The organism is Hazenella coriacea (assembly GCF_004341825.1).
Classification (GTDB): Bacteria; Bacillota; Bacilli; order Thermoactinomycetales; family Thermoactinomycetaceae; genus Hazenella; species Hazenella coriacea.
This window is the reverse complement of sequence record NZ_SMAG01000009.1, coordinates 1-115,343: the sequence shown is the minus strand read 5'-3', so window position 1 is coordinate 115,343 and position 115,343 is coordinate 1. Positions and strand designations below refer to the sequence as shown.

At 40.4% G+C, this 115,343-nt stretch carries 118 protein-coding genes, 15 tRNA genes and 1 rRNA gene (1 of these 134 running past the window's edge); 21 read left to right on the top strand and 113 right to left on the bottom strand.

Translation table 11 applies throughout. From position 1 onward, the window contains the following. A protein-coding gene (locus tag EDD58_RS13300) for a DUF421 domain-containing protein (RefSeq protein ID WP_243648743.1) crosses the window boundary here: on the top strand, positions 1-515 show its 3' portion. Its footprint begins 172 nt before the window's first position; 515 of the gene's 687 nt are visible here — the last part of the coding sequence; its start codon lies off the left edge, out of view; it ends in the stop codon at positions 513-515. 62 nt (positions 516-577) lie between these two features. Here the strand turns inward: EDD58_RS13300 and EDD58_RS13295 are convergent. From EDD58_RS13295 to EDD58_RS13220, 16 genes are all read right to left on the bottom strand, one after another. Further along, a tRNA-Gly gene (locus tag EDD58_RS13295) sits at positions 578-652 on the bottom strand. A 10-nt stretch (positions 653-662) separates the two neighbouring features. Beyond that, a tRNA-His gene (locus tag EDD58_RS13290) sits at positions 663-738 on the bottom strand. 10 nt (positions 739-748) lie between these two features. After that, positions 749-825 (bottom strand) — tRNA-Asp (locus tag EDD58_RS13285). Between the two features lie 3 nt (positions 826-828). Further along, a tRNA-Val gene (locus EDD58_RS13280) sits at positions 829-904 on the bottom strand. 17 nt (positions 905-921) lie between these two features. Next, a tRNA-Glu gene (locus tag EDD58_RS13275) sits at positions 922-998 on the bottom strand. Between the two features lie 4 nt (positions 999-1,002). Further along, a tRNA-Thr gene (locus EDD58_RS13270) sits at positions 1,003-1,078 on the bottom strand. A 1-nt stretch (position 1,079) separates the two neighbouring features. Continuing rightward, positions 1,080-1,154 (bottom strand) — tRNA-Asn (locus EDD58_RS13265). A gap of 4 nt (positions 1,155-1,158) precedes the next feature. Continuing rightward, a tRNA-Gly gene (locus tag EDD58_RS13260) sits at positions 1,159-1,232 on the bottom strand. 5 nt (positions 1,233-1,237) lie between these two features. After that, positions 1,238-1,324, bottom strand: a tRNA-Leu gene (locus EDD58_RS13255). 26 nt (positions 1,325-1,350) lie between these two features. Further along, a tRNA-Leu gene (locus EDD58_RS13250) sits at positions 1,351-1,434 on the bottom strand. Between the two features lie 12 nt (positions 1,435-1,446). Continuing rightward, positions 1,447-1,522: transfer RNA gene (locus EDD58_RS13245), tRNA-Lys, on the bottom strand. 11 nt (positions 1,523-1,533) lie between these two features. Beyond that, a tRNA-Gln gene (locus EDD58_RS13240) sits at positions 1,534-1,608 on the bottom strand. A 17-nt stretch (positions 1,609-1,625) separates the two neighbouring features. Then, positions 1,626-1,710 (bottom strand) — tRNA-Tyr (locus EDD58_RS13235). Positions 1,711-1,716: 6 nt separating this feature from the next. After that, positions 1,717-1,792 (bottom strand) — tRNA-Ala (locus EDD58_RS13230). Between the two features lie 11 nt (positions 1,793-1,803). Then, positions 1,804-1,880 (bottom strand) — tRNA-Ile (locus EDD58_RS13225). A 153-nt stretch (positions 1,881-2,033) separates the two neighbouring features. Further along, positions 2,034-3,668: an SLC13 family permease gene (locus tag EDD58_RS13220; protein WP_131926344.1), complete on the bottom strand. Its 1,635-nt coding sequence runs from the start codon at positions 3,666-3,668 to the stop codon at positions 2,034-2,036. 612 nt (positions 3,669-4,280) lie between these two features. Here EDD58_RS13220 and EDD58_RS13215 point away from each other — a divergent pair. Then, on the top strand, positions 4,281-5,867 hold the full coding sequence (locus EDD58_RS13215; protein ID WP_131926342.1) for a long-chain-fatty-acid--CoA ligase: 1,587 nt from the start codon (positions 4,281-4,283) through the stop codon (positions 5,865-5,867). Between the two features lie 476 nt (positions 5,868-6,343). On the opposite strand, the gene EDD58_RS13210 is transcribed toward EDD58_RS13215, so the two are convergent. The 19 genes from EDD58_RS13210 to EDD58_RS13125 all read right to left on the bottom strand — a co-directional run bounded on the left by EDD58_RS13210 (position 6,344) and on the right by EDD58_RS13125 (position 26,509). After that, positions 6,344-8,044, bottom strand: a complete 1,701-nt coding sequence (locus EDD58_RS13210) for a proline--tRNA ligase (RefSeq protein WP_131926340.1) — start codon at positions 8,042-8,044, stop codon at positions 6,344-6,346. A 330-nt stretch (positions 8,045-8,374) separates the two neighbouring features. Continuing rightward, complete coding sequence (rseP, locus tag EDD58_RS13205) at positions 8,375-9,637, bottom strand: RIP metalloprotease RseP (RefSeq protein WP_131926338.1); 1,263 nt, start codon at positions 9,635-9,637, stop codon at positions 8,375-8,377. Positions 9,638-9,738: 101 nt separating this feature from the next. Then, positions 9,739-10,899: a 1-deoxy-D-xylulose-5-phosphate reductoisomerase gene (locus tag EDD58_RS13200; RefSeq protein WP_131926336.1), complete on the bottom strand. Its 1,161-nt coding sequence runs from the start codon at positions 10,897-10,899 to the stop codon at positions 9,739-9,741. 14 nt (positions 10,900-10,913) lie between these two features. Beyond that, positions 10,914-11,714: a phosphatidate cytidylyltransferase gene (locus EDD58_RS13195; protein ID WP_131926334.1), complete on the bottom strand. Its 801-nt coding sequence runs from the start codon at positions 11,712-11,714 to the stop codon at positions 10,914-10,916. 20 nt (positions 11,715-11,734) lie between these two features. Next, the gene (locus EDD58_RS13190) at positions 11,735-12,517 is read right to left on the bottom strand and encodes an isoprenyl transferase (protein WP_131926332.1); all 783 of its coding nucleotides are present in this window, start codon (positions 12,515-12,517) and stop codon (positions 11,735-11,737) included. Between the two features lie 169 nt (positions 12,518-12,686). Further along, a complete protein-coding gene (gene frr / locus EDD58_RS13185; protein WP_131926330.1) occupies positions 12,687-13,244 on the bottom strand; it encodes a ribosome recycling factor in 558 nt (185 codons plus the stop codon). Further along, positions 13,244-13,969: a UMP kinase gene (gene pyrH / locus EDD58_RS13180; protein ID WP_131926328.1), complete on the bottom strand. Its 726-nt coding sequence runs from the start codon at positions 13,967-13,969 to the stop codon at positions 13,244-13,246. Before pyrH ends, frr begins: the two co-directional genes overlap by 1 nt. A gap of 76 nt (positions 13,970-14,045) precedes the next feature. Beyond that, complete coding sequence (gene tsf / locus EDD58_RS13175; RefSeq protein ID WP_131926326.1) at positions 14,046-14,699, bottom strand: translation elongation factor Ts; 654 nt, start codon at positions 14,697-14,699, stop codon at positions 14,046-14,048. A 219-nt stretch (positions 14,700-14,918) separates the two neighbouring features. Further along, positions 14,919-15,623 (bottom strand): 30S ribosomal protein S2, encoded by a 705-nt coding sequence (rpsB, locus tag EDD58_RS13170; RefSeq protein WP_131926324.1) that lies wholly within the window; start codon positions 15,621-15,623, stop codon positions 14,919-14,921. A gap of 168 nt (positions 15,624-15,791) precedes the next feature. Next, on the bottom strand, positions 15,792-16,571 hold the full coding sequence (codY, locus tag EDD58_RS13165; protein WP_131926322.1) for a GTP-sensing pleiotropic transcriptional regulator CodY: 780 nt from the start codon (positions 16,569-16,571) through the stop codon (positions 15,792-15,794). A 19-nt stretch (positions 16,572-16,590) separates the two neighbouring features. Continuing rightward, positions 16,591-17,997, bottom strand: coding sequence for an ATP-dependent protease ATPase subunit HslU (gene hslU / locus EDD58_RS13160; RefSeq protein ID WP_131926320.1), 1,407 nt, complete (start codon positions 17,995-17,997; stop codon positions 16,591-16,593). A 1-nt stretch (position 17,998) separates the two neighbouring features. After that, entirely contained in the window at positions 17,999-18,538 is a 540-nt protein-coding gene (hslV, locus tag EDD58_RS13155; protein WP_131926318.1) for an ATP-dependent protease subunit HslV, read from the bottom strand. Positions 18,539-18,688: 150 nt separating this feature from the next. Next, the gene (trmFO, locus tag EDD58_RS13150) at positions 18,689-20,002 is read right to left on the bottom strand and encodes an FADH(2)-oxidizing methylenetetrahydrofolate--tRNA-(uracil(54)-C(5))-methyltransferase TrmFO (protein ID WP_131926316.1); all 1,314 of its coding nucleotides are present in this window, start codon (positions 20,000-20,002) and stop codon (positions 18,689-18,691) included. A 20-nt stretch (positions 20,003-20,022) separates the two neighbouring features. After that, positions 20,023-22,095 carry a type I DNA topoisomerase gene (topA, locus tag EDD58_RS13145; RefSeq protein ID WP_131926314.1) on the bottom strand — a complete coding sequence of 691 codons (2,073 nt, stop codon included), beginning with the start codon at positions 22,093-22,095 and terminating at the stop codon, positions 20,023-20,025. Positions 22,096-22,290: 195 nt separating this feature from the next. After that, positions 22,291-23,391: a DNA-processing protein DprA gene (gene dprA, locus EDD58_RS13140; RefSeq protein ID WP_165875976.1), complete on the bottom strand. Its 1,101-nt coding sequence runs from the start codon at positions 23,389-23,391 to the stop codon at positions 22,291-22,293. A gap of 169 nt (positions 23,392-23,560) precedes the next feature. Next, positions 23,561-24,463: a succinate--CoA ligase subunit alpha gene (sucD, locus tag EDD58_RS13135; RefSeq protein WP_131926310.1), complete on the bottom strand. Its 903-nt coding sequence runs from the start codon at positions 24,461-24,463 to the stop codon at positions 23,561-23,563. A gap of 39 nt (positions 24,464-24,502) precedes the next feature. Then, the gene (gene sucC / locus EDD58_RS13130; protein ID WP_131926308.1) at positions 24,503-25,663 is read right to left on the bottom strand and encodes an ADP-forming succinate--CoA ligase subunit beta; all 1,161 of its coding nucleotides are present in this window, start codon (positions 25,661-25,663) and stop codon (positions 24,503-24,505) included. 424 nt (positions 25,664-26,087) lie between these two features. Continuing rightward, complete coding sequence (locus EDD58_RS15295; protein ID WP_279389115.1) at positions 26,088-26,216, bottom strand: hypothetical protein; 129 nt, start codon at positions 26,214-26,216, stop codon at positions 26,088-26,090. A 98-nt stretch (positions 26,217-26,314) separates the two neighbouring features. Beyond that, complete coding sequence (locus EDD58_RS13125) at positions 26,315-26,509, bottom strand: hypothetical protein (protein ID WP_131926306.1); 195 nt, start codon at positions 26,507-26,509, stop codon at positions 26,315-26,317. 160 nt (positions 26,510-26,669) lie between these two features. On the opposite strand from EDD58_RS13125, the gene EDD58_RS13120 reads away from it, so the two are divergent. Next, positions 26,670-27,092, top strand: coding sequence for a hypothetical protein (locus EDD58_RS13120; RefSeq protein ID WP_131926304.1), 423 nt, complete (start codon positions 26,670-26,672; stop codon positions 27,090-27,092). A 17-nt stretch (positions 27,093-27,109) separates the two neighbouring features. After that, positions 27,110-27,586, top strand: coding sequence for a GNAT family N-acetyltransferase (locus tag EDD58_RS13115; protein WP_131926302.1), 477 nt, complete (start codon positions 27,110-27,112; stop codon positions 27,584-27,586). Positions 27,587-27,611: 25 nt separating this feature from the next. Here EDD58_RS13115 and EDD58_RS13110 read toward each other — a convergent pair whose 3' ends face one another. The 5 genes from EDD58_RS13110 to EDD58_RS13090 all read right to left on the bottom strand — a co-directional run bounded on the left by EDD58_RS13110 (position 27,612) and on the right by EDD58_RS13090 (position 30,698). Next, complete coding sequence (locus EDD58_RS13110; protein ID WP_131926300.1) at positions 27,612-27,869, bottom strand: hypothetical protein; 258 nt, start codon at positions 27,867-27,869, stop codon at positions 27,612-27,614. A gap of 34 nt (positions 27,870-27,903) precedes the next feature. Beyond that, positions 27,904-28,236, bottom strand: a complete 333-nt coding sequence (locus tag EDD58_RS13105) for a hypothetical protein (RefSeq protein WP_131926298.1) — start codon at positions 28,234-28,236, stop codon at positions 27,904-27,906. A 56-nt stretch (positions 28,237-28,292) separates the two neighbouring features. Continuing rightward, the gene (locus EDD58_RS13100; RefSeq protein ID WP_131926296.1) at positions 28,293-28,574 is read right to left on the bottom strand and encodes a hypothetical protein; all 282 of its coding nucleotides are present in this window, start codon (positions 28,572-28,574) and stop codon (positions 28,293-28,295) included. After that, on the bottom strand, positions 28,571-28,909 hold the full coding sequence (locus EDD58_RS13095) for a hypothetical protein (RefSeq protein ID WP_131926294.1): 339 nt from the start codon (positions 28,907-28,909) through the stop codon (positions 28,571-28,573). Before EDD58_RS13095 ends, EDD58_RS13100 begins: the two co-directional genes overlap by 4 nt. Positions 28,910-29,198: 289 nt before the next feature. Next, positions 29,199-30,698: a coproporphyrinogen III oxidase gene (locus EDD58_RS13090; protein ID WP_131926292.1), complete on the bottom strand. Its 1,500-nt coding sequence runs from the start codon at positions 30,696-30,698 to the stop codon at positions 29,199-29,201. 271 nt (positions 30,699-30,969) lie between these two features. On the opposite strand from EDD58_RS13090, the gene EDD58_RS13085 reads away from it, so the two are divergent. The 3 genes from EDD58_RS13085 (at position 30,970) to EDD58_RS13075 (ending at position 33,920) form a co-directional block, all read left to right on the top strand. Next, positions 30,970-31,812, top strand: coding sequence for a DMT family transporter (locus EDD58_RS13085; protein ID WP_131926290.1), 843 nt, complete (start codon positions 30,970-30,972; stop codon positions 31,810-31,812). Positions 31,813-31,986: 174 nt separating this feature from the next. After that, a complete protein-coding gene (locus EDD58_RS13080; RefSeq protein WP_165875975.1) occupies positions 31,987-32,931 on the top strand; it encodes a TolB family protein in 945 nt (314 codons plus the stop codon). A 209-nt stretch (positions 32,932-33,140) separates the two neighbouring features. After that, on the top strand, positions 33,141-33,920 hold the full coding sequence (locus tag EDD58_RS13075; RefSeq protein WP_243648742.1) for a CAP domain-containing protein: 780 nt from the start codon (positions 33,141-33,143) through the stop codon (positions 33,918-33,920). 432 nt (positions 33,921-34,352) lie between these two features. On the opposite strand, the gene EDD58_RS13070 is transcribed toward EDD58_RS13075, so the two are convergent. Together EDD58_RS13070 and EDD58_RS13065 are read right to left on the bottom strand one after the other, a co-directional pair. Further along, positions 34,353-34,559, bottom strand: a complete 207-nt coding sequence (locus EDD58_RS13070; RefSeq protein ID WP_131926286.1) for a hypothetical protein — start codon at positions 34,557-34,559, stop codon at positions 34,353-34,355. 216 nt (positions 34,560-34,775) lie between these two features. After that, positions 34,776-35,402 (bottom strand): trimeric intracellular cation channel family protein, encoded by a 627-nt coding sequence (locus tag EDD58_RS13065; RefSeq protein ID WP_131926284.1) that lies wholly within the window; start codon positions 35,400-35,402, stop codon positions 34,776-34,778. Between the two features lie 264 nt (positions 35,403-35,666). Between EDD58_RS13065 and EDD58_RS13060 the strand changes: the two genes are divergently transcribed. From EDD58_RS13060 to EDD58_RS13045, 4 genes are all read left to right on the top strand, one after another. After that, positions 35,667-36,419, top strand: a complete 753-nt coding sequence (locus tag EDD58_RS13060) for a TM2 domain-containing protein (protein WP_207903306.1) — start codon at positions 35,667-35,669, stop codon at positions 36,417-36,419. 195 nt (positions 36,420-36,614) lie between these two features. Next, complete coding sequence (locus EDD58_RS13055; protein ID WP_131926280.1) at positions 36,615-37,115, top strand: hypothetical protein; 501 nt, start codon at positions 36,615-36,617, stop codon at positions 37,113-37,115. A 110-nt stretch (positions 37,116-37,225) separates the two neighbouring features. Beyond that, positions 37,226-37,882, top strand: a complete 657-nt coding sequence (locus EDD58_RS13050; protein WP_131926278.1) for a spore coat protein — start codon at positions 37,226-37,228, stop codon at positions 37,880-37,882. Between the two features lie 65 nt (positions 37,883-37,947). Then, positions 37,948-38,577 (top strand): DUF2238 domain-containing protein, encoded by a 630-nt coding sequence (locus EDD58_RS13045; protein ID WP_131926276.1) that lies wholly within the window; start codon positions 37,948-37,950, stop codon positions 38,575-38,577. Positions 38,578-38,643: 66 nt separating this feature from the next. On the opposite strand, the gene EDD58_RS13040 is transcribed toward EDD58_RS13045, so the two are convergent. Then, positions 38,644-38,928: a hypothetical protein gene (locus EDD58_RS13040; protein WP_131926274.1), complete on the bottom strand. Its 285-nt coding sequence runs from the start codon at positions 38,926-38,928 to the stop codon at positions 38,644-38,646. A 207-nt stretch (positions 38,929-39,135) separates the two neighbouring features. Between EDD58_RS13040 and EDD58_RS13035 the strand changes: the two genes are divergently transcribed. Continuing rightward, positions 39,136-39,960, top strand: a complete 825-nt coding sequence (locus EDD58_RS13035; protein WP_131926272.1) for an MBL fold metallo-hydrolase — start codon at positions 39,136-39,138, stop codon at positions 39,958-39,960. Positions 39,961-40,035: 75 nt separating this feature from the next. Here EDD58_RS13035 and EDD58_RS14955 read toward each other — a convergent pair whose 3' ends face one another. After that, entirely contained in the window at positions 40,036-40,176 is a 141-nt protein-coding gene (locus EDD58_RS14955) for a hypothetical protein (RefSeq protein ID WP_165875974.1), read from the bottom strand. Between the two features lie 377 nt (positions 40,177-40,553). Between EDD58_RS14955 and EDD58_RS13030 the strand changes: the two genes are divergently transcribed. Both EDD58_RS13030 and EDD58_RS13025 read left to right on the top strand, forming a co-directional pair. Continuing rightward, a complete protein-coding gene (locus EDD58_RS13030; RefSeq protein WP_131926270.1) occupies positions 40,554-40,856 on the top strand; it encodes a hypothetical protein in 303 nt (100 codons plus the stop codon). Positions 40,857-40,983: 127 nt separating this feature from the next. After that, the gene (locus tag EDD58_RS13025) at positions 40,984-41,505 is read left to right on the top strand and encodes a GrpB family protein (RefSeq protein ID WP_131926268.1); all 522 of its coding nucleotides are present in this window, start codon (positions 40,984-40,986) and stop codon (positions 41,503-41,505) included. 80 nt (positions 41,506-41,585) lie between these two features. Here the strand turns inward: EDD58_RS13025 and EDD58_RS13020 are convergent, their stop codons facing one another. Beyond that, on the bottom strand, positions 41,586-42,143 hold the full coding sequence (locus EDD58_RS13020) for a GNAT family N-acetyltransferase (RefSeq protein WP_131926266.1): 558 nt from the start codon (positions 42,141-42,143) through the stop codon (positions 41,586-41,588). A 125-nt stretch (positions 42,144-42,268) separates the two neighbouring features. Continuing rightward, positions 42,269-42,997 carry an N-acetylmuramoyl-L-alanine amidase family protein gene (locus EDD58_RS13015; RefSeq protein WP_131926264.1) on the bottom strand — a complete coding sequence of 243 codons (729 nt, stop codon included), beginning with the start codon at positions 42,995-42,997 and terminating at the stop codon, positions 42,269-42,271. A 268-nt stretch (positions 42,998-43,265) separates the two neighbouring features. Between EDD58_RS13015 and EDD58_RS13010 the strand changes: the two genes are divergently transcribed. Both EDD58_RS13010 and EDD58_RS13005 read left to right on the top strand, forming a co-directional pair. Beyond that, positions 43,266-44,792 (top strand): YifB family Mg chelatase-like AAA ATPase, encoded by a 1,527-nt coding sequence (locus EDD58_RS13010; RefSeq protein WP_131926262.1) that lies wholly within the window; start codon positions 43,266-43,268, stop codon positions 44,790-44,792. 265 nt (positions 44,793-45,057) lie between these two features. Next, positions 45,058-46,557, top strand: coding sequence for an aldehyde dehydrogenase family protein (locus tag EDD58_RS13005; protein WP_131926260.1), 1,500 nt, complete (start codon positions 45,058-45,060; stop codon positions 46,555-46,557). A 326-nt stretch (positions 46,558-46,883) separates the two neighbouring features. Here EDD58_RS13005 and EDD58_RS13000 read toward each other — a convergent pair whose 3' ends face one another. The 13 genes from EDD58_RS13000 to smc form a co-directional block, all read right to left on the bottom strand. Beyond that, positions 46,884-47,249, bottom strand: coding sequence for a YraN family protein (locus EDD58_RS13000; RefSeq protein ID WP_131926258.1), 366 nt, complete (start codon positions 47,247-47,249; stop codon positions 46,884-46,886). A 10-nt stretch (positions 47,250-47,259) separates the two neighbouring features. Further along, positions 47,260-48,054, bottom strand: coding sequence for a ribonuclease HII (locus EDD58_RS12995; RefSeq protein ID WP_131926359.1), 795 nt, complete (start codon positions 48,052-48,054; stop codon positions 47,260-47,262). Continuing rightward, positions 48,026-48,928 carry a ribosome biogenesis GTPase YlqF gene (gene ylqF / locus EDD58_RS12990; protein ID WP_131926256.1) on the bottom strand — a complete coding sequence of 301 codons (903 nt, stop codon included), beginning with the start codon at positions 48,926-48,928 and terminating at the stop codon, positions 48,026-48,028. The genes EDD58_RS12995 and ylqF overlap by 29 nt, the downstream gene beginning before the upstream one ends. Before the next feature lie 141 nt (positions 48,929-49,069). Next, positions 49,070-49,651 (bottom strand): signal peptidase I, encoded by a 582-nt coding sequence (lepB, locus tag EDD58_RS12985; RefSeq protein WP_131926254.1) that lies wholly within the window; start codon positions 49,649-49,651, stop codon positions 49,070-49,072. A gap of 84 nt (positions 49,652-49,735) precedes the next feature. Then, positions 49,736-50,086 (bottom strand): 50S ribosomal protein L19, encoded by a 351-nt coding sequence (rplS, locus tag EDD58_RS12980; protein WP_131926252.1) that lies wholly within the window; start codon positions 50,084-50,086, stop codon positions 49,736-49,738. 111 nt (positions 50,087-50,197) lie between these two features. Beyond that, a complete protein-coding gene (gene trmD / locus EDD58_RS12975; RefSeq protein ID WP_131926357.1) occupies positions 50,198-50,944 on the bottom strand; it encodes a tRNA (guanosine(37)-N1)-methyltransferase TrmD in 747 nt (248 codons plus the stop codon). An 8-nt stretch (positions 50,945-50,952) separates the two neighbouring features. Beyond that, positions 50,953-51,486: a ribosome maturation factor RimM gene (rimM, locus tag EDD58_RS12970; RefSeq protein WP_131926250.1), complete on the bottom strand. Its 534-nt coding sequence runs from the start codon at positions 51,484-51,486 to the stop codon at positions 50,953-50,955. A gap of 24 nt (positions 51,487-51,510) precedes the next feature. Beyond that, positions 51,511-51,738 carry a KH domain-containing protein gene (locus EDD58_RS12965; protein WP_131926248.1) on the bottom strand — a complete coding sequence of 76 codons (228 nt, stop codon included), beginning with the start codon at positions 51,736-51,738 and terminating at the stop codon, positions 51,511-51,513. Positions 51,739-51,771: 33 nt separating this feature from the next. Beyond that, positions 51,772-52,026 (bottom strand): 30S ribosomal protein S16, encoded by a 255-nt coding sequence (gene rpsP, locus EDD58_RS12960; protein WP_131926246.1) that lies wholly within the window; start codon positions 52,024-52,026, stop codon positions 51,772-51,774. Between the two features lie 36 nt (positions 52,027-52,062). Continuing rightward, the gene (ffh, locus tag EDD58_RS12955; RefSeq protein WP_131926244.1) at positions 52,063-53,421 is read right to left on the bottom strand and encodes a signal recognition particle protein; all 1,359 of its coding nucleotides are present in this window, start codon (positions 53,419-53,421) and stop codon (positions 52,063-52,065) included. A gap of 19 nt (positions 53,422-53,440) precedes the next feature. Continuing rightward, positions 53,441-53,770, bottom strand: a complete 330-nt coding sequence (ylxM, locus tag EDD58_RS12950; RefSeq protein WP_131926242.1) for a YlxM family DNA-binding protein — start codon at positions 53,768-53,770, stop codon at positions 53,441-53,443. A 103-nt stretch (positions 53,771-53,873) separates the two neighbouring features. After that, positions 53,874-54,866 (bottom strand): signal recognition particle-docking protein FtsY, encoded by a 993-nt coding sequence (ftsY, locus tag EDD58_RS12945; protein ID WP_131926240.1) that lies wholly within the window; start codon positions 54,864-54,866, stop codon positions 53,874-53,876. Positions 54,867-54,904: 38 nt separating this feature from the next. Continuing rightward, positions 54,905-58,468 carry a chromosome segregation protein SMC gene (gene smc, locus EDD58_RS12940; protein WP_131926238.1) on the bottom strand — a complete coding sequence of 1,188 codons (3,564 nt, stop codon included), beginning with the start codon at positions 58,466-58,468 and terminating at the stop codon, positions 54,905-54,907. A gap of 245 nt (positions 58,469-58,713) precedes the next feature. Here smc and EDD58_RS12935 point away from each other — a divergent pair, with 245 nt between their 5' ends. Then, positions 58,714-60,408, top strand: a complete 1,695-nt coding sequence (locus EDD58_RS12935) for a bifunctional metallophosphatase/5'-nucleotidase (protein ID WP_243648741.1) — start codon at positions 58,714-58,716, stop codon at positions 60,406-60,408. 70 nt (positions 60,409-60,478) lie between these two features. Here the strand turns inward: EDD58_RS12935 and EDD58_RS12930 are convergent, their stop codons facing one another. Then, positions 60,479-60,814 (bottom strand): tRNA-binding protein, encoded by a 336-nt coding sequence (locus EDD58_RS12930; protein WP_131926236.1) that lies wholly within the window; start codon positions 60,812-60,814, stop codon positions 60,479-60,481. A gap of 218 nt (positions 60,815-61,032) precedes the next feature. Between EDD58_RS12930 and EDD58_RS12925 the strand changes: the two genes are divergently transcribed. Next, entirely contained in the window at positions 61,033-61,407 is a 375-nt protein-coding gene (locus tag EDD58_RS12925; RefSeq protein ID WP_131926234.1) for a DUF3888 domain-containing protein, read from the top strand. A 53-nt stretch (positions 61,408-61,460) separates the two neighbouring features. On the opposite strand, the gene EDD58_RS15290 is transcribed toward EDD58_RS12925, so the two are convergent. The 13 genes from EDD58_RS15290 to EDD58_RS12865 form a co-directional block, all read right to left on the bottom strand. Continuing rightward, positions 61,461-61,595 carry a hypothetical protein gene (locus tag EDD58_RS15290; RefSeq protein ID WP_279389114.1) on the bottom strand — a complete coding sequence of 45 codons (135 nt, stop codon included), beginning with the start codon at positions 61,593-61,595 and terminating at the stop codon, positions 61,461-61,463. A gap of 128 nt (positions 61,596-61,723) precedes the next feature. Next, positions 61,724-62,413 carry a ribonuclease III gene (gene rnc, locus EDD58_RS12920; protein ID WP_131926232.1) on the bottom strand — a complete coding sequence of 230 codons (690 nt, stop codon included), beginning with the start codon at positions 62,411-62,413 and terminating at the stop codon, positions 61,724-61,726. 20 nt (positions 62,414-62,433) lie between these two features. Then, positions 62,434-63,681, bottom strand: a complete 1,248-nt coding sequence (fabF, locus tag EDD58_RS12915; protein WP_131926230.1) for a beta-ketoacyl-ACP synthase II — start codon at positions 63,679-63,681, stop codon at positions 62,434-62,436. A gap of 105 nt (positions 63,682-63,786) precedes the next feature. Further along, positions 63,787-64,023, bottom strand: coding sequence for an acyl carrier protein (gene acpP / locus EDD58_RS12910; protein WP_131926228.1), 237 nt, complete (start codon positions 64,021-64,023; stop codon positions 63,787-63,789). A gap of 65 nt (positions 64,024-64,088) precedes the next feature. Next, complete coding sequence (fabG, locus tag EDD58_RS12905; protein ID WP_131926226.1) at positions 64,089-64,829, bottom strand: 3-oxoacyl-[acyl-carrier-protein] reductase; 741 nt, start codon at positions 64,827-64,829, stop codon at positions 64,089-64,091. Between the two features lie 20 nt (positions 64,830-64,849). Then, positions 64,850-65,794: an ACP S-malonyltransferase gene (gene fabD / locus EDD58_RS12900; protein ID WP_131926224.1), complete on the bottom strand. Its 945-nt coding sequence runs from the start codon at positions 65,792-65,794 to the stop codon at positions 64,850-64,852. Between the two features lies 1 nt (position 65,795). Then, complete coding sequence (locus EDD58_RS12895) at positions 65,796-66,812, bottom strand: beta-ketoacyl-ACP synthase III (RefSeq protein ID WP_131926222.1); 1,017 nt, start codon at positions 66,810-66,812, stop codon at positions 65,796-65,798. Continuing rightward, complete coding sequence (gene plsX / locus EDD58_RS12890) at positions 66,809-67,807, bottom strand: phosphate acyltransferase PlsX (RefSeq protein ID WP_131926220.1); 999 nt, start codon at positions 67,805-67,807, stop codon at positions 66,809-66,811. The genes EDD58_RS12895 and plsX overlap by 4 nt, the downstream gene beginning before the upstream one ends. A 12-nt stretch (positions 67,808-67,819) precedes the next feature. Beyond that, complete coding sequence (fapR, locus tag EDD58_RS12885) at positions 67,820-68,398, bottom strand: transcription factor FapR (protein ID WP_424321677.1); 579 nt, start codon at positions 68,396-68,398, stop codon at positions 67,820-67,822. Positions 68,399-68,530: 132 nt separating this feature from the next. Then, positions 68,531-68,713 (bottom strand): 50S ribosomal protein L32, encoded by a 183-nt coding sequence (gene rpmF / locus EDD58_RS12880; protein WP_131926216.1) that lies wholly within the window; start codon positions 68,711-68,713, stop codon positions 68,531-68,533. A gap of 55 nt (positions 68,714-68,768) precedes the next feature. Further along, the gene (locus EDD58_RS12875; RefSeq protein WP_131926214.1) at positions 68,769-69,290 is read right to left on the bottom strand and encodes a YceD family protein; all 522 of its coding nucleotides are present in this window, start codon (positions 69,288-69,290) and stop codon (positions 68,769-68,771) included. 41 nt (positions 69,291-69,331) lie between these two features. Then, positions 69,332-70,414 carry a SepM family pheromone-processing serine protease gene (locus EDD58_RS12870; protein ID WP_131926212.1) on the bottom strand — a complete coding sequence of 361 codons (1,083 nt, stop codon included), beginning with the start codon at positions 70,412-70,414 and terminating at the stop codon, positions 69,332-69,334. After that, positions 70,401-71,207, bottom strand: a complete 807-nt coding sequence (locus EDD58_RS12865) for a patatin-like phospholipase family protein (RefSeq protein ID WP_131926210.1) — start codon at positions 71,205-71,207, stop codon at positions 70,401-70,403. The genes EDD58_RS12870 and EDD58_RS12865 overlap by 14 nt, the downstream gene beginning before the upstream one ends. A 116-nt stretch (positions 71,208-71,323) precedes the next feature. Between EDD58_RS12865 and ylbJ the strand changes: the two genes are divergently transcribed. Further along, the gene (ylbJ, locus tag EDD58_RS12860; RefSeq protein WP_131926208.1) at positions 71,324-72,547 is read left to right on the top strand and encodes a sporulation integral membrane protein YlbJ; all 1,224 of its coding nucleotides are present in this window, start codon (positions 71,324-71,326) and stop codon (positions 72,545-72,547) included. A 16-nt stretch (positions 72,548-72,563) separates the two neighbouring features. Here ylbJ and coaD read toward each other — a convergent pair whose 3' ends face one another. From coaD to EDD58_RS12805, 10 genes are all read right to left on the bottom strand, one after another. Further along, positions 72,564-73,052 carry a pantetheine-phosphate adenylyltransferase gene (gene coaD, locus EDD58_RS12855; protein WP_424321676.1) on the bottom strand — a complete coding sequence of 163 codons (489 nt, stop codon included), beginning with the start codon at positions 73,050-73,052 and terminating at the stop codon, positions 72,564-72,566. Positions 73,053-73,109: 57 nt separating this feature from the next. After that, on the bottom strand, positions 73,110-73,664 hold the full coding sequence (gene rsmD / locus EDD58_RS12850) for a 16S rRNA (guanine(966)-N(2))-methyltransferase RsmD (RefSeq protein WP_131926204.1): 555 nt from the start codon (positions 73,662-73,664) through the stop codon (positions 73,110-73,112). A gap of 377 nt (positions 73,665-74,041) precedes the next feature. After that, entirely contained in the window at positions 74,042-74,707 is a 666-nt protein-coding gene (locus tag EDD58_RS12840) for a hypothetical protein (protein WP_131926200.1), read from the bottom strand. A gap of 132 nt (positions 74,708-74,839) precedes the next feature. Then, complete coding sequence (locus EDD58_RS12835) at positions 74,840-75,148, bottom strand: hypothetical protein (protein WP_131926198.1); 309 nt, start codon at positions 75,146-75,148, stop codon at positions 74,840-74,842. Between the two features lie 179 nt (positions 75,149-75,327). Then, on the bottom strand, positions 75,328-77,376 hold the full coding sequence (gene recG / locus EDD58_RS12830; RefSeq protein WP_424321675.1) for an ATP-dependent DNA helicase RecG: 2,049 nt from the start codon (positions 77,374-77,376) through the stop codon (positions 75,328-75,330). Beyond that, the gene (sdaAA, locus tag EDD58_RS12825; RefSeq protein WP_131926193.1) at positions 77,373-78,263 is read right to left on the bottom strand and encodes an L-serine ammonia-lyase, iron-sulfur-dependent, subunit alpha; all 891 of its coding nucleotides are present in this window, start codon (positions 78,261-78,263) and stop codon (positions 77,373-77,375) included. Before sdaAA ends, recG begins: the two co-directional genes overlap by 4 nt. A gap of 249 nt (positions 78,264-78,512) precedes the next feature. After that, entirely contained in the window at positions 78,513-79,169 is a 657-nt protein-coding gene (gene sdaAB / locus EDD58_RS12820) for an L-serine ammonia-lyase, iron-sulfur-dependent subunit beta (protein ID WP_131926191.1), read from the bottom strand. Positions 79,170-79,225: 56 nt separating this feature from the next. Further along, on the bottom strand, positions 79,226-80,092 hold the full coding sequence (locus EDD58_RS12815) for a DegV family protein (RefSeq protein ID WP_131926189.1): 867 nt from the start codon (positions 80,090-80,092) through the stop codon (positions 79,226-79,228). 17 nt (positions 80,093-80,109) lie between these two features. Further along, entirely contained in the window at positions 80,110-81,795 is a 1,686-nt protein-coding gene (locus EDD58_RS12810; protein ID WP_424321674.1) for a DAK2 domain-containing protein, read from the bottom strand. A 12-nt stretch (positions 81,796-81,807) separates the two neighbouring features. Continuing rightward, positions 81,808-82,173 (bottom strand): Asp23/Gls24 family envelope stress response protein, encoded by a 366-nt coding sequence (locus EDD58_RS12805; RefSeq protein WP_131926187.1) that lies wholly within the window; start codon positions 82,171-82,173, stop codon positions 81,808-81,810. Positions 82,174-82,486: 313 nt separating this feature from the next. On the opposite strand from EDD58_RS12805, the gene rpmB reads away from it, so the two are divergent. After that, on the top strand, positions 82,487-82,675 hold the full coding sequence (rpmB, locus tag EDD58_RS12800; RefSeq protein WP_131926185.1) for a 50S ribosomal protein L28: 189 nt from the start codon (positions 82,487-82,489) through the stop codon (positions 82,673-82,675). A gap of 93 nt (positions 82,676-82,768) precedes the next feature. Here rpmB and EDD58_RS12795 read toward each other — a convergent pair whose 3' ends face one another. From EDD58_RS12795 to EDD58_RS12680, 24 genes are all read right to left on the bottom strand, one after another. After that, positions 82,769-84,676: a serine hydrolase domain-containing protein gene (locus EDD58_RS12795; RefSeq protein WP_131926183.1), complete on the bottom strand. Its 1,908-nt coding sequence runs from the start codon at positions 84,674-84,676 to the stop codon at positions 82,769-82,771. Between the two features lie 354 nt (positions 84,677-85,030). After that, positions 85,031-85,900 carry a DUF4097 family beta strand repeat-containing protein gene (locus tag EDD58_RS12790; RefSeq protein WP_131926181.1) on the bottom strand — a complete coding sequence of 290 codons (870 nt, stop codon included), beginning with the start codon at positions 85,898-85,900 and terminating at the stop codon, positions 85,031-85,033. Positions 85,901-85,902: 2 nt separating this feature from the next. Further along, positions 85,903-86,454, bottom strand: coding sequence for a DUF1700 domain-containing protein (locus EDD58_RS12785; RefSeq protein WP_131926179.1), 552 nt, complete (start codon positions 86,452-86,454; stop codon positions 85,903-85,905). Next, positions 86,441-86,770: a PadR family transcriptional regulator gene (locus tag EDD58_RS12780; RefSeq protein ID WP_131926177.1), complete on the bottom strand. Its 330-nt coding sequence runs from the start codon at positions 86,768-86,770 to the stop codon at positions 86,441-86,443. Before EDD58_RS12780 ends, EDD58_RS12785 begins: the two co-directional genes overlap by 14 nt. Before the next feature lie 506 nt (positions 86,771-87,276). Beyond that, positions 87,277-87,360, bottom strand: a complete 84-nt coding sequence (gene spoVM / locus EDD58_RS15395; protein WP_131926351.1) for a stage V sporulation protein SpoVM — start codon at positions 87,358-87,360, stop codon at positions 87,277-87,279. A 134-nt stretch (positions 87,361-87,494) separates the two neighbouring features. After that, on the bottom strand, positions 87,495-88,157 hold the full coding sequence (locus tag EDD58_RS12770) for a thiamine diphosphokinase (RefSeq protein ID WP_131926175.1): 663 nt from the start codon (positions 88,155-88,157) through the stop codon (positions 87,495-87,497). 12 nt (positions 88,158-88,169) lie between these two features. Next, positions 88,170-88,730: an energy-coupled thiamine transporter ThiT gene (gene thiT / locus EDD58_RS12765; RefSeq protein WP_131926173.1), complete on the bottom strand. Its 561-nt coding sequence runs from the start codon at positions 88,728-88,730 to the stop codon at positions 88,170-88,172. Positions 88,731-88,856: 126 nt separating this feature from the next. Continuing rightward, entirely contained in the window at positions 88,857-89,516 is a 660-nt protein-coding gene (gene rpe, locus EDD58_RS12760) for a ribulose-phosphate 3-epimerase (RefSeq protein ID WP_131926171.1), read from the bottom strand. Positions 89,517-89,518: 2 nt separating this feature from the next. Beyond that, entirely contained in the window at positions 89,519-90,406 is an 888-nt protein-coding gene (gene rsgA / locus EDD58_RS12755; RefSeq protein WP_131926169.1) for a ribosome small subunit-dependent GTPase A, read from the bottom strand. Between the two features lie 19 nt (positions 90,407-90,425). Continuing rightward, complete coding sequence (pknB, locus tag EDD58_RS12750; RefSeq protein ID WP_243648744.1) at positions 90,426-92,156, bottom strand: Stk1 family PASTA domain-containing Ser/Thr kinase; 1,731 nt, start codon at positions 92,154-92,156, stop codon at positions 90,426-90,428. A gap of 39 nt (positions 92,157-92,195) precedes the next feature. Further along, complete coding sequence (locus EDD58_RS12745; RefSeq protein WP_131926165.1) at positions 92,196-92,942, bottom strand: Stp1/IreP family PP2C-type Ser/Thr phosphatase; 747 nt, start codon at positions 92,940-92,942, stop codon at positions 92,196-92,198. A 154-nt stretch (positions 92,943-93,096) separates the two neighbouring features. Beyond that, positions 93,097-94,137 (bottom strand): dual-specificity RNA methyltransferase RlmN, encoded by a 1,041-nt coding sequence (gene rlmN, locus EDD58_RS12740; RefSeq protein WP_243648740.1) that lies wholly within the window; start codon positions 94,135-94,137, stop codon positions 93,097-93,099. A 148-nt stretch (positions 94,138-94,285) separates the two neighbouring features. Next, positions 94,286-95,416, bottom strand: a complete 1,131-nt coding sequence (locus tag EDD58_RS12735; RefSeq protein WP_131926161.1) for a Ger(x)C family spore germination protein — start codon at positions 95,414-95,416, stop codon at positions 94,286-94,288. Next, positions 95,385-96,563 (bottom strand): GerAB/ArcD/ProY family transporter, encoded by a 1,179-nt coding sequence (locus EDD58_RS12730; RefSeq protein WP_131926159.1) that lies wholly within the window; start codon positions 96,561-96,563, stop codon positions 95,385-95,387. The genes EDD58_RS12735 and EDD58_RS12730 overlap by 32 nt, the downstream gene beginning before the upstream one ends. Beyond that, positions 96,560-98,143 carry a spore germination protein gene (locus tag EDD58_RS12725; protein ID WP_131926157.1) on the bottom strand — a complete coding sequence of 528 codons (1,584 nt, stop codon included), beginning with the start codon at positions 98,141-98,143 and terminating at the stop codon, positions 96,560-96,562. The genes EDD58_RS12730 and EDD58_RS12725 overlap by 4 nt, the downstream gene beginning before the upstream one ends. A gap of 185 nt (positions 98,144-98,328) precedes the next feature. Continuing rightward, positions 98,329-99,690: a 16S rRNA (cytosine(967)-C(5))-methyltransferase RsmB gene (gene rsmB / locus EDD58_RS12720; RefSeq protein ID WP_131926155.1), complete on the bottom strand. Its 1,362-nt coding sequence runs from the start codon at positions 99,688-99,690 to the stop codon at positions 98,329-98,331. Then, the gene (fmt, locus tag EDD58_RS12715; RefSeq protein ID WP_131926349.1) at positions 99,690-100,610 is read right to left on the bottom strand and encodes a methionyl-tRNA formyltransferase; all 921 of its coding nucleotides are present in this window, start codon (positions 100,608-100,610) and stop codon (positions 99,690-99,692) included. The genes rsmB and fmt overlap by 1 nt, the downstream gene beginning before the upstream one ends. 23 nt (positions 100,611-100,633) lie before the next feature. Continuing rightward, on the bottom strand, positions 100,634-101,113 hold the full coding sequence (gene def / locus EDD58_RS12710) for a peptide deformylase (protein ID WP_131926153.1): 480 nt from the start codon (positions 101,111-101,113) through the stop codon (positions 100,634-100,636). 47 nt (positions 101,114-101,160) lie between these two features. Next, complete coding sequence (gene priA / locus EDD58_RS12705) at positions 101,161-103,605, bottom strand: primosomal protein N' (protein WP_131926151.1); 2,445 nt, start codon at positions 103,603-103,605, stop codon at positions 101,161-101,163. After that, a complete protein-coding gene (gene coaBC / locus EDD58_RS12700; RefSeq protein WP_131926149.1) occupies positions 103,595-104,797 on the bottom strand; it encodes a bifunctional phosphopantothenoylcysteine decarboxylase/phosphopantothenate--cysteine ligase CoaBC in 1,203 nt (400 codons plus the stop codon). The genes priA and coaBC overlap by 11 nt, the downstream gene beginning before the upstream one ends. A 69-nt stretch (positions 104,798-104,866) precedes the next feature. Continuing rightward, the gene (rpoZ, locus tag EDD58_RS12695; RefSeq protein ID WP_131926147.1) at positions 104,867-105,058 is read right to left on the bottom strand and encodes a DNA-directed RNA polymerase subunit omega; all 192 of its coding nucleotides are present in this window, start codon (positions 105,056-105,058) and stop codon (positions 104,867-104,869) included. A 15-nt stretch (positions 105,059-105,073) separates the two neighbouring features. Continuing rightward, positions 105,074-105,676, bottom strand: a complete 603-nt coding sequence (gmk, locus tag EDD58_RS12690; protein WP_131926145.1) for a guanylate kinase — start codon at positions 105,674-105,676, stop codon at positions 105,074-105,076. A gap of 12 nt (positions 105,677-105,688) precedes the next feature. Continuing rightward, positions 105,689-105,955, bottom strand: a complete 267-nt coding sequence (remA, locus tag EDD58_RS12685; protein ID WP_131926143.1) for an extracellular matrix/biofilm regulator RemA — start codon at positions 105,953-105,955, stop codon at positions 105,689-105,691. Positions 105,956-106,081: 126 nt separating this feature from the next. After that, positions 106,082-106,978 carry a YicC/YloC family endoribonuclease gene (locus tag EDD58_RS12680; RefSeq protein WP_131926141.1) on the bottom strand — a complete coding sequence of 299 codons (897 nt, stop codon included), beginning with the start codon at positions 106,976-106,978 and terminating at the stop codon, positions 106,082-106,084. A gap of 455 nt (positions 106,979-107,433) precedes the next feature. Here EDD58_RS12680 and EDD58_RS12675 point away from each other — a divergent pair, with 455 nt between their 5' ends. Beyond that, on the top strand, positions 107,434-109,068 hold the full coding sequence (locus EDD58_RS12675; protein WP_131926139.1) for a putative polysaccharide biosynthesis protein: 1,635 nt from the start codon (positions 107,434-107,436) through the stop codon (positions 109,066-109,068). A 123-nt stretch (positions 109,069-109,191) separates the two neighbouring features. Here EDD58_RS12675 and EDD58_RS12670 read toward each other — a convergent pair whose 3' ends face one another. From EDD58_RS12670 to rrf, 6 genes are all read right to left on the bottom strand, one after another. Beyond that, complete coding sequence (locus EDD58_RS12670; RefSeq protein ID WP_165875973.1) at positions 109,192-109,803, bottom strand: TetR/AcrR family transcriptional regulator; 612 nt, start codon at positions 109,801-109,803, stop codon at positions 109,192-109,194. A gap of 155 nt (positions 109,804-109,958) precedes the next feature. Then, the gene (locus EDD58_RS12665) at positions 109,959-111,032 is read right to left on the bottom strand and encodes a M42 family metallopeptidase (protein ID WP_131926135.1); all 1,074 of its coding nucleotides are present in this window, start codon (positions 111,030-111,032) and stop codon (positions 109,959-109,961) included. Between the two features lie 437 nt (positions 111,033-111,469). Further along, the gene (locus EDD58_RS12660) at positions 111,470-112,423 is read right to left on the bottom strand and encodes a trypsin-like serine peptidase (RefSeq protein ID WP_131926133.1); all 954 of its coding nucleotides are present in this window, start codon (positions 112,421-112,423) and stop codon (positions 111,470-111,472) included. A gap of 232 nt (positions 112,424-112,655) precedes the next feature. After that, complete coding sequence (locus EDD58_RS12655; protein ID WP_131926131.1) at positions 112,656-114,011, bottom strand: glucose-6-phosphate isomerase; 1,356 nt, start codon at positions 114,009-114,011, stop codon at positions 112,656-112,658. Positions 114,012-114,136: 125 nt separating this feature from the next. Next, on the bottom strand, positions 114,137-114,829 hold the full coding sequence (locus tag EDD58_RS12650; protein WP_131926129.1) for an SOS response-associated peptidase: 693 nt from the start codon (positions 114,827-114,829) through the stop codon (positions 114,137-114,139). A 420-nt stretch (positions 114,830-115,249) separates the two neighbouring features. Next, positions 115,250-115,343 (bottom strand): 5S ribosomal RNA (gene rrf / locus EDD58_RS12645); the annotation flags it as partial.

Genomic DNA, 115,343 nt, shown 5'->3' with positions numbered 1-115,343 from the left:
TAAGCGATGGTTTAACAAGTTTGGTTTTCTGGTCACTTCTCACCTTACTTGTAGGATGGATTAGTTTAAAATCAGCAAAATTACGAATTTTATTTGATGGTGAGCCAACAATCGTTATCAAAAAGGGGGAAATTTTAGAAAAGTCCTTATCCAAACTCCAATTAAGTATGGATGATTTAAGCATGCTTCTTCGTAATCAAAAAATATTCTCTATCAATGAAATTGACTATGCAATCTTAGAGCCCAACGGAGTGCTATCTGTATTAAAAAAAGTCAATCATCAAACTGCATCCAAACAAGATGTCCACACCGTCATTTCCAAACCAAAGTATATCCCAAGCGAAATCATCGTCGATGGAAAAATTATAATGAAAAATTTAAACGAATTGAACTTAACTCCTGAATGGCTAAACAATCAATTAACTCAAACAGGGATCAAGCAAGAAGATATCTTTTATGCGGAGATCCAAAGCGATGGTTCATTATTCATTGATAAAAATGAAAGTAATAACTAAACTAAATGGTCATGGTTCAACAAAAAAAGACTTATGGAAATGATCCACAAGTCTTTACGTGTTGGAGCGGAAGACGGGATTCGAACCCGCGACCCTCGCCTTGGCAAGGCGATGCTCTACCCCTGAGCCACTTCCGCAAATATATAATGGGGCGATCGATGGGAATCGAACCCACGAATGCTGGAGCCACAATCCAGTGCGTTAACCACTTCGCCACGACCGCCATAAATAAGTGGCGGAGCTGACGGGATTCGAACCCGCGATCTCCTGCGTGACAGGCAGGCATGTTAGGCCTCTACACCACAGCTCCACATGGTGGACGGTGACGGGATCGAACCGCCGACCCTCTGCTTGTAAGGCAGATGCTCTCCCAGCTGAGCTAACCGTCCAATTCTTTAAAAGTCAATGGTGACCCGTAGGGGATTCGAACCCCTGCATGCCAGCGTGAAAGGCTGGTGTGTTAAACCGCTTCACCAACGGGCCATGCTGGAGCTTCCTACCAGGCTCGAACTGGTGACCTCTTCCTTACCATGGAAGCGCTCTGCCAACTGAGCTAAGGAAGCATGGCTCCTCAGGCAGGACTCGAACCTGCAACCTACCGGTTAACAGCCGGGCGCTCTACCATTGAGCTACTGAGGAATATTGGAGCGGGTGAAGGGAATCGAACCCTCGCAAACGGCTTGGAAGGCCGATGTTCTACCACTGAACTACACCCGCATCATTGGTGCGGTCGGCGAGACTCGAACTCGCATGGTCATAAGACCACTACCCCCTCAAGATAGCGTGTCTGCCAGTTCCACCACGACCGCATTAAAATGAATATATAGTAGATTCTTGGTGCGGGTGGAGGGACTTGAACCCCCACGCCTGAGGCGCTAGAACCTAAATCTAGTGCGTCTGCCAATTCCGCCACACCCGCAAGTGATCATTATGGTGAGCCATGAAGGACTCGAACCTTCGACCCTCTGATTAAAAGTCAGATGCTCTACCAACTGAGCTAATGGCTCATAAAATAAAATGGCTGGGGAGGTAGGGATCGAACCTACGCATGACGGAGTCAAAGTCCGTTGCCTTACCGCTTGGCTACTCCCCAATCTTTATAAGAGTAAGTGGTGGAGGGAGTAGGATTCGAACCTACGAAGGCGAAGCCAGCGGATTTACAGTCCGCCCCATTTGGCCACTTTGGTATCCCTCCATATATTGGTGGAGCTAAGCGGGATCGAACCGCTGACCTCCTGCTTGCAAGGCAGGCGCTCTCCCAGCTGAGCTATAGCCCCATCTTATACTCTGGTGGGCCTAGGCTGACTCGAACAGCCGACCTCACGCTTATCAGGCGTGCGCTCTAACCAACTGAGCTATAGGCCCTTAAGAAATCAAGTTGCTCACAAGTCAATACTTTACCATGGATTATGTAATAAAGCAATACCTTTTTTACAAATAAATATTTTATGATCCATTCACATAATAAAAGCCAACCACGATGGAGGTGGTTGGCGGAAAAACTTGCGAAAGATTCTTCTATTTCATTGGAGCCTGAAGATCAATTCCCCATGCCATTGGCAAGATGAAGTAAATAGCAGCAACAATAACTAAAATAGAGATGATATTTAACCAGAAACCAGCTTTAACCATGTCACCGATCTTTATATACCCTGAACCAAACACAACTGCATTCGGCGGGGTGGCTACAGGCAACATAAATGCACAAGAAGCGGCAATTCCTGCACCTACCATAAATCCATATGGATGAACAGAAAGCGCAGCTGCAAAAGAAGCCATAATCGGGAACATCATAGTAGCTGTAGCTGTATTTGAGGTGATTTCTGTCAAGAAAATGACCAGTGCTACAACTACAACCAGAAGGAGTAAATAAGGAATTCCCTCTAGCGAAGTTAACTGTTCTCCAATCCACTTAGCTAATCCAGACTCTTTAAATCCAGCTGCAATTGCTAAACCTCCACCAAATAGTAGCAGAATTCCCCATGGAATATTTTTAGCAGTATCCCAATCGAGTAATCGAGTTCCTCGATGATTTGGTGCTGGAAGTATAAATAAAACAAGCGCTGCAATAATCGCGATCAATGTATCATCAATACCCTTGATCAAATCTTCTAACAAAAAGTCCCTCGTGATCCATGCTAAAGCCGTTAATGCGAAAATGGTTGCCACCATTTTTTCTTCAGTTGAAAAACCTCCCAATGATTGAAGTTCTTTTTTAATTACTTCACGACCTCCAGGGATCTCAACTGATTTCATTGGAAATGCAACTTTTACTAGATACAACCAAGTCAATGTAAGCAGTACAACAACAAGTGGAACACCAAACATCATCCAAGAAGCAAATGAAATCTCAACATTAAATAATTTAGATACTTGTGCCGCAAAGATAGCATTGGGAGGTGTTCCAATCAGTGTGCCTAATCCCCCAATGGAGGCTGAATAAGCAATCCCAAGCATTAATGATTTACCAAAAGGAAAATTCCCAGGAGTAATATCCACATTTCCATTGTTTTTCATCGTCTCAGCTAGCTGATAAATAATCGCTAACCCAATCGGGACCATCATTACCGCAGTAGCTGTGTTGGAAATCCACATAGATAAAAACCCTGTAGCAATCATACTTCCTAATACGATGCGGTCCGTCTTCGTACCAACCCACGAAATAACATTTAATGCGATCCGCTTATGTAGATTCCATCTTTCAAGTGTAAGAGCAATCATAAATCCACCCATAAATAAGAAAATCGTAGGATCTCCATAAGAAGCGGTCGCCTCTTTCACTTTTAAAGCACCTGTCAGAGGAAAAAGTATAATTGGTAATAAGGACGTAGCTGGAATTGGAATCGCTTCAGTAATCCACCAGGTCGCAATCCAAACGGTACAAGCCAATACAGCTTGAGCTTGTTCACTCATTCCAGGAAAAGAGCCAAAAAAATAGATTAGTATAAAAAGTAGTGGTCCAAGAAAAAGCCCTATTTTTTGATGTGGTTTAAAGCTTGGAGGCTTACTAGTATTTAAATCCACTTTCGTCTTGATTTGATCAGGTGAACCTGATGGGGTTACTCCTACACTAAAGCGGAGTAGATCTTTGGCTTGATGATGGAGTCCCCAAGCATAATTCCACCATCTACCTATTACATTTGATGTGCTCATAACTACCTCCTAATTTACGAAAACGTTTACAATGTATTTCTATAATAGTAGGTATAAACTATCATTTCAATACATTTATATAAATGGAAATTAATATTTATACTTGCATCCCCTCCTCTACCAGTTCCAACTACGTAAATACTCTTTAAATGATCGATGCCAAACTTACCCAATTGATATATATTTAAAAACTGTGTATGGCTATATGTTTTCTTCAAATAGAAAAATCACGCACACTTTTATACTATACATTCAGATTCCTTAATCATCTATAATTTAATTCCACTAAAAAAATCACCAGATCAAACTTTTAAAGTTCTATAAACTCCTAAATAGGCTGAAGGATCGATCACACCTAATTGAAAGCGAATTCAAAAACAATTAGCAACGCTCGATCTTTATTGATCATATTCATGTTATAAACTAAGATATCTCTACAAAGAACACATACAGAATCCATCACTTTCTCTAGGTTTTGTTATATAGCTCAGTTGTTCATATATCTGCCATGTATTATAACAATAAATCTTATTGTATATCAATCCTGTTTACTTTATGATAGAATAAATTAAAAATTTAACTAATTCCTATTCTATCTGAAGGGGTGTTACCATGAATGTACCTTTAATATTAACTCATTTTTTAGACAGAGCAGTTAAATTGTATGGTGATAAAAAAGCGATTGTAAACGAAGATCAAGTCTATACATACCAAGAGCTCAATGATCGTGTCAACCAATTGTCACACGCTTTAAAAGCCCTTGGAGTGACTAAAGGGGATCGGGTAGCCTATTTAGCTCCAAACACATTGGAAATGCTAGAAGGATTCTATGGAATCTTTCAACTAGGAGCAATTATGGTTCCATTAAATATTCGTTTGACTCCCCAAGACTATCTTTATATTTTAAATCATAGTGAAAGTAAAGTTTTATTTGTTGATGCAGAGCTGTATCATTTAATCGAACCCATCCGCAAGCAATTAACAACAGTTACAGAGATTATCATTCATTACGGCCAAAAAAATGAAAGCGGTTTAATTGCATACAATCCTTGGCTTCAATCTTTTCCTACGACTCCATTTAAACGGGAACAGTTATCCGAGGATGATGTTTGTAGCTTGTTATATACAAGTGGAACAACAGGTCAACCTAAAGGGGTCATGTTAACGCATCGTAATAATTATCTACATGCTTTATCATCACAACACCATTTACGTGTGACAGACCAAGATGTTTTATTACACATTCTTCCTATGTTTCATGTGAACGGTTGGGGCTCACCATTCTACTACACAGCAAACGGCGCAACCCAAGTGATGCTCCGTAAAGCAGATCCCACTCTCATCTTGGATAAAATGGTTAAACATGGGGTCACTGTCATGCATATGGCGCCTACTGTTTTAAATGCTATTCTAGTGAAACATCAAGAAATCAAACCTACGATTCCACAACAAGTCCGAGTAGTGATCGCTGGTTCTGCACCACCACAAGCCTTTATTACGCGAGTAGAAGAAGATTTGGGATGGGAATTTGTTCAAGTATATGGGATGACAGAGTCTTCCCCTCTTTCAACAATTTCCTATATCCGTTCCCATCATCAAGAAGAGCCCAAAGAATATCATTATCGAACCAAAGCAAAAGCTGGTATTCCCCTAATTGGTTGTGAAGTGAGGGTAGTGAATGACCTTGGTGAGGATGTTGCTTGTGATGGACAAGAAATCGGAGAATTGATTGTGCGTAGTAACGGCGTGATGAAAGGGTATTGGAAAAATGAAGAAGCTACTCGAACCACGATTATCAATGGATGGCTTCACACTGGTGATATGGCAGTGATGGATTCAAGAGGAAATATCGACATTGTAGATCGAAAAAAAGACATCATTATCAGTGGAGGAGAGAATATTTCTTCCATTGAGGTTGAAGGCGTTTTCTATGATCACCCTGATGTACTAGAAGCTGCAGTCATTGCTATGCCTCATGAAAAATGGGGTGAAACTCCTCATGCTATTATTGTTTCTCGTCCAGGTGCTGAATTGTCAGAAGAAGGAATGATTGCTTTCGCTCGACAAAAGCTAGCCCATTTCAAATGTCCTACTTCAATCACTTTTATGGATGAATTACCAAAAACAGCATCTGGAAAAATTCAAAAAGTACATCTTCGAAACCAGCTATGGGGAGACTCACAACGCAAAATCAACTAAGCATTCAAACAGGTATAGAATATCGATTTTCAACTTTGATTTAAGATACGATTCGATCCACGCTAAAAACCACTTCTTTAAACAAAGATAGTGGTTTTTAGCATATTCTCTGAAAACTAAAAAAGAGGATCATATGACCTATAATGTAAAAACAATATACTTATCCAAAAAACTATTTTAGATAAACCACTGCTCCTACAACGTTATTAAAACATCCATATAATTAGAATTACACAACTTACTCTCCAGTTCATCAAAGTGTCTATATTTATGATTATTAAATATTTTCTGAAGGAGTGGTCTTTATATGTTTTTTTCTACTGATGGTATTTATACTCCTATGTTGTCTCATCAGTTTAGTCTTTGTCATTAAACCTTTTTGGATCATTAAAGCTCGGAGTACTGCCATAAAAAAAACAATGACTTGTTACTCTCATATTGGGCAACAAGTCATTGCGTTATATCATTTATGCCGCTTATTTCAGCCAGTTAAGCAGTTCATTCGTTACTTCTTGTACACGTATTTCTTGGGTATCTCCAGTTTTCCGACACTTGATTTCAACGATGCCGTCGCCAACTTTTGCTCCAACGGTTACACGGACTGGAATCCCTAAGAGATCCGCATCTTTAAATTTGACACCCGCCCGTTCAGGACGATCATCAAATAATACTTCGAGCCTTGCTTTTTGTAATTCTTGGTATAGCTCTTCAGCTACTTTCGCTTGTTCTTCATTTTTCATATTTACTGCAATCAGATGAACGGTATAGGGTGCCACTTCCATAGGCCAAGTGATTCCATGCTCATCATGGTGTTGTTCCACGATTGAAGCCACGATTCTTGAAACTCCAATTCCGTAACATCCCATAATAAAAGGTTGCTCTTTGCCTTGTGGATCGAGAACATTCGCATTCATCGCTTCACTATAGCGTGTACCTAATTTAAATACATGCCCCACTTCAATTCCGCGCTGGAAATGAATCTTACCTCCACAACGAGGACAAGCATCTCCTTCAACAATCATTCGCAGATCGACTACTTGATCTACACTAAAATCACGTCCTACCTGCACATGCATGAGATGGGCATCTATCTCATTAGCACCCACTACAAAATCATTCAGTTCCATCACAGCTTGATCCGCAAGGATCTGTACTTTTTCTTTTAAACCAACAGGTCCTACAAATCCACTAGGCGCTCCTGTTACACGACGAACGGTTTCTTCATCAGCTAGTTCACAAACGCTAGCATCGAATAAATTTTTCACTTTCACATCATTCACTTCATGGTCACCACGAACCAATACAAGAACAGGAGTTCCATCCACGATAAAGAGGAGACTTTTCACTAACTGTTCAACAGGAACATTTAAGAATGCAGAAACTTCTTGAATCGTCCCTTTGGAAGGGGTTGATACTTTTTCTCTCTCTGGAGCAGGTTCTTTGTCTTGAACTTCTGCTTTCCCGACCACTTCAGCCATCTCTGTATTCGCTGCATAATCACATGAATCACACATGGCAATTAAATCTTCCCCTGCATCTGAGAAAGCCATAAATTCATGTGTTCCTTTCCCGCCAATGGCTCCTGAATCCGCTTCAACAGCACGGAAGTTAAGTCCACAGCGGGTAAAGATCTTGGTATAGGCATCATAAAAATCCTGATAGGTTTCATCCAAGGAGGTCCGATCAGCATGGAATGAATATGCATCTTTCATGATAAATTCTCGACCACGTAACAGACCAGAGCGAGGTCTTCGTTCATCCCGAAACTTGGTTTGAATCTGATAAAGAGACATGGGCAGTTTTTTATATGAATTAATTTCATCACGTAACAAATCTGTGATGACCTCTTCATGAGTAGGTCCTAATACAAAAGGACGCTCATGACGGTCTTTAAGCTTCACTAGCTCTGGTCCATAGTTGGCATAACGTCCTGTCTCTTCCCATAATTCGGATGGGTGAAGAGCAGGTAACAACAATTGTTGGGCACCAATGGCATCCATTTCTTCTCGTATAATCGTTTCTACTTTATGTAACACTCGATAGGCAAGCGGTAAGTAAGTGTAAACTCCTGCAGCGAGTTGGCGAATCATTCCAGCACGTAACATCAACTGATGGCTGATCATCTCAGCTTCTGAAACTGTACGTAACGTAGGAATTAGAGCATGTTTTTGGCGCATAATATTCCCTCATTTCTATCTTTCCATCATCGAGGAGCTTCTCGGTTTCTAATATAGTAACTTACATCGCTCCACGGCACAATCAACTTTATTAAAAAGTGTAGTTTACCCAAGCTTGTTCTTTACAGAAATCTTGTTAGATGAAATTCTACTCAAAATTAATGAGACTGATGCTGAACCAGTCCATGTAACTTCAATTAAAGTGAATAATCCTTAAGAGAAGCTATAAAACAAACCCAGTTCCCCACTAAAAGTAGGAGTACTGGGTTTGCCGTTAAAGCTCATTGAAGTTCAAACAATAGAAGATTACGTTCTTTTTCGGCAACCATTTTAAGTAAAGAAAACCTTTTTAATATCATTAAAAGTAACCACAAACATCAGCATCATCAGTAGTGCAAAACCAACAAAGTGAACCATACTCTCTTTATTAGGATTAACTGGACGTCCTCTAACTGCTTCCAAGCCAATAAAGACAAGGCGACTTCCATCTAAGGCAGGGATTGGCAAGAGATTGAAAATCCCTAAATTCAAACTGAGTAATGCAGTCCAATGAATTAGTGGGATAATTCCACCCTCAGCCGCTTTCCCAGTAATACTTCCCATCTGAACCGGTCCAGCTAAACTATTCATAGATAATTGTCCTGTTATCAGCTTACCAAATCCATCTAAAATCAAGACAGTCAGTTCATAGGTCTTCGTAAATCCGCTCGTGATCACTTCGAGGAATGATGCCTCACGTTTCATCTGGTCAACGCGAAATTCTGCACCAATGAGATAGATCTCGCCCTCTTTCTCAGGTGTCATCGTAAAGTTCTTTGTTTCGCCGCCTCTTTTTACGGTAATCTGTACCGGTTGTCCTTTGGATTCAAACAAGTTATAACGTAACTTCTCCGTGGTATGCACTTCATTACCATTAACAGCAACGATGATATCACCCTGCTGAATTCCAGCAACTTCAGCAGGCTTCCCTGGTTGAACTTTATTAACAGGTAATTGATACTCAACTCCAGTTACCCATGTAAAAATAGCAAACAGGATGATGGTTAAAACGATATTAAATAGAGGCCCTGCAAAAATCGTCATCGCTTTTTGTCCAACTGATTTTGAACCAAATTGACGATCCAAAGGGGCAATTTGCATCATAGACTTTTCACTGTGATGAACAAAAGCTTTGGGATCAATCTTATAACGAGCTTCTTGTTCATTTTGATCTTCAAGAACGATGTACAACTGATCTTCCAAATCGGTATCGATCACACGACCGACGAGTAATTCTTGTTCAATCTGAGGTGGTTCATATAGATAGATATGGTTCACATAACCATTCTCATTACGGGTTGCATAGACCAATTTCCCCGTTTGAATATCAATCACTTCTGGATCTTCTCCAGCCATTCGTACATAACCCCCAAGGGGTAGAGCACGAATCGAATAAAGAGTCTCTCCACTCATTTTCGAAAATACTTTGGGTCCAAAACCAATCGCAAATTCACGAACAAGAATGCCTGCACGCTTAGCAAATAAGAAGTGTCCAAGTTCATGAATGAAAACTAATAGACTGAGAACGAGGATAAAAACCAAAACTGTTTGCATGAAAGGTTCACCACCTCGATTAGGTCAAAACATATCTTTCTCATGAAGACGTGTTGATTCTGGCATGATTAATATGGCTAGATCAACACGTCTGACTCCCGTTAGAGCGAAATACTTAATTGCACGTTTCTAGCAAAATTTCTAGCCCATTGATCCGCCTCTTCAATTGCCTCGAGTGTAGGATCTTTAACTGGGTCATGAGCCTCAAGAGCACGCTCAACCGTTTCTTCAATCGCCAAAAATGGAAGTTCATGATTTAAGAAACGCTCAACTGCAATTTCATTAGCCGCATTGAGTACTGTGGTCATGGTACCACCTATTCTCCCAGCATCATAAGCCATTTTTAAACAAGGGAAGCGTTCCAGATCAGGGGCACGAAAATCGAGACGTGACAAAGTGATCAGGTCTAATCTCTGGGTTTGCAAAGGATAGCGATGTGGGTATGTAAGTGCATATTGAATAGGAACTTTCATATCTGGAGTACCTAATTGTGCCATCACAGCTCCATCGTTAAACTCTATCATCGAATGAATGATACTCTGAGGATGAACCATCACATCGATATAATCATAGCTTAACCCAAACAACCAGTGTGCTTCAATCACTTCTAACCCTTTATTCATCAAAGTAGCTGAGTCAATCGTTACTTTTGCCCCCATCGACCAATTGGGATGTTTTAAAGCCTTTTCTACAGTGGCTTCTTTTAACTGTTCACGTGTCCAATCTCGGAAAGAACCCCCAGAAGCAGTAACGATCAACCGTTCAATATCTACTTTTCTTTCTCCATGTAAACATTGAAATATTGCCGAATGCTCACTATCAATCGGTAACAACGGAACATTTGCTTCACGTGCAGCTTGAGTAACCAAATGACCAGCGGTGACCAACGTTTCTTTGTTAGCTATCCCGATTTTTTTACCTGCTTGGATCGCCGCTAATGTAGGGGGGAGTCCTCGACTTCCTACTAAAGAAGAGACCACATAAGTAGCTTCTGGCTGTGTAGCGATTTCCAACAATGCCTCTTCTCCCCAGATCACTTTTGTCTGATCTCCTACTTCCAATTGTACCTTTTCCGCCGCTTCTTGTGTTGCCATGGATACAATTTTAGGATGAAATTCGTGCACTTGTTTTACCATCTCGGACACATTCGTACCTGCTGCTAAGGCAATCACTTCAAAGAGATCACGATGTTGTCTAATCACTTCAAGCGTGCTTGTGCCAATCGAACCTGTTGAGCCCAAGATCACAACTCGCTCTAGCATAACTTCTCCTCCAGTTAGATGATGTTTGCTATGTGTAGAACAATAAAGGAGAACAACAGACTATCAAAACGGTCCAACACTCCACCATGTCCAGGTAATAAAGAGCCTGAATCTTTAATGCCCATTGTTCTTTTCCATGCCGACTCGATGAGATCTCCCATTTGACCTGCAATACTGATCATTAAGCCTGTGATCATCGCAGTAAATAAACCACCAAGTTCAGGGATAATCATAAACATGAATATACTGATCAAAATCCCTGATACAATCCCAGCGATACTACCTTCCATCGTTTTATTTGGACTAATCTGTGGCCATAGCTTCTTCTTTCCCCATTTACGTCCAATAAAGTAAGCTCCAGAGTCACTTGACCATGTAATAAAAATAACTAACAAAGAGATCACGAAGCCATTGGGTTTCCAAACCATCTGCATCATATAAGAAAAGCCAATTCCGATATAAACAGCTCCTACAAATAAAAAAGCCATTTGATGAATATCGAAATGATTTCGACTCAACACAATGAAGATAAGATATAAAACGAGTCCAATAATCACTGGGTCTGGCATCTGTTGGAATCTTTCTAAAAACCCAGTCTCTTGTTGTGCTAACCCATGGAGAAAGATCAAACCAATAGTGAGCAGCCCCAACAAAACTTGTGGTTTTTTCCAAGAGATTTGTTTCATTTGGGCAAATTCAATAAAACCAATTAATGCGCTCAAAAAGAGTAGGCTTGTATACCACCAGCTCCCCAACCAGAGCAACAACAGAAAACCTGAAGCTCCAATGACTCCCGTTATAATTCTTTGTTTCATTTTTTATTCTCCTGCCTCTGTCATACCGCTCCATAACGACGTGAACGACGTTGAAAATCTTCAATCGCAAGATAAAACATTTCGGGAGTAAAGTCTGGCCATAGTGCATCTGTAAACCATAGTTCACTATATGCAAGTTGCCAGAGTAAAAAGTTACTAACACGAATTTCTCCACTTGTGCGGATCACTAAATCAGGATCAGGAAGTCCACGAGTTAATAAATGTTGGCTGACGATTTCTTCATTGATATTGTCTTTATCAATATTGCCTTTTTGCACCTCATCTATAATCTCTTTAAAAGCAAGAATAATTTCATCACGAGAACCATAATTAATCGCAAAATTAAGGATAAGACCGGTATTTTGTTTCGTTTTTTCTTCAAATTCGAGCAAAGCAGCCTGTGTTTTGGATGGTGTTTTACTTTTTTCACCAATCATTTGTACTTTGACGTTTCTGTCAATCAACTCTTTTAAGTCTGTTTTCAAAAATTCAATGGGTAACTTCATAAGGTAATCGACTTCTTCTTGAGGTCGTTTCCAATTTTCAGTAGAGAAAGAATAGAAAGTTAATACTTTTACTCCCAATTCATCCGCAGCGCGAATCGCTTCCCGAACACGTTTCATTCCGGCCGCATGCCCTGCTGTTCGCGGAAGCCCTCTTTTTTTAGCCCAACGTCCATTACCATCTGTGATGATTGCAATATGTTGAGGTAATGATGACTTTTTAATCGTTGCAAGAAGCTCTTCCTTACTGCGATTTGGCTTTTTTTCATTTCCTACGAACCGCTTAATTGACTCAAGCATGAATCATTCCTCCGAACCAAGACTTTTTCCACAGAATCACATCTGTATATCAGATTCGTACCCTAGATCCGTAATCTTTCACAACATCAATTTTGAACGCTTCAAAATAACACCCAAAATTAGCCAGAAAACCCCCTCACACTGAAGGGGTTCTCACCCAAAAATCCTATTAAATTTCCATAATTTCTTTTTCTTTCGCAACCACAATTTGATCAGTTTCTTTAATAAAACGATCTGTCAATTTTTGGATCTCCTCTTGGCTACGACGAGACGCATCCTCAGGCACTTCACCATTTTTTTCAAGTTTTTTCACGTCATCATTGGCATCACGACGAATATTACGGATGGCCACTTTTGCTTCTTCACCCGTTTTACGAACGAGCTTCACTAATTCATTTCGGCGCTCTTCAGTAAGTACTGGGATCGAGATTCGGATCACATTACCATCATTGTTAGGGTTTAAACCGAGTTCAGACTTTGAAATAGCTCGTTCAATTTCAGATAATGCCGATTTATCCCAGGGTTGAATTAATAGGGTGCGTGGGTCTGGAGTCGATATGTTTGCCATTTGGTTGATGGGCATTTCACTACCATAATACTCAACAACTACCTTATCTAGAATAGCGGGATTTGCTCGACCTGCCCGAAGTGTGAGTAAATCTCTTTTCAGCACTTGGATTGCTTTATCCATTTTCTCTTGTGCCTGGTTTTTAATTTGATTTACCATCAATTGCTCCCCCTTACTACCGTTCCGATGTGCTCTCCTAAAACGACTCTTCTGATATTACCTTTTTCAGAGATATTAAAGACAATCAATGGAATATGGTTATCCATACATAATGATGAAGCAGTGGAGTCCATCACACGAAGTCCTTTATTTAAAATCTCCAAATAAGTGAGAGTCTCGTATTTAGTTGCATTTTCATCCTTACTCGGATCAGCTGTATAGACACCATCTACATTATTTTTAGCCATTAAAATTACATCTGCTTCAATCTCAGCAGCACGTAGAGCAGCAGTTGTATCCGTAGAGAAAAATGGATTTCCATTACCTGCTGCAAAAATAACTACACGCCCTTTTTCAAGATGACGAATGGCTTTACGACGGATATAGGGTTCCGCCACTTGCCTCATCTCGATGGAGGTTTGTACTCGGGTCGGAACGTTCATGTGCTCCAAAGCATCTTGTAAGGCTAGGGAGTTCATCACAGTGGCCAACATCCCCATGTAATCAGCAGTAGCACGGTCTATTCCACGATCAGAACCTGAAATACCACGCCAGATGTTACCTCCCCCAACTACAACTGCTACTTCAACACCCAGTTCTACAATTTCTTTTATTTGTTTTGCAAAAGAAGTGATTACATTTGAATCAATTCCATAACCAATATCACCAGCTAGAGCTTCACCACTTAATTTTAGTACAACACGTTTATATTTGGGAGTACTCATCAGCGTCCTCCATTCTATCCATTGATTCTTCTTGCAAAAAAAGGGAACACAAAGTAGTGTTCCCTATATAACTGCCTTACCCTTTGTTAACTTGAGCCATAACTTCTTCAGCAAAGTTATCTTGGCGCTTTTCGATTCCTTCGCCTAGTTCAAAACGTACAAAACGACGAACCGAAATGTTTTCACCAATACGGGCAATTTGTTCTTTAACTAGTTGATCAATTGTTTTATCGCTATCTTTGACAAAATCTTGTTCAAGCAGACAAACCTCTTTGAAGAATTTAGACAAACGTCCTTCAACCATTTTGTCAACAATTTTTTCAGGTTTACCTTCAGCTAAAGCTTGTTGCTTCAAAACTTCACGCTCTCTTTCAACATCTTCAGCTGAAACTTCTTCACGACGAACATATTTAGGGTTCATCGCAGCGATTTGCATAGCAATATCCTTCACAAATGCTTTAAAGTCATCTGTTTTTGCAACAAAGTCGGTCTCGCAGTTAACTTCTACAAGAACTCCGATTCGTCCGCCAGCGTGTATGTAAGATTCAACTAAACCTTCAGCCGCGATCCGTCCTGCTTTTTTCGAAGCACTTGCGATTCCTTTTTCACGTAAGAAGTCGATTGCTTTTTCCATGTCACCATTTGTTTCAGTTAGAGCTTTTTTACAATCCATCATCCCTGCGCCTGTTTTTTCACGTAGCTCTTTAACCATAGCAGCTGTAATTGCCATGAGGATTTCCTCCTTCGTTCTTCAAAGATTCATAGAATAGTATCTACTAAAGAGAATGTTGCATCCATATTGCTCATCATTTGAACTCACTCCCGAAGCAAAATACCCCCAAGTCGTTCGTTTCAACTTTGATGACATGATACATTTAATATATGCAACAAGCTCTTTTAAACAAAAAGGATGGCAGCGAAACGGTGCCACCCTCTTTGTTTATTTCTATTAGGAAGCTGGGTTTTGTTGCTCGCCTTGGCGACCTTCCAAAATAGCTTCAGCAATTTTACCAGTAAACAGACGAACAGCACGAATTGCATCGTCGTTACCTGGAATGATATGATCAATTTCATCTGGATCGCAGTTGGTGTCTACGATAGAGATAATTGGAATGTTTAATTTACGGGCTTCAGCTACAGCGATCCGCTCTTTACGAGGATCAATGATAAACAATGCATCAGGCAACTTTTTCATATGTTTGATGCCGCCCAAGAATTTTTCAAGTTTCTCATGCTCTTTTTTAAGTAGAACAACTTCTTTTTTCGGTAAAACTTCAAATGTGCCATCTTCCTCCATGCGCTCCAACTCATGTAAACGCTCAATACGTTTACGAATGGTTTGGAAGTTGGTCAACGTACCACCTAACCAACGATGGTTTACATAGAACATGTCAGAACGAATAGCTTCTTCTTTAACTGCATCTTGAGCTTGTTTTTTCGTACCTACGAAAAGAACGGTGCCTCCATCAGCAGAAAGATCGCGAACAAAGCTATATGCTTGCTCCATCATTTTCACAGTTTTTTGTAAGTCAATAATATAAATCCCGTTACGCTCCGTAAAAATATACTTGCTCATTTTTGGATTCCAGCGACGGGTTTGGTGTCCAAAGTGAACACCTGCTTCTAACAGTTGTTTCATTGATACGACTGCCATTGAGTATTTCCTCCCTGTGGTTTTATTCCTCCGGCTCAAGGTCATCGAGAGTCAGAAAACCGAAACCATCGGCACCGCCTGCTCACTACCTCGCCGTGTGTGTTTACACCATTGATGACTATACCATAATTATTAAGGACTCCGCAAGTTTTTCCTTTAAAAACCGGCTTAAGGACTTCGCAATTTATATAAAGCAGGAAGAAGGCGATCATTTAAGATCTTAATATAGGTTCCTTTCATTCCCAAAGAGCGGGACTCAATCACCCCTGCACTTTCCAGCTTCCGAAGTGCATTCACAATAACAGAGCGAGTGATTCCAGCTCGATCAGCAACACGACTTGCAACAAGTAACCCTTCATTTCCATCTAATTCTTCAAAAATGTGATCGATCGCTTCCAATTCACTGTACGATAATGAGCCAATCGCCATCTGAACCACCGTGCGATTCCTTGCTTCTTCTTCCGCCTTTTCAGCTTTTTCTCTTAAAATCTCCATCCCTACTACAGTAGCCCCATACTCAGCTAAGATTAGATCATCATCCACGAATTGCCCATGATAACGGGTTAGTAATAGTGTACCCAATCGTTCTCCACCACCAATGATGGGTACAACCGTGGTATAACGATGTTCAACCATGCCTCCAACTTGGTTAGTAAAATTATATTCACTATCCTTGTCCAAATTGGCTGAAGTCTCTTGGATTTGTTTGAGCCATTGATTATATTCATCAGGAACCCGTCTGTCTTTAAATGCGAGATGGATCATTTCGTCATCCATAAACTGCTGAGCAATTCCAAAGCCTAATATCTTTCCTTTTCGGCTGATGACATAAATGTTTGCACCAATCACATTTTGAAGCACTTCCGACATCTCCATAAAGCTGACAGCTTGTCCACCTGTCCGCTGTAGCAAACGATTAATTTGCCTCGCTTTAGATAGGAGATTCACTGTTCATTCTCCTCTCCCATTACAAAATATATTGACTGAGGTCTCGATCTGCCACGATATCAGATAAGCGATTTCTTACATACTCTGGAGTAATAGAGATTTCACCCATTCCAATTTCAGGTGCTTCAAATGATAGCTCCTCAAGCAAACGTTCTAAAATAGTGTGCAGACGACGTGCACCAATATTTTCTGTACCACTATTCACTTGTGCTGCTAAACTAGCAATCTCATGAATGGCTTCGGTTGTAAAAGTAACTTGAATCCCTTCGGTCTCAAGAAGTGCTGTATATTGTTTAATCAGAGCACTTTTCGGTTCGGTTAAAATTCGAACAAAATCCTCTGCTGTTAAATCCTTGAGTTCAACACGAATCGGAAAACGCCCTTGTAGCTCAGGAATCAAGTCAGAAGGCTTAGCAACATGAAAAGCACCAGCAGCAATAAATAAAACATGATCAGTTTTGACTGGACCATATTTCGTAATCACAGTTGACCCTTCGACGATCGGAAGGATATCACGTTGCACACCTTCCCGAGACACATCTGGTCCTTGGCGATCTTTTCCAGCAATTTTATCGATCTCATCTAAAAAGATAATGCCTGATTGTTCCACACGATCAAGAGCATCTTGAGTCACCTGATCCATGTCAATCAGTTTTTGACCTTCCTGCTGTGTTAAGACTTCTCTTGCATCTTTTACAGGTAGACGACGTTTTTTAGTTCGTTTAGGGAGAAATTGCCCAAGCATTTCTTGCATGTTCATGCCCATTTGCTCAGCACCTGTACCAGCAAACATATCAAACATAGAAGCAGATTGCTCTTCTACTTCAATCTCAATGATATGATCTTCTAATTCTCCCTGTTCTAATCGCTCTCTCATGGAACGACGAGCATCCTGAACCTTTATTTTTTCTTGAGAGTCTTGTTGCTGGGTAGCTTGATTCGAATTTTGATTAAACAACAGTTCCAAAGGATTGTTAAATTTACTTTCCGACTTTTTACTTGGTACAAGCAACTCAACAATCCGTTCATTGGCTAATGAACGGGCCTGCTCTTTCACACTTTCCAGTTTTTCTTGTCTGACCATCCGAATCCCGGTTTCTACTAAATCTCGAACCATGGACTCAACATCACGACCTACATAGCCCACTTCAGTAAACTTAGTTGCTTCTAGCTTAATAAATGGCGCCCCTACTAATTTTGCCAAACGGCGAGCGATTTCAGTTTTTCCCACTCCTGTAGGTCCGATCATTAAAATATTTTTAGGAACAATTTCTTCTTTTAGATCTGTGGGGAGTAAACTGCGACGATACCGATTTCGCAAAGCAATCGCTACAGCCCGTTTAGCACTATTTTGTCCGACGATATATTTATCTAGTTCTGAAACAATTTGACGCGGTGTCCATGTCTGTTGGCTCGAATGAGACATCTTAAATCTCCTCCACGATAATTTGACTATTGGTAAATACACAAACTTCACTAGCAATCGTCAGTGCTGCGTGGGCAATCTCTTTCGCAGATAATTGAGGAGCAAACCTTTTCAACGCACGACCTGCTGATAAAGCATAACTTCCCCCAGAACCGATGGCTAGAACATCATCATCAGGCTCAATGACTTCTCCGTTTCCGGAAATCAGTAATATCTGTTCTTTATTTATAACGATCAACATCGCTTCAAGTCGGCGAAGCACTTTATCGGCTCGCCAATCTTTCGCAAGCTCTACCGCAGCTCGAGCTAAGTTTCCATGATATTCTTCTAGCTTAGATTCAAATTTTTCAAATAAAGTAATTGCATCAGCAACAGAGCCTGCAAATCCAGCTAAAACCTGACCTTTGTACAAACGGCGCACTTTTTTCGCTCCATGCTTCATGATCATCTGATTCCCGAAAGTAACTTGACCATCTCCAGCTATTGCACCACTGCCATTATGTCGAATTGCAAAAATAGTTGTTGCGTGAAACGAACCCATCTATTTTCCTCCATCCTAAGATCTATATCAACAAACGGTGCATCTCATAAGAAAACAACAACAGTTCATTTGTGACTGTCGTTTCTCAGAAACTGGGATATTTGCGGGTTTGCACCGTCATACTATCACACCCTTACAGGGTTATCAAGGTTAATTGTCTATATAGACAGAAAAATTCTGAATGTTCTCCAATGCCCGCTGTGCATATTTTTCAGCTCGTTCTTTTTTAGAGCGAATCCGCTCAGGCAGTTCTTCAAGCAAACCAAAATTGGCGTTCATCGGTTGAAAGTGGTCTGGATTTGCTGTCGTTATATAGTGAGCAAGACTGCCAATCGCTGTCGATGATGGAGGTACGACTAATTCCTTATCCAAAACAAGTCGAGCAGCATTTATCCCAGCTATTAATCCTGCCGCCGCCGATTCCACGTACCCTTCTACACCGGTCATCTGCCCCGCAAAAAACAAGTCATCTCGATCACGAAACTGATAAGTAGGTCTTAAAACCTTAGGTGAATTAATAAATGTGTTACGGTGCATCACTCCGTAACGAATAATTTCTGCTTCCTCTAAACCAGGAATCAGCTGAATCACTTCTTTTTGCGCTCCCCACTTCATATGGGTCTGAAAACCTACTAAGTTGAATAAAGTTCCCGCACTATTATCTTGCCGTAATTGAATAACAGCATGGGGACGTTTTCCTGTATGTGGATCTGTAAGTCCTACGGGTTTAAAAGGTCCAAACAGTAATGTTTTTTTCCCCCGTTTAGCCATTACTTCAATCGGCATACAGCCTTCAAAGTAGATCTCCTTCTCAAACTCTTTTAATGGAGCTACTTCAGCTTGAATCAGTGCATCATAAAAACGATCAAACTCTTCCTCTGTCATCGGACAGTTGAGATAAGCCGCTTCCCCTTTATCATAACGGGAAGCCATAAATACTTTATCCATATTAATGCTATCACGCTCAACGATTGGAGCTGCAGCATCGTAAAAATAAAGGTACTCTTCCCCTGTTAGCTCTTTTAATTGAGCTGACAAAGAGGAAGAAGTGAGAGGTCCTGTGGCTATCACTGTTGGACCCTCTGGAATCTCGGTCACTTCCTCTTTCATCACTTCCACTAATGGATGTTCATACAGAGCTCGAGTGATTTCTTCTGAAAATGCTTCACGATCCACGGCAAGGGCTCCTCCAGCAGGAACAGCATGCTGATCTGCACAACGCATAATTAATGAATCAAGCTTCCTCATCTCTTCTTTCAAGATGCCTACTGCATTGGTGAGTGTATTGGCGCGTAGTGAGTTACTACAGACTAACTCGGCAAATTGATCTCCCCGATGTGCTGGTGTCATTTTAACCGGACGCATCTCAATTAACCGTACAGGAACCTCCTGTCTAGCAATTTGCCAAGCAGCTTCACTACCAGCAAGCCCTGCTCCAACAACTGTTACAGGTTGTTTTGCCATCATTTCTCCCCCATCTAAGTCTATGATTTCTCTTCTTGATAATCACACTCGGAACATCGAATCATCGTCATTTTCTTTGTCTTTTTCTCTACCATGACATTTCCACAACGAGGACATGGTCTTGGAACAGGGCGATCCCAAGAGACAAAGTCACAGTCCGGATAACGGTTACAGCCATAAAAAAGCCGCGCCTTTTTACTCTTTCGTTCTACAATTTCCCCTTGCTTACATTTAGGACAAGTAACCCCTGTCGATTTGACAATCGCTTTAGTGTTTCGACATTCCGGAAAAGCAGAGCATGCGAGGAATTTGCCAAAGCGCCCAAACTTATAGACCATGGGACTCGAACATTTCTCACAGATTTCATCTGAAACTTCATCTTTAATCTCCACCTGTTCCATCTCTTTTTCAGCCACTTCAAGACGTGGTTGAAAAGAGCGGTAAAAGCGATCCAATGTTTCAATCCAATTGGCCATTCCTTCTTCCACTTGGTCCAAATCCTCTTCCATATGGACAGTAAATTCCACATTGATCACTTCAGGGAAGAACTGTTCCATTAGTTCCAGGACAATTTCACCTAATTCAGATGGGACAAATCGTTTGTCTTCGAGTAAGACATAACCCCGCTTTTGAATCGTATCCAAGGTAGGTGCATACGTACTGGGTCTGCCGATTCCTTTTTCCTCTAACTCTTTCACTAAACGAGCTTCTGTAAAACGTGGAGGTGGCTGTGTAAAGTGTTGCTTGGGATCGATGGACTTCCTTTTTAACTGTTGTCCAATGGAAAGGGGAGGTAAAAACCCTTCTTCTTCTTTCTTTTTATCATCTGTCCCTTCTACATACACCTTCGTAAAACCAGGGAAGCGAATTTTAGAGCCCGTTGCACGAAATAAAGCCTCTCCGATTCGAATATCAGCCGAAATCATATCCAAAATAGCTGGAGCCATCTGTGAAGCAACAAAACGTTCCCAAATTAATTTATATAAGCGAAGTTGATCCCGAGAAAGTACACTTTTCATCTCACTGGGAGTACGGAGGACTGAGGTAGGACGAATCGCTTCGTGTGCATCTTGGGCTCCAGCTTTTTTCTTATGGATGCGAGGTGTTGCGGGAATGTATGACTTACCATACATCTGTTCAATGTAAGCTTTCGCTTCTCGTTGAGCTGTTTCGGAAATGCGAGTAGAGTCGGTTCGCATGTAGGTAATAAGTCCCACATTTCCTTCCTTTCCAATGTTCACACCTTCATACAATTGTTGAGCGATCGCCATCGTTTTTTGTGCTCGAAAGTTAAGCTTGCGAGCAGCTTCTTGCTGTAATGTACTTGTGATAAAAGGAAGCGCCGGATTTTTTTTACGCTGACTCTCTTTGACCTCTTCTATCACAAAACGCTTACCTTTAATATGACTTAATAATTGCTCTACTTCTTCTTTCGATTTTAGTTCTACCTTCTTCTTTCCATAGCCATAAAACTTAGCCGCAAACTCTTTTTCGTCACTGAGTAAAATAGCCGTGACGGTCCAGTACTCTTCAGGCTTAAATTGGCGAATTTCTTTTTCACGATCAATAACTATTTTTAATGCCACTGATTGTACTCGACCCGCAGACAAACCCTTTTTTACCTTTTTCCATAAAATCGGACTAATTCCATAACCAACTAAGCGATCTAAAATTCGTCTCGCTTGTTGTGCATTAACCAAATCCATATCGATCTTACGTGGTTCTTTAAAGGCATCTTTCACTGCTTGTTTCGTAATTTCATTAAAAACCACCCGACAATCTTCATTTAAGTCGATATCCAAGCTGTTCGCTAAATGCCAAGCAATCGCTTCCCCTTCACGATCAGGGTCCGCAGCTAAGTAAACTCGCTTTACTTTTTTCTTGGCATCTCGGAGTTGCTTTAAGACATCTCCTTTTCCTCGAACAGTGATATACTTCGGTTCAAAATGATTATCGACATTCACACCTAATTGACTTTTTGGTAAATCCCGCACGTGACCCATCGAGGCTTTAACAATAAATTTTTTCCCCAAATACTTACTGATGGTTTTGGCTTTGGCGGGGGATTCGACAATCACTAACGAATCAGCCATTTATAGGCCCTCCCCTCAAAGATTGGTAAGCCGTCCCTTTCATTTCGACCTTGCCTTTATTCTGTCGATCCATGATTCTTGCACTTGCATTTGTTACAATACCAAAATTTGTATACGCTCAGCAACTATCAATGAGAAGTCCATTTCAAAGGATCACCCTCATTGAAAAAATCCATACTTTTAGAAATGAAATAATTACTTTCTGATAACTTGAGCACCAGGTAGTTGTGAAATCTTTTGTTTGATCTCTAATAAACATAAAGCTTGATGCATTTCGCTTAGAGTCATTTTTTCTTTTAATTGTTCCATCAGCTGATCAATCAACATTGGTTCCAACGGAATTAAGTTTAAAACATCCTGCTCCTGAGTCGTCAAGTTCTCCTCGTGAGAAGAATCAGATGAATCCTTGACCGGCAAAAGAGGTTTTATATGTATAAACTCATCGAAAACATCTTGTGCTGTAACCACACATTTAGCGCCCTGTTGAATCAGCTTTAGAGCACCAATACTTTGCTTTGAAGAGATCGGTCCAGGCACAGCAAAAACGTCTCGACCTTGTTCCATACTATAATCCGCAGTGATCAACGAGCCTGATTTTTCTGCCGCTTCTACCACAATCGTTCCCAAACTAAGACCACTGATAATTCGATTTCTTTGCGGAAAAAGACCTGGGTGTGGCCGAGTTCCAGGTGGCATTTCAGAAACAACAACTCCCTTTTGAACGATCTCTTGATATAAAGAACGATGACTTTTGGGATAAATCACATCTACTCCAGTAGCTAGTACAGCAACCGTTTTACCACCCGATTCTAACACACTTCGATGAGCTTCACCATCAATGCCACTCGCCATCCCACTTACGACAGTCCATTCTTGTTCAACAAGCTGTTCTGATAACATCCTAGCTATTTTTTTCCCATAAGGAGTCGGTTTTCGAGTCCCCACCATCGCCAGTGAATAACAACTTAGTAAAGAAGAATCACCTTTAAGATAGAGAATCCATGGTGGCTGTGATATTTCTTTTAACCATGAAGGATACATTTCATGCCATGGAGTGATTGCTTGAATTTTTCTTCGTTGCAACTCTTCCTCTACTTGTCTAATAAAAGAAAGAGTCCATTTCTCTTTGATACGATCTAATAGTGGTTGCGGAATACGACGATGCTTTAATTCAGTGATTAGTGAAGGGGTTAAGGGTCTACCTAGATCCCAGCCAGCATCAAACATTTTTTGAATGGTATGCCATCCTACCCCTGTAATCTGATGTAGAGCAATTAACGAAGAGATCTCATTCAATCGCCTGGCTCCTCTCCTTGAAATTGGATATAATCTAATTTTTACCATAATAATATCAACTTTCAAGGAATTTTATTCAAGCCTTAGATTGAATGTGGTTTTAAAGGGGATTTCAGAAGACAATACAAAAATGAAGGGCACCTGATTAAGGCCCCTTCACTTTACTTAATTATTTAATCGTACATGCTTCAAGTAAGCCTTTTTCTTCTAACACACGAACGAGCGTTTCGCCAATATCAGCTGGTGTTGGAGCAACAGCTACTCCACAACGTTCCAATGTAGCAATTTTTTCAGCCGCAGTTCCTTTTCCACCAGAGATGATCGCTCCAGCATGGCCCATACGTTTTCCTGGAGGTGCCGTTTGCCCACCAATAAATCCTACAACTGGCTTAGTCATGTTGGCTTGAATCCATTCTGCTGCTTCTTCTTCAGCCGTTCCACCAATTTCACCGATCATAATGACAGCTTTGGTTTCTGGATCTTCTTCAAAAGCTTTCAGACAATCGATAAAGTCGGTTCCATTGACTGGGTCTCCACCAATTCCAACCGCTGAAGTTTGACCAATGTTACGAGTCGTTAATTGATGTACAGCTTCATAAGTTAAGGTTCCACTACGAGAAACGATTCCCACATGCCCTTTCATATGAATATAACCAGGCATAATACCAATTTTACACTCATCAGGAGAAATGACTCCTGGGCAGTTAGGTCCGATTAATCGGGTTTTCTTTCCTTCCATGTAACGCTTTACTTTCACCATGTCTAGTACTGGAATTCCTTCTGTGATACAAACAACTAGATCTAGTTCTGCGTCGACAGCTTCCATAATTGCATCTGCAGCAAAAGCTGGTGGCACATAAATAACTGAAGCATTTGCACCTGTTGCTTCTTTGGCTTGGGAAACAGTGTCAAAAACAGGAATCCCTTCGATTTCCGTACCACCTTTACCTGGTGTTACCCCAGCCACTACTTGAGTTCCATATTCAATCGCTTGTTTGGTGTGGAAGAGTCCTGTAGCACCTGTAATCCCTTGTGTGATTACTTTCGTATCTTTGTTTACAAAAACACTCACCTAAAACCCACCTTTCTCAAATCGTCGTCGTGGTTCCGATTACTTCACAAGTTCTACGATTTTTTGTGCACCGTCTGCCATTGAGTCAGCAGGTACAATGTCTAGCCCTGATTCTCTTAAGATTTTCTTACCCAATTCAACGTTGGTTCCTTCTAGACGAACGACCAATGGCTGTTCTAAACCAATTTGTTTAGCTGCTTCTACAACACCAGTAGCAATGACATCACACTTCATAATGCCACCAAAAATATTGACAAAGATTCCTTTTACTTGTGGATCAGAAAGAATGATTTTAAATGCTTCTCTCACTTTTTCGGCTGTTGCACCGCCACCTACATCCAAGAAGTTAGCAGGCTCACCATTATAATGTTTGATGATATCCATCGTTGCCATGGCCAATCCAGCACCATTCACCATACAACCAATGTTGCCATCTAGTGCAATATAGTTCAGATCATATTTGGATGCTTCAATCTCTCTTGGATCTTCTTCATCCAAGTCACGTAACTCTTGAATATCTTTATGACGATATAAAGCATTGGAATCAAAGTTCAACTTTGCATCTAGAGCCATGACTCGACCATCGGTAGTTGTGATCAATGGGTTAATCTCTGCAAGAGAACCATCTTTATCTACAAATGCTTGGTAGAGTCCTAACATAAATTTGACAGCTTGATTCACTTTATCTTTTGGAATTGAAATGTTGTAAGCGAGACGACGTGCTTGGAAAGGCATCATCCCTACAGCTGGGTCAATCACTTCTTTGAAGATTTTTTCAGGAGTTTTAGCTGCTACTTCTTCAATTTCGGTTCCGCCTTCTTCAGAACCCATCATAACTACACTGTTGGTGCTACGATCAATGACAACGCCGATATAATATTCTTTCTCAATCGGACATCCCTCTTCGATCAGAAGACGTTTTATTTCTTGTCCTTCAGGTCCCGTTTGATGGGTCACTAAAGTTTTTCCTAACAATTCTGTAGCATAATCTTTCACTTCATCCAAACTGCGAGCCAATTTCACCCCGCCAGCTTTTCCACGTCCACCTGCATGAATTTGTGCTTTGACTACCCAAAAGTCTCCACCCAATTGTTTAGCTGCTTCAACAGCCTCATCTGGTGAAAACGCTACATGTCCATTTGGAACGACTACACCGTATTTTTTCAGGATCTGTTTCCCTTGATACTCATGTACGTTCATTTCCGATCCCCCAATCCTTTACAATTACGAGCTTAAAGTTCTTTTCAGACAAATAGGGTACCCTGAAATCATTGAATCAAACGTTTTCAAAAGTTCCCTCATGCTCGTTGATCATAGAAAAGAAGCCAAATATGAAAATATGTATCCCATGTATTCTCTTAATCAGTAGCCTTGTTGTACCATCTCTGTGAATCGCCTTACCACTCACTCCTGTAGCGAATCTGCGCCAAAGTCGTTCATTTCAAAAGCGATTCGCTATTGGATCAACAAGCTTAACTAGTTCACAGAGCATCACATGGATTTGGATTTGGCCCTTTTGCAAGTATAGCTTAGAGCAAGATGTTTGCCAACTGTTCAGCCTATGAAACTCCACACTTTGACGTTAAAAAGGAGGTTCGGTTTCCCGACCCCCTTTTTCTGAAAGTTACATAAAAAGAGTAGCAACTGTAGCTGCAGCAAAAATACCCATGAGCACAACTACCCCAACACCACTAGCTACAATGAAATCAATGAATTCATTTTCTTTGTTTTCACCTTGAACTTGAGATTTCATGTGCTGTTCCCTCCTTGCAACGCGACTATAAACAGAGTTAAACAAACCCTATTCAAACAGTTCAAGTATAGCATGCTTTCTTCAAAACCAAAAACCATTTATTCGGCCGCCAAAATCTGATGACGATCAAACCAACGAGGGGCTTGTCGCAAATAACAATAGGCTTTTACTTTTTCCTCATTCATACTGAAAATCTTGATCCAACGCTGGGTAATTTGGTTATTCTGATTAAGATAGATGATCTTTACTCTTCTTCCAGACACATTAGCTCGTCTTAAGACTAAATCTACCATATCTCATCACCCTTGACACAGGAACGTTTGTTCTTATTATATCTCTATATCCATATGACGAGAACTGGTATCTATAGGAACAGAACTATGATGACAATCAAAAAATAATGATTTAGAAGAACTCTTACTTTTTGCTATACTGGTGAACAGGAGGGGAAAAATGAACATACAATTTCAAACACCTCATCAATATTTATTTATCCACCAAAATGTCAAACATCTTCTACTTTTATGGAAAAAGGAGCGGAAGCGCGATTTATATCTCGTGGAAGAGGAGAACGACCAATACAATCTTAGTTATCCAGGGGAAACCTATGTGGAAACAGTATTAGAACAAATTGAACCCATTCTTCTTCAACATCTAGAAACTGAAGAAGAAACTTTTACAGCGATCCTTGGAGCTACATTCCATTATCAAGATAAGCTGATCGCTTTGTATTATCACCCAACTTTTCCAGATGAGCAGCTCTACTTTTTTGAAATTCAAGGGGAGACACTGATCGATCTTTCTGATGAAGAATTTCCTCTTGTTTTACATACCTTTGCCACTGAATTTCCTGAGTATTTCTCATCTAAAGCTTAACTGAGAAGGAGACTCTTATGCTCTTACGAAATATCACAGAAGATGATTATGAATCTATTCTTTCGGTTCTCAATGAGTGGTGGAATGGAAGATCGATGACTCACCTTCTCCCTCGCTTGTTTTTTAGTCACTTTCAAAATACTTCTTGGGTGATTGAAGAGAACAGGAGGATTATCGGTTTTTTAATCGGTTTCCTATCGCAATCAAAAATAGGTGAAGCATATATCCATTTTGTTGGAGTAGACCCTACCTATCGGTACCAAGGGATCGCCAAACGTTTATATCTTCATTTTTTTGAAACCGTACAAAATCAAGGATGTCATACAGTTCGTTGTATCACTTCACCAGTCAATAAAGATTCCATTGCTTACCATACCAAAATGGGATTCCAAATGGAAAAGAGTACAATCATTGAAAATGGAATACCGATCTTTCCTAATTATGATGGTAAAGGAGATCCTCGAGTTTGTTTTGTAAAGAAGCTTTCTGAATGACAACAAAAAAAGGGCCAGATGGCCCTTAAAGAGTATTGGTTGTGGAGTTGCCATGGCTGCGGTTGTTTGCTGTTGCATCGCCAAGGTTAATTGGGATTTGGATTGGGATGTTGATTAAACCACTGTTTGCTCCCATCCGTGGTGCATTGTTTACAATCGCTTCCGCACCAACGCTGAGTCTACGAACGCGTCTAAATACACGTCTCATATGGTGATGATGTCTGTGGTGGTGGTGATGTCTACGGTGTTTACGACGCTTATGGTGATGTCTCCATTCACACATTCTGCTTCACCTCCTTTCAATGCATTAACCCATACTATTTAGACTCTTCTTTATCTTTTATTTTTTTTTGTTGCTCTTCGACTGCTTCTGTCATCACATTGACCAATTGAGGTGCAACAGATTTTGTTCCTGACTCGATGATGGTTCCTACTACTCCACCTAAGCCATTAATCATTCCAAGAAAACCGGTGGATACACCTTGGAAAATTCCTGTCACCACATGGGGCACACTATTTAACAATGTTGTTAATTGATCCACCCCGCTACTTTCCGCTTTAGCCATGTGTATTTCTTCTTGCTTACTCAGTTCTTCTCGAATCAAAGACTTTATAAATTCCAATTCCTCTGGAGTTACCCGAACTCCCATCTTTTCACCTCCTTTCACTGAGTCCTGTGAATGAGAGGTACATTCCTTTGTATCTCCTAAAGAGTATTGGTTAAAGAATTTTCATTACTTTTATTCAGACTGGTAGAGTCACCTAAGTTAATAGGTATTTGGACAATAATATTAACTAATCCACTACTAGCACCGATCCTTGCACCGTTTTGTATCGAAGCTTGAACCGTTTCCTTTTCTTTTTCTACCAAATGTTTGACATAGACCCGAATCCAATAAAGCAACTCTCGATTAGCATTTTGCTTCTTTTGTCGTTTTCTAGCTATTTTTTTTAGAGGTCTATGTCTGTTTGAGATCCTTCTTTTCAAACAGTTCGCCTCCTTTTTCGACGAGGGGTTTGCAATTTTCGAAGCTTTCGTCTTCGTTTCGTCCTCCTCTCACTGGCAACTACTTTTGGTAATTCTTCTGCTTGCTCCAGGGAGGCTGTTTGAGATTCCATGCTTTCTTTAATTGCCTGAACCATCTTCTGTTTACTTCCTGGCTTCAGTTTTTCCATCATTTCGATAACAGGGGCAAACGTTTGATTAGCTCTCTTCTCATCATCTAAAAGTCCCAAAAGGGAATCATATATTTTAAGTTTGATCTGTTCTTCTAATTGTTTAGATACTTCCTTCAATTCTTCGGGTTTCATATTTTTATCCATTTCTTATACCTCCCTGTGATTGAATCCTGATACTCTATTTATATTTTTTTGAGAAAAGAAGGTGTGGACTTCAGATAAATTTAGATTCTTTATTTCTAATCTCCGATTCTTCTTCGACTTTTATATACTTCAATATATGAACCTTCTAGCAAAAAGTTCTAGGTTCAAAGGAATTTGGTTATTTATAACTCTAGTAAACGTTTCAATAAGCATTCTAACGGTAAAAATTAAAAAACTAGTTCGTGGAGAGGAACTAGTTTTTTTGAGAACATTGAAAGGCACGAACTCTTTAAGAAAGACTTGTAAAGCCAAAAGCTAGGTTTAGTTCTTTTATTTTTTCGTTAATATGATGTTGATACGTCTGAATATAAGCCTGTGGTTCCTTTGGATTTGGCCAACGCTTAAAACCACCAGTGATCGGCGAGATGATTTTGCTAACAGCCCCACATCCTAGGCCTATAATGGACTGCCGCTCTTCCATAATGAGAATATTGTATAAGCTTTCTTCACCTGGCAAAGCATAACCTACATTTTCTTGATTACCAAGAATATTTTTTTGACGATAAAGATAATAAGGAACATAGTTCATTTTCTTGGCCCATTCTCGAGCCATTCTTACCATTTGAGCTGTTTCAGTTCGATCAGAAACCTTAAATCGATCTTTCTGCTGACTCATTAAAGAACCCCTTTTGAAGGAAAGTGTATGAACAGTCAGTGACTCAGGACGTAGCTGTTCCATCATATCTAGAGACTGACTGAATTCATCTACTCCTTCATTGGGGAGGCCTATAATTAAATCCATATTGATATTATGCAAGCCCATTTGGCGAGCCAATCGATAGGTTTCTAATGTTTCTTTTACTGTATGATGCCGACCAATCAACTTTAATGTTTCTTCTTTAAAACTTTGTGGATTAATACTGATCCGATCGACTCCCCAGGCTCGAAGCAATTGGAGTTTCGCTTCATCTAATGTATCAGGTCTTCCCGCTTCAACCGTTAATTCTCTGACCTGATTCCAAGATGAAATCGATGCCTTGAGCTGAACAAATAAAGCTTCCATCTGCTTCACTGAAATGGATGTAGGAGTACCACCACCTAAATAAATGGTAGTGACAGGGATTTGGTGTTGATCTAACCAAGAGCCAATCGCAGCAATCTCTTCATGTAAACCGGTGAGAAATTGCTCGACAGATCCCGTTCGACCTTGAATCGCATAAGCTGGGAACGTGCAATAAGCACATTTGGTAGGGCAAAAGGGAATACCAATATAGAGGCTCACTTCTCGATCAAGATGATATAAATCGGGTAACGCAGTCATTTGTCTTTGCACAATTTCATGGAGCAATTCTATTTTATCGGGCAACACTTTATAATGATGAACAAAAGTCTGTTTTACTTCTTCTTGAGTCTTTCCTTCTAACAATAACCGATGAACCAACTTAGTAGGTCGAATTCCCGTTAAAATCCCCCATGGTTGTACAATTCCAGTTAAATCTTGAAAAAGTTGCAGACAAGCATGCTTAACTGTACGCTTCAACATCTTTTTCTCAGAAATTCCTTGTTCTACATTTCGTTCGTCTGTAGCTTTCCATACCCCTCCACTACATCGATCCGTAAAAGTCACCTCTACACGAATCGGATTACCTTTTGTCACCTCTACATGCAAATATATATCGGTTTCACTCACTTCTTTGGTCACTTTGACGTCCTCAAAAAAGAGACCCACAATATGTTCAATATCTCGAAAATAATCAGGAGAAATTCCTGTCACTTGTATCTTTTTCATTCATCACCGTATCACCAGAAATGTGACACGTTCTCCCTTCTCCTATATAGCTAGGTATCATTCTTCCATTGATATATGGATGCACCAGATTTTACTTTTCACAGTCTATGACACCTGATCACCAAAATCAATATTCTTTTATCGAGTGGAGTAAGCTTATTCTCTACCTACTGAACATTTGGTAAAATACAGTCAACTATGATCAGGAATAGGCTTGATGTTCATCCCTTTCATAAACTTGTCGTAGCACAGATTCATTCGGAGGTTCAATATGAGAATCCATTATCTATGGGTGATTGTCGCTCTGTTAATTTGGGGGAGTGTCGGCCTTTTTGTTCGTTGGGTTAACCTTCCCTCAGAAGTGATCGTCTTTTATCGGGTAATCATTTCATTTCTTGTACTCGGAATGTTTTTATTAAGTAAAGGTGTGAAATGGGAAAAAGTATCGTGGAAGTGGTTACTTGTGAGTGGACTTGCTCTATCCCTCAATTGGGTATTATTTTTTAAAGCGATTCAAACAACAACCATTGCCAATGCGGTCTTATCCTATAACTTAGCACCTGTCTTTGTTACCCTTTTATCTCCTTGGGTTCTTCGAGAACGGATCGAAAAAAAAACGTGGCTAGCCATGGGAATAGCGATGGTTGGAGTGATCTCTTTAGTAGGAGTTTCTAAAGAGCCTATGGATTCAATTGACTTACAAGGAATTAGTCTGGGATTAACAGCTGCCTTTTTTTATGCTTGGGTCACTCTCTCCGGTAAAAAAATGGAACACCACTCATCCATGCAACTTGTTTTCTGGCAAACTGGATTAGCTACCCTTATACTAACTCCTTATGGTTTGCAACAAGGATGGGTAGGATTGCCCTCATTGGGAATTCTCTTTATCTTAGGTACGATTCATACCGCTCTTGCACTTGTTCTCTACTATAAGGGATTAAAAAAGATCAAAGTACAACATATTGGAGTTTTAGCCTATCTTGATCCAGTAAGTGCCGTCCTTTTTTCAATGTTCTTATTAGGAGAGATTCCCAGCATTGGAGCACTACTAGGTGGAGGACTCATTCTAGCTAGTAATTATCTTATTTTACGAAAAGAGATCACTTCATCCTAATTATCCTAAAAGGAATCATGTCTACGGATCAATCCACCTATCTGTTTGATACTTAATTGGTTATTTTGGCAAAAATGTTCGTAAATTTTTAAACTAGATACGCTCAGTGGAACCAAAATGATTTATAATAGATTTATAAATAGTAATAGTAAGTATTCGAGAGGAGTCACAACGATGAGAAAAACAGTTGGAATAGTATGTGCATTTATTTTGTCCTCCTCACTTCTTTTACCTAACTCCGTACATGCCAGCGATTCCAAGCAAATCTTCTTTAGTGGGGGTCCCTTATATAAAACGGGTATTTACAAAATGAGTGAAGAAACAACAAAAATGGAGAAAGTCCTTGATGGAAACTATGTAGATGTTTCTCCAGACGGAAAAAAATTAGCGTTTATTAAAGAGGATAGTCTATATATCTCTCAAGTAGATGGAAAAAACCTAGTACGCTTAACCAATAATCAATTTCCAGTCTATGATGCTTCACCCCGCTGGTCTCCTAACAGCAAGAAAATAGTATTTAGTAGAAGTGATGGTAATATCTACACCATTCAAGTTGATAGTAAAAAAATCACTAATCTAACGAAGACGGACGAAACCATAATCAACTCTGAGCCTGACTGGTCTCCAGATGGCTCGAAGATTATCTTTCACTCCAATCGAACTGATCGAAGTCATTTATATGTGATGAATGCAAATGGATCTAATGTCAAACAATTAACGGGTCTTCACAATGATGAATCATCTGAATATAGTGCGCACTTCTCTCCAAATGGGAAGAAAATAATATTTGGTCGTGCAGGCCATGGAAATGCAGATATCTATATCATGAATGCAGATGGGTCTAGTCAGATCAACCTAACTAAAGACTTTGACCAAGCTGTTGCAACTCCGATCTGGTCTCCTGATGGTAAAAAAATTCTTTATACAATAAATAATCCTGAAGATTCATCGAATAGTTCCTTATACACCATGAATCCCAATGGTTCAGGAAAAGCAAAAATGAAATTGGATTTACCCTATGCAAATCCCTATGCTTGGCAATCAGTGGAAGTAAAAGCGAACGATGAAAAGTCCGGTTTTGAAAAAACGATCGATTATATATCCAATCTCTTTTTTTAATTGATGCTAATCTCTCCTCTAATCGGGGCTACCATGTTCCGACTAGAGGTTTTTTATGTCCAATCATCAAAATCGACCATCATAACCCTTCTATTCTATTTAATTTCTAGTTGAAAATCATAACCAATTTTTTGTCATTGAACTCATTGTATAGTCAGTTAGACTTTTAACTATAAGCAAAGTTAATTTTCCCTAGAAAGGATGAGTCGATGAAGTCTATTGTTATTGGTGGTTTTTGTGCCTTAAGCCTCATGGGGTTCTCAACCAGTCATTACTTTGCGGAAGACCCACAAGCTCAAGCCCAAAAGATTTTTGTTCAAAAAGCACAGGTGACTGCACAGAAACATCTTTCTATTTCAGATATAATAACGAAGAATACGGCTAAGAAAATAGCGAAGTGGGAAGTAAGTCAAAACGAGAAAACAAAAGATTCAAAACAAAAGATTCAACAACCAAAGAAATCTCCACGCCATACCCCTATATCTTTAAAACCTGAAGAAAAGACATCAACTCCCAAAAAGACTACTACAAACAATCCCTCAAACACACCTAGTACTCAAGTCAAAAAAACCAATACAACTCCTTCAACAACCTCTGGACAAGTATCAGAATTAGAAAAAGAAGTGGCTCGGTTAGTTAATATTGAACGAGAAAAAAGAGGGCTCAAACCCCTAACCATGAGTAGCCAAATCTCAGACATCGCTCGTAAAAAGTCCAATGATATGAAAGTTAATAACTACTTCGATCATCAATCTCCTACCTATGGGTCCCCATTTGATATGCTTAAACAGTTCGGTGTGTCATATAAATCAGCTGGTGAAAATATTGCAGCAGGTCAACGGACTGCACAAGAAGTGATGAATGGTTGGATGAACAGCGAAGGGCATCGTGCCAATATTTTGAATCCATCTTTTACACATATAGGGGTAGGTTCGGTTACTGGAGGCAATTATGGAACCTACTGGACACAACTCTTCATATCTAAATAGGACTCAAAATAACAAGTATTCGAAGTTCCTCCGGATCTCAGAACATCCAACTGTAAATTGGTACACTTAAAGCGGGGTTATTCCCCTGTCTCTCTTGACCTCAGATGCATAGTGTAATATGAACCCGATTCCCCTACAAATACACTAAAAGAGGTGACAAGAGAAACAATGAGTAACATACAGACTTCTGGGATAGGAGCATTGCTCCCACTCTTCGGAATTAAAAGCTTGGCTGGCTTAAGTATTTGGAAGATCATCCTATCTATTTTATTTTTCTGTTTTTCTTTCTTTACCAAGACAGGGCTCTTTAAAAAGTTTTTAGCCTAATTAACATGCCGCACTTCGATGTTGAAGTGCGGATTTTTCTTTAATTATTAAAAATAGGAGTCCTTTTCAGATGAGAAAAGGACTCCTACAAACGCTTACCCTCGTCTAACCCCATTTCCAACGAGAAGTATCTTCATCAACCCCATTTTTCCAAAGTTTAGGAGCTATGAGCGACACTACCCAGCCAAAAAGTACTAGGAAAAGGGTCCCCAGCAGGTAAGCGGTGAAACTGGACTCAAACCAACCATAAGCTAAACACAAAATGGTTAGTACAAAGAACGAAATTCCACTGCCTACCAAATACCTATTCATTTTTTTTCACCTCTCTTCTTTCTATACCTGTTTAACTCAAAAAATAAACTAGGTTTAGATTTAAAACCTAATCTATTGTATAACTACTATACGCTTACAATTTTAACAAAATCACGAAAAATAATGGATAGGCTCCTCTGGATTTTAGAACCGTCAAATAACTTTTCTTGAACACTTCACCTAAAACACTAAGTGATTCACTTTTTACAAAAAGCTCTATCTAAACAACCTAGCTGTTTTTCTTTCTCTAACCAATCGACCTGGAAGCTTCCATTCATAAAAAGTAGAAAGCATTCGTAACGTTACAACAAGTACGAAAACAATATAATACTCCCAAGCCTCACTCACCAAGTTGCATCCGATCACAATTCCACTCAAAATTGCCCATAAAGCATAAACCTCTTTATGAAAGACTAGCGGTTTTCTACCTGCTAATAAATCTCGGACAATTCCTCCGCCGATTCCAGTCAATACAGAAGCAACAATGACAGCTACTAGAGGCATCTCTGTTTTTACAGCGAATAATGCACCTTGAATCGAAAATGCTGCTAGCCCAATCGCATCAAAGAAGTCTAACCATTTTTTTACTGACTGAAGCCATAAAGATGGACTCATTGAAATGAGAGTCACAGCAAACAAAGCAATATAAATAAAAATTTCTTGTTCCCATAACATACTCACGGGTAAACCAATCAGAACATTTCGTATGATCCCCCCGCCAAATGCGGTTACAAAACCTAAAACATAAATACCAAAAATATCATATTTCTCCTCGATCGCAATCAATGCACCACTCACCGCAAAAGCTGCTATGCCAAGTGCATTCAAAAGATCCCAAGTCATTGTCCTTCCCTCTGTCTTTTATAAATAATAGATAGCTCCATCATTATAGTATGTTGGGTTATAGAATGGAATATATACAAACAGATACACAATCATTTGAATATACTTGATTCCTCTTCTCTTCAATCCTAGATAAAGCAAATGATTTTTAAAAATAATGGAAGGAAAAACAAAACTTAGTAAGAATATATTTCTTTGCAGATAACCATTATCTGTCTTATGGACAAATCGCTGAACGATCGGCAAATGATTCGGAGGTTAAACATGGATAGGAAAAGCATGGCAATCGCCTATGTGTTATGGTTATTTACAGGCTTATTTGGGGGACATCGATATTACATAGGTGATACTCGGCTTGGGATCTTCATGTCTTTAACATTGGGTGGATGTGGAATTCTTTTTCTGGTCGATATGGTGATGCTCTATCATTGCGTTGAACGCTTTAACAATCGGAGTGCCTTAGAAAATTCAGCTACCTATAGTACACATCAGATTCGATTTATTCAAAGGTGGATTGGTGATTCTCCTACACCTACTCAACAACAGATGCTTAAAGAGTTTCATGATACCTTTGTATACCTCTCTCAACACATCGATGAGGATCAAGAGCACATTTTGAAAGCTATTCCTGTTAAAATGGATCAAAATAGAAAGAAGAAGCAAGCGGGTATTCTTGTATCGACCTCCAAACGTCTTGTTTATGCCAATGTGAAAGACTTTAATCCCACCATCACTAGTTGGGAATATGAAGAGCTTCGTGGCATCGATATCCAATCAGACGGAATCGCACACTATCACCTTACTCTTGAGCTAACAGAACACACTGTTCAGTTTAAAGAGATTAAAAACAATCACGATTTTGAGCACTTTATTCAACTTGTTGGAGATCTCCGGAATCGTCTCCATCTTCATCGAATCGAACAGAAATATGATGATTTAAAACAACTGAGAACATTAGAGCCGATGCGAAATCGATTTTCTCAAACCCAGCAATCGATTAAGGCAGCCAAAAGTTAAACTTGGTTTTGATGCCTTGAATCCTGTTTTTGGGGCTTCAAGGCATTTTACAACAAGGATCTAAGTTTGATTTGATCAAACCTATAGCTAATTAAAAGGGGAAGATTTATAATATTCCTAAATATACTTTTATCTACGGGCTTTACTTCATCTTTGCTTGTTCTGTACAATTATGATTCAATTGGAGGTTATGAAATGAAAAAAATCATCGGCTTGACAGCAATTGGGTTAGTTATCAGTGGTATACTGATTTATATTTATCAGTCACAAAATAGTTCATATGCAGAAGATGATAATCCCTTAAAAAATCAGCCCATAACAAGTGGTCCATTGGCTCCCCCGCCATCAAACATTGCCCCTTCTATTCCTCAAGAAAAAAACATTGGCAAAGGATCTCTTCAACTCACTGGAAGCAGTGTCCCAATCGGTGAGAGCTACCCACTCACTATCATGACGCCAAATGAAACGGATCCAGTTGAACTAACATTTACATTAGAAAATTATCAATCTAACCTAGACATATTTGTTTATTTAAATGATAAGCAAATTAAAAAGCTACCCTCTACTGAAAAAGAATTTACATTGACGATCACCCCTGATCAAAGAAAAATTTTAGAATCCATCAGTGCCGTGCAATATAAACAAAATAATCTTAAACAAGAACCGATTGAATATCATGAACAACTCATTCATTAAATAAATTAACATGGTGACTCCTAATTATTTACCAATTTATACCGCTATCAACCTGTACAAATTGGAGATATTAAAAATGTGGCAAAACATTGCTTTAGGAGGAGTCCCATATGCAAATACAATCAGGTAATCAAACCAGTTCATCATTGAATATGCAACAAGGAAATCAACATGTATCCATGAAAATGAATCATGGTGGTCATGAAGTTTTTGATGTTCATGAAGTTCTCTCAGGAACAATCGATACATTAAATCAATATATGATTCTTCGTCAATTAGTGAAGGATCAAGAGTTATTAAACATCCTAAATCGTCAATATCAGTTCATATCCGATGAATACAACATGTTAGTCCAATGTTTTAGTACAGGACAGGATCCCTCTCATGGAACAAAACCTTATCAAATGAACCAAGATAATCAAGTCATCTTCGGAATGAAACCAACCCAACCCAAAAAACCAGCTCAATCCACTAATGAACTTTCAGATGGTTGTATTTCAAGTCAAATGTTAAGTATGCTCAAATCTATGGCTGGCATGAAAGCCGTCGCAGCTTGTGAAGTGACCAATCCAATCGTACGTCGGGTATTAGCTGAAAGTGTTCCTAATTGTGCAGAAATGGCTTATGAATTATTCCTATACCAAAACAAAAAACAATTTTATCAAGTTCCTCAATTATCCCAACAAGACATGCAAATCATGTTAAACTCTTTTGCTCCTACCCACAATCAACCGCCAATGTCTCAACCCAATAACATGATGCAATAAGCTAGATCCAAATTTGGGAGCCCCCTTTATTAGGGGGCTTTCTTAACAACTTGGAGGGGGAACCATTGGAGAAACAACCTTTTAGAGAAAATTATACACTCCATATCATCATACTTAGTTATTTTGTTTTTTGGGTTATCATGTCTATTTCTCCTCATAACCGGAATATCTGGTTTATAGAACATGTATTAATCTTCCTTTTCTTTGGTTTTTTAGCGATTACCTACCATCGTTTTCAATTTTCCAATCTCTCCTATGCCATGATTGCTCTTTTTTTCGCTCTCCATACCTATGGAGCCTCTTATTCCTATAGCACTCCTTTTGACGCTTGGATCAAGGGATGGGTGGATCTATCAAGGGATTACTATGATCGAGTTGTTCATTTTTCCTTTGGACTTCTTATCGTGTTACCCGTTTATGAACTATTTTCTCATATAATAAAAATCCCCAAAAAATGGATTGGATTCTTTTCAGTCATCACCATTTTAGCCGCAGGTGCATTTTATGAACTGCTTGAGATGTGGACAACCTTTATCGTTGCTCCAGATTTAGGAACCATGTTTATTGGATTGCAAGGCGATCCATGGGATTCCCATCATGATATGGAATTAGCTATGTATGGGGCAATCATTACACTATCCATCGCAGCCGGCTACCGTAAAATTCGCAAGCGATCCTTCACTTTTAACAGCTGATTCTCAAATCTCTTTCATAAAAAATAAATGAACCACCACACATCCTGCGTAGGTGGTTCATTTATTTTATTGATTTAATTTGTTGAGAATTGATTCATAAACTCCTGGGCTATGACCGTGGATCTGCTCAATTTCGTCTTGTAATAAACAAGTGAGCATTTCTTTCTCTTCTTCCGTGACATTAGCTTTTAAATCTTTTAATTTCTTCTGTAATTGACTTACGATATGCAATTGCTGATCAGCATTACTTTGCTCAATCGGTTGTTGACTATATTGTTGATGCAAGCGTGCCTTTTCCTTTTCAAGTTGTTCTGATAGCATATTCATTTCCTCTAAAGTCAGATGTAACAATTTCCCTTCCTCCTCCAATTATCAATCAATCGCTTATACAAGTAATATTTCTTATTCACTCCCAAAGGATACAATCTGATTCCATTCAGCTCCTTAGATAATGAATTACCCATAACGATGAAAACGACTCCTCACCGATCATGGTTAGAAAAGAAACGCTGCTAAAGTTATAATAAGATCATCAGCTCAGCAAAATGGAGGACATTTATGCCGATTAGTTATCGCTCAGAACAGGTCATCATTTTCCAAAGCCCCCTCTATCAAACTAATTCTACTATTGTGATTACAAATGATATCGTTTTAGTCGTTGATCCTACTTGGCTACCCCATGAAGTAGATGAAATTCATGATGAAGTCGAACGAATCCGCGAAAATCGCCAACTGGTTTTATTGTTTACTCACTCTGATTTTGACCATATTCTTGGTGCAGGTGCCTTTCCTGAAGCGACCACAATTGCTCACCAACTATTTAATCAATTTTCCGAAGTAAAAAAGGCTGAAATTCTAGATACCATCCAGCAGTTTGATCAGAAATATTACTTAGAACGAACTTATCCCAATCTTTTTCCACAAGTGGATCATCCCATTAGTAAGGATGGACAAACCATTCGTTTTGGACAAACCACTCTTACCTTTTATCAAACTCCTGGACATACGCCAGATGGAGTGTTTTGTATTGTTGAACCTTTAGGGATCTGGATCGCAGGTGACTATCTCTCTGATGTTGAATTCCCTTTCATTTATGACAGCTTCTCTGCTTACCAAAAAACCTTAATCAAAGCAGAAATAATTCTCAAGCAACATTCTATCCGATTACTTGTACCTGGTCATGGTCAATTTACAACTGATCCCAATGAAATGAATCATCGTTGCGAACAATCAAAAGCCTATTTGAAGTTACTTACTCATGCAGTAAAAACCAATCAACTCCATCTTCTTGATCAAGAACTAAAACATTATCGATTTCGATCAGGACTCATTTCATCCCATGAGTCAAATATCCAGTTAATCAAAAAAGAACTTGGACTTTAGCCGTTTCAAATTTTTAAATAAAAAAACTACAGAAACCGGAGTTACTATCCTAACTCCGGTTTCTGTAGATGATACTTAAAGAGTACCTGGATAATCATATGGCTTCATACGTGGTTGTCCTTGTGATTCATGATCCGTATTAGCTAATACATTAGAGTCTCCGTACTCAAAGTCAATCAACTTTGACTCTTCTTCCTTCAATTTATCTTCCTTCACCAACTGTTTCACCCTTTTCTTTCATGTTAAACTTAGATTGATCTTACAAAGGAAAGAACATGTTAGTAAATAATGGACAAATATAATGAATATCTATAAAGAAATTCCATAAATCTATACATCTTGTGGATCGCTGGACCATCATGTCTTTGCTAAATTTGTTCTGATGATCAAAGTGACTATTGTAAGTTAAATAGAAATCACAAAATATGCTTCAATGACTTTGACCATTTTTTCTAAAACTGAACGAAATTTTTCCGCATCTATTTAAACTTAACTTTACCTTCTAAACAAACAAAACTCTAGAATTTATAACATAATACTGATAAGATAAGTTCGACAAGAAAAACATCAGTATTTGAAAGGGGAAACAAATCTTGGAACAACCCATGAGTTTTGAACCACAACCTAGTAAAGGTGATCCTCAACACAACACTAAAGCTATTGTTGGCTTAGTTTTAGGGATCATTGGCTTAGTATTTATATTCATCTTTCCACCTATTGGTTTGATTCCTGGAATTATAGGTATTTTTTTGAGTGCTAAAGGCTTGAAATCTGAAAATAAAGGAATCGCTATAGGTGGTTTGGTAACAAGTATTCTTGGAACCTTGATCAATGGTATTTTTACTGCCCTTTTGGCTATAGGTTTAGCTCTTCTTGGTACCATGAGCAATTTATAATCTTTAAAATTCCCATGAACGTGTGAAACATGATTAAAGATCTTTCATTGGAAAATTTTCGAGACGTGTGATCTGTTACACGTCTATTTCCATTCACCATCTAACCTCAACGATCTGGAGGTATCATATGAGAAAAGTGGAGGTAACCGAATATAACCCCTCTTGGAAACAACAATTTGAGCAAGAAGCTATACAGATAAAAAAGATCTTTACCAATGAGATCATCGATCTTCATCATATTGGCAGCACTTCTATCCCTCATTTAAAGGCAAAGCCGATCATCGATATTTTGATGGTGGTTAAAAACATCGACCTCATTAACCCTTTTTACTCCCAAATGAGTCATCTCGGTTATAAAGCTAAAGGAGAAAATGGGATTTCTGGGCGAAGATACTTTGAAAAGGGAGAAATTGTTCACTTGGCTCATGTTCATGTTTTCCAAGAAGGAAATGAACACATCCATAGACACCTCGCTTTTCGTGACTTTCTTCGATCCCACCCACAAGTTGCCAATGATTATGGGGAGTTGAAAGAAATTCTTGCACAAAAATACCCTTATGATATTACATCTTATATAGCAGGAAAAAGGAAACTTGTGGAGGATATCGAACAACAAGCACTCGCTTGGATCGCCACAAGTCAATCATAAAGTCGTTTCTTTTCATTAAGAAACGACTCAGATTATAGAAAAACCACTTCTAAACATCATGATCAGAAGTGGTTTTTCCTTTATATTAGTTTAATCATATGAGCAAAGGGGATCGTTCCCACTTGCACAGTACCATCCTCTTGAAATCCAATTTTTTTATATAAATGGTAAGCAGGTAGATTATCTCTTTCAACAAGAAGGGATAATTTATCATGAGTTTGTTGTTTTGCTTTTTGTTCAAACGCTGAGATCAGCTCAGTTGCTAGTCCTCTTCCTCTATATTTTTTATCTACGCACAGAGTATCTAGGTAAAACTCATCAGTCTGAGCTTCTCGAGCAATCGTAATATCTTGTTTTTGAGTCTTTGCTTGCAAATGTTCTACAAAAGGTTGATCTAACTCTTCTGATTGACTACCGTGATAACAGACAAGGATTCCTGCAACATCCCCATCAATTTCTTTCACAATTACATTTTCATAACTGAGTCGATTTCCTGGTTGCCGAAAAAAAGACTCCAATACTGTAATCGTCTCTTCATCACTTTCAGTACCCGCCAAAGTCCTTCCAATTGACCCGATTGTCTCATAAATGAGTCTGACTGCTATTTTGTAGTCTTCTTTGGTTGCTGGTCTAATCACTTATTACACCTCTTGCCTTCTAGACAGTAATTATTTTCTAATTTCATTATAACATAGTTCTCTAACCCTCTCTTACTTGCAACCCAACACTCCAGAAAATCCTTCATTAGCAATAGATTTCATCATTATTTTCTTTTATTAAAGGTAATCGAATCAACACCTTCATTTAATTTTTTCACTAAATACGCACTCAATTCTTTGATATTTCGAGCACTTAATGATGCCCGATCTGCTCCATTCACCACTACATCATAAAATGGTTTCGTTTTTTGGTTAACTGGTGGTTTATAGGCAATTCCAAAATATTCACAGATTCCTTGGGCTGTCTCCCTCGCACATTCTTGTTGGAAAGCTACATTTAACATTAAACGGGCTTCATGTAAACTAGGATCATCCATAAAACCGTATTCAATAAGGACGGATGGCATCTTGGTCTCTCTGAGCACATGAAAATTAGCTGTTTTTACACCACGATCTCTTTGTTTGGTTCCCTGAATCACATATTTATGAATAGTTCTAGCTGCTTTAGCTCCTTGAACACTCCCCGGAAAATGGTAGGTTTCTACACCTGATCCACCACCTGCATTGTAGTGAACAGATACATAAAGGTGTGCTCCTTTCTGATTGGCTAAACGAGTTCGAGTGGACAAAGGAACATCTTCATCGGTAGGTGCTACAAGTAGAGTTCGGAATCCACAACGAATCAGTTCTTGATGCAAATATTTAACGACTTCTCTATTAAACTCATTTTCATAGATCCTTCTATTAATTTCTGGAACCATCGGTGTTCTCTTTCCTGGTGTAGGAGTAGGAAATAATCCATGCCCGTCATCCAAAGCAATCAAATAACTCATGACTTATTCACTCTCCCTTTCCCATATATGGTTAAAGCAGATCATAATGATTCCTAATTAGTCGTAGCACCCTTTTTAATATTTTTTATGAAGGTATTTTTTAAGATATACAACTAAATATTGGTATTAATAAATTTATTCCACATCACGAAATAATAAAACTATTTTTTAAGTCTATTTTGCGAAATATATTTTCCTAAATAAAGGATTTTGTTGAAAATTGTTGAATTTTAATGCTAGTAATATTCACCATGCGGAGGCGGATTGATTGTACGCAAAACTATATAGTGCAAATGTACTTGGTATTGATGGATTTATTGTTGAGGTTGAGGTTGATATAAGCAATGGGTTACCGATGTTTGATATCGTTGGTTTACCTGATTCTTCAGTACGCGAGGCTAAAGAACGAGTGAGAGCTGCGGTAAAAAATTGTGGAGCGAACTTTCCTTTACAACGAATTACGACTAATTTGGCTCCAGCAGATGTAAAAAAAGAGGGAGCTGGACTTGATCTTGCTATTGCAGTAGGAGTACTGATGGCAAGCGGACAATTAGAAGTTCCCCAGACAGAAAGGTTTCTTTTTATAGGAGAATTAGCGTTAGATGGAACTTTACGCCCCCTGTCAGGAGTACTATCCATGGTGCTGGAAGCAAAAAAGCAGGGGTTTCAAACCGTGATGCTTCCCGCTTCGAATGCAACAGAGGGATCATTGGTTGAGGGAATTCAAATAATTCCTGTACAAACATTACAGCAAGCTGTTCAATATTTCCGAAGTGAATGGACTCCCTCACCCACTGCGATTGAAACAACCCAGCATCCTTCTACTCCGTCCATCGATTTTGCAGATGTTCAAGGACAAACACATGTCAAACGAGCCATGGAAGTAGCGGCTGCCGGAGGACATAATCTCCTCCTAATCGGTCCGCCTGGCTCAGGTAAAACCATGCTTGCTCGGCGCATCCCGACGATCTTACCTCGAATGAATTTACAAGAATCCTTAGAAGTAACAAAGGTTTGTAGTATTGCTGGTCTAACCTCTCAACGTGGAAAACTTATCACAGAACGTCCGTTTCGTTCTCCCCACCATACGATTTCTTCAGCAGGCCTCATTGGTGGCGGAGCCATTCCAAAGCCAGGAGAAGTGAGTCTTTCTCATCGAGGAGTCCTATTTTTAGATGAGTTACCCGAATTCTCAAAGTCGTCTCTGGAAGTGTTACGACAGCCTTTAGAAGACCGAGAAGTTACCCTAGGGCGAGCTCGAGTCGTCTTAACGTATCCAGCAGAAATTATGCTTATAGCAAGTATGAACCCTTGTCCTTGTGGCTTCTTTGGCTACGAAAGTGATCGAACTTGCACTTGTACTGCTCATCAAATACAACGGTATCGGTCCAAAATATCGGGACCTTTATTAGACCGGATCGATATTCATATCGAAGTCCCTCGGGTTGATTATCAGACACTCTCTTCTAAACAGACTAATGAAGACTCTACCGCTATTCGTGCACGTGTGAACCAAGCGAGAGAGCGGCAAGATTCCCGATTTAATCAAAGTGAGACTCTGTCTAATTCCAACATGAGCACTTCTGAAATAAGAAAATACTGCAAAATTAATGACGCATGTCAACAGATATTAAAACACTCTTTTGACACCTTAGGACTCAGTGCACGAGCTCATGATCGGATTTTGAAAGTAGCACGAACTATTGCCGATTTAGCAGCGGAAGAGGAAATTCAGGTAGCACATATTGCAGAAGCGATTCAATATCGAACATTAGATCGTAAGTTTTGGGAATAAAATCACCCTTATTAGACTTCTGGTTTAGATCAAGATTGTAATCTATTTTTATTGGTCAACATGGAAGGTCAAAATGTAATAAAAAAACCTGTCATTCAGTATGACAGGATCAAAGGGATTATCAAAAACGGTATCACCGATTTTGTAGGTTTGAACCTTAGGTTCTTCCTGTGAAAACTGATCCCATTAATTAAGCTCGAATAATTTAGCTCGTTCGAAATAACAATAACTATGAGTCCAAGTTGATCTAAAGGAGTGAATCTTTTTGAGTGTAGATACAATAAAAGTACACCCAAAAGTAGAAGACTTTCTTAAAAGTAGTCCTAAAAAACTATTTATAGGTGGGCAATTCGTTAAGTCCATCTCAGAAAATACCATTAAAAGTTTCAATCCAGCTACCGGAGAAGTTCTTTGTGAAGTATATGAAGCAGATGAGCAAGACGTCAATCGAGCAGTAGAGCTAGCGGAAAAAGCATTCCGAGGTGAATGGTCAAAAATTTCTTCGAGCGAAAGAAGTCGGATGCTCTGGAAATTAGCAGATTTAATTGAGGAAAATTTGGAGCCGATGGCACAATTAGAGACACTTGATAATGGAAAACCGATCAGGGAAACTAGAAACGCTGACGTTCCTCTTGTGATTGACCACTTCCGTTACTATGCGGGATGGGTCAATAAATTTAGTGGCGAAGTGGTCAACAACTCCTTACATCCCCATATGTTTACATATACACGTCGTGAACCCATCGGGGTATGTGGGCAAATCATTCCTTGGAATTTTCCATTACTGATGGCTGCATGGAAATTAGGTGCGGCACTTGCAACCGGAAACGTAGTGATCTTAAAATCTGCTGAGGATACTCCTTTATCTGTATTATTTTTGGCAGAGCTCATCCAACAAGCTGGCTTTCCTGAAGGTGTTGTCAATATCATCACAGGTAAAGGAACGGTTGCAGGCTCAGCAATGAACAAGCACCCACGCATTCGTAAAATCGCTTTTACTGGTTCAACCGAAGTTGGAAAGATCATTATGCGTGAGGCATCTAGTAATGTAAAAATCGTAACTTTAGAGTTAGGTGGAAAATCCCCTAACATCGTTTTCCCAGATGCCGATTTCTCAAAAGCGATTCCTGGTGCACTCCATAGTATTTTCTTTAATCAAGGTCAAGTATGTAGTGCAGGTTCTCGGTTGTTTGTCCATAAAAAAATTTATGACAACTTCCTATCCGATATGGCTTCTGAAGCGAACAAGTTAAAGGTAGGGCCAGGACTTGAAGAAGAGACACAAGTGGGTCCCCTTGTTTCGGCAAAGCAATATGAAACGGTACGAGGATACCTAGAAAAAGGGAAAGCGGAAGGAGCCAAAGCTTTAGCTGGTGGCGCTCCCAAAGAAGGACCAGGGTATTTTGTGCCTCCTACTATTTTTGCAGACGTCGAAGATAAAATGACGATTGCAAGGGAAGAAATTTTCGGACCCGTCGTATCCGCCCTCCCATTTAGCGATGACGATCACCTCTCTGAACTCATTCAACGGGCAAACTCTAGTGAATATGGATTAGCGGCTGGTGTTTGGACCACTGATGTTCGTAAAGCTCATAAAGTCGCTCATGCATTAGAAGCAGGTACGGTTTGGGTAAACTGTTATAATGTTTTTGATGCGGCAATGCCATTTGGTGGATTTAAACAATCCGGTATTGGTCGCGAGATGGGTAAGTATGCACTTGATATGTACACGGAAGTGAAATCTGTGTGGGTTAATTTAGAATAGTTAAACATCATTTTGACGATACCTGCAGGAACTGATTTAATGAGTATGAGGGCACCTGAACCGTGCTCTCTTTTTATTTTTTCACTAAAAGAAGTTTTGACCGGGTCAAGTCATGGAATCATTCGAGACTAAATAAAAAAAGATACCTTGTTGAACTAAAGGTGTTAGTTCAACAAGGTATAGAAACTTTTATAAACATCGGCTTATCTAAATCTCCATAAGTAAATTATAACTATTTACGTTTAACACAACCACTTAAAAAGCCAGTTCTCACTTAGGGACTGACTTTTTATTATACACACACCGATGAAAAACACCTACACATCTCAAAACGCTCCCTCGATCAGATCCACTTGTGTAGGGATACCATCCCTTCCCATAAACACAGAGATTACATCAAAGCGAATAGGTAAATGATCCCATTGCTTCATTTGTATGTACTGAAGTGCTAAGCGTCGAACTTTTTGTTGTTTACGAAAGTCCACGGATTGAAACCCATAACCAAAATAAGTACTACTCGTTGTTCTCACCTCAACGAAAACGATGGTTGGATGGTCTATAGCGATGATGTCCAATTCTCCGAGACGTGTCGACCAATTGCGATCAAGGATTTTCCAACCCCTATTAATAAGGAATTCTGTTGCCGCTTGTTCACCTGCTTGTCCGACTTGTTTACGGAGATCTTTTTTCATCAATTCCCTCCTATTGGGTATACAAAGCTAAAGTTTCTTGCATTAACTCTCTAACAGGCGCAAAGGAACGTCGGTGAATCGGACAAGGTCCATATTGCCGAATTGCCTCAAGATGTGTAGGAGTTCCATAACCCATGTGCTGCTCAAAACCATATTCAGGATATTCTTCAGCAGCTTGTCTCATCCATTCATCACGAGTGGTCTTAGCAATGATCGAAGCAGCAGCAATCGAGTGGCTTTTGGCATCTCCTTTGATGATGGATTTCTGAGGAATAGAGATTTGTGGGATGGTGACAGCATCCGCTAGAAGTAGGTCAGGAACAGGTTGACATTGTTGAATCGCTAGTCGCATAGCTTGGTAAGTCGCCTGAAGGATGTTAATGCGGTCAATCACTTCCGCATCGACGATTCCCACTCCTATGCTGATCGCATTTTGTTCAATTTTTTGCTTCAGTTTTTCCCGTTGTTCTCCACTTAACTGCTTGGAATCATTGATTCCTGTCACATCAAAGTCTATGGGGAGAATCACTGCAGATGCCACCACAGGTCCAGCTAAAGGTCCACGTCCTGCTTCGTCTACACCTGCTATGATTTGGATCCCCTTGGTTCTAGCTTCCCGTTCATATTGCCACATTTGCTCAAGTCGTTGAAGTTCTTTTTCTTTCTGTTCTTGTCCTCTTAGATAAGATTGCACTAATTTACGAACTCCAACACGTGAATCGTTCTGAAGCTCTTTAATTTCCTGTGTTGAAAGTACCTCTTGTTGCAACCATGCTTTAATCTGAGGAATTGTCTTCTTCATGATCGGTCTCTCCTCTTGCCTTCTCCCAGTCCTCAGGTAATTCAAAGGTGATCCGTCCCAGTCGACCTGATCGTAAGTCATTTAAAATGATTTCGCTAACTTTTTCGTAATTGATATCTCCGCCTTTTTGTAAACAACCTCGTTTTTTACCGATTTCGTCTAGTAATTGTACACCTTCAAGTGAAGTTACATCAGCCATTTTATATCTGGTCGATAATAATTGAGGGTATCTTTCGGCTAAAAAACAAACGGTATAAAAAGCAACTTCTTCTCGCGGCAAGATTTCTTCTTTAATCGCTCCACTTGCTGCTAGACGCATCCCGACTTCAGGGTCATCAAATTTAGGCCATAAAATCCCGGGTGTATCCAATAGCTCTAAGTTTTTACCGATTCGAATCCACTGTTGGGCTTTCGTGACCCCAGGTCGATCTCCAGTCACAGTAGCGGTTCGTTTCGCTAAACGATTAATTAAAGACGATTTTCCAACATTAGGAATCCCTAACACCATGGCCCGAATTCTTTTGGTAAGAATCCCTTTTCTTTGTCTAGCCTCAAATAATGGCTGAAGAAGTCGCTCGGTTGCTACTTGGATTTGTCCAACACCTTTTCCTGTTTGTGCATCGACAGGTAAGACAGTCATTCCTAATTGGCGAAAATATTGAATCCAAACCTGATTCGCTTTCTCATCAGCCAGGTCACACTTTGTCAGTAAAATCAGACGAGGTTTATGCTTCACAACTTGATCAATCATCGGGTTTCGACTCGAAAGGGGTAAACGCCCATCAACTAGTTCAAAAACAACATCTACTTGTTTTAGCTTTTCTTCTACTTGGCGTCTCGCCTTTGCCATATGACCGGGGAACCACTGAATGTTCACTACCTATCACCTGCTTTATCCCTTTATTTAATCATCTAATTCATGTATGTAATCCCATTTTTTTCTGTATAGAGTCGGAGAAAAGAGCTTGATAGTTCAAGCTCTTCATCGTTCCACACTTCAAATGGCATGCTTTCTTGACTACCAAAGAAACTCAAATTGACTCAAAGGCCAATAGATGAGATCTGCTCTTCCAATAATACTATCGATCGGAATGGGACCTAAATCATGGCTACGGCTATCTGTACTATTTGCTCGATTATCTCCAAGTACGAATAAATGTCCCTGTGGTACGGTTACAGCTTCAAAGTCCATGGTTCGCATATTTTCACTTAAGTATGGCTCTTCAATAATCTTATCATCCACGATTAATTTACTATTTTTCACTTCAACCTTTTCACCAGGTAAGGCAACCACACGTTTCACAAAATCCTTCTGCTCTGAGCCAGGAACATGAAAAACAACGATTTCCCCTCGTTCTGGTTCACCAAATTTATAGATCAACTTGTTCACCATGACGATATTCCCAGTATGCATCGTGTTTTCCATAGAGGGACCTGAGACATCAAAAGGTTCAAATAAAAATATGCGAATCACCACAGCGATGATCACTGCCAATCCAATGACTTTAGCCCACTCCCAGGCCACTTTCTTATTATCTGAATGATCTTCTTTTCTTCTTTTCCTGCCCAAATGTTGAGAGCGTGGAGGATAAGGTGTCATTGGAACCTCCTTTTACCAATTGGTTCATTTACATAGATGCGAGAAAAGGGCTTGAAACATGATCAAGCCCTTCCACTTTATGAACTATCTTTGATGAAGTTCTTTAATACGAGCTGCTTTACCACGTAGTTTACGTAGGTAGTACAATTTCGCACGACGAACTTTACCACGACGCATTACTTCAATTTTATCAATCCGTGGAGAGTGAAGCGGGAAAGTACGTTCAACTCCAACCCCATAAGAAATCTTACGAACGGTAAAAGTTTGTTCGATCCCACCACCACGACGTTGAATCACAACACCTTCAAAGACCTGAATCCGCTCGCGTTGACCCTCTTTTACTTTCACGTGAACACGTAGAGTGTCACCTGCACGAAATTGTGGAAGATCTTTACGAAGTTGCTCTTCAGCCACTGCACGTAGAATGGATTGCATCAAAGTTCCCTCCTTTCAGGATCCGAAAATGATTTTAAGTTTTTCCTGTATATACCTAATTAATAGGATTGAACGGAGAATATTGTAACATAACGACCTGATTGAAGACAATTACTCATTCCTAGTTTGAGATTGCTCTAACTTTGCGAGAAATTTACGATCCTCCTCAGAAAGTGGAGCGGTGACCAGCAGATCAGGACGGCGTTCCCAAGTGCGAAGTAACGACTGTTCTCTTCGCCATTTTTCAATCTTGAGATGATGTCCCGATAGGAGTACATCTGGCACTCGATATCCACAGTATTCAGCAGGTCGTGTATACTGTGGATATTCCAGCAAACCTAGGGAGAAAGAGTCCGTGACAGCCGAAGTCTCGTTGCCGAGGACACCTGGAATGAGTCGACTCACGCTATCCATAATCACCATAGCGGGGAGCTCTCCACCTGTAAGTACATAATCACCTATGGAGATCTCTTCAGTTACCAAATGTTCACGAATCCGCTCATCATACCCCTCATAATGGCCACAAAGCAATATGAGGTGCGAGTATTGAGCTAGTTCTTCTGCTTTTTTCTGTGTAAAAGGCTCTCCCTGTGGAGACATTAAAATAATCGGCGGACGTTGCTCCAATCCTTTACACAGATCATCAACGGCATCGAAGAGTGGCTGTGGCTTTAATACCATGCCACCTCCCCCACCATAGGGAGTATCATCTACCGTTTTATGTTTATCTGTAGTAAAGTCTCGAAAGTTGACTATGGTGGTTTCAATAAACTCTTTTTCATGTGCTTTTTTGATGATACTGGTATTTAAGAAGCCAGTAAACATTTCCGGAAAAAGAGTGAGTACATCAAATCGAATTGTCGCCACTATTCACCCAAACCTTCCATCCACTGGATCGTAATCCGCTTTTGTTCAACGTTAACCTCTTTCACTACCTCTTCGATAAAAGGAAGCAGAATCTCTTTTTTAGATTCACGATCATCAACGACCCATACATCATTCGCTGGCAAAGGTAGAATCTCTTTGACCTTACCTAGATGCCTTCCATCAGTCGTGATCACTTCACAGCCAATAATCTGATGAAAATAATATTCGCCTTCGTCTTCATTCACTGGAACAAGATCATCGCTCTTGACTACCAGTAGCCCACCTTTGTACGGCTCCGCTTGATTAATGTTATCCCATTCTCGAAACTTAATCAGAAGAGCTGACTTATGCGGACGACAGACCTGTATGGTAAGGGGAAAAGGCTCGACCAACTGAGGGTGCATAAGAAAGAGTTGATTTCCTAAAGCGAAGCGATGCTCTGGAAAATCGGTATCAGAGAGAACACGTACCTCACCACGGATCCCGTGTGTCCCGACAAGACGTCCTACTTTTAAATAGCCAGTTAAATCCAAGTTGCTTCCTCCTTGTCGGTCGTTTTAAACGATCTCGATCATCACTCGCTTATTTTCTTTCACGGCAGCTGCTCCAACAACTGAGCGAACAGCTTTGACAACCCGACCCTGTTTTCCAATCACTTTCCCCTTATCCTCATTAGCTACAGTTAATTCATAGATAATGGCTTGCTCAGTGACTCGTTCATGAATACTCACTTGTTCAGGATGATCCACTAGTGATTGAGCAATCAGTTCAATCAGTTGTTTCATTGCTACGACCCTCCGCCGTTCTGCGAAACACCATTATTTTTGGTCTTTCAAGATACCTTCGCGACGGAATAGGTTGCGTACGGTATCTGAAGGTTGTGCACCAGTTGCTAACCATTTCATTGCTTTATCAGCATCGATTTTCACTTGTGCTGGTTGAGTGAGTGGATTGTAATATCCAATCTCCTCGATAAAACGACCATCACGGGGTGCACGTGCATCAGCTACGACTACACGGTAGAACGGAGATTTTTTCGCACCCATACGTTTTAAGCGAATTTTAACTGCCATCTGTTTCACCTCCTAGCAAAAGTTACGAGCTTACCTTTATCTCATGAATGGGAGACGGAAGCCACCCATTCCACCTTTTTTTCTTTTGCCGCCTTTAGTCATTGCGGTCATTTGCTTCATCATTTTCTTCATATCATCAAATTGCTTCAGAAGCCGATTGACATCTTGAACCTTCGTTCCACTTCCCATCGCAATTCTCTTCCGACGATTGGCGTTAATAATCTCGGGCTGCATTCGCTCTTTCGGGGTCATAGAACGAATAATCGCTTCAATTCGCCCTAATTGTTTCTCATCTACCTGAAGATTTTTAAGTCCTTTGACTTGTCCAGCTCCAGGTAACATGGATAACATATCTTCAAGCGGTCCCATTTTTTTCACTTGTTGGAGTTGTTCCAAGAAGTCATCAAAACTAAAGGTCTGAGTACGCATCTTCTCGGCAAACTCTTTGGCTTTTTCCTGATCCACTTCTGCTTGAACTTTGTCAATCAGGCTAAGTACATCGCCCATACCAAGAATCCGTGATGCCATTCGATCTGGATAAAAAGGTTCAAGAGCATCCGTTTTTTCACCCAAACCGACAAATTTAATTGGACATTGAGTTACCGCTTTGACTGAAAGTGCTGCACCACCCCGAGTGTCTCCATCGAGCTTTGTCAGTACAACTCCAGTCAAGCCTAATTCACGATGAAAGCTTTGAGCTACATTGACAGCATCTTGTCCTGTCATCGCATCAACGACAAGCAAAATCTCATCAGGCTCAATCTTTTCTTTAATCTGCTTCAGTTCTTCCATCATGGTTCCATCAATGTGCAAACGACCAGCCGTATCGATGATGACATAATCGTAATTTTCCTGTTTAGCTTGTTCAACCCCTTGTTGAGCAATCTTTACAGGGCTTTCTTGATCTCCCAAAGAAAAAACTGGAGTTTTTAAATCTTGACCTAATATTTGTAACTGTTTAATGGCTGCTGGGCGGTATACATCCCCTGCAACCAACAGAGGTCTGCGGTTTTGCTTGGTTAAAAAGCGTGCTAATTTGCCAGAGGTTGTCGTTTTCCCAGCACCTTGCAACCCTACCATCATGATTTTGGTAGGTGGTCGGTTTGCCTGGACAAGTTTACTTTGCTCGCCTCCCATCAGCTGAGTTAATTCCTCATTAACTACTTTGATCACTTGTTGGGCTGGGTTTAATCCCTTAAGCACTTCTTGTCCAACGGCACGTTCAGTAACACCTTTAACAAAATCTTTCACGACTTTAAAGTTGACATCTGCTTCAAGGAGAGCTAAGCGAACTTCACGCATCGCTTCTTTAACGTCTGATTCACTTACCTTTCCTTTACCACGTAACTTTTGCATGACAGCTTGTAGGCGTTCGGACAAACCTTCAAATGCCACGGTGCCACCTCCTCACGACTTAATCGATGTCGATCAACTGTTTCACCAGTTGGGTCAACGCATCTCTGTCTGGCAATGCTTCTATCTGTTTAAATAACTCTTCAGCGATTTGTTGTCGATTCAAATGCTTTTGTAATAATCCTAATTGACTTTCTAAATCTGTCAAAGTCTTTTGTGCACGTTTGATCGCTTCAAAAACAGCTTGCCGAGATACTCCCTGATGATCAGCAATTTCACCTAATGACCAATCATCGAGGTAATACATTTCTAATAATTTCTGCTGTTTATTGGTCAAGAGCAATCCATAAAAATCATAAAGTAAGTTCATTTCTGTGGTTTTCTCCAACATTGGAGTCACCTCAAATTATCTGTCAAGGAAATAACCTTTACAGATGTATACTATAAATGAAGGCGAAGCACCTTGTCAAGGATTTTACCTTGATAAATTTCCACTATCCATTCACTTCTTCTTTTTCAATCGCATCTTTAAATAAAGCGTGTAAAAATTGGTTTGAGTCAAATTCTTGTAGATCATCTGCTTTTTCACCAAGACCTACAAATTTAACAGGTAATTGAATCTCATTATTGATCGCAATCACGATGCCACCTTTGGCTGTTCCGTCTAACTTGGTTAAAACAATTCCAGAAACCTGCACAGCTTCCCCAAATTGTTTGGCTTGAATTAATGCATTTTGTCCGGTTGTAGCATCTAGAACCAATAAAACTTCATGAGGAGCACCAGGCACTTCTCTCTGCACAACTCGATGAACTTTTTTTAGTTCTTCCATTAAGTTTACTTTATTTTGGAGACGCCCTGCGGTATCACAGAGCAGAAGATCTGCTTGACGAGCCTTTGCCGCTTGAATACCATCATAGATCACAGCGGCGGGATCTGAACCCGCTTGGTGTTTAATCACATCAACTCCCACACGTTCGCCCCATGTTTCCAATTGTTCAATCGCACCAGCGCGAAAGGTATCACCCGCAGCAAGAACCACTTTTTTACCTTCACTTTTAAATTTATGTGCTAATTTTCCAATTGTAGTTGTTTTTCCAACCCCATTGACACCTACAAACAATAGAATCGTCATACCATCTTCATTCATTTTGATATTGGTATCTTTCTGTTCATACTCTAACATGTCAGCGATAATTTCTGACAAAAGAGGTTGAAGCTCTTGGGGGTCTTTCACTTTTTTCTCTTTCACTTGCAGACGAAGTCGCTCAATCAAATCCATCGTGGTTTGAACCCCCACATCTGCAGTGATCAAAATCTCTTCCAATTCTTCGTATAGTTCCTCATCGATCTTTTTCCTTCCCGTAAAAAGATCATTCATCGCCCCAGTAAAAGAGTTACTTGTCTTACTCAGTCCTGACATAAACTTCTGGGTCACGGATTCAGTCTTTTTTGAAACACTTTCTTTAATCCGTTTAAAAAAGCTCATGGATGCAATCCTCCTTTCAAAGCTACAGCAAACATCTACTATCCATCATACTCTTCTAAACTGACCGATACCAGTTTGGAGACCCCTGATTCTTGCATGGTAATTCCATACAAGACATCAGCTCCCTCCATCGTATGTTTACGGTGTGTAATAATAATAAATTGTGTCTTGTTGGCAAATTCACGCATATAGCGGGTAAACCTTGTTAAGTTGGCTTCATCGAGTGCAGCATCCACTTCATCAAGGACACAAAAGGGAACTGGTTTAATACATAGAACAGCGAAAAGTAAGGCTAAAGCAGCTAAAGCTCTCTCTCCTCCAGATAAAAGAGTTAGATTTTGCAACTTCTTCCCGGGAGGTTGGGCTACGATCTCAATTCCTGTCTCTAGTAAGTTATCTGGATCTGATAAATGAAGATCAGCTCGACCTCCGCCAAACATCTGAACAAATACATGCTGAAACTCGCCCCGAATCAGTTCAAAGTTTTCGGCAAATCGTTTCCCCATTTCAGATTCCATACGCTCAATGATCTCATATAATGTTTGCTTTGCTTCTAGAAGGTCAGCTTCTTGTGTTTTTAAAAACTCCAAGCGTTCACTGAGTCGTTGATATTCTTCAATTGCCCCTAGATTCACTTCTCCTAAAGATGAGATTTGCGATTTCAGAGAACGAACCCTACGTTCTGCTTTTGCCGGCTCTTCTGGTTTATCATAAACTTGTTGCGCTCGTTCAAAACTAATTTCATATTCTTCAGCTAGTTTTTGAAGTAAATGGTTCAATTCTACGTCTAAGCGATTGACTCGTACTTCTTGATCGCGAAGCCCTGTCTCTTTTTTTCGAAGCGCTTGCTGAGTTTGACGAACCGCTTGCTCTTGTTCATCACGTTGTTGGAGTAGCTGTTCCCGATGAGCACGTACTTCACTTAATCGTTGCTGCTGTTGCTCTTTATTCAGCCGCAACTTTTCAATCTGTTCTTCTAAAGAAACTAATTCAACTTGTCCACTTTCATCTTGTGATTCCAATGCACCTAACTCTTCTTCCACAGAAGTTTTTTGCTGTGCCAGTCGAATCAGTTCTTGTTGCATACGAGTCTGATTTTCTGTTAAGTTCGTAGTTTCTTGATTGAGGCGAGCTACTTGTACTTTCCACTCAGTCATCCGTTCAGTTGCTTCTTCTTTTGTTGTCGCCTGCTGCTTCACACGGGCTTGTGACTGTTCTACCAATGTTTCCATTTGATACTTTTCTGTTTCTCGTTGACCAATTTGCTCGTGTAATTCTTGTAAATGAATACGAAGAGCTTGTTGTTTCTCATGAGTTTGTTGGAGTTCTTCTTGGTATTGTTGTTTCTGATCCGTCACTGACTTGCTTTTGATCTGAAGCTCTCGTTCCAGTCCGTGTAGTTCCTGTTCATACATCCGCCGTTCTTCTCCTTGACGACGAACATTTTCCCAGTCTTCCTCTAATTTTTTTCTACGTTGTTCTAGTTGAATCAGATGACCGCCAATCTCTTCCCATTTTTGCTTAGCAGTCTCCAATTGTGCTTCTAGTTCTTCTAACTGTCTAGATCGCCCTAAGAGATTGGTCTTGGTTTTCTGTCGACTTCCCCCTGACATCGAACCACCAGGGTTCACCACATCTCCATCCAAGGTAACTACACGATATCTATAATTGAGTTGTCGTGCAATCCGATTGGCTTGCTCAAGCGTTTCGGCAACAATGACAAGCCCCAATAAATGTTGAATTAAGGTGCGATATTTTTCATCTGTTTTGACCAGTTCTGCTCCAACCCCGACAAATCCAGGGACTTGCTTTAATTTTTCTCGCTCTGCTGACGGTAAATATCTTCCCTGTAAAACATCTAATGGTAAAAAGGTAGCTCGCCCTAACCGCTTTTCTTTTAAATAAGTAATGCCTTGACGACCCACTTGTTCATTTTCCACAACAAGATGTTGTAAGGCTCCACCTAATGATGTCTCTAGAGCTGCTTCGTATTTTTCAGGAACTTGAATCAGTTGGGCAACAGCCCCGTGAATTCCCTGTAGATGGGAAACTCCCCGGTCACGGGCTGTCAGAATTTCCTTTACTCCTTGAAAGAAACCTTGATGCTCAGCTTCCATTTCACGGATCAGTTCATATTGAGAACGAAGTCGGTGTAATTGCTGTTCAGCATCACGATTTTGCTTAAATAGATTTTTTTCTTCTTCTTCAAGTTTTTGCTTTTGTTGAGCTATAGATCGAACTTGCTCAGCTGCCTCTTTAAGTTGTTCTTCAACAATCTGTAGCTTGTCTGCAATCTCTTTAGACTGGGTGCTATATTCAGCTTGTTGTTGCTGAAACTGTTGCTCTTTCTCCTGAAGGCTCTTTAACCGTTCATCCAATTGGAAACATTGCTCTTCCACATACTGCTTTTCACTACGTAGAGCCACGATCTGGTTCACATTGCCTTGTACGCGCTCTGTCAATTCAGCTAGTTGTTCACTCTCATCATCACCAGCTAATGACATTTTTTGCTGTACCAATCCCAATTCCCATTCGGCTTGCTCTAGTTCTTTTCGTTTCACTACTAGTCGATCATCCAACTGTTGTGCTTCTTCAGATAGACGAATACGCTCTTCCTCTAACTGTTGTAAACGTTCTTTTAGTTGGTCTTTCGTCAATGTCCGGTTACGATTTCGCTCTAAGCGAACTTCACGCTGTCCTTCAGCTTTTTCTAATTCTCCACTGACAGTAAGTAGACCCGTTTGAACTTCTTCCCACACTTGTTCATGGTCATTTAATTGCATTTTCAACTGTGCAAGTTCGGCTTCTTTAGTGCTTAGTTCAGCAGAAAGACTCACTTGGAATTCTGTAAGCTGCTTCACTTCTTGTGTAGCTAGTTGCCATTGATCATGCAACGTTTCAATCTTATGTACATAAAGCCCAATTTCTATATTTTGCAGTTCATCTTTAAATTCTTTATATTTCTTAGCCGTTTCGGCTTGTTCTGATAGGGGTTGCACCTGAGAATCGAGTTCATGAATCAAGTCATGAATCCGAGATAAGTTTTGCTCTGTTCCGTCTAACTTTTTTTCTGCCTCTTTTTTGCGGGTTTTATACTTAACAATTCCTGCTGCTTCTTCAAAAATAGCTCGACGATCTTCAGATTTGGTACTCAGAATCTCATCGATTTTTCCTTGTCCAATCATGGAGTAGGCATCTTTCCCGATCCCAGTATCCATAAAAAGCTCATGAATATCTTTGAGCCGACACAATTGTTTATTGAGAAAATATTCACTATCCCCTGAACGGTACACGCGTCGGGTTACAGTGACTTCAGCATAATCAAGTGCAAGGCGACGCTCACTATTATCGAAGGTCATGGAAACTTCACAATAGCCCACAGGTTTTCGAGTATCACTTCCAGCGAAAATGACATCTTCCATCTTAGCACCACGAAGTGACTTGGCACTTTGCTCTCCTAACACCCAGCGGATTCCATCTGTGACATTACTTTTCCCACTCCCATTAGGACCCACAACAGCAGTAATTCCAGGAACAAATTCTAACTCTGTTCGGTTTGCAAATGATTTGAACCCTGACATCTCCAAACGTTTTAGGTACATAACCGTCCTCCTCTCCTACAGGTTAACTGATATATTTTAGCACAAATCGTCTCAAAGATGAGTGATCCTCCCTGGTTTTCCTTTAACAACAAAGTATTCTTAAATATAAGAGGTGATTTTTTTCACCTTCAGATGATTGAATTCGTTCCTACTATTATAATTTTTTAAACAATACCATCTTTTATTTTAATCTACTTTTTAATAGACTAGAATGGCATATTAATTTTCAAGAAGGAGGAATTGATTTGATTAGGAAAAAGTTTGGTTTATCTGCCCTAACTTTGTTACTTACAATCTCTTTAACAACATCGTTGACTGCGACCAATACCGTCAGCGCAAAGGAAAAAGAACAAAAAGTCACCATTATGCTTACCAGTGATTTACATGGGTATATTACCCCCATTCAGTACACGAACAATGAACCTGTTGATCACGGGCTCGCTAAAGTGTCTACCTTAATTAAGCAAGTTCGCCAGCAAAATCCAAATGCCTTGTTACTTGACAATGGTGATCTCATTCAGGGATCTCCGATGGAATACTATCATGCTCGCTTTGACAACAAACCCATCGACCCAATGATACTTACGATGAATGCATTAAAATATGATTCCATGACCATCGGAAATCATGAATATAATTATGGACAAGCTGTAATGGAAAAGGCTATGAATGAAGCCAAATTCCCTTGGCTTTCTGCCAACACTGTCTGGAAAGGTACTAACAAAGTTTATACTAAGCCTTATCAAGTTTTTAAAATGAAAAACGGTTTAAGAGTGGGCGTCTTAGGCTTAACCACCAAAAAGATCCCGAACTGGGAAGACCCTAAAAATATTGCTCATCTCGATTTTTTAGATCCTGTAGAAACAGCAAAAAAATGGGTGCCACATTTAAAGAAAAAAGAAAAAGTAGATGTCGTTGTCATTGCCTATCATGGTGGCTTGGAACATAAGAAAGAGGCAGATGGAACGATTACACCTCTTCCTTCACACGATGGTGAAAATCAGGCTTACGAATTAGCCACTCAGGTGAAAGATCTTGATGTTATTCTGACAGGTCATATGCATATTGCTCTCCCTGATGTGCGTGTGAACGGTGTATTGGTCACAGAGCCTGGTAAATGGGGATCTCATCTCTCTGTCGTTGACCTGAATGTTAAGAAGAAAAAAGGGAAATGGATGGTCACAGATAAAAAAGCTCAATTATTATCCGTGGAAGGAGTACCTGCAGATCCTAAAGTACTAAAGCTCATCCAAAATTACGAAACAAAAACACAAGCCTTCCTTGACCAACCTGTAGGGAAAATTAGTGAAGATCTATCTGTAACCAATCATCATTATGTTCGCACCCATGATACAGCACTTATTCAATTTATTAACAAAGTGCAAATGGAAGCGAGTGGAGCCACGATCTCTTCCACTTCACTCTTTGATAACACAGTTACTGGATTACCCGAAAATGTGACGACTCGCGACATTTTAAGTACCTATATCTATCCAAATACCTTAAAAGTAATTCAAGTTAAAGGTTCAGACATCAAAGCTGCTCTTGAACAAACCGCTAAATACTTTAAACAAAATAATGGTCAAGAACCTGTCGAAGTAAATCCTCTTTACCTCTCACCCAAAGTTCAACATTATAACTACGACATGTGGGAAGGTGTCCAATATACGATCGATGTCTCTAAGTCTGAGGGACAGCGTATTGTTGAATTGAATGATCTAAACGGGCAACCACTTGATCTAAACAAAGAGTACAACATTGTTTTGAATAATTACCGAGCGGGTGGCGGCGGCAACTATCCGATGTTTGCAGGTAAACCCGTCTTGAAAGATATCAATATTGAAGTCTCCGAGTTAATGACCAACTACATTGGTGAACAGGGAACTGTTCAAGCAGAAGTCGATCATAATTGGAAAATCATCGGTGGCTTGGTTGAATAGTAATAGCCATTCACCTGTATGTTGAAAGACCGCCTAATCACTATGGTTAAAGTGATTAGGCGGCTTTTTATTAATAAACCCGACTCCCCAACGGAACCTCATGTTCAATTTTCAAGAGAGAAACTCCTCCTTCAGTTGCAGGAACCCCTAACACTAATACCTCTGACATAAAATTAGCCACTTGTCTAGGTGGGAAGTTGGTGACTGCCACAATTTTTCTCCCCACTAACTGCTCACATGTATAGTGATCTGTAATTTGAGCACTACTTTTTTTAACTCCTAGTTCGCCAAAATCAATCCACAATCGATATGCAGGCTTTCTAGCTTTAGGAAATGGCTCTGCACGGATAATTTCTCCTACACGAAGCTCAACTTTCTCAAAATCTTGGTACGTAACTTCGCTCATTCTAATGCCTCCCTTTGAATACTGATATCTATTTGTTATAACTGTGAAACACAACATAAAGTTCCTATCCATCCTAGCTGAGGTTGAATTTTACCCTTCATCACCTTATTGTGGTACAAAGCCAACTTCCAACTTATAGTCAATCAATACTACTGATTCACCATCTATAAAAAAGCCTTGTTTGTAAAACAATAAGTAAAAAAGCTGGAGGAAGCACAATGAACAAACAATCTAGACTCATTTTCTGTATAACTTTCATCTGCCTTCTCTTTTCAACAACTGGTCAAGTGTTTGCGAACCCTGATTCAGAACAACAGATTATTACAGATGCTTTTAAGACTACATTAGTGAAAGCCATTGATGATGCCCTTGTTGGTTATTATGGAAAAAGATACAAAAGTTTTGAGATTCATGAGATGAAAGTCAAGGAAGTACATAGAATGACTCCTAGTGGCTTTGGGTTTATAGTTAAAGTTCAAGTCGATACATTTGAAGGACCTCACGAGCCTCCTTACGGGCGGGAAACCTTGACTCTAGAAGTGGGACCAGGTGGTGTATTTGTAACAAAACTCGAACATAAAGATCTCCCCTAGGAAAAAAAGCCGACATTCGGGACGACTGGATGTTGGTTTTCTTTTCTAGAGGGTTATTCCATGATGGATGATTGCCCATGCGGTAATAAAACATCCTGTAAAGAAACTCCCATAATTCCTAGACGTTCAAATAGAATACGACTCGTTTTTACTTTCCCCGGATTATGTGTTGCGATGAGCAACTTCATCCTTTCTCCTCCTTCAATTACAAACCTAAAAACTCCTACCATAGACCTAGTCGCAAATATTCAGAATACCCAATCCATATACAACTAAACCACCGTCCCCTCTCAGATCCGGTGGTCAATCTTAACCCCTATCCTTTTCGCCAATGCTTTAACGCTTCAGTAGCTGCTTGTTGTTCAGCCTCTTTTTTGGATCGACCTGCGCCTTGACCTAACCGTCTATTTTCTAAATAAACTTCTGCAATAAATTGACGATCATGTGCAGGGCCTTGAGTATCTACAATCCGATATTCGAGAGGACCCATTCGTTCTTGTTGAACCCTTTCTTGCAACTGACTTTTGGCATCAGTCATACTCGCTAACCAATCATCACTTAGCTTTGAAAAAACGACGACATGTAAGAAGTGTTTAACCACTTCTAAGCCTTGATCTAAAAAAAGCGCTCCAATAAAGGCTTCAAAGGCATCTGCTAGAAGAGAAGGGCGAGATCGGCCACCAGTCATCTCCTCTCCTTTACCTAACCGTACATAACGTCCAAATTCCAATTCCTTCGCGAACGAAGCGAGTGAAGGTTCACAGACCACACGTGCACGCGTTCGAGTCAATTCCCCTTCACTCATTTCTGGATAGCGATAAAAGAGATATTCGGAAACGGCCAGTTCTAACACTGCATCTCCCAAAAATTCCAAGCGTTCATTATCCGAATAAACTCCACTATGTTTTCTTTCATGAGCGTAAGAGGTATGGGTGAACGCCTGTTGGAACAGCTTTTTATTTTCAAAAGAAATTCCTATTCTCTGTTCCAAGCCAGTCAAATTCATTGAATGTCACCACCTACTATTTACGCATCCTCATAAACTTTTAATAAGATTGTCGCATTGTGTCCGCCAAATCCAAGTGAGTTGGATAGTGCAGCTCGAACATTAGTTTTACGTGCTTCATTTGGTACATAATCCAAATCACATTCTGGATCAGGATTTTCATAATTGATGGTTGGAGGAATCATTTGTTCTTTTAAGGCGAGGGCTGTTGCAATCGCTTCGACTCCACCAGCAGCTCCTAAAAGGTGACCAGTCATCGATTTCGTCGAACTAACTGCTAAGTGATTCACATGTTCTCCAAACACTCTCTTAATCGCAAGTGTCTCAAATTTATCATTAAGAGGTGTTGAAGTTCCATGAGCATTGATATAATCAATGTCACTTGGTTCTAAGCCAGCATCGTTGATTGCTATTTGCATACTTCTAGCTGCCCCTTCACCCTCAGGATCTGGGCTTGTTAAGTGGTATGCATCTGCAGTCATCCCATATCCAGCGACTTCTGCAATGATATTAGCTCCACGATTTAAAGCATGCTCAAGCGTTTCCAAAACTAGAACCCCTGAACCTTCTCCCATGACAAAACCATCACGTTCTAGATCAAAAGGGCGACTCGCTTTTTGTGGGTCATCATTTCGCGTCGATAGTGCTCCCATCGATGAAAAGCCTGCAAATGCCATTGGTAAAACAGTGGCTTCTGTCCCGCCAGCAATCATCACATCTGCATCCCCACGTTGAATGATCTTAAAAGCATCTCCAATACTGTGCGTTCCTGTTGCACAAGCAGAAATCGCTGCACTATTAGGCCCTTTTGCTCCAATCTGCATCGAAACTTGACCTGATGCCATATTAGCAATCATCATAGGAATGAAAAATGGGCTCACCCGACGTGGACCCTTCTTGAGTAAGGTTTTGTGTTGTTCTTCTAATGTACCCAAACCACCAATTCCCGATCCTACATAGACACCCACTCGGGTTGGATCTTCTTTACTCATATCCAATTCTGCGTGCTTCACAGCCTGAGTCGCAGCAGCAATGGCAAATTGAACAAATCGATCCATCTTTCTTGCTTCCTTACGATCCAGATAATCTAGAGGATCGAAATCCTTCACTTCACCAGCAATTTTTACAGCGAACCCCTCTGTATCAAAAAGAGTGACTGGTCCAATTCCTGATTGTCCTGCTAAAAGATTTTCCCAAAAATTAGATGCATCACTACCGACCGGGGAGACGACTCCAAAACCCGTAATTACCACACGATTATTTGTCATCTCATACACCGCCTTTCTCAACGAAGTTGAACAAAGGACCAAAAAAGATGAAGGTATAAAGTCCCGCAAAACACGGGACTTTAACGAAAGTACGTCAACAAAGAATTATTTCGCATGTTTGTCAATGTATGTTACCACGTCACCAATCGTGGAGATCTTTTCAGCTTCTTCATCTTCAATATCCAAATCGAACTCTTCTTCAAGTTCCATGATTAAATCAACAACATCTAAAGAGTCTGCTCCGAGATCTTCTTTAATTCCAGCTTCCATAGTTACTTCTTCAGCTTTAACATTAAGACGATCTACGACGATTTTTGTTACTTTTTCTAAAGTATTTGCCATATGTATTCACCTCCTCTCGTATTATACGTAAATCAACAAGGACAAGCAACGTTAACAAGATTTTTTTAAGAAGTTACCATGCCACCATCAACATGAATCGTTTGACCTGTAATATAACCGGCTGTGTCTGATGCTAAAAACTGAACCGTTGTCGCTACATCTTCAGCTGAACCTGGGCGTCCCATCGGGATCGATGTGAGCATTTGTTTTTTGACCTCATGATCTAAAACATCTGTCATATCTGTTTCAATATATCCGGGCGCAACTGCATTCACTGTAATCCCACGATTGGCTAATTCTTTAGCTGTTGTCTTCGTCAAACCGATCACACCTGCTTTTGCAGCAGCATAATTGGCTTGACCTGGATTACCAGAAACTCCAACCACAGAACTGATGTTGATGATTCGTCCACTACGTTGTTTTAGCATCGGACGGGTAACCGCTTTTGTACAAAGGAAAACTCCTTTTAAGTTCGTGTCCATCACCTGATCCCACTCGGTTTCTTTCATTCTCATCAATAATTGATCACGGGTGATTCCTGCATTATTAACAAGAATATCAATACGCCCAAAGTTTGCTAACACTTGCTTGAAAGCAGCATCCACTTCTGCTGATTTCGAAACATCCACTTGTAAAGCTAATGCTTGGCGACCCAATTCTTTTATGGTTGCAACTGTTTCTTCGGCCGCCGCTTGATTTCCAGCATAAAAAACAACTACATCTGCACCAGCTTGGGCTAGAGCCACTGAGATCGCTCGACCAATTCCACGAGATCCACCTGTTACAACAGCGACTTTACCAGACATATGAGTATCCTCCCTGCCTATTAAAGGGTCAAATTTAATTGATTCAGCACATTCTCCAGAGACTTTGAATCTTGAACAGCATAGGTAGTAACCTTGCGATCTACTTTTTTAACAAGTCCAGACAGTACAGTCCCTGAACCAAATTCAACAAAAGTAGTGACTCCTTGTTCAATCATATCACGCACACTATCTTCCCATTTGACGGGAGATGCGACTTGTTCAACTAGCAAACGATGAATCTCTTCGCTTGCAGTGACTGGTTGTGCGGTAACATTTGCAAGCACTGGGATCTTCGCATCATGAATCGTGACTTGGCTAAGTGTTTCATTTAAGCGATTAGCTGCTGGTTTCATCAACGAAGAATGAAAAGGTCCACTTACAGATAAGGGAATCACTCGACGTGCCCCTGCCTCTAATGCCTTTTTACCTGCTTCTTCCACCGCTTCCTTATGACCCGAAATAGCAATCTGCCCTGGACAATTATAGTTTGCGGGCTCTACCACAAATCCTTCTTTACTTACAGTTCGACATACTTCATCTAACCGTTCACGATCTAAATTGAGCACTGCAGACATCGCGCCGACTCCCGCAGGTACAGCATCTTCCATAAACTTTCCACGCTGACGTACCGTTTTGACTGCATCAGCAAAAGAAAGGGAGCCTGCTGCGACTAGCGCACTGTACTCTCCCAAACTATGTCCTGCGACAAAATCAGGAGTGACTCCTGTCTGTGCAAATACACGATAACAAGCAACACTAGTTGTTAAAATCGCTGGTTGTGTATTGGCAGTCAAACGTAAAACTTCTTCGGGACCTTCAAAACAAAGAGTAGATAAAGAGTCGCCAAGTACTTCATCTGCCTCTAAAAATATTTGTTTGGCCTGATCATATACACTTGCAATCTCGTTTCCCATACCCACTTGTTGTGAACCTTGTCCCGGAAAAATAAATGCCAGTTTACTCATGTTAAACCTCCAAACTATTTACTCCGTTTGACGCTAAAGACCAAGTGAGAACCGTAGACCCCCATGTGAGTCCGCCCCCAAAACCACATAACACCAGAGTATCATTTTGATGAATACGCCCTAGCCTAAATGCTTCATCTAAAGCGACAGGGATGGAAGCAGAGGACATATTTCCGTAATGATCTAGATTGATGATTACTTTATTTTCATCCAATCCTAGCCGTTTAATCGCGGATTCAATAATACGAGTATTCGCTTGATGAGGAACTAGGAAATCAATATCCTCTTTTTTTAGCCCTGCTTGATCTAAAGCCTTCTCAGTAGAACTGACAAGAGCTTTTACTGCAAATTTAAATACTTCTCTACCTGACATCGAAATAGTATGAAGTTGTTGAGCAACAGTTTCTTCAGAGGCTGGTAGACGAGAACCACCAGCTGGGAGTTTTAACAATTCTCCTCCTGAACCATCTCCACCTAAGTCAAAAGAGTGGAAACCTTCTCCTTCTTTAACAGGACCTAATACAGCTGCACCAGCTCCGTCACCAAATAAAATACATGTATTCCGGTCAGACCAGTTAACAATTCGAGAAAGACTGTCGACTCCAACTACAAGAGCATGCTGATACATCCCAGTCGCAATAAATTGGGAAGCAGTAGCTAGTCCATATAAAAATCCGGTACAAGCGGCAGATAAGTCAAAGGTAGCTGCTTTTTTTGCGCCTAGCTGATTTTGTACTAAACACGCTGTTGCTGGAAAAGACATATCTGGTGTGACGGTAGCAATGATAATCAAATCAAGCTCTTCAGCCGAAATACCCGCATATTTTAATGCTTTTTCAGCTGCTTTAACCGCTAGATCAGAAGTGGCCTCTTCAGGAGCTGCCATGCGCCGCTCTTTAATTCCAGTTCTGGATACAATCCACTCATCATTGGTATCCACTAACTTTTCCAAGTCAGCATTTGTGATTACCTTCTCGGGTAAATATGAACCTGTTCCTAATATTCCAACCGATCTCACTCGTTGTCTTCCCCTTTCTTTGGTGACAGATCCTCTATGATACGGGGAATGACACCTCGATCAATAAAGAGTCGTGCTTGTCTAGCTGCATTAAAAAATGCTCGAGCATCTGAAGAGCCATGTGCTTTGATCACGGGACCCATGAGCCCAAGAAGTGGAGCTCCTCCATGCTCTTTATAATCCATACTATTTTTAAATCGTTTCAGCCCTGGTTTTAAAATGGCGGCTGCTATTTTTGTCGATAAACTACGCATAAACTCTTCCTTTAACCGTTCAAAAATAGCTTTAGCCACCCCTTCCGTATTTTTCAAAAGAATATTTCCACTAAATCCATCACAGACAAGCACATCACAAGCATCAAACAAAATGTCTCGAGCTTCAACATTGCCAATAAACCGAAGCGAAGATTCTTTTTCTAGCAAACTGAAGGCTTCCTTTGTCAGCTCCGTCCCTTTGCCTTCCTCCGTACCAATGTTGAGCAAACCGATTCTTGGTGCTTCGAAGCCTAAGACTTTCTCAGCATAAATTCTCCCCATCCGTGCATACTGATAAAGGTGTTGGGGCTTTGCCTCTGGATTCGCACCTACATCTAATACCAATGTGCCACGCCCTGACAATGTAGGAAAAATAGGAGCTAATGCAGGTCGATCAACTCCTTTGATCCGTCCTGTATGGAAAAGTCCTGCTGCCATTAGAGCTCCTGTATTGCCCCCACTAATAAAAGCATCTGCTTCTCCTTTACGCACCATTTGGCAACCAACAACCATTGACGAATCTTTTTTGCGCCGAACAGCTTTAACTGGCTCATCCTCAGGTTCGATTTGTTCAGTCACATGCTTAAAGATGACATTCGCTAGATCATTAGGCAATATACTGGGATCACGTCCAATGAGGATGTATGTAACATCGGGCCACTCCTTTGCAGCTAAGCGAATCCCTTCCACTACAGCTACTGGAGCATGGTCTCCTCCGTGTGCATCAAATGCAATCCGCATAAATGCTCCTCCTTACTCCACATGTCCGTCCTCATTCGCACGATATACATCAAACACACCTTGAAATACAGTTTCACCGTTCACTCTTGTTTGTACATCAATCTGCAGTCGACCCAACTGCGACTTTACCACCTTCGCATAAGCAATACATTTATCTCCAAATCGAACAGGGCGCAAAAAACGGATTCCCGCAGACCCTGTAAGAGCAATTTCCGCATCTACAATAGCTATAGCTAATGAGTTCGCTTGGGCAAACAAGTAATGTCCGCGTGCAATCTGATTCCGTGCAAACACATGTTCTTTTTTAATTTCAAAGACAGAAATGCCACTTTTATTTAACTCAATATCAATCAATTCACCGATCACTTCTTCAAGTGACAATGATCGGACACGATACTGATCCTCCGCCAAGTGCTTGATCCGTTCCCGAAGCTCAGGAATTGCAAGTTCCATTCGATCCAACCGAATCGTTTGGATACTTACTTGGCACCTTTTCGCTAGTTCCTCATCAGTCAGAAACGGGTCATCATGAAAAGATTGTTTGACAAGATGTTGACGTTCTTTTTTGGAGAGGCGCACAGCGGAGAGCACCACCTATTCTTATAAGTAAATGTTAGTACCAAGTACTAAATGTAGTATATATAAAAAGTTGTTTTTTGACAACAAAAAAAGCAAGAGTCGTTGTTTAATTCGACTCTTGCTGTAAGACCGTAAGGATCAGGATTAGTCCTTAACGACACCTTCCACTTCGGAACCTTTGTAGTAACCACACTCTTTACATACACGATGAGACATTTTCGGAGCGCCGCATTGTGCACATTTAACCATGCCTGGTACAGACAATTTAAAATGCGTACGACGCATACGTTTACGAGTTTTTGAAGTCCGTCTAAATGGTACTGCCATGACGTTTCACCCCCTATTAAAATGTAGCACAAATATGGGAAGTTTTCTTTAATTATTATTTGTCCCGATTGATCAGCAGATCTTGTAATTTTGCTAAACGGGGATCGATCGATCTCGTTTCACATTGACAAGAATCTTCATTTTGGTCAATTCCGCACTTTGGACATAATCCCTTGCAATCTTCCCGACAAACTGGAGCGTAAGGAATATGGAGAATAACTGCTTCCCGAATATATGGGGTGAGATCCAACACATTTCCTTGAATGAGATGAATCTCTTGCTCCTCATTTTCTTGGGCACGATCAGCCTCATCTGTAAACTGTTCAGTCCACTCCATATTAATGAAGTGCTCAAAAGTTTTCAAGCAACGTGAACAAGTAAACTTAGCCACTATAGATTGCTTGGCTTCTACTTGAATCAGATGTGGATCTAACTTAAAGATATGAGCTTCTACATCAACGTCCTTCATATCTATGAGCCCAGATACTTCATTTTGAAGCGAATCGATCTGAATCGTTTCATGAAGATGAAGTTGTTGATCCATTTGCTGATTCAGCTTTTGCAGGTGTATCTGCATGATTCCACTCCTCGTATAAAAACAGAGATATTATAAGACAATTAAGCTACATCTGTCAATGTTTCTCCCTTGAAAGAGGAATGTGCGGGCAACTTTTGCAGAAATTGAATAGCTTCTTCAAGAGTAGATACAGGTATTACTTTCATGGAAGTACCGATCTTTTCTGCGGTTTGTTTGGCTATTTTTTCATTCTGATCGCCGTTTTTTAAATCTCTTGGACAAAGGAAATACTCAGCTCCTGCACGATCAGCAGCTACAATTTTATGTTGAATTCCCCCAATTTGCCCTACTTCACCTTGATCCGAAATCGTTCCAGTCCCTGCAATTTGATACCCATGAGTTAAATCTCTAGGAAGAAGCCGATCAACGATTTCAAGTGAGAACATGAGACCTGCTGAAGGACCTCCGATTTTTTCGGCATGAAAAGTAACAGGAGGTTCTGTTTGAATATCATAACGAGTGATCGGGATCACACCCAATCCGGCACGTGGCTCTTCTCCCTTTTGTACGGGAAGAGAAATCAACGGAATAGACTCTGTGAGCACTTTATCTTTTCTTTTCAATTGAACAGATACAGTATCCCCAGCCTTTTTAGTTCGCAAATATTGAATCAATTGCTCAGAAGATTGTAGTTTATTTTGATCGACAGCTAAAAGTAGGTCTCCTACTTGAAGCTTTGTTGTATGATTCTTCAACACTTGAAATACTTCGACTCCCTTCACTTGGATCGAAACAGTTTTTTTTGCTTCCCGAAATGAAGAAATTAGAGCACTATTTTGTGAAGCAACCATATTTTCTTGCTGTCGACGAAAATATTCTTCCTCTGTCTCATGTTGAGATAATATATCTTCCATGGGAGTGATTTCAATATGATCTGAGAGGAAAGAAGTTAAATAATCAAAGATCGTTGCCTCTTTGATTGAAATCGTAGTCAACATAAAGTTTCCAGAAGAAGCTGTTGGTTTGGTTGTACCCACTTGAATATAAGGTGTTACATCTGTGGCGGTCCCAGGTCGAATCGCATAATAGGGAATTTTAATTAAAAAAGAAATACCTACTCCAAGCGAAAGAATCGCTATAATTAGAGCACTGATAACAATCCTGTTCCAGTTATTTAACCGCATTCCTTGATTCCTTTCCACACCCGTTTTCTATTAGTTCTTTAATCTTATGAATATGTTTTCGTGCTTCCTCTTCTCCTCTTTGGATACTCTCTTCAACCCGATGAAATGCCGTAGGACTAATATCAGACATCTCAGGACAAAGGAGTACATCCGCAGTTAAGATTTGGCTACTCAGTATTTCCTTTTCCATAATATGAAGAGAATAAGTGATCACATCAAAAATACTTTCCACCTGTACTTGGTTATACTGTGCAATGACATCGACAGCAATCACAATATCAGCGCCCATTTCTCGCACTACATGAATCGGGACACGATCGATCACTCCACCATCAACTAGAATTCGGTCATCTAGAAATACTGGTTCAAAGATCCCTGGAATGGCTATACTAGCACGAACCGCTTCATCAATCGGTCCTGACTCAAAAATAACTCGTTCCCCTTTGACTAGATCTGTAGCTACAATCGCAGTTGGAATCGACAAGTCTTCGATATGTTTTTGGTGAGTGAGTAGTCTGACTAACTCTTTGACTTTATCGCCGATGATAAAGCCACGTTTAGGGACTGTTAGATCCAACCAATGCTTTCTTTTTAAGCGTATGGCTAGCTTTTCACACATCTCCAAGTCTAAGCCATTAGCAAAAAGTACACCGATCAAGCTCCCCATACTACTCCCTGCAACATAATCGATCGGAATTCCTTCTTTTTGTAGTACTTTTAGTACCCCAAAGTGGGCTAATCCTCTAGCAGCTCCGGAACCTAATGCCAAACCAATTTTAGGTCGCTCCGTCACTTCATCGTCACTCCTCTCATCTCTGCCGTCTCCTTTCGGACAAACCGGTATAAAATCAGTTGCAAGGGAGTAGACATGTTATTGACCCTTTTTGTCCGTGAGGAGAGATTGCAAACATGTTTCAACCCCTTCTCCGAAGTCGGCTAAAGTCTATTGCCTTGGCTTCTATATCTCTGTTTATTGCCGTCATTTTACTTATGTACCCTGAACAAGCATTTAAATCTTCCTTACGCGGCTTAACCATCTGGTGGGATGTTGTTTTTCCAGCCCTACTACCCTTTTTCATCACTGCGGAAATGATGATGGGTTTTGGTGTGGTTCATTTTCTTGGAGTATTACTTGAGCCGTTAATGCGCCCGATCTTCCGTGTTCCTGGAGAGGGAGCCTTTGTGATGGCAGTCGGTCTGATCTCAGGGAACCCCATGGGTGCAAAGTTAACCTCTCGTCTCCGTGAACAAGGACTGATTTCTCGTGAAGAAGGGGAGCGTTTGGTTTCCTTTACAAGTACCGCAGGACCATTATTTATATTTGGTGCAGTTTCAGTTGGTTTTTTTGAAAATGTATCCATTGGTATTATATTAGCATTGGCTCATTACTCTAGTAGTATTCTTGTGGGATTAATCATGCGCTTTTACGAACCACAAGCACCTCCATCATCATCGATGAAAAAAAATGAAGGGTTTATACTGATCCGCGCAGTTCGTGCTATGCATCGAGCTCGCCTACAAGACGGCAGACCTTTAGGAAAATTATTAGGAGAATCTGTTTCTTCAGCTGTTCAGACTTTACTCATGATTGGTGGATTTATTATCCTCTTCTCCGTTTTGGTTCACTTAATCAATTACGTAGGGGTGACAGCTCCCCTAATCAGTATCATCGCACAAATTTTAGATTGGTTCCATTTTCCTATTGGATTATCTGATTCCATGCTTTCTGGAATTTTCGAGATAACACTGGGTTCACAAATAGCGAGTGCATCACCTGATCACATTCCATTGATGTATCAATTAACTATCGTAAGTATCATGATCGGCTGGAATGGGTTATCTATTCATGCACAAGTAGCAAGTATGCTGAGTCGTACCGATGTTCGATATATTCCCTATTTATTAGCCCGAATCATTCATGGATTACTTGCGGGAGTTCTTACATTGATTATTTACCCATTCTTTGAGAAAAAACTAGCTGGTTATTCAAGCACTCTTCCTGTTTTCTCCGATTGGACCTCTACTTCCTTCACAGGATGGGGAGGATTACAACAAGTAGCTTTGATCGTGTTCTTTCTTTGGATGATCCACACTTGTTTCAAGCTTATTAAAAAACGATATAGTGCAAACTAAAACCCGCTGAAAGAGTTCAGCGGGTCTCCTGACCAAACTTCTCCTGTAAAGCAGTGATCACATGTGGCGGAACTAGATCTTTGACATCCGCACCATAGCGAGCAACCTCTTTGACCATCGCAGAACTAATAAATGAATGATTATTACTAGTCATTAAGAAAAAAGTTTCTACTTGCTCAGATAATTTTCGGTTAATCGAAGCGATTTGCAACTCATATTCAAAATCTGAAATGGCCCTTAGCCCACGTAAAATCACATTTACATCACGAGATTTTACATAATCGATTAATAATCCATCAAAGCTGTCTACTTCAACTTGTGGTAAATCAAGAGTTGCATGTCGAATCAGCTCTTTACGCTCTTCAACAGAGAACAGAGGTTTCTTATTATGGTTGATCAACACAGCAACTATAATTTTATCAAACACTTTGGCACCTCGCTGTAAAATATCTAAGTGCCCATATGTAATTGGATCAAAACTACCTGGATAGATGGCTACTTTCATCAATGTTCCCCCTTGATTCTCTCATCTTTCACTGTTGTAAGTAAAAAATGATTGCGCTTACTTTTCAATCCTATATAAAGAGATTGTTGTATCTCCGTAGTCCAATCGCCTTGTCTCCACTAAAGCCCCGAACTTTTCAGGTAATTGTTCTCGTGATGGATACTCGGCCACAACTAGTCCTTCTTCTTTCAGCAATTCTTCCTTCACTATGGATTGGATCACAGGGATTAAAAGATTCTCTAAATAGGGTGGATCAAGAAAAATAATATCAAACTGAAGACCCTTTTTTTTCAACAAGTGTATAGCAGCACGAGCATCACGACGAATGATTTCCACTTGATTTGACATCTTGGTAGCTGCAACATTTACACGAATCGTCTCTATGCTAGATTTAGACTGATCTACCAATATGGCCTGATTGGCTCCTCTGCTTAGAGCTTCTAATGCTAGTGCCCCTGAACCTGCAAATAGATCTAAGATGTTGTCTCCATCAAATCGAGGACCAATCACTTGAAATAAAGATTCTTTCACTCGATCCGCGGTGGGTCTCACATGTTTTCCAGGGACCATTTTTAACTTTGTTCCACGTGCAGTGCCAGCAATAATTCTCATTTGACTATCCTCACATCTTTAAAACTTTTGGAGCATTTCCCTCAATCACGTTTTCTGCTCTTTCTTACCTTTACTCTTGAAAAAGAATAAAGATTTTTATATAGAGTTCACTTATCTATAGCCTTTTAATCCTATCACAAAATCTTAGTTTGACAAAAGAAATGAAATCACATAGTAGAAATATGTATAAACATAGAAATAGAGGCAATAATACATTTGACAGCGTCGTGCTGATGTTGTCGAACCGCGGAGAAGACTTACGTTTCCCCATAAGCTCTTCCTCCGGTTTCTCCTCTCCCATTTAGTATCTTACACGAATCGTTGTGAAAGATACCATTGGCTCGCGAACAAACCGCGAGCCATTTTTTTGCAAAGCATTATCTTTTTCTTCTAATTCGTGGACGACGTGAATCAACCACTAGTGTTTCGTCAAATGATTCAGGCATTTCTTCCCATTCGCGATATGGCGATGAAAGGTTCTGGTTTCTAGATCGATTCTCGTTAATTTGCTGAGGTGATTCTCCTCTCCATGGAGCTGGGGGCATCATTGGATCATGATAAGGGGAAATATTCCCTTGAACTGGAGGTGGACCAGGGGGACCAAAAGGATCTGTTCTTCTAGGATGCATTGGAGATTCTGGGTTTGGGCGCATCTGTTGATGTCTAGGTGGTTGTGGAGGCATTGGAGGTGGTCCATCCATCATTCCATAACCGGGTCCATTCCACATCGGTGGACCAGGGGGGGGAGGCGTCGGTTGATTATTTGATCTTGGAGATTGACGTCGTTGCATCGAAGGTGGATAAGGATAAGGTGCTCCATAATCTTGGGGTGGAGGTCCTTCCCATTGGGGTAAAGGCTGTGGACGTCTTTGTGGAGGCTGTTCACTATTTGGAAACCCAAATGGAGTAGGTGGCGGAAATGGAGGTGACCCCTCTCCATACTGTCGATTTAAACCTAGCTGATCCTGAATCATTTCTTTAATTTGACCGCGTAACCAAAGTAGGTTTGGTTTCTTTCCTGATACATTCCTTCTTTTATTCATTTTCTCCCTTCTCCCTAAGTAATAATTAGTCAATTTCCCATGGTCTCACTATTACAATATGTGTCAGGCTTTTTGCCTGTCCCCTACAAATGCCTATTCATAGACGCCTATTTTTTATGGTGCCTATTTGGTTTACACATAACGCTTCAGCATACGAGCTTCAGTTGGTGTAATGACACCTTCATATACTAATAAATCGATTAGTTTACTTGAAAATTCGCCCCAATAAGGTGATTGCTTAAGTTTCTCCACTTCTTGAGGGGAAAACAATCGATAGGGTATTTGTGAGGCAAAGGAAAGGAGCCCCATGGTTCCTTGGGTTTTACGAACCCTCTTGGCTTCTTTCATCAAAGATTTGATTTGTTCTACACTAACCGCTTTCCGTCCTAGTGTTTGATTTATCTTTTTGACGAGATCCTGATAAAAAGAATCTTTACTCACTCTTTGCACCCCCACTCTTTATTCAATGATCTATCTTATGCGAAAAATACATTTCGAGTACAGGCGCAAAGTGATCGTCTGCCTATCTATAAAATAATTGTCATCTCATTTGAATCAAAAACAAAAAATCGGACTTGAAAGAGATCATAAACTCTCTCCTGTCCGACTTTACTTGGATCTTAATCAAAACTCTTTGCCTCTAGCTCTTCATTCATTAAGTAGTCATATAAAGGTTGCGTGGTTGGATGAGTAGCAAAATCTGAACGATGTACCATTTCTGTTGCATCAGAGCGTGCCACTTCAAGAACTCGAAAATCTGCATTCAAGTCAGCCACTTTAAAGTCTGGCAATCCACTCTGTTTAACCCCCAAAAAATCACCTGGTCCACGTAGTTCCAAATCTTTTCTTGATATTTCAAACCCATCTGTTGTTTCGCTCATCACTCGCATCCGTTCCACACCAGCTTCAGACTTGGGATCAGCAACCAACACACAGGTCGAAGCACCACCACCCCGTCCTACACGACCACGTAGCTGATGAAGCTGTGCTAGACCAAAGCGATCTGCATCATAGATCGCCATCACTGTAGCATTAGGTACATTGACACCCACTTCGACAACAGTAGTTGAAATCAACACTTGAACTTGATTTTCACTATATAGCTTCATCACTTCTTCTTTTTCTGCTGATGTCATTTTCCCATGCAAAAGACCCACTCGAATCGGGGATAAGTCTACGGTGAGTTGTTCAAATAAATCTTGGGCGTTCTGTAAATCCAATTTTTCGGATTCCTCAATCAACGGACAAATGACATAAGCCTGATGACCTTTCTGACATTCTTTCTCTATAAACTTCACAATTCGTGGCCACATCTCTTTTTTGACCCAATAGGTATCAATAGGCTGTCGTCCAGCTGGCATCTCATCAATTGTGGATACATCCATCTCACCAAAAGCTGTAATGGCTAGCGTTCGTGGTATAGGAGTCGCCGTCATAAATAACACATCAGGGACTTCACCTTTTTCCCGTAAAGTCGCTCGTTGCTTTACACCAAACCGATGCTGTTCATCTGTAATTACCAATCCCAGTTGTCTAAAAGCCACAGGCTCTTGAATAAGTGCATGGGTGCCAACTACCACATCGGCAAGACCCATTTGAATTTGACCCAATACTTCTCTTCGTTGACGAGTAGTCAAGCTTCCAGTTAATGAAACCACTTGAATTCCATAAGGAGATAATAGTTTAGTTAACGAGGCAGTATGCTGATCAGCAAGAATTTCCGTCGGAACCATCAACGCCCCTTGATAACCACTTAAGTGATTAGCAAAAAGGGAAATTCCTGCCACTACTGTTTTTCCTGAACCTACATCCCCCTGTAATAGTCGATTCATCTGAAAGGGTGCCTGTAAATCATCCAAAATTTCTTGAACTACACGCTGTTGTGCTTGAGTAAGAGGGAATGACAATTGATTAATAAAATGCTGGAGTTTTTCATGGTTAAACTGATGAATAATTCCTTCCACATCGGTGCGATGGATTTTTTTCAACCACATCATTTTTAATTCATAAAGAAACAACTCTTCATACACCATTCGCCGTCGTGCAAGATGTCCTTCTTCTTTACCTTTGGGAAAGTGAAGATAGTACATTGCCTTCGCACGAGGGAGCAATTTATATCGTTGAATCAGTTCTTCTGGTAGGATTTCTTCGATCTCTTTACCAAATCGAACAAAAGCTTCATAGATCAACTTCCGAAGCCAATGCATACGAATCGAACCAGAAATCGAATAAATCGGTTCCAATCTCCCAACTTGGTCAAGATCTTTTTCCGAGATAAACGTTTTTTCAGCAGTTAATTGTAAACGGTGACGATCCCATTTTCCCGATACGATAATGGTTTGACCATCATGAAGTTTCTCTTTATGAAAAGCTTGGTTAAACCAGATCACATAGATATGAATTCCTTGTACATCCATTTTTACAGTCATTCGTGATTTCTTTTTCCCATACCACCGCACACTAGGGTGTCCATAGATTTGACCACGAACGGTTACTTTGGATTCGTGGGTGGCCTCTGCTAGATCAGAGAGCCTATAATCTTCATATCTGTAAGGAAAGTAATGAAGTAAATCATCAATCGTTTTAACTCCTAACTCTGCTAACGCTTCTTTTCTCTGCTCCCCAACCCCTGATAATACTTGTACAGATTGTTGTAGAGGGTCCATCATTTTTTCTCAGTCGTCCCAAATATTTGACGTTCTAATACTCGTCCGGTTGGGGTAGCGGCAAGTCCTCCTAAAGCTGTTTCTCTAAGAGCTACAGGCATGCTTTGCCCAATTTTATACATAGCATCAATCACTTCATCCGTTGGGATCACACTTTTCACACCAGCCATCGCCATATCAGCAGCCACCATCGCTATGGCTGCACCCATTGCATTTCTTTTGACACATGGCGCTTCCACCAAGCCTGCTACAGGATCACATACAAGTCCAAGCATATTTTTTAAAGCGATTGATACAGCTTCCGCTGACATTGATGGGGTTCCTCCAGCCATCTCTACCACGGCTGCTGCTGCCATCGCTGTGGCTGAGCCCACTTCAGCTTGGCAACCACCTGCTGCTCCAGAGATACAGGCATTATTGGCAATCGTATAACCAATCGCTCCTGCGACAAAAAGGGCACGAATCTTCGTCTCCCGATCAGAGTTCAGCTTTTCTGCTGCGGTTGATATCGTTCCTGGTAAAATTCCACAGGCTCCCGCTGTTGGCGTTGCTACAATCGTTCCCATAGCAGCATTAATCTCGGAAACAGCGGTCGCTTTTGAAACCGCTTCCAACACAGTAGGACCAGAGAGAAGTACTGTCGCAGAATCTTTATACTCTTGGAGTCGCTTAGCGTCGCCGCCCGTTAAACCACTATGTGATCGAACATCTTCAGTAAGTCCACGTTGAATCGCCTGCTCCATCACATCCAGATGATTCCCCATTTCAGTGAAGATCTCTTCCTGTGAACGGTTCATTGTTTCTGATTCCATCTGAAGCATGACATCTGAAATTTTAAGTTGTTCAGTTTCTGCAATTTCTACCAATTCGGCAACGGTACGAAATTTCATGCCTATTCTCCTTTTCGATAGAAAACCGCCGTCTTAAACGATAACGGCGGTGTCATATCATGAAGATAATATCGTTAGAGAGTGATGCCAACACTATTCATGATCCTCCCACAAACAAAAGGGGGGGTTCCTAGATCCATTTCTCCTACTTAAAAGAAATTTACCACCTACAAACCGTAGCTGTGTTGATCTAAAGCTTCTATCGTTCTTTGCTACCGCTTGCCCCACCTGTCAGACTTCTCAACCACCTTAAAGAACCGTAACAGCATCCATTCCTGCTAAATGTCGAATTTCATCCTGGACATCAGCATCGACAGGCTGATCGGTTTCAATTGACATCAGTGCTTGAGAGCCTTTTTCTTTACGAGAAACTTGCATGAAGCCAATGTTAATCTGACGGAGTGCAAGCACTGTAGCAACACGAGCTACCGCTCCATATTGATCATGGTGCAATACAAGTAAAGCAGGATCATTACCTGTCAATTTTAATTCAAAACCATTAATTTCGATGATCTCCATTTTTCCGCCACCGATTGAAACACCAACCACTTCTATACTGCCTTTTTCATCTTCAAGATAAAGGCGTGCGGTATTGGGATGATCCGTTAAGTCATCTGATTCCTCAAAGGTGATCTCTACGCCTTCTTCTTGAGCAATCTCTAATGCCTGAATGATTCGACGATCCGACGTATCAAAGTTTAACAGCCCACCGGCTAGAGCAATATCTGTTCCATGTCCCCGATAGGTTTTAGCGAAAGAACCATATAAGGTTATTTTTACTCGATCCGGCTTTCGCCCAAATATTTTTCTGGCTGCCAGCCCAATTCGAGCAGCTCCCGCCGTATGGGAACTGGAGGGCCCAATCATAATCGGACCAATAATATCAAATACAGTACGATATTTCATATGAACCTCCTTAGAGCAAAGTCTTACTCTCCTTGCACCTGACGTGGAGGCATTAATTATTCATCATCTACAGGCACAAGAACACAAGCAACCGTACCTGGTCCTGCATGGGTGCCGATAATCGGTCCCAAAGGTGTTGTGACACATTCTTTTACATCATACATACTTAGGACCTTTTCTTTCCACTTGTTAGCGGCTTCTATGTTATTTCCATGTAAAATCCCGATCGATACCGAACTACCTAATGGAAAGCGCTTGCTCATCAATTCAAAGACACGATTAAAGGCTTTATTTTTCCCTCTTACTTTATCAAGGCCATATACTTCGCCTTCATCATTTAATGACAAGATTGGTGTAATATTGAGCAAGGTTCCTACCAATGCAGAGGCTTTGGCAATTCTTCCACCTTTTTGTAAATACTCTAAAGTATCTACCATAAAGAAAACCTTTTGCTCACGAATATATCGCTCAGCAATCTGTACACACTCTTCCATTGATTTTCCTGCTTTAGCCGCACGAGCCACTGCGACCACAATCATGCCATATACATACGTGGCGGCTTTGGAATCAATCACAGTCACTTTTACATCGATATCTTCTAACATCGAGATGGCTAGAACGGCTGACTGATAAGTACCACTCATCGCTGAAGAAAGATTAATTGAGATAATCTCCTCAGCTCCTTCTTCGGCTGCTTTACGAAAAGCTTCAGCAAAATCAAGAGGCGAAGGTTGAGAAGTACTTGGCAACTGTTTACTCGCTTTTAATTTATCATAAAAATCTTCTTTATCTAGAGTGACACCATCAATATAGGTTACTCCATCAATGTGCACCTTCAATGGAATTACAGAAATATCTAACTCATCGAGAAGATGTTTTGGAATGTCTGCTGCACTATCTGTAAAAACTTTTATCTTTGCCATACAAACTCTCCCCCCCACTACTCTACAGAAAATAGGAAGAAATACAGTGGTTGCCCACCTCGGTAAACTTCTACTTCCGTATCAGGATAGTTAGCTTCTAAGAATTGTGTTAATTCATCGACTTGTGCCTCTTCTACATCCTGACCATAAATAATAGTAACCACATCGGCGCCATCGCCAATCATTGTTTCGAGGAGCTCTTTAGAAGTGGTAAGAAGATCAAGATCTACTTTTTCAATCTGCCCCTCTAGAATGCCGAGATAGTCGCCCTCTTTAATCTCCATCTCGTTCATGGTCGAATCACGAATAGCATAAGTAACTTCTCCAGATTTCACCTGATCATAAGCTTCCATCATTTTCTGCTTATTCTCTTCTGGCTCCTCATCCGCTTGAAATGCTAACAAAGCTGCTAAACCTTGGGGGATCGTCCGAGTAGGCAAAACAGTAACTGGAGTTGATACGACCTGACTTACTTGTTCAGCAGTTAAGATAATATTTTTGTTGTTTGGCAAAATCATAATATGTTCAGCTGAGATTTGCTCAATCGCTTCGGCAATATCTTGTGTGCTGGGGTTCATTGTTTGTCCCCCTTCAATCACTACATCGACGCCTAGACTTCTAAAAATCTCTGCAATCCCATCACCAGCTGCTACAGCAACCAGTCCATACTCTTTCTTCTCCACTTCAACCTCTTCAGGCACTGGTGTAGATGAAGATGGATGTGAAGATGTCACACTTTCATACTGTTCACGCATATTATCAATTTTAATCCGTGTGAGATCCCCATATTTCATCGCATAGTTAAGAGCTTCCCCTGGATACTCGGCATGAATATGTACTTTAACAAGATCATCATCGGAAACGACAAGTAGAGAGTCTCCATGTTCTCCGATCTCTTCACGGAACACATTTTCTACGAAAGGCTCCACAGAACGACGATCAATATTTAGCATAATGATAAATTCTGTACAGTACCCATTTTCGATCTCTGATGGATCTAATTTTGATTGTGCATTTTGTTCGTGGGCAATGTCTGCCAATGAATCTAAATCAGGTAAATCGCTAGTTATTTCTTCTTCAATAACTTCACCTTTAAGAACACTCAACATTCCATCATAGATAAAAACAAGCCCCTGACCACCTGCATCGACAACTCCTGTTTGTTTGAGAACAGGTAGCAATTCAGGAGTTCTAGCCAGTGATTGCTTAGCTTCCTCACAGACTGCCTCCAATACTTCTACAGGCTCTAGGGTTTTCCTTGATTGTCTCATTCCAGCTTCAGCAGCTTCACGAGATACGGTAAGAACGGTTCCTTCTACTGGTTTGATAACCGCTTTGTAAGCAGTTTCCACACCACGATCAAAAGCTTCCGCCAACTCCTGAGCATTTACCGTCTCTTTATCTGATACTGCTCTGGCAAATCCACGGAAGATTTGAGACAAAATGACTCCAGAATTTCCGCGAGCACCCATTAACAACCCTTTTGAAAGCGCTGCCGCCAATTCGCCAACTGTTTTCGCGGATACATGTTCCATTTCTTTGACACCAGACGTGATTGTCAAGCTCATATTGGTTCCTGTATCCCCATCTGGTACAGGGAACACATTGAGTGCATTTACTGTGTCTACATGACTATTTAAATTCTTAGCTCCTGCACGCATCATCTGCATAAATAGAGATGCGTTAATTACTTGCTGTCCCAACAGTGTTCCCCCTTACTCTTCATTAACCAGACGAACACCTTGTACAAAAATGTTCACTTGGCTAACTTTCAATCCAATCATCTGATCCAATGTATATTTGACTTTGGCTTGAACATTATGGGCGACCTCAGAGATTTTCGTTCCATAACCAACAATGATATACATGTCTATGGAAATCTCTTCATGTTCCGTTCTAACTTCAATCCCTTTACTTAAGTTCTCTCGTCCTAATAACTCAGTAATTCCATCTTTTAATTGGCTACGGGAAGCCATTCCGACTAAACCATAGCAATCCATAGCAGCTACACCCGCTATGGTAGCGATTACTTCATCAGCTACATCGATTTGTCCAAGGTTTGTGGATACTTCTACACTCATCTCTATTCCTCCTATAGAGGTTCTTAGGCATTTCAACTAGGACAATTGTACAATAACAACCAACAGAATAAAAGTATAACATCCATCATCATTACTCAACTCCTATTTTCCTTGCAAGCCCCTCTTAGGTATGCTACAATGTGCAGGTGTTTAGTACTTATTCGTTGCATCGGTCTTTAAGATGAATGAACTCTGTATGGACAGACGCTTACAATGTAGAGTGTTTCTGTTTAAGGTTTCACTCTTTAAGTACAACCATTCGTAAGTGGAGTAAATCATAACTGTTCGGACGAATGAATAGGAGGTGCGAAAGATGGCTCGTCGTTGCTTTATTACCGGTAAACAAGGTTCTACCGGCAACAAAGTTAGCCACTCCAACCGCAAAACCAGAAAAAAATGGGGAGCTAACGTACAAAAAGTACGGATTCTTGTAGACGGGAAACCAAAACGTGTATATGTCAGTACCCGTGCCCTCAAGTCCGGTAAAGTAACTCGTGTATAATCGAGGATATTTTTCGATTACACAAACATGATAAAACCTAGTAGCGAACCACATTGCTACTAGGTTTTTTTACTTTCTCTATCACACTGAATTTCAAGAAAAATGAATGCTCAAGAAATTCCAGTAATATAGACAAAGTGGAGTGATGATCCCCAAAAAAACGAATATAAAGTAGGTTACTTTCACCCACCATTTTCCAATCTTTGCTTGATGCATTTTCCAAAGAAGAATAACTAACCAGATGGCTAGGAAAAAAGAGATGAAAGGTAAAGAGCAGATCACTTGGTTATACCAAGCTGGAAATCCATTTACAATTTGTAGACCTGAGATAAAATAAAGAGTGGTAACTGAAAAGACAACATGGATCACACTCATCACCCAAGCTACAAAACGGAACAAAGATAGCAAAGGTTGACGTTCTGTTTTTCTCCATTTACGAATCATCCACCCGATCACAAACCAGAGACTGGCTATTAAAAATATACCAAAAGCGACTAAAAAGAACGAAGAAGTAAAGATTCCCTTCTCATACCATTCCAATCGATCAAAAGTAACCGAGGGGTCAGTACTCACAAAAAGCTGAGCTTTCCCGTCTTTCTGAATCAAATAAATCCGTTCACTTCCATTTACTTCTTGGAATAGGCCTTGTTCGATTTCATAAAATTGTTTGACTTCACTTCCATCTCCAGAAGAAACAGTTAATTTCCCATCACTTTCAACTTTTACATGACGATATAATTGATCCACCAAAAATTTCAACCATTTTCCATATCCATGATGCGGATATCGATTGGCAAGGTAAGTCCCTTCAAACAACTTCAATTGTTGAACTGATGTTCCTGTTTGTTTTTGTGGAGGCATCTGTGTTGCAGGATAATAATGATCAAAAAATTGATCGATAAACTCGTTGATCAGTAAATGACCACTCCCACCATTCGTAGAAATAAAAATCCCAAGCTCTTTTTCGGGCACAAGATACATCATCGATTGAAAGCCATCGATCCCACCCCCATGTGTAATTGCTCGTAGCCCATTTTTATTAACTTCAAAAAGCCCATAAGCTATGCCTGGTAATTGGGGATGTTTAGTAAATTGAGTTTGATGCATCAGAGCGGCAGACTTTTCTGATATGATTTGCTGACCCTGAAACTTCCCTTTTTGTAGATGAGCGAGCATAAAGTTAGCCATATTAGGTGCTGTTGTGTTTAATGAGCCTGCAGCTGGTACATATGGATGCCCGTATTGGATTGGATTAAATTGAACGCCTGTATATTGATAGCTTTTGGCTAGATTAGGAACCACATTTTCTTTAAATTGAAAGCTACTTTGCTTCATTTGCAATGGTTGTAAAATCGACTGTTGCATATATTCTTCAAATGACTTCCCTGTTCTTTCCTCAATCACACCTCCTACCATACCCAATCCATGATTACTATATTGTGCTTGAACTCCAGGTGGATAGATCCGCTTTGGAAAAGAGTGTGCAAGATACTCCCCCGATGTACCTAATTGCTTTTCATCGGTAGTCTGAAGAGCATGCAACCATTCATCTAAACCAGCAGTATGCGTCAGCAAATGATGTAAAGTGATGGGCTGTTGATAAGATTTCTCTATTTGATAGGAAGATATGTAGGATTGGATATCTTGGTGCAGATCCAACTTCCCTTGATCCACTAATTGCATAGTTGCAGTTGCTGCAAATGCTTTAGAAATGGAGCCCACCCGAAACACTGTTGTCTCTCCAACAACAGGCTTTTTCTGCTCAAGATCTGCATACCCATAACCATCAACTAACTGGACTTTTCCATCTTTCACAATAGAGACAATCGCTCCAGGAACATGATGCTTCTCCATTCCTTTTTTAAATGAATCATCTACAAATTTTTGTAATCCTTCAGAGGTGATTTGTGGCTCATGGTTCCCTTCGGCCAAGGATGCTAGGGGGACAACATAAAAAATCATCAAACTCATCAATATACAGGCAAATATCTTCTTTAACATTGATGTTCCTCCTCCATTGATCTTTACTAACTATACATAGTACCAAGCAATAACAGGTAGTCGAGAAATTTTTTCAGGAACCATCTACACTTTGTTCCTGAGCATTCTGCCAATAATATTTAAATCATCCAGATCATCAAAGTCAGGGCTACAATTCAATTCACCCCCTTCAAATCTATCCGCTTACGTCCTCCTATCAGAAAAAGTGCACAGTGATTTTTATCATCAATGGATCTGGATTATCGATGATTTTCCACAGATCTTCGAAAAGATATCTTTGCTTTTGAATCAACTGTGCACGTAACTTTACTTCACTATTACCTATTTCAAACAACTGAAGGAGTAGCCACTTGATTATTTTTTTTCGATCGAAATATCCCCTAATTCAGTACTAACCGTAAGTGTGGGTGCATTCTCTACTTTTTCACCTACCAACCCTTGAAGCGAACCCCCTATAGGAGAAGCATTTTTCCCACTTGTTTTTGTATGAACCATGAAGTCAGTTTCGATCTCCCCTAACTCCGTCGAAAGATCTAATCCTAATGATTTCGGCTCCCCTGATAACTCAACATTCACATTTCCCAATTGAGTCTTGATTTTATTATTATTTTTCAAACTACTAACCGAGTTCATATCAACACTTCCCGTTTCCGTTTTGATATCAAAGGAAGCATTAATCTTTTTTAGCTTCATATCACCCAGGTTAGAAGTGCAAATCAGCTCGTCACCTTCAAATTCATCAACTTCAATCTCCCCAATGTCCGATTTTAATTCTAACTTTTTAGCCAACAATTTTTGGTCGATAGAGATTTCCCCAATATCAGATTTTATATTCACCGAATCATATACCTTTTCAGGTAAATAGACATCCAGATTTAGGTGGGACAATTTAAAAGACATTGGAAATTTATTTATATAATCTACAGTTATAGATAATTGATGGTTTTCTGCTGATACTTGAAAATCTATGTCTGCTTTTTGATTAACTGTTCCCTCTAACTTCAACTCAATTTGATCATTGGGGCTTGGATAAATATTGATATTAGAAAGCTTAGAGTTAATCTTAACTTGGTTGATTTCTTTTCCATCGATTTGTTTTTGTTCAATAACATCTTTTCCTACTACACCACCAATTCCATCCCATCCTAGGATATATAATAGACTGGAAATTCCGATGAGACCGACTATGATCATGATTAAGGAAATTTTAATAATAGACTTCATCACTATTCTCCTTTTATGAACTTGAGGTTAGACTCTACATAGCGGATAAACCAATGAAAAACGAAACGAGTGACACGATTCATCCCGATCCACAACAGCAAGCCCAATCCTGTACAAACCAATCCTACTGATAGGTTAAAAATAGCTTCTGGAAGTGAAGATACCCAGATGAGAGAAGCAAGCGAGGCAAGTGGAACGACTAGTAAAGACACAGCTACCGCATAAAAAGAAAACATAACTCCAACTAAACCGATGAATGGACCTAATACAAAAACGAGGTTTAAAAAACCTAACCCCAGTGATGCAAAAATCGCACGTGTGAGACTGGGGAATGAATTTTTCGTTTTGGCTTGGACAAGAAAGTAATCCGTAATTAACTCTTTAGCAATCTCCTTCGGGCTTCCCAGCGAACGAGCGATTTCAGCTTCCGTTCTCCCATTCTCTAATCCATGTCGAAAATGCTCTTCATAATCAACCAAAATTTCCGCTCGTTCCTGTTCAGGGATCTTTTGTAACTGTTGTTTCAGTGCATTCATAAATTCAACTTTGTTCATAATCTAATCCCTCCTTAATTAGCTGGTCTACTGCTACAGAAAACATTTTCCATTCCTCAATTAATTCCATCAGATACTTTTGCCCCAGTTCAGTTAGTTGGTAGTATTTTCTGGGAGGGCCTCCCGTAGATTCAACAAGATAAGTCGTAAAATAACCTTCTTTGGTTAAGCGTCTCAATAAAGGATAGATCGTACCTTCTGCAATCAAAAACTTTTCAGATATTCGATCTACTAATTCATACCCATAACGATCTTTATTTTTGGTAAGAACCATGACGCATAGGGTAAGAACTCCTTTCTTAAATTGAACATTCATAGGATCACCCAATTCTCCGCAAGGTACAAAGCATTAAAAGGTACTGTCTATTGATTATATATTAACACCGACTATAAAACATTGCAAGGTACTATTGAATCATTTATATAAAAAACTTTATCTGAGCTATTTTAGTCACATTTGGAACGATCCGATCAGGTTGTTGCTTCTCTGCCTCACTCTCGATTGCGTTCGCAAAAGTCACTCGCTAGCGAAACATCTCCCTCCTTGGTTTATCGGATAAAAAAATGTCTCCAACTACTTCAAGTATCTTTAATCAAGTCAAGTAAATAATTTTCTAAGAAGCATCAGATTATTCTTTTTTCGTCTTAAACATCACCAAAAAGCCTAGTTGAGGTCTTACTTGATCCTCTACTAGGCTCATTCGATTGAACTAAAATCCTTTTTACTTTTTCTATATCACTTTTTCACTGCATATAATTATGAAGGATTAGACAAGCCGTTTCCCTTCTTAACACTTCCCCAAAAATTCTCCATGGGGTGGTCTATTCTTTTTTGCTAAAAGCACTAATTAGAACTTTTACCACCCCACCGAGGAACTTCGGAAGCTTGATGGTATAAAACTTCACCCCGATTCACCCCTTACCCCAGTTGGTCAGCACGACTTTGAGCCATACATCCATCGTGTCTTCACTTATTTATATTCTATAGAGAACGATGTGTCCCTAGAACATGAGAAGAATTTATGATTGGAGCACCTTGCTTAATTAGTTTGATCATTACTCTCAATCACTAAGCAAATTCCATTTGTAAAGGTGATGGAAGCGGTTTCTCTAGCCCATTCGTTACTAACTCCCCGAGTTTCTCCTCTATATAAAGTTTCTTGGTGTAAGGGGTAGAGGAATCCGTCGGTTTGAACTCCTTCTACTTCTTTAGATACGGGGAGAATCGAAAGGTAATGGTAAGTTTCTTTTGGGATCTGTACGGTTGTAGGTCCAATCAATAAACGGATGCGATTCGTCTGATGGAGTAAAAAAGCATCCACCTTCCGTGTAGCAATCCACTCTAGTAATCCAATATTAGCGATCATATGATCAAAGCGAGCCCCACCCAATGCACCCAAAATATAAATTTCTCTTGGGTGGAAACGTAAAGCTTCCTCAATCGCCATATGAGTATCTGTATGCGCTTTCTCTACAGGCAATAGTCGAAATGGAATCTGTTGTGATTGAAGAGTTTCCATGTATGTAGCACCTGTGGTATCAAAGTCACCCACAACAAGATCAGGTCGATATCCTAGGCTGATACAAGCTTGTGCTCCTCCATCAGCGGCAATCAAAGTATCTCTATTTTTTCTGTAGCTTCTAAAGTCTGAATCGCTCAATTCTCCTCCAGCTACAATAAAAACTCTTTCTACATTTTTCATGACTAACCCATCCTACATGGTTCGAGATTTTTGAACCAAATGGGGAGCCCCCCATAAGATTGGAAGCATAACAATAAAAGTAATAATGATTTCAGGTAAAATATAAGATCCGTTATAAACCAACGAATAGATATAAGGCGATTGTCCTTTTGGAGCAAATTCAGCAAAGAAAATCACTCCTGAGAGGTAATGAGCGACAAAGCGTCCTGCCCCCGCAATAAATAAGGCTGCAAACGTTCGTTTTAACAAGCTAGCTTTTTCTAAATCGGTACGAACGGGGATCAAGCCAGCTAGCCCTAAACAAGCAAACGCTAACGGGTAATCTAACACAACTTGTAGGGGATAATAGACACTTCCCCCTAACAAGAGTGATAGTAAGCCTGTCAGTCCCCCAGCAATCACTCCTGCGATCCATCCACGCCGAAACGCTAAGAGTGCAATGGGGATCATTACTAAAGATATCGAGCCACCATATACCCACTGAAAGGGAGTAGCCTTGTGTAAAACGACTGCTAGTGCTGTTAAGATAGCAATTTCTACCATGACCATAATTCGTTCTCGTTGTTTACTCATTGCGCTCTCCTCCAGCTAGAATATAATCATAAATTCTGTTATTGAATGTATCCATTATGCCAAATGATCGGCATGAAAACCATGATACAGCCATGAAACTACAATCACTTCCTCTTTCACTTTCTCTTACTTTGCTCCAGCCTGCCGAATGGCATGCAGAGCCGCTTGACGGTCTTCCTTACCAAAGATCGCAGAGCCTGCAACCAAGACATTAGCACCATGACGGACTGCTTCTACAGCCGTTTCAGGGTTGATCCCACCATCCACTTCAAGATCTACATGCTGAAGTCCTTGTTTTTGAAGAAGATCATGTACCTGTCGAATCTTAGGTAACACCTGTGAAATAAACTTCTGACCCCCAAAACCAGGATTGACAGTCATAAATAGCACAAAATCAACATCCGTTAACACTGGTTCGATGAGGGAAACAGGAGTAGCTGGATTGATAACCACACCTGCTTTCACTCCTTGTTCTTTAATGAAGTGAATGGTGCGGTGAAGATGGGGACATGCCTCTTGATGAACAGAGATATAATCAGCACCGCTTTTAGCAAACGCTTCAATATAACGGTCAGGGTTCTCAATCATCAAGTGAACATCAAGGGGTAACTTCGTATGAGGGCGGATCGCTTCTACGACGAGGGGACCCAGTGTAATATTCGGGACAAAATGACCATCCATCACATCGACATGAATCCAGTCAGCCCCTGCTTGGTCTACTTCGATAATCTCCTCACGCAATCGAGAGAAATCAGCAGATAAAATCGATGGTGCAATTTTAATCATGGTTAGTACCTCCTCTGTTGATCTTTAATTTCATTTAGGAATTGGCAATAGTTTTGGTAACGCTCTAGATGAATCCCCTCACGTTCAAGAGCCGCTTTCACTTCACATTGGGGCTCATTAATATGAAGACAGCCACGGAATTTACACAAAGAGGAACGCTCACGGATTTCTGGAAAATAGCTACCCAATTCATCTGATTCAAAGCCTTGAAAAGAGAGCTGGCTAAATCCTGGAGTATCTGCCACTTGCCCACCCTGAGGTAAGGGAATTAGCTCCACTTGACGAGTGGTGTGACGACCCCGACCCAACTTTTCACTCACTTTGCCTGTTTCTAACACTCTCTCAGGCAAGATCTCGTTCAATAGCGACGATTTCCCTACTCCTGATTGTCCTGCAAAAACGGAGATGCGATCCGTTAAATAAGAGCGTAACTCATCTAACCCCTGCTTGGTTTTCACACTAGTGACGATCACCGGATAACCAGCAGGCTCGTATATCTGGCGAACTTTTTCGATCACCCTTTCATCCTCAAGCAAGTCCCATTTCGTGAGACAGAGCACCATGTCCAATCCTTCCCGTTCCCCGTGAACAAGAAAACGATCTACAGGCATCTGCTGAAAATCAGGTTCCCGTAAAGAACAAACAACCACCGCCTGATCTACATTGGCGATGGCTGGTCGAAGTAATTCAGAATGACGGGGGCGGATGGAGGTCACCACACCCTCATCCAACCCCGTCGCTTCATATTCAACAAAGTCACCAACCAGCGGAGTGATTTTCTTCTTAGAAAATTTAAAAATCCCACGTGCGCGGCACTGAAGCTCAGTTCCTTCTGTTGATCGCACGTAGTAAAATCCGCTGATGGCTTTCACAATCTGCCCTACAGGCATAGGAGACCTCCTTTACTTTTTAGTACTTGTTGTATTTAGCAGGACTACATCCTGAAACTTGTGGAACAGTAACATAAACCTCAAGAACTTCATCTTCACTAATGAATTCTCCTGGTTTCGGCTTCTGGTCATAGATTTTATATGTTTGAGAACCCTCGTTACAATGAATCACCCTTACTTTGTAATGGTACTTTGATTCAAATGTCCCCGCTTGAAGAGGATTTTTTACATCGGTTTCATATCCCCCGATAAAATCTTTAACCGGAACCCCATTGGGAGCTACAAACAAAGTAACGGTATCTCCTGGCTTTACCTTCGTTCCACTTTTCGGCTTTTGTTCCCACACATCACCAGGCGCGACTCCAGGCTTGCTCTCTGGCTTGATTTCATACTTCAACCCTTTTTTATCCAGCCATTTTTTAGCATCCTCTACATTACCTGAAAACAGTTTCAACTCAATCTCTTCAGAGGCATTTTGTTCTTGATCGCTACCACTACCTCCACTCATAAAACTCCAGACAGAGTCGAAGACCCAAAAGCTAATTCCGAGAATCAAAGCAACTGTAATCAGTCCAAAAATTAACTTTTGCCACCATGGGAGCGTTTGTTGCACATTGTCCAACCAGATGGCTGTCCGTTGGAAAAGTGTCTTATCTTTATCACTTGGAAAGTTTTTCAATGCCTCCAAGTTTAGCAACGTTTGCTGCCCAAGAGAGGATTTCCTTGAATTAGAGGGAGAAGATACTTCCTTCCGCCCTCCTCCTTCACGAATTTCAGGTCTTGAAGTAGGTGAGTATGAATGATCTGGTTCTGGAGTCGTAGTTACTGCTGTGTGTTTGGATGTCTCCTCATCTGTGATGGCGATCGTTTGGTATCCACCATCATACTGTGGTTCTTTAGGTCGATGTGAATGAGCCCAGTTACGATCCATGCTATAAGGAACCGCATAGGAGATTTCTTGCATCATGGCTCGTGTGGAAGCAAAGCGGTCAACTGGATCTTTTTCCATCGCTCTTAAGATAATTTCTGCGACAGAGTCAGGAAGATCACGATTTAAGTTCCGCGGATCTTCCACAGGTTCTTGCAAGTGTTTGAGGGCAATTCCAATCGCTTGATCTCCATCAAAAGGAAGTTGCCCTGTCACCATTTCATAAAAGACAATCCCTAAGGAGTAAATATCCGACTTATAATCAATAATTCCACCCCGAGCTTGTTCAGGAGAGAAGTAATGGACAGAACCCATTACAGAACCCTGCTGAGTAATGGTCGACGAGCTAGCTGCTCGAGCAATCCCGAAGTCAGTCACTTTCACTCGACCATTACTTCCCAATAAGATATTATGGGGTTTAATATCGCGGTGAACGATTTGATTGTCGTGGGCATGTGCTAAGCCATCACATATTTTCATGGCAATACTAGCTGCTTCTTCTGTGGGAAGTGGTCCGCGATCCTGTATATACTGCTTTAGAGTAGGCCCTTCGATTAATTCCATCACAATATAATGAGTATATCCATCTCGCCCTACATCATAGACGTTCACAACGTTCGGGTGAGAAAGACTCGCAGCTGCTTGTGCTTCCCGACTAAAACGACGTATAAATTCCGAGTCATTACTGAGGGACTCGCTCAACACTTTAATCGCTACATAACGGTTGAGGAGTAAGTCTTTGGCCTTGTAGACAACAGCCATTCCGCCACCGCCTACACGACTAACAATTTCATAGCGTCCCCCCAGCTTCTTCCCTTCCATCCGCATGGCCACCTCGTTCCTCCTTGAACCCAATTAAGATCAGGCTGACCGACCTGTATGTTTAAGAAGAATCAGGGATATATTATCTTTTCCGCCTGCCTCTAAAGCCCTTTTAATTAACTCATCTGCTTTTTCATCTAACGTCATCGTTGTTGAAGATAAAATCAGACCAATGTCTCGTTCTTCAACCTCAGTCGTTAGTCCATCTGAGCAAAGGAGTAAGAGATCACCTTGTTTCCAAGGCGTATCAATCACATCAATCTCCACTTCTTCACTCGTTCCCACTGCACGAACAATCATATTGCGCTGTGGATGATTACGAGCTTCTTCAGGTGTAATCTGTCCATGTCTCAATAGAACATTGACAAATGAATGATCTTCTGTAAGTTGATAAAGACCATCATTGTGCAACATGTATGCACGGCTATCTCCTACATGTGCAATCACAACTTCGTCTTCATCGGCAATCACCACAACAGCGGTTGTCCCCATGCCTTGGCACTGTGTTTTTTCCTGACCCAGATGATAGACCTTCTCGTTTGCCTTGCGTACAGCGTAGATTAAGAGATCACCTCGGTCTTTCGTTGTCCCATCTACATGCTCTAAACGCAATGTCTGTTCTATCGTATCTACAGCAAGTCGGCTTGCCACATCACCTGCTAAATGACCACCCATCCCGTCAGCAACAATGGCAATCACAGTTCCAGAGTTGGTCTGCAATATACCAGTACTGTCTTCGTTATGGTCACGTACACGCCCGACATCTGTTCGCCGTGTCATCTCCATACCGGTTACCCCTTTCCCTTTCTAGTTGGTACCCTTGTTTTGATGGTTCGGAGAGGAAATACCGCTAGTAGGTTGTATGCTACATTTTGTAGTATTATAAGAGATTTTCAGCACATAGAGAAACCCTAATATGATGATCTGAAGGAGCAATACATTAACTCAATTGACTATGCTTTGCTCGTAACTGTCCACACGCTGCATCAATATCATGACCTTGTTCTCGTCGAATCGTTGTACTTATTTTGTAAGAATCGAGAACTCGTTTAAAGTCAAAAATTTTATTTCTTGATGTTCGTGTGTAGTCTCGTTCTGGAACATAGTTGACAGGAATCAGATTCACTAAACAGTTCATACCTTGTAATAGTTTCCCTAGTTCATGGGCATGTTCAAGCTGATCATTTTTCCCACCGATTAGTGCGTATTCAAAAGTAAGCCTACGCCCTGTTCGTTCAAGATAGTACCAACAAGCGTCTAATAATTGAGCTAAGGGAAAACGGCGATTGATCGGCATCAAATTAGAACGGAGTTCTTGATTAGGAGCATGGAGAGAAATGGCCAAACCTACTTGCCAATCTTCATCAGCAAAACGGTAAATATTGTCCACTACTCCACTTGTTGATACCGTAATATGCCGTTGTCCAATGTTTAACCCCCGTGAGTCATTGATGATTCGAATAAATCGAATTGTTTCATCATAGTTCTCAAATGGTTCACCTGAGCCCATGACAACCACGGATTTGACACGTTCATCTGTTTCATCAAGAAACCGTTGTGCCTTCAGTACCTGTGCGACAATTTCCCCAGAAGTCAAATTTCGCTTTAATCCACCTAATGTAGAAGCGCAAAATGTACAACCAATGCGGCATCCTACTTGAGTTGTCACACAAACACTAATTCCATATTGATGGCGCATAATCACGGTTTCGATTGCATGTCCATCGTGCAGTCCAAATAAAAACTTCACAGTACCATCTTTGGACTGTTGTGTTGTAATCACATCTAGCGGTAGAAAATGAAAAGCTTCACTTAATTCCGCTCGTAGCGTTTTAGGTAGATTGCTCATTTCATCAAAGCTTTGAACACGCTTGACATATAACCAATCCATCATCTGATTTGCACGCCACTCTGCTTGTTTATGTGAAGACATCCATTGTTTCCACTGCTCATGTGTATAATCATATACAAATGGTTTCATAAAAAACTCTACTTTCTTATCCCTGGTAATATTACTACATAACCAGTTCAAAACTTTTCTTATTATATCAATCAACCTAACAGAAGAAAAGGGACAACACAAGAACTTTTTGTTTAACATTCAAAAAGTTGTTGTCAAAATAGCTTTATTAGTCAGCACTTACCCCTGTCCCTCTAATAATAACATGATAATTGATCTGCACAGGAATATTCGGAAAGTCTTCTTTCCAATTGAGTTTTTTCCATTCTTGAGGGTAATAAGCGTGAAGATAGTTACCTAAATAAAGACTATCCACTTGATACTCTTTTTGTAATTTTTGTAGTAAACTCTTTGCATGTTTTTCATACTCTTGTGCCACTTGTTGACCAACCCTTCGTGATGCCTTCACATCATCTAAGTGGAGTGAACATCCTTTTTCAATCACCGTCCCCTCCAACTCCACATCCACCACGATGCGTCGATCTTTTGTGAATTGAATCGATCGAGAAGCGCGATCTGGTTGAAATTGAACATGATTATGGGCATTCGTACAAGGAGCGACAATATTCCAACCCCTTTTTTGTTCACGAATATGTAAGAGTATGTTCGATTCATTCCGTTCCAAAACTCCTAACATCTGATCTTTTTCAAAAACCGCCAACCCTTCCCAGTTATATCCATTTTTCATACTACTCATGTAATTGAGCACAGGATGGCGAAAGTCAAAGTTAGAAATATCGATCATCATTTTTCCTAAAGTCGTCTCTGAGTACTGCCCAAGTCTGATATTATTTTCGATCATATCTTTGAGGTAAACCGTAGGAACTTGTTCCAACTTCGTCTCAGACTCCAAACCTTTTTTCGCTGGTCCCGAATGAACGACAGGCAAAATCCCTCGGCGGACTCCTGGGCTTCTCCTTAAAACATCCAAGACACCTCCAACTCCCTTGCGAGCTTGCTCTTCGCTAAATAAAATAGTTTGAGCATGCCCAAAGAAAAATGGTGAACTAGTGGTCTCAGAGATTTTTGAGATCGCTTCAGATACAGTTCTTGCCTGAGATGAAAATAGTTGCATCGCACCACCTCCACCCGTAGACTCCCCTCCACCTCCTCCTGTAATTAATGTCGCTACAGGAACCTGAATCGTCACCTCATATCGATTAGGAGGTTCTGCCTTGTCAATCGCCAAGGATATGGCCATGGTTCTCTCCTCAATATTTAGTTGATCCCAACATCCTGTTAGGAATACAAAACAAAGGATCCAAAGGCTACATCGACGAAGAGGATGCTTGCGAACCATGTTCTGATCCCCCTTTGAGCTTACGAATGATTGAGATCCCTAACAACAAAATAGGGATGAGAAAAGTGATAATTAAAGAAAAAAATCCATACCAATGAGTAAGTAGAAGTAGCATTTGAATATTTTCTGGCCATTTGGCTAAGAGAAAAGCTATCACTCCTAAGCCCCCTACAACCTTCCAAGTATGTCGATCAGGGATCTTAAAGAGTTGGATGATGAGTTGCACCAAAGCTACATATATGTTGACAATCGCAGTGAAGACAGTAATGACCCACAAAGATAGAACTCCCGATTCAAGTCCTTCAATGATCAAAGTGGGTGATTCAATCACCCTCACCACCTCCAAACCTGGCCACAAAATATGCTGAACTTCATTACTAGTAAAGATCCCTAAAGCCGCAACCAAAAACCCCCAATAGATGAAAAGAACAACCCCTAATGCGGTGGAGTGATATTTCAATGCTTGGTCTGGCTTACGATAAAAAGCACTAAATATAAGAATAACCTCATACCCTACAAAGGTATATGCTGCTGTAAGGACACTTTTCCACAACGTACTCCAACTAATCTGATGAAATAGTGGGAGTAGATTGGTCATCTCTCCTCGTTGAAATACAGCAAAAAAGATCAACAAAAAAGGAATAAAAGATAGAGGTAACAACAGTTCATTAAAACGAGCAATGACACTTGGCTTAGCTCCTGCTGCAATAGTGGCCGTTAACAAAAGGACACCGATAATCACCTCTAAAGGGGTTCTTTGTAACACACCTGTATTCATCGCTTCAGCGAACATCCGAGTCTCTAGTGACACTCCAGACATCCAAGCAACTGCCAGTACTAAAAAAATCGGTGAAGCCAACCCTAATCCAATCCACTTTTTCCGTTTACTTCCCAAGATCCGTGGCACAAACTGAACAATTGTTTGTTTCGGAAACCGTTGAATCAAACGGGTGTTAAGGTAGATTAACACCCACACCAAGATCCCTGCGATGAGCAAAACCCATACAGCATCATTACCAACACTTTTGGCTAACGTTCGAGGGAGAGTTAAAATCCCTATACCATAGATCGTCGATACAATTAAAGCAAATGATTGATAAGGCGTAATCGTGTTAAACAGCTGATCTTCGCTTGATTTGTAGATCATCCTTTCCCCTCCTGCTGTTCTCTTGACTTATCTTGAACACTATAAATACTGGGACGTTGATCCATCTTATTCCATGGCACCCGAATTAAAGAGTCACGCAAGTTTTTCCAACTAAATGGAGCATACGGGGCCATATAAGGAACACCAAAAGATCGAAGTTGAACCAAGTGCAAAGTCATAATCAGTAGTCCAATCATCACCCCATACAAACCAAATACTGCGGCTAAAAACATCAGTGGGAAGCGGAGTAAACGGACAGAAATCGCTGCATTGTAACTAGGATTCGCGTATGAACTAATCGTGGTCAATCCAACCACAATCACCATCGCAGGGGATACAAGACCCGCTTCTACAGCTGCATTTCCGATGACTAGGGCACCAACAATCCCAATTGTGGGTCCGATCGGTCCTGGAATCCGCACACTTGCTTCTCGTAGTATTTCTACACTTAATTCCATTCCTAACGCTTCAATAATCGGGGGAAATGGCACAGGTGACCTTCCTGCGGCAATCGCAATGGCTAACTTTGAAGGAATCATTTCAGGATGAAATGAGACAAACGAAATATAGAGAGCAGGGAGCATTAAAGCAATAAATAGACTAATTAAGCGAACGAATCGAAGAAAGCTTGAAATCAAATACCGCTCATAATAATCTTCTGGACTATAATAAAATTGGGTAAAAACAGCAGGAGCAATCAAGGCATGGGGGCTACCATCCACTAAAATAGCTACTTTGCCTTCCAGTAAATGTCCTACCACAGCATCAGGTCGCTCTGTATTTTGAACTTGTGGAAACGGAGTCCAAGTCTGATCCTGAATAAACTCTTCAATATATCCGCTTTCCAATACCCCATCAATCTCAATACCTTGGATCCGACTTGTCACTTCCTTAACTAAATTGTAATCTGTCAAGCCCTCAATATATAACAAGCTAACTGCGGTTTGAGTACGCTTGCCTAAAGTAAACAATTGAATTCGTAGGTTAGGATCTTTCAACCGACGGCGAATCATCCCCCAACTAAAAGCAATCGTCTCACTTAATCCTTCTCTAGATCCTCTCACGACTGCTTCCGAACGGGGTTCATCGATCCCTTTGGTCTGCCATCCTTTACTCCCAATCACAAACACCTGGTCTAAACCATCAATCAACACAATAGAATCTCCAGACAAAATTCCATCCACAACTTTTTTCATTTCAGAAGTGGGTTTAATTTCACCTGCATTTATTAAGCTGTCATGAACTCGATCCTTGAGATTACTTTCTTTATGTTCACCATAAGCTCTACATTCCATCAGAGGTCGAATTACAAAGTTATGAATCAACTCTTTATTAACTAGCTCATCAATATACAGTACGGCAGCTCGGATTCTTGGATTTCCCTCGATGTCCAAAGTACGTGTTACTAAATCAGCACAATCTCCAAAAATATTTTTAATAAAATTCAAGTTAGTATCTAACTCTTTAAAAACAACTAGATCACTCACCGATTTTTCTAGTTGCTCTACATAATGTTGCTCTAAAGCTTTAGCCATCTTCTTTTTAGAACGTTTTAAACGAAAGGGTCGTTTTGAGCTCATCTTTATCACCAGTCTTAACTTTTCACCAGTCTTAGCAAAACATACATATAAATAAATAAAACAACCATTCTGCAGCCAACACAGAATGGTTGTTTTATGAACTAATCGGACTCCAAATCCCGATGGGACATAGTTAGTCAAACCCTACATCTATTCCCCAATATCTTGAAATGATTAGGGTTAAGCTATACTCTCTTTTTAATCAAACGAGAGATGAAAAAGCCATCACTTTGAAAATGATGTGGTAATATTTGAATCCAACCAGGACCCTTGATCACTCGATCTTGAAGTTCAGGAGGAAGATCAGTGGTGATCGTTTTATCCAATATAAAGTCAGGGTGATCTTTAACAAACCGGGTGATCTGTTCACAGTTTTCACTAGGTTCCCAGGTACATGTACTATATACGAGAGTTCCTCCTGGTTTCAACAGAGTCGTAAGGGTTTCTAGTATGTCCTGTTGGACTTGAACCAGAGCCTGCACATCTTGGACTTCTTTACCCCATTTGATATCTGGCTTTCGGTGAATCACACCCAATCCAGAGCAAGGAGCATCTAGTAAAATGGCATCATATTGCTCACCTTGAAGACGTTGAGACAGTTGTCGAGCATCGCAAGAGTGAGTTTTAACGATCTCAATTCCCAATCGACGAACTTGAGATTGAATGAGATCCATTTTATGCGGATGAATATCATTGGCAAGGATGACACCCTCATTGTTCATCAATTGTGCAAGATGAGTGGTTTTACTCCCTGGAGCCGCACAAGCATCCAATACCTTCATCCCCGGTTTTGGGGATAAGATTTGACCAACAAGCATCGAACTCTCATCTTGAATGGTACAAGCTCCTTGTTCAAAAAGACGACTATATGCTGGATTTCCACCTTTCCGTATAATCACTCCATCTGGAACGAGCTCAGAAGGGATCGCTTCCCCTTCTTCAGTTTGATTCCATTGAGTAATAAACGTTTCACGATCCATTTGTAAAGTATTCACTCGAACACATACTTTAGGTGGAATGAGGTTCGCTTCACAAACTTGACGAGCCACTTCTTCTCCATAAGCCATTTCCAAGTGTTTAATCATCCAGGCTGGGTGCGAATAGGCAATCGCTTTTTGAGTGAGCGAGCGAGGATGACTAGGTGGACTTAACTCGTGTTTCCGACGCAAATAATTTCGTAATACACCATTCACCAGTTTGGAAACACCTAGATACCCTCTCCGTTTAGTCAATTGAACGGTTTCATGAACTGCTGCACGTTCCGGAATTTTGTCTAAATAAGCAAGCTGGTATAATCCCAATCGCAATACTTGTTTGACCCATGGTTCTAAGGAACGGGCTTTCTTAACTAATTGTAAAATCATCCAATCTAAGGTGTTTTGACGCTGTATACAACCATAGACAAGCTCAGTAACTAATCGCTTATCTCGTGGGTCTAGATTAGATTGCTGTAAATGTTGATTAAGTGCGAGATTACTATATGCTTGTTGTACTTCAATCTGTATTAATATATCTAACGCAACTTCACGAGCTGTGGGACGAGCCATTATTCATCACCTAACCGTTCTCCTGCCTCCATTTGATGCCCTCGGATAAACTCCGATACTGACATTCTTTTCTTACCCGCAGGTTGAATATCAGTTAACTTTAGACATCCTTCGCCTGTGGATACCACAATCCCCTCTTCATCTACTCGCTTGACTGTACCAGGGATCGCATCGGCAGATTCTTCTAAAACGTGTGCCCACCAAATCTTAAATGGCTTTCCATGCCATACGGTAAACGCCACAGGCCATGGATGTAATCCTCTAATTTGATTGGTGAGTTGCTTAGCCGAGCGTGACCAATCAATCTTTTCATCATCACGTTTAATATTAGGGGCATATGTAACTTGAGTCTCATCTTGGGCAATCGGAGTAAGTTCCCCTTTTAATAACGGAGGCAAAGTTTCTGTTAACAATTCTGCACCGACTTGACTTAATTTATCATGCATCGTACCCACATGATCAGTCTCAGTGATCGGAATCGCTCGCTGGGCGATCATATCTCCAGCATCTAAAGCTTTCACCATATACATAATCGTGACACCAGTCTCTTCTTCTCCATCAATAATCGCTTGATGAATAGGTGCCCCACCGCGATACTTGGGTAATAGAGAAGCATGCACATTGATACATCCATATTTCGGTACTTTTAATAAAGATTCTGGCAAAATCTGCCCATAGGCAGCTGTAACAATCAAATCGGGTTGATAGGAGAGTACCTTTTCGACATTTACTGGATCACGCAACTTTTCAGGTTGAAATACAGGGATTCCATATCTCTCTGCAACTACTTTCACAGGGGTTGGGGTGATCACTTTTTTTCTACCTTTAGGACGATCGGGTTGTGTAACCACCGTAACTACATCGTACTTTTCTTGGATTAGGGCAGTTAAAGAGGGCACCGCAAAATCTGGGGTACCCATAAAAACGATTCTTATGGATGGGCTCAATCTACATCCTCCTCACCTTCACTCGGACGAAATACTCGCTCAGCAACATCGATAAATAAAACCCCATTCAAATGATCCACCTCATGTTGGAAGGCGCGAGCCAAATAGCCTTCCGCCTCCATCTCAATGGGATTACCATGTCTGTCTTGCCCACGTAATCGAATCCATTGGGAGCGTCTCACTTCACCTGAAAGATTAGGAATGCTTAAGCAACCTTCCGGCGGAGAAATTTGTTCACCTTTTCTCTGAATGATCTCAGGGTTTACCATCTCGATTAAACCATCGCCAACGTCAACCACAATCACCCTTTTTAAAATAGCGACTTGAGGTGCAGCCAATCCAACTCCTAAAGCATCGTACATGGTCTCAGCCATATCATCCAAGAGCTTGTGTAAATGATTATTAAATTTAGTTACGGGTTTAGACTGTTCCTTTAAAATCGGGTCTGGATATTTAATGATATTTCGAATCGCCATCTTGATTAACTCCTCTCTAGCTTTCAAAGTAATGTTAAGATCATTATTTAATGTCGGGTCGTTTCATGATCAATACTGACTCGTAATTGGGGATCATCAAATCGTACAGGTAACGGCTTTAACAATTGCTTCATCCAATTTGTTTTTTCTATAGTTGGATCATATTTAATCAAAATCTGCAAACGATACCGATCTTTAATCCGAGGAATCGGAGCAGGTACAGGCCCCAATAAGTCTGAATTGTCCGGAAGGCGTTGTTGGATCAGTGAGCCCATTTCTTGACCCACTTTCATTAAAATGAGCCGATCTGGATGGCTTAGTAAAATGGTTACTAAACCACAAAATGGTGGGTACCGATGTCTTTTTCTCACTTGAGACTCTTGTTGATAAAACCTTTCAATCTGCTGTTTGGCAGCTAGTTGGATACTATAATGATCCACATCGTAGGTCTGAATCACTACTTTTCCAGGATGCTCATGTCTTCCAGCTCGACCACTCACCTGCGTAATCAATTGAAAAGTTCGTTCGGCAGCACGAAAATCAGGTAAGTGTAACATCGTATCAGCGGCGATGACACCCACAAGAGTTACTTTAGGAAAGTCGAGTCCTTTGGCAATCATTTGAGTCCCCAATAACACATCTGCTTGCCCCGCACCAAAAGCAGATAATAGTTTCTCATGAGACCCTTTTCTCCCTGTTGTATCCACATCCATCCGAATCACACGCAAACCGGGAAAACTTCGTCCCAACTCTTCTTCCACTCGCTGAGTCCCGGTTCCAAAATAACGGATATGCTGGCTCTCACAAACAGGACAGTTTTTGGGAACAGACTCTGCATATCCACAATAATGACAACGAACAGACCGATTCGTGTGGTGGTAAGTAAGCGAAATGTCGCAATGGGGACACATCAATGACTCCCCACACTCCCGACACATCACAAATGTTGAAAAGCCACGTCGATTTAGAAAAAGTACCACCTGTTCACCGCGGTCCACTGTACGAATGAGCTCTTCTTTTAGGATCGTGCTGAACATCGATCGGTTACCCTTCTGCATCTCTTCTCTCATATCAACAATTTGCATTTTAGGAAATGGGCGCCCCTGAACTCTTTCCAAAAGAGTGACTCGCTGACAATCTCCGATTTGGGCAGCATGGTACGTCTCTAAAGCTGGAGTCGCTGACCCTAAGATCAATGTAGCTTGGTGAAATTGTGCACGCCACTTAGCAATCTCTCGGGCATGATATTTGGGGTTCTCTTCTTGTTTATAAGACGATTCATGCTCCTCATCAATAATGATTAAACCCAGTTGTTGAAAGGGGGCAAAAATCGCTGAGCGTGCACCAATCGCTACTTTCACCTCACCACGACGAATTTTCCGCCATTCATCAAATCGTTCACCACTAGATAAACCGCTGTGCAACACAGCCACTTGATTTCCAAACCGTCCTTTAAAGCGATTGACCATTTGTGGTGTCAAAGAGATCTCAGGAACAAGAACAATTGCTTCTCTCCCATCATCTAACACTTCACTAATGGTTTGCAAATAAATTTCTGTCTTCCCACTCCCTGTCACTCCATGCAGTAAGATCGATGCAAATTGATGCTCACGAATCGGTTGAATCATGCTATCAAAAGCTTGTTGTTGCTCTACTGTCAAGGGAAGTGGTAAAGAAGGTGTAAACATGTGACTTGAAAAAGGATCACGATACTGCTCCCGTTCCTCCCAACACAACCAGCCTTGTTCGACCAATCTTTTTACTGTAGATCGTGTTGTTTGTAATTGTGTCAACAATTCGGGAAGCGAAATTTCTTCAGGTCTCCCCATAAAAAAGTGGAGAATTTCTCTTTGTCGTGTTGCCCGTGGAGAACATTGTTCAAGAGCCTTTACTAAGTCTTGTTTATCAGTAGGTAGGACCCAGATCACCTTTTGCTTCGTTACCCGATCTCCCACTTTTTCTGTCCAGCTAATTTTTTTGGCTTCCTTCAGTTCTTGTAGAAGAGTTCGATGAATCCCAGGAAGTCGTAAGGCTTCTTCCCAACTACATTCTCCTGTTTGCCTTAACTGTTCAAATAAAGCATGAGCTGATAAGGTTAACAAGGTTTCCTCTTGAGATTGGTCTTCAGGGTGCAGTTGGATCACTTTCTCATATTTCCCTTTCAGAACTGCGGGAATCATCGACTGTAATGCGGTAATCGTGTGACAGATATACTCATCAGCCATAAAGTGTCCTAGCTCTACTAACTCATGAGTAAGGGGTGGGAGAATGTCTAATACATCTTGGATCGACTTCAGTCGTTGATTACTTGATTCTGCTTTAATATTGACTACATATCCGATTACCGTACGGGGTCCAAATGGAACTTGCACTCGACTGCCCACTTGGACTTCAGCTTTTAACTCATCAGGAATCATATAATCAAAGGGTCGATCCGTTTGACTCGTAGGTACATCTACAATCACTTCAGCAATCGAGTGATTAGTAGGCATCGATTCGTTCTCCAATCAAATGAATCAATCGGCGAGCCACTTCTATCTTATTCATTTGTGGAAGGGAGACCACTTCACCTTGCCGATCAAATATAGTCACAATATTGGTGTCAATTCCAAACCCGGCTCCTGGTTGAGAAACATCATTGGCGACAATTAAATTCATTCTTTTTCGCTCTAATTTAGATTGAGCATGATAAGCAACTTGTTCAGTTTCTGCAGCAAATCCAACGAAAAATTGATGAGCTTGCTTTCTTTTTCCTATTTCTGCTGCAATATCAGGTGTTTTTTCTAACACAATAGTGATTTCATCTGCCGACTTTTTCATTTTTTGTTCCCATATCTGTTTAGGGCGATAATCGGCTACAGCTGCAGCTTTAATAATAATGTCTGCTTGAGGCAAGTAGGATAAAACTACCTCTTTCATCTCTTCCGTACTTTTCACATCGATTCGGTTTACTCCAGTAGGAGTCGATTGTGAAACAGGACCACTCACTAAGATCACTTCAGCACCTGCTTCTTTAGCCGCTTCCGCCAATGCAAAGCCCATCTTTCCAGATGAATAATTGGAAAAGTAACGAACAGGGTCCATTTGCTCTCTCGTTGGGCCTGCTGTAATTAAGACTCGTTTTCCTGAAAGAAGTTTCTTACTGGTAAAGAAACGCTCTACCCAGTTTACGATGTTCTCTGGCTCAGCCATTCTTCCTTGACCCACATAACCACAAGCCAACTGTCCTTCGCCTGGTGCAATAAAATAACACCCTTGATTTTTCAACAACTGCATATTTTTTTGTACGACTGGATTCTCGTACATATGTACATTCATCGCGGGAGCAATTAAGATCGGAGCTTGGGTAGCCAATAAAGTAGTGGATAACATATCATCCCCTAACCCTAAAGCTAACTTCCCAATAATATTAGCTGTAGCTGGCGCCAATAGAACGAGATCAGCATGATCTGCTAGGTCAATATGTTGGACAACCTTAGGTTCATGTTCATCAAAAGTATCGACCGCCACAGTGTGCTGAGAGAGCGTTTGAAGAGTTAATGGTGTAATAAATTTTGTAGCAGATTGGGTCATAATCACGCGAACATCATATCCACGCTGCGTTAATTGACTAGCGACCGACGCCGATTTAAAAGCAGCAATTCCTCCAGAAATCCCCAGTACTATCCGTTTCTTTTTCATCATCTTCCCCTCCTTGCTCCTTATTCCCTAACAACAAAAATAACAACCCATACTAGGTTGTTATTTTTGTTCTTACTTACGTGAAGATACCAAAATATCGGCTGAAATCTCCTCTAAAGCCATTCCTACATGCTTTTTGGAGTCCGCTTTCAATTGTGGTTCATCTCCATCTAATAGCTGACGAGCCCTTTTAGCTGCTAATACAACCAAAGAATATTTACTATCTGCTTTTTTCATCAACGAGTCGATGGATGGATATAGCATACTCATCCCTCCTTATTACGTGGACATAACTAGCCGGTTTTTTCGACAATGTTCAGCTGTAATGATCGCTTGAATTTTTTCACAAGCACGTTCAACTTCATCGTTAATCACAACATAATCATAATGCTGAACTTGCTTTAATTCATTATTTGCCGCTCCCATGCGATGATTTAAAGAGTTTTCTGTTTCGGTCCCACGTCCAACAATACGATTCCTCAACTCATCTAATGTAGGAGGGACTAGAAAAATAAAAATCCCTTGTGGAAATCTTTTTTTAACTTGGAGTGCCCCTTGTACATCAATTTCCAGGATAATATCTCTTCCACTTGCTAAGGTTTCCTCGACAAAGTGACGTGGAGTTCCATAGTAGTTCCCCACATATTGAGCCCATTCAATCAATTGATCTTGATCAATCATTCGTTTGAACTCATCTACACTTTTAAAAAAATAATTAACCCCTTCTTGTTCACCTTTACGAGGAAGTCTAGTTGTAGCAGAAACTGAATAAGTAAGTGTTGGCATTTGTTTGCGAAGAGCATTACAAACAGTCCCTTTCCCCACACCAGACGGACCGGAGAGCACAATGAGTAATCCTTCTTTTTGATAACCTGCTTTCATAACAAGTCCTTTCTAATCGACGATCTCTTCTGTTTGTTCTTTAGTGGCTAAACGATGGGCTACTGTTTCAGGCTGCACAGCCGATAAAATAACATGATCACTGTCGGTAATAATCACTGCTCTCGTCCGACGACCATATGTAGCATCAATCAGCACACCACGTTCCCTAGCTTCCTGTATAATCCGTTTGATTGGTGCAGAATCAGGACTAACAATGGACACGATTCGGTTTGCGGAAACGATATTACCAAACCCAATATTAATCAATTTGATACCCAAATCTGAGTACCTCCTCGCCCATTTAAGCTTCTACTTCTTATGAGGGGCTATCATGTGTCAGTCCCTCATAGACTCTATATCATCCTACTAGGCTATTTTAGATGGTTTTGCTTCATGAATCAATGTTTACTCGATATTTTGAACCTGTTCTTTCATTTTTTCTAGTTCACTCTTCGCTGATACTACCAACGAAGAGATCGTCTGTTGATTGGCCTTCGAGCCAATGGTATTAATTTCACGATTCATCTCTTGGATCAAAAATTCGAGTCGTCTCCCTACGGGTTCATTCGCCTGTAAAGCTAACGTAAATTGTTGTACATGGCTTTCCAAGCGAGTACACTCTTCCGTAATATCTGCTTTATCTGCGTAAATAGCCACTTCTGTTAATAGCCGATCTTGATCCACTTCCCTACCACCTAGCATATCATCTAGTTTAGATGATATGCGTTGCCGGATCTGCTGCTCTACAAGTGGAGCTAATTCTTTAATTTCAGCTACAATCTCCAATAAATAATCCACTCGCTTATATAAATCTGTAGCCAAATGAATTCCCTCTTGAACCCGCATTTCTTTTAAATTGTGACAAGCTTGTTCAACAGCATCAGTGATCGCCTGTTTAACATGTTCGCCTTCTTCTTTCGTCTCTTCAACAATCCAGCATTCTGGTTTATGGATTAGATCCGCCACAGTTAAATTGGCAGAAATCCCCAAGCGATCTTCAATCTGTTGGCTTGCCTGTAAAAAGCTATTGACAACTTCCCAGTCAACATCGATCCGTTTGTTAGAACTTTGATTTCCCTCGACGGAGACAAATACATCTACCCTTCCTCGTCGAACTACTTGCTGAACCAACTTTCGGATCTGTTCTTCTAATAAAATCCATCCCTGAGGAAGGCGAACAACTACTTCCAAGAATCGATGATTAACCGAACGAACTTCAGTGACAATTCGAATGCCTTCAATCTCAATCTCCCCACGTCCATACCCTGTCATACTAATGATTGACGATTTTTTTTCTATCATCGACTTAATTTCCTTTCTAACTAGACTTAACCAAATCTAGTGACAAGTTTATCCAACTGTCCATCAGAAAATAGGATCAATCATTATTTTGATATCAGGCTCTGCTTTCCTTTTATGATTATAGGATTGCTACATCATTGTAACAAGATACCCCTTTCAGATCTGGAATGTATCTGAAGTTTGATCCCACCATTTCAAAATCTACAACGCTCCCATTATATCAATTCTCTCTTTTTTTCAAAGAGGTGCTCTATGAAATGTTGATTTATCAACATGATGTCTGATAGATTCTCTTCTATAAAAAAGTGCTCCTATAACTGCGATCCTTATCATAGTGTCACACTTTATTCATTTTGCTCTTCTCTTTTTTCAAAAATTACGTGTTCTTTTAGTAGGATTTCTTTTTTGAAACTGATAGAATAGACAAGAACTTTGACAAAAAGGAAGTAGACTTTATGACCAACAAAGTAGTAAAAGGAACACTCATTCTAAGTGTAGCTACATTATTTACTAAAATCATTGGTAGCTTATTCTGGATACCATTCCAAAATATCGCTGGAGACCAAATCGTCGGACTCTACAAAATCTCTTTTCCCTTTTATTCCATTCTTTTGATGATTGCCTCTGCGGGTATTCCCATTACTGTTTCTAAGTTTGTGGCAGAGCGTCTCTCACAAGAAGATTGGATGGGGGCTCGGAGAGTATTAAGAGCAGCAAACCTCATCTTAATGATCAGTGGTTTACTTGCTTTCTCGATCCTCTTCTTTGGTTCAGAGTTGATCTCCAAGCAACTATTAAAGGAGCCAGCCACTGAGTCCTCACTAAAAGTATTGGCCATGGCTATTTTATTAGTACCCATTATGGCCGTCATACGTGGCTATTTTCAAGGTCACCAACAGATGATGCCAACTGGAATCTCCCAATTCATTGAACAAATCGTTCGAGTTGGCACAGTTATTGTACTTACTTATTGGATGGTCAAGTTGGATGGAACCTTTTCAGATGAAGCAGTAGCTGCAGGTGCTACTTCCGGAGCATTGACAGGAGCCATCGCTGGCTTACTCGTCGTCCTCTGGTATAATTGGCGCGATCGCCAGAAACATAGGCAATTATACACCGAGCAAAAACAGCAAAAATCAGAGCCTCTTCTTCCTTTGGCTAAAGAGATTTTAAAATATGCGATCCCAATCTCATTAGCCACTTTAGTCTTACCATTAATTGCATTGGTTGACTCAGTAACAGTTCCACGATTGTTAAAGTCAATCGGTTTTGCAAACGCCAGTGAATTATTTGGGATCTATGGGCGTGGAGAACCTTTAGTCAATGTGATCTCGACTTTCTCTTCCGCATTAACACTAGCTTTAATCCCAGCGATTTCAGCTCATGTTGCTAAAAATGAACATCAGGCTGTCAAAAGTAAAATTTCTCAAGCTTGGCTGATGACATTGGTCATTGGACTCCCCGCTAGTATTGGGTTAGTGATCGTCGCTCAACCTGTAAACATTGCCATGTATCAAGATGATCAGGGAACAATCACTCTAGCCGTTCTAGCCTTTTCGGCAATCTTTTCAACACTTGCAGTAACAAGTTCAGGGATTTTACAAGGCCTAGGTTATAACAAACTTCCAGTTCGCCATTTATTGATTGGCGCACTTGTCAAAGTGATTGGAAACTTTATTTTTGTTCCTATGATGGGGATTAAAGGATCTGCATTGGCGATGGTCATTGCTTATATAGTGGTTTGTGGGTTAAATATGTGGATGGTACTTCGCAAAACCAAAGTAAAAGTTAGCATCACTCACAACTTTATCAAACCATTATTATGTACTCTCATCATGGCTGGGGTTCTGATCCTCTCATTAGTAGGAATCAATCAATGGCAAGTACTTGCTGAAGAAGGACGCATCTTTAACGCTATAGTGGTTTTCGTTCTCATTACATTAGGTGCCATCGTCTATGGGGTCTCCTTACTAGTCACAAAAACTCTTGGCGAAAGAGAACTCCGTATGTTGCCGATGGGGAATCGCATCCTAAGGATCTGTATTAAACTAAAATTAATTCGTCCATCGCAGACAACGATTTCTTCATAATTCGATAAAGAAACAATAAAAGTCTTCATGACTCAATTACAGGATTCACTCTATTTGGGTACATAAAGACCCTCTTAATAGTAAAAACGCCCCCCAACCTTTTCGGAGCTGGGGGCGTTTTTCTTAATCCACTCGTATATAACTAATAAATACATCTTCAACAATTTTCCATATTCTGCGATACATCCACTCTTGGTCCATCACCGAGTAATGAAGGGAGATCCCATCACGTATGATCCAAAGTAATTGACTCATCATCTGATCATCGAGATCATAGCGAAATTCGCCAGCTTTTTTTCCCTGATGAATCACCTGCATCATCATCTGGACAACCTCTTCATATCGTTCTTCCAATAATAGTTGCAATTCTTGTTTTCGAGACGAATAAATCCAAAATTCAAAGTGGACTTTTCCGTATTGGCGCATCAAAGAATATGATTCTAGACGAAAGTATCGAAAGAGGAATTGAATTTTATCTTCTGCTTTCTCAATGCTTTGAAATTGCTCCTTGATTTCAGCAATTACATGTTGGGTTCGTTCACGCATCAATTCGATATAAATCTCTTCTTTACTCTTAAAATAAGTATAGATGGCACCCTTACTTACCTGTAGGTATTGAGCAATATCATCGATGGTTGTCGCTTGAAACCCCTTCTCAGCAAAGCAGTAAAGGGCACCTTGTAAAATCTGTGCTCGTCGTTCCTCTTTATATTCTGCGGTGACCCTTGGAGCCAATCCTTCTCCCCCTTTGGAAACAGCAGGAATTTCAGAGTTTAGTAGACATATACAGGGTCTGATGACTACAACATTTAGACAGGAGCACGATTTTCGCCTTCTATGAGCTTTGGATCAGCATAAAATCATTTCAAGCGAAACATCACTCCTTGTTTCTAGTCAATCAGTTCTTGTAATTTTTGCTGATCTAGCTTTTTTATAACCGCCGTTAAGAGTTCAACCGTTTGTTCAAAATCTTTACTTGACATAATCCCATTATGACTATGAATATAGCGTGTCGCTAAGCCGATCGATACGGTTGGACATCCAATCCCATGTAAGTGGAATCGACCTGCATCTGTCCCTCCACCCATCAGCGCATCAAATTGAAGTGGAATATCTAATTCTTCGGCTGTGTCGATGACTAAATTACGTAATCCTGTATGTGCAATCATCGTAGCATCCATCAAAAGAACAATAGGACCTTCACCCAAATTACAAGTAAAAGGAATCGATTCCATTCCAGGCGTATCATAAGCGATCCCTACATCTACCGCAAACGCAATATCTGGTTTTACTAGATTAGCTGCAGTCATAGCTCCTCGCAATCCCACTTCTTCTTGAACAGTTGCTCCACTAAATACAATATTAGGATGTTCTTCGTTTTGTAAGCGCTTTAAAACTTCGATAGCAACACCACAACCCGCTCGATTATCTAATGCTTTCCCACCCCACAACTCACCATTGCGCATGGTAAAGAAATCAGACACAGGTGTCACAGGATCTCCAAGACGAATCCCCATCTCTGCTACTTCTTCCTTATTTTTTGCACCTACATCAATAAACATATCTTTTAATTGTAATAATTTAGTTCTCTCTTCAGGCGCAAGTACATGGGGTGCCTTTGAACCTATAATTCCTAAGATATCCCCGTTTTTAGTCTTAATCTTCACTCGATGGGACAAGACATTGTGAGACCACCAGCCCCCAAGTTGTTGAAATCGTAAAAAACCTTTATCCGTAATCTGGGTAACCATAAAACCAATCTCATCTAAATGGCCTGCTAATAAAACACGAGGGCCGTCTGCTTGACCTACTTTTTTACCTACCACACTTCCAAGACGGTCGTATAAAATCTCATCGGATAACGGTTCCAAATACCCTTTTACTTTTTGTCGAACATCGCCTTCAAAACCTGGTACACCATCCACTTCTAATAAATCTTTCATTAATTGTGTTGTTGAATCCATCGTTTGTCCTCTCTCTCTACTAGGTTGATCCAATCTATTTTCGATCTATTAAGGAATAAGTAGAATTGTTACATCTACCATCCATATTTCCTCATAACAGCAAGCTTGTTAGTGAAACGCTAGACCTTATGAACAGATGGATCTTCTCATGTATTTATGTAACAAATACGATCAATAAAAACTGACTGTCCGGTCTTTTTTATTTTCACACAAATAATGAAAGGTAGCAAGTTACTTTATGAAAAAATCTATATGTTGTTCCAATTCAAATATGATTAGGTTGAATAAAAAGAGGATATCAGTTCGCAATTGAACGATATCCTCTAATGCTAGATCATTTTCAAAGGTTGTCCATTCATGATGGATCTATTTCCCAAAATAGTGGAATCCGATCCCTTAGTTGGCTCCAGATCATTAACCATAATCCTTAACTATGATTATAGCGGTTCATTTTTCCAATTTGTAAAGTTATTGAACTTCGCTTCGGTAATCCGTGTCCCACTATTATAGCCACCTGATGCTCCATAAGCGTGGACACCAATTGAACACTCTCCACACTCCGATCGAGTTTGCCAAATCGGTGACCCACTTTGCCCACCTATTGTGTCATTTTGATAGTATAATTTTTCACTCGTTTCTTTACCGATTTTATCTTTGTGTTTCCACATCGTAGTTCCAGAGTCCTTATCCCCAGGATAGCCTACCACGGTCTCAGATTCTCCTACATAAGACCATGATTGCCAACGGTAACCAAACCAACCCGTGGAATTACCAATATTTTGATCTAATTGAATTGCACCATAATCATATTCATGATTGTGGTTTTGCGTCCATCCGATCACCGAGCGGAAACCTGTTGCATTTGCGTATCCATAGGGATTGGATGAACCGTTTTTACCGGGATAAACTCTTGCCCAGCTGGCCCATCGGTCTGTACTTGTATTATAGATACAATGCCCAGCAGTAGCGACTGTATGAGGTCCAATCATCCATCCTGTACACTGACCAATATCGGACTGAATATGAACCACGGCTGAGTAGGGGAAAGAAGTAGTATTTGTCACTTTCGTTCGATCATCATTGCCAATAATAGATGTGATGCCAATCGCATTACTAGTTATAGAGCCTGTAGAAGGTTTTAATTCTCCTGTTCCTTTAAAACTTGGAACATAAGCTCCTGTGTTTTTAGGTTCTTTGACAACTCCTTTTTGGTTACTAACATCACTCAGATCAGCTACCCGACCGTCACTATAGACTGTCGTCTCAGGTGAGAGTTGTTGCTTATTCACCTTTACTTCTTTAGCAAGTACATCTGTAGCCAGTGGAAGAGACGTAAAGGTCATGGCTAATCCTACACAAGATACTGCTAAAATCTTATAGAGTTGTCTCACAAGATAGCCTCCTACTAAAATTTTTTCTAATACAAATATATTATATTTTATTCCGTATATTTGGTCAATTTTAATTATGAATTTTTTAAATATTCATTTCAAAAATAAATTAGGCAGATTCATAATAGAATCTGCCTATCACTCTTTACCATCCGGATCGGATCTAATGGATAAGTATCTATTTAGTACGCAAAAATCTTACTTCAATCGTCCCTTCTGACTTAACAGGAAACTAATTCTCTAACCATTGAAGTAGTTTTTCTCGCTCCTTTTCAAAACCAGGCTTTCCTAGTAAAGCAAACATATTTCTCTTATATGCTTCGACTCCTGGTTGATTAAAGGGATTCACACCAAGTAGATAACTACTCGTCGCACATGCTTTTTCAAAAAAATAGATCAGCAATCCAAAAGTATAAGGGTTCATTTCTTTTGCTTTAATTACCATATTAGGAACACCTGCTTCTGTATGCGCTACCATCGTGCCCTCAAATGCTTGAGTATTAATAAAGTCTAGATCTTTACCTGCTAGATAATTAAGATCATCCAGATCACTCTTTTCAGGAAGTAATGTAACAACTTTTGCTGACTGCTCCACAAAAACAATGGTTTCAAATAAATTCCGTAATCCATCCTGAATGTATTGTCCGATCGAATGAAGATCTGTTGTAAAATTTACAGATACCGGGAAAATACCTTTCTGGTCTTTTCCCTCACTTTCACCAAACAGTTGTTTCCACCACTCAGAAAAATATTGATAGGCAGGATCATAACTAACTAAAAGCTCGGTCATTTTCCCTTTGCGGTAAAGAGCGCTTCGGACGGCTGCATACTGATAGCTAAGGTTATTACTCATATTTGGATCGTTGAACGCCGTAAATCCAGCCTGAGCCCCTGCCATTAACTCACAAATATCGATTCCCGCAACGGCAATAGGTAATAATCCGACAGCCGTTAAAACAGAATAACGGCCTCCGACTTTCTCGGGGATCACAAAAGTTTCATACCCTTTTTCATCAGCTAATTTTTTTAATGGTCCTTTCGCTCGATCTGTTGTTACGTAAATTCGCCGACGCGCTTCTTCTTCGCCGTATCTCTTTTCCAATAATTCACGAAAGACACGGAAAGCAATGGCAGGCTCCATCGTTGTACCTGATTTAGAAATCATATTGATGCTAAAGTTTTTATCCTCAAGTAGTTCGATTAAATCAGCGATATAGTTGGCACTAAAATGATTTCCTACAAAATGAATTTCTGGAACTTTTCTCTTTGTTTTAGGAAGTTGATTATAAAAGGTATGGGATAACATTTCAATCGCAGCTCGTGCACCTAAATAAGAGCCACCAATTCCAATGACGACTAATACATCCGAATCATTCTGCACTTGTGAAGCTACTTGTTGTATGCGATTGAACTCTTTGCGGTCATAGGTTATAGGTAAGTCTACCCATCCCAATAAATCAGCTTCAACTCCTGTTCTGCTATGTAGCATCTCATGGGCCACCTGTACCTCAGGTTCCAAGCAAAATATTTCATCTTCATCTAAAAAAGGAAGTATGTTTGTATAGTTAAATATCATATAGTTCTTCATCCTGTCCTCCATGTTTTCCATGCCTAGATGCCCATCAAGTGAGCCCAAAGGAATTGTCCCATGAGCAGTAAGAGTTTCGCAACGATAGCTAGAATAGGATCTAAAAGACGTTTTTAATCACACTATCAATTAGAAAAAAAGAGATCATCCTCACCAATTGGAGTCATGCAGTCAGGTTCATCATTTCTTGGAGAGTTGACCAAGGTAGAGACAGGTGTACGAATCATCTCTTCCTCTGGATAAGGTTTTAGTAGGGACTTCAAATATTTCTTATCTTGGAGTTTTGGATCTAGCCACGCATTCTCCTCATTGGGTTGAAGAATACTTGGCATCCGATCATGAATCGACTTCATCAATAAATTGGGAGAAGTGGTGATTAGGGTACATGAACGAATAATCTGATCATCCTTTTCCCAACAATCCCACAATCCAGCAAATGCAAAAGGTTGACCTGATGCCAATTGGATAAAATAAGGTTGTTTTCCATCCTTTGTTTTCTTCCATTCATAAAAGCCATCCGCCAGAATCAAACATCTCTTTCTACTTATCAAATGGCGAAAACTTGATTTTTCTGTTATCGTTTCGCTTCTAGCATTGATGAGTTTATATCCGATTTTCTGATCCTTCGCCCAGAATGGTATAAGTCCCCAACGGAGGAATTGACCTTTCCTTTTCGTTTCATCATAAATAATTGCCAATACTTGCTGACTTGGAGCAATATTATACCTTGGTTGCCAATCAGTAGTTTCACTAAATTCAAATTGAAACCGCTCTTGAAGCAGGTTATGCGAACTAAACAAAGAGAAACGTCCGCACATATCCCTTCCCTCTTTCTGTTGTGAATTGTTCTTATTGTACCATTGTTCCCCTTAGAAGCTGACTCTATCGCATTCGAAAAAAACATCTGCCCATAAAGTCACGACGCGTTCTGGTTCAAGTGAAGTACCTATCCCCATTTACACAAAGGAGAAATCATCCTGAGCTATACGCATCTTACATAAATGAGCTCATTCAACTCGATTTCACTTTCTCATCACTGGGATACTTTAATTATATATTTTGATATTCAATGAATTTAGTTCCATTTTTTCTCGTAATCATTAATGAAATCCGAATGTTTTATTTCATATTGTAAATTGGAATAAAGAGTGGATGGGCAAAAACACACCCTAAAAACTCTGTTAGAACATATTTATAAATAAAAGCACTTGCATTTTTGCAAGTGCTTTACCTCATTTGCCTGGCAACGTCCTACTCTCCCAGGGGTCTGCACCCCAAGTACCATCGGCGCTGGAGGGCTTAACGGTCGTGTTCGGGATGGGAACGAGTGGA

Excerpts from the sequence above, each read along its gene's own strand:
- EDD58_RS13220 (WP_131926344.1), bottom strand. The coding sequence starts at position 3,668 with ATGAGCACATCAAATGTAATAGGTAGATGGTGGAATTATGCTTGGGGA.
- EDD58_RS13215 (WP_131926342.1), top strand. The coding sequence starts at position 4,281 with ATGAATGTACCTTTAATATTAACTCATTTTTTAGACAGAGCAGTTAAA.
- EDD58_RS13210 (WP_131926340.1), bottom strand. The coding sequence starts at position 8,044 with ATGCGCCAAAAACATGCTCTAATTCCTACGTTACGTACAGTTTCAGAA.
- rseP (WP_131926338.1), bottom strand. The coding sequence starts at position 9,637 with ATGCAAACAGTTTTGGTTTTTATCCTCGTTCTCAGTCTATTAGTTTTC.
- EDD58_RS13200 (WP_131926336.1), bottom strand. The coding sequence starts at position 10,899 with ATGCTAGAGCGAGTTGTGATCTTGGGCTCAACAGGTTCGATTGGCACA.
- EDD58_RS13195 (WP_131926334.1), bottom strand. The coding sequence starts at position 11,714 with ATGAAACAAAGAATTATAACGGGAGTCATTGGAGCTTCAGGTTTTCTG.
- EDD58_RS13190 (WP_131926332.1), bottom strand. The coding sequence starts at position 12,517 with ATGCTTGAGTCAATTAAGCGGTTCGTAGGAAATGAAAAAAAGCCAAAT.
- frr (WP_131926330.1), bottom strand. The coding sequence starts at position 13,244 with ATGGTAAATCAAATTAAAAACCAGGCACAAGAGAAAATGGATAAAGCA.
- pyrH (WP_131926328.1), bottom strand. The coding sequence starts at position 13,969 with ATGAGTACTCCCAAATATAAACGTGTTGTACTAAAATTAAGTGGTGAA.
- tsf (WP_131926326.1), bottom strand. The coding sequence starts at position 14,699 with ATGGCAATTACAGCTGCTATGGTTAAAGAGCTACGTGAAAAAACAGGC.
- rpsB (WP_131926324.1), bottom strand. The coding sequence starts at position 15,623 with ATGGCAGTCGTATCAATGAAACAACTGTTAGAAGCAGGTGTTCACTTT.
- hslU (WP_131926320.1), bottom strand. The coding sequence starts at position 17,997 with ATGTCTCATTCGAGCCAACAGACATGGACACCGCGTCAAATTGTTTCA.
- hslV (WP_131926318.1), bottom strand. The coding sequence starts at position 18,538 with ATGGGTTCGTTTCACGCAACAACTATTTTTGCAATTCGACATAATGGC.
- trmFO (WP_131926316.1), bottom strand. The coding sequence starts at position 20,002 with ATGGCAAAACAACCTGTAACAGTTGTTGGAGCAGGGCTTGCTGGTAGT.
- topA (WP_131926314.1), bottom strand. The coding sequence starts at position 22,095 with ATGGCTGATTCGTTAGTGATTGTCGAATCCCCCGCCAAAGCCAAAACC.
- sucC (WP_131926308.1), bottom strand. The coding sequence starts at position 25,663 with ATGAACGTACATGAGTATCAAGGGAAACAGATCCTGAAAAAATACGGT.
- EDD58_RS15295 (WP_279389115.1), bottom strand. The coding sequence starts at position 26,216 with ATGAAATCTCAAGTTCAAGGTGAAAACAAAGAAAATGAATTCATTGAT.
- EDD58_RS13125 (WP_131926306.1), bottom strand. The coding sequence starts at position 26,509 with ATGGTAGATTTAGTCTTAAGACGAGCTAATGTGTCTGGAAGAAGAGTA.
- EDD58_RS13120 (WP_131926304.1), top strand. The coding sequence starts at position 26,670 with ATGAACATACAATTTCAAACACCTCATCAATATTTATTTATCCACCAA.
- EDD58_RS13115 (WP_131926302.1), top strand. The coding sequence starts at position 27,110 with ATGCTCTTACGAAATATCACAGAAGATGATTATGAATCTATTCTTTCG.
- EDD58_RS13110 (WP_131926300.1), bottom strand. The coding sequence starts at position 27,869 with ATGTGTGAATGGAGACATCACCATAAGCGTCGTAAACACCGTAGACAT.
- EDD58_RS13105 (WP_131926298.1), bottom strand. The coding sequence starts at position 28,236 with ATGGGAGTTCGGGTAACTCCAGAGGAATTGGAATTTATAAAGTCTTTG.
- EDD58_RS13095 (WP_131926294.1), bottom strand. The coding sequence starts at position 28,909 with ATGGATAAAAATATGAAACCCGAAGAATTGAAGGAAGTATCTAAACAA.
- EDD58_RS13090 (WP_131926292.1), bottom strand. The coding sequence starts at position 30,698 with ATGAAAAAGATACAAGTGACAGGAATTTCTCCTGATTATTTTCGAGAT.
- EDD58_RS13085 (WP_131926290.1), top strand. The coding sequence starts at position 30,970 with ATGAGAATCCATTATCTATGGGTGATTGTCGCTCTGTTAATTTGGGGG.
- EDD58_RS13080 (WP_165875975.1), top strand. The coding sequence starts at position 31,987 with ATGAGAAAAACAGTTGGAATAGTATGTGCATTTATTTTGTCCTCCTCA.
- EDD58_RS13075 (WP_243648742.1), top strand. The coding sequence starts at position 33,141 with ATGAAGTCTATTGTTATTGGTGGTTTTTGTGCCTTAAGCCTCATGGGG.
- EDD58_RS13070 (WP_131926286.1), bottom strand. The coding sequence starts at position 34,559 with ATGAATAGGTATTTGGTAGGCAGTGGAATTTCGTTCTTTGTACTAACC.
- EDD58_RS13065 (WP_131926284.1), bottom strand. The coding sequence starts at position 35,402 with ATGACTTGGGATCTTTTGAATGCACTTGGCATAGCAGCTTTTGCGGTG.
- EDD58_RS13060 (WP_207903306.1), top strand. The coding sequence starts at position 35,667 with ATGGATAGGAAAAGCATGGCAATCGCCTATGTGTTATGGTTATTTACA.
- EDD58_RS13055 (WP_131926280.1), top strand. The coding sequence starts at position 36,615 with ATGAAAAAAATCATCGGCTTGACAGCAATTGGGTTAGTTATCAGTGGT.
- EDD58_RS13050 (WP_131926278.1), top strand. The coding sequence starts at position 37,226 with ATGCAAATACAATCAGGTAATCAAACCAGTTCATCATTGAATATGCAA.
- EDD58_RS13035 (WP_131926272.1), top strand. The coding sequence starts at position 39,136 with ATGCCGATTAGTTATCGCTCAGAACAGGTCATCATTTTCCAAAGCCCC.
- EDD58_RS13025 (WP_131926268.1), top strand. The coding sequence starts at position 40,984 with ATGAGAAAAGTGGAGGTAACCGAATATAACCCCTCTTGGAAACAACAA.
- EDD58_RS13015 (WP_131926264.1), bottom strand. The coding sequence starts at position 42,997 with ATGAGTTATTTGATTGCTTTGGATGACGGGCATGGATTATTTCCTACT.
- EDD58_RS13000 (WP_131926258.1), bottom strand. The coding sequence starts at position 47,249 with ATGAAAAAAGATCTCCGTAAACAAGTCGGACAAGCAGGTGAACAAGCG.
- lepB (WP_131926254.1), bottom strand. The coding sequence starts at position 49,651 with ATGACACCTTATCCTCCACGCTCTCAACATTTGGGCAGGAAAAGAAGA.
- rplS (WP_131926252.1), bottom strand. The coding sequence starts at position 50,086 with ATGCAATCCATTCTACGTGCAGTGGCTGAAGAGCAACTTCGTAAAGAT.
- EDD58_RS12965 (WP_131926248.1), bottom strand. The coding sequence starts at position 51,738 with ATGAAACAACTGATTGAACTGATTGCTCAATCACTAGTGGATCATCCT.
- rpsP (WP_131926246.1), bottom strand. The coding sequence starts at position 52,026 with ATGGCAGTTAAAATTCGCTTAAAACGTATGGGTGCGAAAAAATCTCCG.
- ylxM (WP_131926242.1), bottom strand. The coding sequence starts at position 53,770 with ATGTTGGAGAAAACCACAGAAATGAACTTACTTTATGATTTTTATGGA.
- ftsY (WP_131926240.1), bottom strand. The coding sequence starts at position 54,866 with ATGAGCTTTTTTAAACGGATTAAAGAAAGTGTTTCAAAAAAGACTGAA.
- smc (WP_131926238.1), bottom strand. The coding sequence starts at position 58,468 with ATGTACCTAAAACGTTTGGAGATGTCAGGGTTCAAATCATTTGCAAAC.
- EDD58_RS12930 (WP_131926236.1), bottom strand. The coding sequence starts at position 60,814 with ATGAGCGAAGTTACGTACCAAGATTTTGAGAAAGTTGAGCTTCGTGTA.
- EDD58_RS12925 (WP_131926234.1), top strand. The coding sequence starts at position 61,033 with ATGAACAAACAATCTAGACTCATTTTCTGTATAACTTTCATCTGCCTT.
- EDD58_RS15290 (WP_279389114.1), bottom strand. The coding sequence starts at position 61,595 with ATGAAGTTGCTCATCGCAACACATAATCCGGGGAAAGTAAAAACGAGT.
- rnc (WP_131926232.1), bottom strand. The coding sequence starts at position 62,413 with ATGAATTTGACTGGCTTGGAACAGAGAATAGGAATTTCTTTTGAAAAT.
- fabF (WP_131926230.1), bottom strand. The coding sequence starts at position 63,681 with ATGACAAATAATCGTGTGGTAATTACGGGTTTTGGAGTCGTCTCCCCG.
- acpP (WP_131926228.1), bottom strand. The coding sequence starts at position 64,023 with ATGGCAAATACTTTAGAAAAAGTAACAAAAATCGTCGTAGATCGTCTT.
- fabG (WP_131926226.1), bottom strand. The coding sequence starts at position 64,829 with ATGTCTGGTAAAGTCGCTGTTGTAACAGGTGGATCTCGTGGAATTGGT.
- fabD (WP_131926224.1), bottom strand. The coding sequence starts at position 65,794 with ATGAGTAAACTGGCATTTATTTTTCCGGGACAAGGTTCACAACAAGTG.
- plsX (WP_131926220.1), bottom strand. The coding sequence starts at position 67,807 with ATGCGGATTGCATTTGATGCACACGGAGGAGACCATGCTCCAGTAGCT.
- rpmF (WP_131926216.1), bottom strand. The coding sequence starts at position 68,713 with ATGGCAGTACCATTTAGACGGACTTCAAAAACTCGTAAACGTATGCGT.
- EDD58_RS12875 (WP_131926214.1), bottom strand. The coding sequence starts at position 69,290 with ATGCAGATACACCTGCAAAAGCTGAATCAGCAAATGGATCAACAACTT.
- EDD58_RS12870 (WP_131926212.1), bottom strand. The coding sequence starts at position 70,414 with ATGCGGTTAAATAACTGGAACAGGATTGTTATCAGTGCTCTAATTATA.
- ylbJ (WP_131926208.1), top strand. The coding sequence starts at position 71,324 with ATGTTTCAACCCCTTCTCCGAAGTCGGCTAAAGTCTATTGCCTTGGCT.
- coaD (WP_424321676.1), bottom strand. The coding sequence starts at position 73,052 with ATGAAAGTAGCCATCTATCCAGGTAGTTTTGATCCAATTACATATGGG.
- rsmD (WP_131926204.1), bottom strand. The coding sequence starts at position 73,664 with ATGAGAATTATTGCTGGCACTGCACGTGGAACAAAGTTAAAAATGGTC.
- EDD58_RS12840 (WP_131926200.1), bottom strand. The coding sequence starts at position 74,707 with ATGAATAAAAGAAGGAATGTATCAGGAAAGAAACCAAACCTACTTTGG.
- recG (WP_424321675.1), bottom strand. The coding sequence starts at position 77,376 with ATGATGGACCCTCTACAACAATCTGTACAAGTATTATCAGGGGTTGGG.
- sdaAA (WP_131926193.1), bottom strand. The coding sequence starts at position 78,263 with ATGAAATTTCGTACCGTTGCCGAATTGGTAGAAATTGCAGAAACTGAA.
- sdaAB (WP_131926191.1), bottom strand. The coding sequence starts at position 79,169 with ATGAAATATCGTACTGTATTTGATATTATTGGTCCGATTATGATTGGG.
- EDD58_RS12815 (WP_131926189.1), bottom strand. The coding sequence starts at position 80,092 with ATGGCAAAGATAAAAGTTTTTACAGATAGTGCAGCAGACATTCCAAAA.
- EDD58_RS12805 (WP_131926187.1), bottom strand. The coding sequence starts at position 82,173 with ATGAGTGTAGAAGTATCCACAAACCTTGGACAAATCGATGTAGCTGAT.
- rpmB (WP_131926185.1), top strand. The coding sequence starts at position 82,487 with ATGGCTCGTCGTTGCTTTATTACCGGTAAACAAGGTTCTACCGGCAAC.
- EDD58_RS12795 (WP_131926183.1), bottom strand. The coding sequence starts at position 84,676 with ATGTTAAAGAAGATATTTGCCTGTATATTGATGAGTTTGATGATTTTT.
- EDD58_RS12790 (WP_131926181.1), bottom strand. The coding sequence starts at position 85,900 with ATGAAGTCTATTATTAAAATTTCCTTAATCATGATCATAGTCGGTCTC.
- EDD58_RS12785 (WP_131926179.1), bottom strand. The coding sequence starts at position 86,454 with ATGAACAAAGTTGAATTTATGAATGCACTGAAACAACAGTTACAAAAG.
- EDD58_RS12780 (WP_131926177.1), bottom strand. The coding sequence starts at position 86,770 with ATGAATGTTCAATTTAAGAAAGGAGTTCTTACCCTATGCGTCATGGTT.
- EDD58_RS12770 (WP_131926175.1), bottom strand. The coding sequence starts at position 88,157 with ATGAAAAATGTAGAAAGAGTTTTTATTGTAGCTGGAGGAGAATTGAGC.
- thiT (WP_131926173.1), bottom strand. The coding sequence starts at position 88,730 with ATGAGTAAACAACGAGAACGAATTATGGTCATGGTAGAAATTGCTATC.
- rpe (WP_131926171.1), bottom strand. The coding sequence starts at position 89,516 with ATGATTAAAATTGCACCATCGATTTTATCTGCTGATTTCTCTCGATTG.
- rsgA (WP_131926169.1), bottom strand. The coding sequence starts at position 90,406 with ATGCCTGTAGGGCAGATTGTGAAAGCCATCAGCGGATTTTACTACGTG.
- pknB (WP_243648744.1), bottom strand. The coding sequence starts at position 92,156 with ATGGAAGGGAAGAAGCTGGGGGGACGCTATGAAATTGTTAGTCGTGTA.
- EDD58_RS12745 (WP_131926165.1), bottom strand. The coding sequence starts at position 92,942 with ATGGAGATGACACGGCGAACAGATGTCGGGCGTGTACGTGACCATAAC.
- rlmN (WP_243648740.1), bottom strand. The coding sequence starts at position 94,137 with ATGAAACCATTTGTATATGATTATACACATGAGCAGTGGAAACAATGG.
- EDD58_RS12735 (WP_131926161.1), bottom strand. The coding sequence starts at position 95,416 with ATGGTTCGCAAGCATCCTCTTCGTCGATGTAGCCTTTGGATCCTTTGT.
- EDD58_RS12730 (WP_131926159.1), bottom strand. The coding sequence starts at position 96,563 with ATGATCTACAAATCAAGCGAAGATCAGCTGTTTAACACGATTACGCCT.
- EDD58_RS12725 (WP_131926157.1), bottom strand. The coding sequence starts at position 98,143 with ATGAGCTCAAAACGACCCTTTCGTTTAAAACGTTCTAAAAAGAAGATG.
- rsmB (WP_131926155.1), bottom strand. The coding sequence starts at position 99,690 with ATGGCTCGTCCCACAGCTCGTGAAGTTGCGTTAGATATATTAATACAG.
- fmt (WP_131926349.1), bottom strand. The coding sequence starts at position 100,610 with ATGGGTACCCCAGATTTTGCGGTGCCCTCTTTAACTGCCCTAATCCAA.
- def (WP_131926153.1), bottom strand. The coding sequence starts at position 101,113 with ATGGCGATTCGAAATATCATTAAATATCCAGACCCGATTTTAAAGGAA.
- priA (WP_131926151.1), bottom strand. The coding sequence starts at position 103,605 with ATGCCTACTAATCACTCGATTGCTGAAGTGATTGTAGATGTACCTACG.
- coaBC (WP_131926149.1), bottom strand. The coding sequence starts at position 104,797 with ATGATGAAAAAGAAACGGATAGTACTGGGGATTTCTGGAGGAATTGCT.
- rpoZ (WP_131926147.1), bottom strand. The coding sequence starts at position 105,058 with ATGCTATATCCATCCATCGACTCGTTGATGAAAAAAGCAGATAGTAAA.
- gmk (WP_131926145.1), bottom strand. The coding sequence starts at position 105,676 with ATGAAAGCAGGTTATCAAAAAGAAGGATTACTCATTGTGCTCTCCGGT.
- EDD58_RS12680 (WP_131926141.1), bottom strand. The coding sequence starts at position 106,978 with ATGATAGAAAAAAAATCGTCAATCATTAGTATGACAGGGTATGGACGT.
- EDD58_RS12675 (WP_131926139.1), top strand. The coding sequence starts at position 107,434 with ATGACCAACAAAGTAGTAAAAGGAACACTCATTCTAAGTGTAGCTACA.
- EDD58_RS12665 (WP_131926135.1), bottom strand. The coding sequence starts at position 111,032 with ATGGATTCAACAACACAATTAATGAAAGATTTATTAGAAGTGGATGGT.
- EDD58_RS12655 (WP_131926131.1), bottom strand. The coding sequence starts at position 114,011 with ATGAAGAACTATATGATATTTAACTATACAAACATACTTCCTTTTTTA.
- EDD58_RS12650 (WP_131926129.1), bottom strand. The coding sequence starts at position 114,829 with ATGTGCGGACGTTTCTCTTTGTTTAGTTCGCATAACCTGCTTCAAGAG.